At 53.0% G+C, this 115,343-nt stretch carries 102 protein-coding genes and 1 other annotated feature (1 of these 103 running past the window's edge); of the genes, 48 read left to right on the plus strand and 54 right to left on the minus strand.

All coding sequences use genetic code 11. The annotated features are described in order from the left end of the window. Positions 1 to 18: 18 nt before the first annotated feature. The 12 genes from ACKWMY_RS08135 to lrp all read right to left on the minus strand — a co-directional run bounded on the left by ACKWMY_RS08135 (position 19) and on the right by lrp (position 17,031). Positions 19 to 1,164, minus strand: coding sequence for an MFS transporter (locus ACKWMY_RS08135; protein WP_024529858.1), 1,146 nt, complete (start codon positions 1,162 to 1,164; stop codon positions 19 to 21). A 121-nt stretch (positions 1,165 to 1,285) separates the two neighbouring features. Beyond that, positions 1,286 to 1,852: a ferredoxin-type protein NapF gene (gene napF, locus ACKWMY_RS08140; protein ID WP_024529859.1), complete on the minus strand. Its 567-nt coding sequence runs from the start codon at positions 1,850 to 1,852 to the stop codon at positions 1,286 to 1,288. Beyond that, complete coding sequence (dmsD, locus tag ACKWMY_RS08145; protein WP_024529860.1) at positions 1,852 to 2,460, minus strand: Tat proofreading chaperone DmsD; 609 nt, start codon at positions 2,458 to 2,460, stop codon at positions 1,852 to 1,854. The genes napF and dmsD overlap by 1 nt, the downstream gene beginning before the upstream one ends. A 48-nt stretch (positions 2,461 to 2,508) precedes the next feature. Then, positions 2,509 to 3,369, minus strand: a complete 861-nt coding sequence (locus tag ACKWMY_RS08150; protein WP_024529861.1) for a dimethyl sulfoxide reductase anchor subunit family protein — start codon at positions 3,367 to 3,369, stop codon at positions 2,509 to 2,511. A gap of 1 nt (position 3,370) precedes the next feature. Beyond that, positions 3,371 to 3,988: a DMSO/selenate family reductase complex B subunit gene (locus ACKWMY_RS08155; RefSeq protein WP_024529862.1), complete on the minus strand. Its 618-nt coding sequence runs from the start codon at positions 3,986 to 3,988 to the stop codon at positions 3,371 to 3,373. A gap of 10 nt (positions 3,989 to 3,998) precedes the next feature. Continuing rightward, entirely contained in the window at positions 3,999 to 6,449 is a 2,451-nt protein-coding gene (dmsA, locus tag ACKWMY_RS08160; protein WP_409486149.1) for a dimethylsulfoxide reductase subunit A, read from the minus strand. Between the two features lie 226 nt (positions 6,450 to 6,675). Next, positions 6,676 to 9,129 (minus strand): selenate/tellurate reductase subunit YnfE, encoded by a 2,454-nt coding sequence (gene ynfE, locus ACKWMY_RS08165; RefSeq protein ID WP_074028960.1) that lies wholly within the window; start codon positions 9,127 to 9,129, stop codon positions 6,676 to 6,678. 261 nt (positions 9,130 to 9,390) lie between these two features. Continuing rightward, positions 9,391 to 10,683 carry a serine--tRNA ligase gene (gene serS / locus ACKWMY_RS08170; protein WP_409486150.1) on the minus strand — a complete coding sequence of 431 codons (1,293 nt, stop codon included), beginning with the start codon at positions 10,681 to 10,683 and terminating at the stop codon, positions 9,391 to 9,393. Between the two features lie 108 nt (positions 10,684 to 10,791). Then, on the minus strand, positions 10,792 to 12,135 hold the full coding sequence (locus tag ACKWMY_RS08175; protein ID WP_037375016.1) for a replication-associated recombination protein A: 1,344 nt from the start codon (positions 12,133 to 12,135) through the stop codon (positions 10,792 to 10,794). A gap of 7 nt (positions 12,136 to 12,142) precedes the next feature. Next, the gene (gene lolA / locus ACKWMY_RS08180; protein ID WP_024529867.1) at positions 12,143 to 12,754 is read right to left on the minus strand and encodes an outer membrane lipoprotein chaperone LolA; all 612 of its coding nucleotides are present in this window, start codon (positions 12,752 to 12,754) and stop codon (positions 12,143 to 12,145) included. A 185-nt stretch (positions 12,755 to 12,939) separates the two neighbouring features. Then, positions 12,940 to 16,416: a DNA translocase FtsK 4TM domain-containing protein gene (locus tag ACKWMY_RS08185; protein ID WP_409486151.1), complete on the minus strand. Its 3,477-nt coding sequence runs from the start codon at positions 16,414 to 16,416 to the stop codon at positions 12,940 to 12,942. 120 nt (positions 16,417 to 16,536) lie between these two features. After that, positions 16,537 to 17,031 (minus strand): leucine-responsive transcriptional regulator Lrp, encoded by a 495-nt coding sequence (gene lrp, locus ACKWMY_RS08190; protein ID WP_021804943.1) that lies wholly within the window; start codon positions 17,029 to 17,031, stop codon positions 16,537 to 16,539. Between the two features lie 219 nt (positions 17,032 to 17,250). Between lrp and ACKWMY_RS08195 the strand changes: the two genes are divergently transcribed. The 6 genes from ACKWMY_RS08195 to infA all read left to right on the plus strand — a co-directional run bounded on the left by ACKWMY_RS08195 (position 17,251) and on the right by infA (position 23,539). After that, positions 17,251 to 17,373 (plus strand): hypothetical protein, encoded by a 123-nt coding sequence (locus ACKWMY_RS08195; RefSeq protein ID WP_255519155.1) that lies wholly within the window; start codon positions 17,251 to 17,253, stop codon positions 17,371 to 17,373. 350 nt (positions 17,374 to 17,723) lie between these two features. Continuing rightward, entirely contained in the window at positions 17,724 to 18,695 is a 972-nt protein-coding gene (trxB, locus tag ACKWMY_RS08200) for a thioredoxin-disulfide reductase (RefSeq protein ID WP_024529869.1), read from the plus strand. Between the two features lie 257 nt (positions 18,696 to 18,952). Further along, positions 18,953 to 20,719, plus strand: a complete 1,767-nt coding sequence (cydD, locus tag ACKWMY_RS08205; protein WP_211135713.1) for a heme ABC transporter permease/ATP-binding protein CydD — start codon at positions 18,953 to 18,955, stop codon at positions 20,717 to 20,719. A gap of 2 nt (positions 20,720 to 20,721) precedes the next feature. After that, positions 20,722 to 22,458 (plus strand): heme ABC transporter ATP-binding protein/permease CydC, encoded by a 1,737-nt coding sequence (gene cydC / locus ACKWMY_RS08210; RefSeq protein ID WP_409486152.1) that lies wholly within the window; start codon positions 20,722 to 20,724, stop codon positions 22,456 to 22,458. 30 nt (positions 22,459 to 22,488) lie between these two features. Beyond that, positions 22,489 to 23,214 (plus strand): leucyl/phenylalanyl-tRNA--protein transferase, encoded by a 726-nt coding sequence (gene aat / locus ACKWMY_RS08215; protein WP_199061848.1) that lies wholly within the window; start codon positions 22,489 to 22,491, stop codon positions 23,212 to 23,214. Positions 23,215 to 23,320: 106 nt separating this feature from the next. After that, positions 23,321 to 23,539, plus strand: coding sequence for a translation initiation factor IF-1 (gene infA, locus ACKWMY_RS08220; RefSeq protein WP_002211347.1), 219 nt, complete (start codon positions 23,321 to 23,323; stop codon positions 23,537 to 23,539). Positions 23,540 to 23,804: 265 nt separating this feature from the next. On the opposite strand, the gene clpA is transcribed toward infA, so the two are convergent. Together clpA and clpS are read right to left on the minus strand one after the other, a co-directional pair. Further along, positions 23,805 to 26,084, minus strand: a complete 2,280-nt coding sequence (gene clpA, locus ACKWMY_RS08225; protein ID WP_024529873.1) for an ATP-dependent Clp protease ATP-binding subunit ClpA — start codon at positions 26,082 to 26,084, stop codon at positions 23,805 to 23,807. A 26-nt stretch (positions 26,085 to 26,110) separates the two neighbouring features. Further along, the gene (clpS, locus tag ACKWMY_RS08230) at positions 26,111 to 26,431 is read right to left on the minus strand and encodes an ATP-dependent Clp protease adapter ClpS (RefSeq protein WP_021804950.1); all 321 of its coding nucleotides are present in this window, start codon (positions 26,429 to 26,431) and stop codon (positions 26,111 to 26,113) included. Positions 26,432 to 26,775: 344 nt separating this feature from the next. On the opposite strand from clpS, the gene cspD reads away from it, so the two are divergent. Continuing rightward, positions 26,776 to 26,997 carry a cold shock-like protein CspD gene (gene cspD / locus ACKWMY_RS08235; protein ID WP_021804952.1) on the plus strand — a complete coding sequence of 74 codons (222 nt, stop codon included), beginning with the start codon at positions 26,776 to 26,778 and terminating at the stop codon, positions 26,995 to 26,997. 76 nt (positions 26,998 to 27,073) lie between these two features. On the opposite strand, the gene macB is transcribed toward cspD, so the two are convergent. Both macB and macA read right to left on the minus strand, forming a co-directional pair. Beyond that, on the minus strand, positions 27,074 to 29,020 hold the full coding sequence (gene macB, locus ACKWMY_RS08240; RefSeq protein ID WP_074028954.1) for a macrolide ABC transporter ATP-binding protein/permease MacB: 1,947 nt from the start codon (positions 29,018 to 29,020) through the stop codon (positions 27,074 to 27,076). Then, complete coding sequence (gene macA, locus ACKWMY_RS08245) at positions 29,020 to 30,135, minus strand: macrolide transporter subunit MacA (protein WP_024529875.1); 1,116 nt, start codon at positions 30,133 to 30,135, stop codon at positions 29,020 to 29,022. Before macA ends, macB begins: the two co-directional genes overlap by 1 nt. A gap of 196 nt (positions 30,136 to 30,331) precedes the next feature. On the opposite strand from macA, the gene ACKWMY_RS08250 reads away from it, so the two are divergent. After that, on the plus strand, positions 30,332 to 31,273 hold the full coding sequence (locus ACKWMY_RS08250; protein ID WP_074028952.1) for a VirK/YbjX family protein: 942 nt from the start codon (positions 30,332 to 30,334) through the stop codon (positions 31,271 to 31,273). On the opposite strand, the gene ACKWMY_RS08255 is transcribed toward ACKWMY_RS08250, so the two are convergent. Next, the gene (locus ACKWMY_RS08255; protein WP_024529877.1) at positions 31,270 to 32,928 is read right to left on the minus strand and encodes an ATP-dependent endonuclease; all 1,659 of its coding nucleotides are present in this window, start codon (positions 32,926 to 32,928) and stop codon (positions 31,270 to 31,272) included. The two genes, ACKWMY_RS08250 and ACKWMY_RS08255, sit on opposite strands and share 4 nt — an antisense overlap. Before the next feature lie 180 nt (positions 32,929 to 33,108). Here ACKWMY_RS08255 and ACKWMY_RS08260 point away from each other — a divergent pair, with 180 nt between their 5' ends. The 6 genes from ACKWMY_RS08260 (at position 33,109) to ACKWMY_RS08285 (ending at position 40,951) form a co-directional block, all read left to right on the plus strand. Further along, positions 33,109 to 34,005: a lysine exporter LysO family protein gene (locus ACKWMY_RS08260; protein ID WP_409486153.1), complete on the plus strand. Its 897-nt coding sequence runs from the start codon at positions 33,109 to 33,111 to the stop codon at positions 34,003 to 34,005. Between the two features lie 180 nt (positions 34,006 to 34,185). Beyond that, the gene (gene hcp / locus ACKWMY_RS08265; protein WP_074028950.1) at positions 34,186 to 35,835 is read left to right on the plus strand and encodes a hydroxylamine reductase; all 1,650 of its coding nucleotides are present in this window, start codon (positions 34,186 to 34,188) and stop codon (positions 35,833 to 35,835) included. A gap of 55 nt (positions 35,836 to 35,890) precedes the next feature. Continuing rightward, positions 35,891 to 36,895, plus strand: coding sequence for an NADH oxidoreductase (gene hcr / locus ACKWMY_RS08270; RefSeq protein WP_409486154.1), 1,005 nt, complete (start codon positions 35,891 to 35,893; stop codon positions 36,893 to 36,895). A gap of 124 nt (positions 36,896 to 37,019) precedes the next feature. Next, positions 37,020 to 38,741, plus strand: a complete 1,722-nt coding sequence (poxB, locus tag ACKWMY_RS08275; protein WP_409486155.1) for a ubiquinone-dependent pyruvate dehydrogenase — start codon at positions 37,020 to 37,022, stop codon at positions 38,739 to 38,741. A gap of 108 nt (positions 38,742 to 38,849) precedes the next feature. Next, positions 38,850 to 39,866, plus strand: a complete 1,017-nt coding sequence (gene ltaE, locus ACKWMY_RS08280; protein WP_199061857.1) for a low-specificity L-threonine aldolase — start codon at positions 38,850 to 38,852, stop codon at positions 39,864 to 39,866. 92 nt (positions 39,867 to 39,958) lie between these two features. Beyond that, positions 39,959 to 40,951, plus strand: a complete 993-nt coding sequence (locus ACKWMY_RS08285; RefSeq protein WP_409486156.1) for an MBL fold metallo-hydrolase — start codon at positions 39,959 to 39,961, stop codon at positions 40,949 to 40,951. Between the two features lie 62 nt (positions 40,952 to 41,013). Here ACKWMY_RS08285 and ACKWMY_RS08290 read toward each other — a convergent pair whose 3' ends face one another. Continuing rightward, positions 41,014 to 41,361 carry a DUF1294 domain-containing protein gene (locus ACKWMY_RS08290; RefSeq protein WP_024529884.1) on the minus strand — a complete coding sequence of 116 codons (348 nt, stop codon included), beginning with the start codon at positions 41,359 to 41,361 and terminating at the stop codon, positions 41,014 to 41,016. A gap of 194 nt (positions 41,362 to 41,555) precedes the next feature. Here ACKWMY_RS08290 and ACKWMY_RS08295 point away from each other — a divergent pair, with 194 nt between their 5' ends. Beyond that, entirely contained in the window at positions 41,556 to 42,998 is a 1,443-nt protein-coding gene (locus ACKWMY_RS08295; protein ID WP_409486157.1) for a DUF2867 domain-containing protein, read from the plus strand. A 151-nt stretch (positions 42,999 to 43,149) separates the two neighbouring features. Beyond that, entirely contained in the window at positions 43,150 to 44,160 is a 1,011-nt protein-coding gene (locus ACKWMY_RS08300; protein ID WP_024529886.1) for an NAD-dependent epimerase/dehydratase family protein, read from the plus strand. 303 nt (positions 44,161 to 44,463) lie between these two features. Here ACKWMY_RS08300 and ACKWMY_RS08305 read toward each other — a convergent pair whose 3' ends face one another. Continuing rightward, positions 44,464 to 45,300, minus strand: coding sequence for an N-acetylmuramoyl-L-alanine amidase (locus ACKWMY_RS08305; RefSeq protein ID WP_409486158.1), 837 nt, complete (start codon positions 45,298 to 45,300; stop codon positions 44,464 to 44,466). 202 nt (positions 45,301 to 45,502) lie between these two features. On the opposite strand from ACKWMY_RS08305, the gene ACKWMY_RS08310 reads away from it, so the two are divergent. Next, positions 45,503 to 46,924, plus strand: coding sequence for a DUF3300 domain-containing protein (locus ACKWMY_RS08310; RefSeq protein ID WP_409486159.1), 1,422 nt, complete (start codon positions 45,503 to 45,505; stop codon positions 46,922 to 46,924). A gap of 185 nt (positions 46,925 to 47,109) precedes the next feature. On the opposite strand, the gene ACKWMY_RS08315 is transcribed toward ACKWMY_RS08310, so the two are convergent. Further along, complete coding sequence (locus tag ACKWMY_RS08315) at positions 47,110 to 47,433, minus strand: heavy metal-binding domain-containing protein (protein WP_074028937.1); 324 nt, start codon at positions 47,431 to 47,433, stop codon at positions 47,110 to 47,112. A 176-nt stretch (positions 47,434 to 47,609) separates the two neighbouring features. Between ACKWMY_RS08315 and ACKWMY_RS08320 the strand changes: the two genes are divergently transcribed. The 6 genes from ACKWMY_RS08320 (at position 47,610) to ACKWMY_RS08345 (ending at position 52,234) form a co-directional block, all read left to right on the plus strand. After that, on the plus strand, positions 47,610 to 48,158 hold the full coding sequence (locus tag ACKWMY_RS08320; protein WP_199063600.1) for a lipoprotein: 549 nt from the start codon (positions 47,610 to 47,612) through the stop codon (positions 48,156 to 48,158). Positions 48,159 to 48,420: 262 nt separating this feature from the next. Next, a complete protein-coding gene (gene artP, locus ACKWMY_RS08325) occupies positions 48,421 to 49,149 on the plus strand; it encodes an arginine ABC transporter ATP-binding protein ArtP (RefSeq protein WP_409486211.1) in 729 nt (242 codons plus the stop codon). Positions 49,150 to 49,181: 32 nt separating this feature from the next. Further along, entirely contained in the window at positions 49,182 to 49,913 is a 732-nt protein-coding gene (gene artJ / locus ACKWMY_RS08330; protein WP_024529841.1) for an arginine ABC transporter substrate-binding protein, read from the plus strand. Between the two features lie 9 nt (positions 49,914 to 49,922). Continuing rightward, positions 49,923 to 50,639, plus strand: a complete 717-nt coding sequence (gene artQ, locus ACKWMY_RS08335; RefSeq protein ID WP_024486188.1) for an arginine ABC transporter permease ArtQ — start codon at positions 49,923 to 49,925, stop codon at positions 50,637 to 50,639. Then, positions 50,639 to 51,307: an arginine ABC transporter permease ArtM gene (gene artM / locus ACKWMY_RS08340; RefSeq protein WP_074028918.1), complete on the plus strand. Its 669-nt coding sequence runs from the start codon at positions 50,639 to 50,641 to the stop codon at positions 51,305 to 51,307. The genes artQ and artM overlap by 1 nt, the downstream gene beginning before the upstream one ends. A gap of 195 nt (positions 51,308 to 51,502) precedes the next feature. Next, the gene (locus tag ACKWMY_RS08345) at positions 51,503 to 52,234 is read left to right on the plus strand and encodes an arginine ABC transporter substrate-binding protein (protein WP_409486160.1); all 732 of its coding nucleotides are present in this window, start codon (positions 51,503 to 51,505) and stop codon (positions 52,232 to 52,234) included. A gap of 303 nt (positions 52,235 to 52,537) precedes the next feature. On the opposite strand, the gene rlmC is transcribed toward ACKWMY_RS08345, so the two are convergent. From rlmC to ACKWMY_RS08385, 8 genes are all read right to left on the minus strand, one after another. Further along, positions 52,538 to 53,665, minus strand: a complete 1,128-nt coding sequence (rlmC, locus tag ACKWMY_RS08350) for a 23S rRNA (uracil(747)-C(5))-methyltransferase RlmC (protein ID WP_308871677.1) — start codon at positions 53,663 to 53,665, stop codon at positions 52,538 to 52,540. A 144-nt stretch (positions 53,666 to 53,809) separates the two neighbouring features. Then, positions 53,810 to 54,655, minus strand: a complete 846-nt coding sequence (potI, locus tag ACKWMY_RS08355; RefSeq protein ID WP_074028914.1) for a putrescine ABC transporter permease PotI — start codon at positions 54,653 to 54,655, stop codon at positions 53,810 to 53,812. After that, positions 54,652 to 55,614, minus strand: coding sequence for a putrescine ABC transporter permease PotH (gene potH, locus ACKWMY_RS08360; protein ID WP_021804975.1), 963 nt, complete (start codon positions 55,612 to 55,614; stop codon positions 54,652 to 54,654). The genes potI and potH overlap by 4 nt, the downstream gene beginning before the upstream one ends. A gap of 24 nt (positions 55,615 to 55,638) precedes the next feature. Further along, a complete protein-coding gene (gene potG / locus ACKWMY_RS08365) occupies positions 55,639 to 56,772 on the minus strand; it encodes a putrescine ABC transporter ATP-binding subunit PotG (RefSeq protein WP_065685359.1) in 1,134 nt (377 codons plus the stop codon). Between the two features lie 188 nt (positions 56,773 to 56,960). Further along, entirely contained in the window at positions 56,961 to 58,070 is a 1,110-nt protein-coding gene (gene potF / locus ACKWMY_RS08370; RefSeq protein WP_199063597.1) for a spermidine/putrescine ABC transporter substrate-binding protein PotF, read from the minus strand. A gap of 395 nt (positions 58,071 to 58,465) precedes the next feature. After that, positions 58,466 to 58,945, minus strand: a complete 480-nt coding sequence (locus tag ACKWMY_RS08375; protein WP_024528635.1) for a YbjN domain-containing protein — start codon at positions 58,943 to 58,945, stop codon at positions 58,466 to 58,468. A gap of 174 nt (positions 58,946 to 59,119) precedes the next feature. After that, positions 59,120 to 60,022: a 30S ribosomal protein S6--L-glutamate ligase gene (gene rimK, locus ACKWMY_RS08380; RefSeq protein WP_059200358.1), complete on the minus strand. Its 903-nt coding sequence runs from the start codon at positions 60,020 to 60,022 to the stop codon at positions 59,120 to 59,122. Between the two features lie 57 nt (positions 60,023 to 60,079). Further along, positions 60,080 to 60,379, minus strand: a complete 300-nt coding sequence (locus ACKWMY_RS08385; protein ID WP_021804980.1) for a YbjC family protein — start codon at positions 60,377 to 60,379, stop codon at positions 60,080 to 60,082. A gap of 238 nt (positions 60,380 to 60,617) precedes the next feature. On the opposite strand from ACKWMY_RS08385, the gene ACKWMY_RS08390 reads away from it, so the two are divergent. Beyond that, entirely contained in the window at positions 60,618 to 60,881 is a 264-nt protein-coding gene (locus tag ACKWMY_RS08390) for a GrxA family glutaredoxin (protein ID WP_021804981.1), read from the plus strand. A gap of 53 nt (positions 60,882 to 60,934) precedes the next feature. Here ACKWMY_RS08390 and ACKWMY_RS08395 read toward each other — a convergent pair whose 3' ends face one another. After that, on the minus strand, positions 60,935 to 61,324 hold the full coding sequence (locus tag ACKWMY_RS08395; protein WP_065685365.1) for an inner membrane protein YbjM: 390 nt from the start codon (positions 61,322 to 61,324) through the stop codon (positions 60,935 to 60,937). A 343-nt stretch (positions 61,325 to 61,667) separates the two neighbouring features. On the opposite strand from ACKWMY_RS08395, the gene ACKWMY_RS08400 reads away from it, so the two are divergent. Continuing rightward, positions 61,668 to 63,359, plus strand: coding sequence for an aspartate:alanine antiporter (locus tag ACKWMY_RS08400; RefSeq protein WP_024528631.1), 1,692 nt, complete (start codon positions 61,668 to 61,670; stop codon positions 63,357 to 63,359). 532 nt (positions 63,360 to 63,891) lie between these two features. Here ACKWMY_RS08400 and ACKWMY_RS08405 read toward each other — a convergent pair. Further along, entirely contained in the window at positions 63,892 to 64,257 is a 366-nt protein-coding gene (locus ACKWMY_RS08405; protein ID WP_308871603.1) for an SH3 domain-containing protein, read from the minus strand. A 591-nt stretch (positions 64,258 to 64,848) separates the two neighbouring features. On the opposite strand from ACKWMY_RS08405, the gene ACKWMY_RS08410 reads away from it, so the two are divergent. Further along, entirely contained in the window at positions 64,849 to 65,433 is a 585-nt protein-coding gene (locus ACKWMY_RS08410) for a hypothetical protein (protein ID WP_211135843.1), read from the plus strand. A gap of 68 nt (positions 65,434 to 65,501) precedes the next feature. Here the strand turns inward: ACKWMY_RS08410 and ACKWMY_RS08415 are convergent, their stop codons facing one another. Continuing rightward, positions 65,502 to 65,927, minus strand: coding sequence for a universal stress protein (locus ACKWMY_RS08415; protein ID WP_024528628.1), 426 nt, complete (start codon positions 65,925 to 65,927; stop codon positions 65,502 to 65,504). 607 nt (positions 65,928 to 66,534) lie between these two features. On the opposite strand from ACKWMY_RS08415, the gene lpxA reads away from it, so the two are divergent. Beyond that, the gene (gene lpxA / locus ACKWMY_RS08420; protein WP_024528627.1) at positions 66,535 to 67,326 is read left to right on the plus strand and encodes an acyl-ACP--UDP-N-acetylglucosamine O-acyltransferase; all 792 of its coding nucleotides are present in this window, start codon (positions 66,535 to 66,537) and stop codon (positions 67,324 to 67,326) included. A gap of 91 nt (positions 67,327 to 67,417) precedes the next feature. Here the strand turns inward: lpxA and eco are convergent, their stop codons facing one another. Further along, positions 67,418 to 67,930, minus strand: coding sequence for a serine protease inhibitor ecotin (gene eco / locus ACKWMY_RS08425; RefSeq protein WP_409486161.1), 513 nt, complete (start codon positions 67,928 to 67,930; stop codon positions 67,418 to 67,420). 159 nt (positions 67,931 to 68,089) lie between these two features. On the opposite strand from eco, the gene ACKWMY_RS08430 reads away from it, so the two are divergent. Both ACKWMY_RS08430 and ybjG read left to right on the plus strand, forming a co-directional pair. Further along, on the plus strand, positions 68,090 to 68,848 hold the full coding sequence (locus ACKWMY_RS08430; RefSeq protein WP_199063775.1) for a phosphatase PAP2 family protein: 759 nt from the start codon (positions 68,090 to 68,092) through the stop codon (positions 68,846 to 68,848). Between the two features lie 6 nt (positions 68,849 to 68,854). Next, positions 68,855 to 69,460 (plus strand): undecaprenyl-diphosphate phosphatase, encoded by a 606-nt coding sequence (ybjG, locus tag ACKWMY_RS08435; RefSeq protein WP_074028904.1) that lies wholly within the window; start codon positions 68,855 to 68,857, stop codon positions 69,458 to 69,460. Positions 69,461 to 69,492: 32 nt separating this feature from the next. On the opposite strand, the gene ACKWMY_RS08440 is transcribed toward ybjG, so the two are convergent. Then, positions 69,493 to 70,311, minus strand: coding sequence for a hypothetical protein (locus ACKWMY_RS08440; RefSeq protein WP_409486162.1), 819 nt, complete (start codon positions 70,309 to 70,311; stop codon positions 69,493 to 69,495). Between the two features lie 225 nt (positions 70,312 to 70,536). Between ACKWMY_RS08440 and deoC the strand changes: the two genes are divergently transcribed. The 4 genes from deoC (at position 70,537) to ACKWMY_RS08460 (ending at position 76,043) form a co-directional block, all read left to right on the plus strand. Then, positions 70,537 to 71,217 (plus strand): deoxyribose-phosphate aldolase, encoded by a 681-nt coding sequence (gene deoC, locus ACKWMY_RS08445; protein WP_409486163.1) that lies wholly within the window; start codon positions 70,537 to 70,539, stop codon positions 71,215 to 71,217. Positions 71,218 to 71,521: 304 nt separating this feature from the next. Continuing rightward, on the plus strand, positions 71,522 to 72,286 hold the full coding sequence (deoR, locus tag ACKWMY_RS08450) for a DNA-binding transcriptional repressor DeoR (protein ID WP_308871593.1): 765 nt from the start codon (positions 71,522 to 71,524) through the stop codon (positions 72,284 to 72,286). A 956-nt stretch (positions 72,287 to 73,242) separates the two neighbouring features. Further along, positions 73,243 to 74,541 carry an HAAAP family serine/threonine permease gene (locus tag ACKWMY_RS08455; RefSeq protein ID WP_065685373.1) on the plus strand — a complete coding sequence of 433 codons (1,299 nt, stop codon included), beginning with the start codon at positions 73,243 to 73,245 and terminating at the stop codon, positions 74,539 to 74,541. 134 nt (positions 74,542 to 74,675) lie between these two features. Continuing rightward, positions 74,676 to 76,043: an L-serine ammonia-lyase gene (locus tag ACKWMY_RS08460; protein WP_308871590.1), complete on the plus strand. Its 1,368-nt coding sequence runs from the start codon at positions 74,676 to 74,678 to the stop codon at positions 76,041 to 76,043. A gap of 42 nt (positions 76,044 to 76,085) precedes the next feature. On the opposite strand, the gene ACKWMY_RS08465 is transcribed toward ACKWMY_RS08460, so the two are convergent. Beyond that, the gene (locus ACKWMY_RS08465) at positions 76,086 to 77,291 is read right to left on the minus strand and encodes a serine hydrolase (protein ID WP_261161357.1); all 1,206 of its coding nucleotides are present in this window, start codon (positions 77,289 to 77,291) and stop codon (positions 76,086 to 76,088) included. Positions 77,292 to 77,707: 416 nt separating this feature from the next. Here ACKWMY_RS08465 and ACKWMY_RS08470 point away from each other — a divergent pair, with 416 nt between their 5' ends. The 6 genes from ACKWMY_RS08470 (at position 77,708) to rimO (ending at position 82,522) form a co-directional block, all read left to right on the plus strand. After that, positions 77,708 to 78,364: an HAD family hydrolase gene (locus tag ACKWMY_RS08470; protein ID WP_199063538.1), complete on the plus strand. Its 657-nt coding sequence runs from the start codon at positions 77,708 to 77,710 to the stop codon at positions 78,362 to 78,364. 73 nt (positions 78,365 to 78,437) lie between these two features. Next, positions 78,438 to 79,058, plus strand: a complete 621-nt coding sequence (locus ACKWMY_RS08475) for a glutathione S-transferase family protein (RefSeq protein ID WP_409486164.1) — start codon at positions 78,438 to 78,440, stop codon at positions 79,056 to 79,058. Between the two features lie 52 nt (positions 79,059 to 79,110). Continuing rightward, on the plus strand, positions 79,111 to 79,527 hold the full coding sequence (locus ACKWMY_RS08480) for a YjaA family stress response protein (RefSeq protein ID WP_074028892.1): 417 nt from the start codon (positions 79,111 to 79,113) through the stop codon (positions 79,525 to 79,527). 63 nt (positions 79,528 to 79,590) lie between these two features. Continuing rightward, entirely contained in the window at positions 79,591 to 80,010 is a 420-nt protein-coding gene (locus tag ACKWMY_RS08485; RefSeq protein ID WP_409486165.1) for a GNAT family N-acetyltransferase, read from the plus strand. An 11-nt stretch (positions 80,011 to 80,021) separates the two neighbouring features. Then, complete coding sequence (locus ACKWMY_RS08490) at positions 80,022 to 81,002, plus strand: magnesium and cobalt transport protein CorA (RefSeq protein WP_211134798.1); 981 nt, start codon at positions 80,022 to 80,024, stop codon at positions 81,000 to 81,002. Between the two features lie 188 nt (positions 81,003 to 81,190). Then, positions 81,191 to 82,522, plus strand: a complete 1,332-nt coding sequence (rimO, locus tag ACKWMY_RS08495; protein WP_211134797.1) for a 30S ribosomal protein S12 methylthiotransferase RimO — start codon at positions 81,191 to 81,193, stop codon at positions 82,520 to 82,522. A 77-nt stretch (positions 82,523 to 82,599) separates the two neighbouring features. Here rimO and ACKWMY_RS08500 read toward each other — a convergent pair whose 3' ends face one another. From ACKWMY_RS08500 to ACKWMY_RS08510, 3 genes are all read right to left on the minus strand, one after another. Continuing rightward, positions 82,600 to 84,993 (minus strand): glucose/quinate/shikimate family membrane-bound PQQ-dependent dehydrogenase, encoded by a 2,394-nt coding sequence (locus ACKWMY_RS08500; RefSeq protein ID WP_409486166.1) that lies wholly within the window; start codon positions 84,991 to 84,993, stop codon positions 82,600 to 82,602. A gap of 118 nt (positions 84,994 to 85,111) precedes the next feature. Further along, on the minus strand, positions 85,112 to 87,205 hold the full coding sequence (pqqU, locus tag ACKWMY_RS08505; protein ID WP_409486212.1) for a TonB-dependent receptor PqqU: 2,094 nt from the start codon (positions 87,203 to 87,205) through the stop codon (positions 85,112 to 85,114). Positions 87,206 to 87,603: 398 nt separating this feature from the next. After that, a complete protein-coding gene (locus tag ACKWMY_RS08510; protein ID WP_024528609.1) occupies positions 87,604 to 88,428 on the minus strand; it encodes an SDR family oxidoreductase in 825 nt (274 codons plus the stop codon). Positions 88,429 to 88,711: 283 nt separating this feature from the next. Here ACKWMY_RS08510 and hisL point away from each other — a divergent pair, with 283 nt between their 5' ends. From hisL to hisIE, 9 genes are all read left to right on the plus strand, one after another. After that, positions 88,712 to 88,759, plus strand: a complete 48-nt coding sequence (gene hisL / locus ACKWMY_RS08515; protein ID WP_100396937.1) for a his operon leader peptide — start codon at positions 88,712 to 88,714, stop codon at positions 88,757 to 88,759. Beyond that, positions 88,735 to 88,870, plus strand: a sequence feature (His leader region). Its footprint overlaps the gene before it by 25 nt. 69 nt (positions 88,871 to 88,939) lie before the next feature. Further along, positions 88,940 to 89,839 carry an ATP phosphoribosyltransferase gene (hisG, locus tag ACKWMY_RS08520; RefSeq protein WP_021179966.1) on the plus strand — a complete coding sequence of 300 codons (900 nt, stop codon included), beginning with the start codon at positions 88,940 to 88,942 and terminating at the stop codon, positions 89,837 to 89,839. Positions 89,840 to 89,843: 4 nt separating this feature from the next. Next, positions 89,844 to 91,151, plus strand: coding sequence for a histidinol dehydrogenase (hisD, locus tag ACKWMY_RS08525; protein WP_024528607.1), 1,308 nt, complete (start codon positions 89,844 to 89,846; stop codon positions 91,149 to 91,151). Beyond that, positions 91,148 to 92,212, plus strand: a complete 1,065-nt coding sequence (gene hisC, locus ACKWMY_RS08530; protein ID WP_199063533.1) for a histidinol-phosphate transaminase — start codon at positions 91,148 to 91,150, stop codon at positions 92,210 to 92,212. Before hisD ends, hisC begins: the two co-directional genes overlap by 4 nt. Before the next feature lie 8 nt (positions 92,213 to 92,220). Continuing rightward, positions 92,221 to 93,288: a bifunctional histidinol-phosphatase/imidazoleglycerol-phosphate dehydratase HisB gene (gene hisB / locus ACKWMY_RS08535; RefSeq protein ID WP_409486167.1), complete on the plus strand. Its 1,068-nt coding sequence runs from the start codon at positions 92,221 to 92,223 to the stop codon at positions 93,286 to 93,288. Continuing rightward, on the plus strand, positions 93,288 to 93,878 hold the full coding sequence (gene hisH / locus ACKWMY_RS08540) for an imidazole glycerol phosphate synthase subunit HisH (RefSeq protein WP_021179970.1): 591 nt from the start codon (positions 93,288 to 93,290) through the stop codon (positions 93,876 to 93,878). The genes hisB and hisH overlap by 1 nt, the downstream gene beginning before the upstream one ends. A 5-nt stretch (positions 93,879 to 93,883) precedes the next feature. Beyond that, positions 93,884 to 94,621, plus strand: coding sequence for a 1-(5-phosphoribosyl)-5-[(5-phosphoribosylamino)methylideneamino]imidazole-4-carboxamide isomerase (gene hisA, locus ACKWMY_RS08545; RefSeq protein ID WP_021179971.1), 738 nt, complete (start codon positions 93,884 to 93,886; stop codon positions 94,619 to 94,621). Next, positions 94,603 to 95,379, plus strand: coding sequence for an imidazole glycerol phosphate synthase subunit HisF (hisF, locus tag ACKWMY_RS08550; protein ID WP_021179972.1), 777 nt, complete (start codon positions 94,603 to 94,605; stop codon positions 95,377 to 95,379). The genes hisA and hisF overlap by 19 nt, the downstream gene beginning before the upstream one ends. Next, entirely contained in the window at positions 95,373 to 95,990 is a 618-nt protein-coding gene (gene hisIE, locus ACKWMY_RS08555; RefSeq protein ID WP_021805010.1) for a bifunctional phosphoribosyl-AMP cyclohydrolase/phosphoribosyl-ATP diphosphatase HisIE, read from the plus strand. Before hisF ends, hisIE begins: the two co-directional genes overlap by 7 nt. 74 nt (positions 95,991 to 96,064) lie before the next feature. Here hisIE and gndA read toward each other — a convergent pair whose 3' ends face one another. From gndA to rffG (ACKWMY_RS08640), 17 genes are all read right to left on the minus strand, one after another. Continuing rightward, positions 96,065 to 97,471, minus strand: coding sequence for an NADP-dependent phosphogluconate dehydrogenase (gene gndA, locus ACKWMY_RS08560; protein WP_211134792.1), 1,407 nt, complete (start codon positions 97,469 to 97,471; stop codon positions 96,065 to 96,067). Between the two features lie 189 nt (positions 97,472 to 97,660). Next, entirely contained in the window at positions 97,661 to 98,770 is a 1,110-nt protein-coding gene (locus ACKWMY_RS08565) for an acyltransferase family protein (protein ID WP_409486168.1), read from the minus strand. A gap of 90 nt (positions 98,771 to 98,860) precedes the next feature. Continuing rightward, a complete protein-coding gene (locus ACKWMY_RS08570) occupies positions 98,861 to 99,709 on the minus strand; it encodes a glycosyltransferase (protein ID WP_409486169.1) in 849 nt (282 codons plus the stop codon). A gap of 231 nt (positions 99,710 to 99,940) precedes the next feature. Then, positions 99,941 to 101,197, minus strand: coding sequence for a glycosyltransferase (locus ACKWMY_RS08575; protein ID WP_021805014.1), 1,257 nt, complete (start codon positions 101,195 to 101,197; stop codon positions 99,941 to 99,943). Positions 101,198 to 101,204: 7 nt separating this feature from the next. Then, entirely contained in the window at positions 101,205 to 102,827 is a 1,623-nt protein-coding gene (locus ACKWMY_RS08580; protein WP_409486170.1) for a glycosyltransferase, read from the minus strand. Position 102,828: 1 nt separating this feature from the next. Then, the gene (locus tag ACKWMY_RS08585; protein WP_409486171.1) at positions 102,829 to 104,793 is read right to left on the minus strand and encodes a class I SAM-dependent methyltransferase; all 1,965 of its coding nucleotides are present in this window, start codon (positions 104,791 to 104,793) and stop codon (positions 102,829 to 102,831) included. A gap of 2 nt (positions 104,794 to 104,795) precedes the next feature. Then, positions 104,796 to 106,157 (minus strand): ABC transporter ATP-binding protein, encoded by a 1,362-nt coding sequence (locus ACKWMY_RS08590; RefSeq protein ID WP_409486172.1) that lies wholly within the window; start codon positions 106,155 to 106,157, stop codon positions 104,796 to 104,798. Beyond that, positions 106,147 to 106,968, minus strand: a complete 822-nt coding sequence (locus ACKWMY_RS08595; RefSeq protein ID WP_074028872.1) for an ABC transporter permease — start codon at positions 106,966 to 106,968, stop codon at positions 106,147 to 106,149. The genes ACKWMY_RS08590 and ACKWMY_RS08595 overlap by 11 nt, the downstream gene beginning before the upstream one ends. Before the next feature lie 820 nt (positions 106,969 to 107,788). Beyond that, positions 107,789 to 108,649, minus strand: a complete 861-nt coding sequence (rfbD, locus tag ACKWMY_RS08600) for a dTDP-4-dehydrorhamnose reductase (protein ID WP_409486173.1) — start codon at positions 108,647 to 108,649, stop codon at positions 107,789 to 107,791. Further along, on the minus strand, positions 108,646 to 109,182 hold the full coding sequence (gene rfbC / locus ACKWMY_RS08605; RefSeq protein WP_074028868.1) for a dTDP-4-dehydrorhamnose 3,5-epimerase: 537 nt from the start codon (positions 109,180 to 109,182) through the stop codon (positions 108,646 to 108,648). Before rfbC (ACKWMY_RS08605) ends, rfbD (ACKWMY_RS08600) begins: the two co-directional genes overlap by 4 nt. A 1-nt stretch (position 109,183) precedes the next feature. Beyond that, complete coding sequence (gene rfbA, locus ACKWMY_RS08610) at positions 109,184 to 110,053, minus strand: glucose-1-phosphate thymidylyltransferase RfbA (RefSeq protein WP_074029091.1); 870 nt, start codon at positions 110,051 to 110,053, stop codon at positions 109,184 to 109,186. 14 nt (positions 110,054 to 110,067) lie between these two features. Continuing rightward, entirely contained in the window at positions 110,068 to 111,132 is a 1,065-nt protein-coding gene (gene rffG / locus ACKWMY_RS08615) for a dTDP-glucose 4,6-dehydratase (RefSeq protein WP_074028866.1), read from the minus strand. A 243-nt stretch (positions 111,133 to 111,375) separates the two neighbouring features. After that, positions 111,376 to 112,389: a UDP-glucose 4-epimerase GalE gene (gene galE / locus ACKWMY_RS08620; RefSeq protein WP_409486174.1), complete on the minus strand. Its 1,014-nt coding sequence runs from the start codon at positions 112,387 to 112,389 to the stop codon at positions 111,376 to 111,378. Positions 112,390 to 112,605: 216 nt separating this feature from the next. Beyond that, complete coding sequence (gene rfbD, locus ACKWMY_RS08625; protein ID WP_409486175.1) at positions 112,606 to 113,466, minus strand: dTDP-4-dehydrorhamnose reductase; 861 nt, start codon at positions 113,464 to 113,466, stop codon at positions 112,606 to 112,608. Next, positions 113,463 to 113,999 carry a dTDP-4-dehydrorhamnose 3,5-epimerase gene (rfbC, locus tag ACKWMY_RS08630; RefSeq protein ID WP_074028861.1) on the minus strand — a complete coding sequence of 179 codons (537 nt, stop codon included), beginning with the start codon at positions 113,997 to 113,999 and terminating at the stop codon, positions 113,463 to 113,465. Before rfbC (ACKWMY_RS08630) ends, rfbD (ACKWMY_RS08625) begins: the two co-directional genes overlap by 4 nt. A 1-nt stretch (position 114,000) precedes the next feature. Then, entirely contained in the window at positions 114,001 to 114,870 is an 870-nt protein-coding gene (gene rfbA, locus ACKWMY_RS08635) for a glucose-1-phosphate thymidylyltransferase RfbA (protein ID WP_074028859.1), read from the minus strand. Between the two features lie 19 nt (positions 114,871 to 114,889). After that, positions 114,890 to 115,343 carry the 3' end of a dTDP-glucose 4,6-dehydratase gene (gene rffG / locus ACKWMY_RS08640; protein ID WP_409486176.1) on the minus strand. 611 nt of this gene lie beyond the right edge of the window, so only the last 454 of its 1,065 coding nucleotides appear in the window; the start codon falls outside the window, past its right edge; it ends in the stop codon at positions 114,890 to 114,892.

The raw sequence follows: 115,343 nt of genomic DNA on the forward strand, positions 1-115,343 counted from the left end.
TCTGCCGGGTTTTTTATTTCAGGCCGCGGCCAACGGGGTGTGGTGATGGTCGGGCTTTTTCAGCAGCATCACCAGATAAACCAGTGCCACTACCGCAATCATCACAAACAGCAGCCGATCGGAGTAGCTCTGCATCAGCATCGACGTCATCGATGGGCCGAGCAAGCTGCCGACGGTATAGCTCATCAACAATGTCTGGTTCATCGCCACCAACTGATGCGGCAGCACCTTTTCGCAGGCCCAGGACATCGCCACAGGGTATAAGGTAAAGCCAGCACAGCCCAGGATAAACAGCGCCGGGGCCATCGCATAGTTACCCAGCATCGCAATGCTGGCAAGGATCACCACAAACACCTGAATGCGTAGTACCAACAGGCGACCGTAGCGATCGGCCAGGCGCCCTATCGGCCACTGACCCACGATGCCGGAACTGACCAGCAGCGCCATCCAGTAACCCACGTTGGCATCACTCATCCCCTGATGGTTTAAATACAGCGGCATCAGGCCGTACAGTGAGCCCAGCACAATCCCCGAGATAATACAGCCGTTGATGCCCAACCGGGCATCACGACGTTTAAACATCTGCCAGATAGAGGCCTGCTGCGGTTCGTCATCCTGGTGATTGACCCGTGCAAACAGCATCGGCAGCATGGCGGCCATCACAACGGCGGTCACCCACGGCACCACATCCAGCAGTTGGGTTGAAACACTGCTCAGCAGCAACTGCCCCGCGACCGTACCGAGATAGTAAACTATCATATACGCCGCCAGCAGTTGACCACGGTTACTCAGATTGCCGCTGCGCAACAGTGCGCTTTCCACGATCACCCAAATCCAGGCACACCCTACCCCGGCAAAGAAGCGCCAGCCGATCCAACTCCAGAAGTCCAGCGACAGCACCATACCCATGGTAGCGAAGGCAAAGACCAAACAGGCAAGATGATAGCTGCGGGTAAAGCCAATCCGCTTGATCAGTTTGCCCGCCACCAGCGTTCCCAACAGGTTACCGGTAAAATAAGACGAACTGACCACCCCCACTTGCCAGGTTGGCAATTGAGCATGCGTTAACCAGAGGGGAACCAAAGTGTTCAAAACGGCGATGGAAACCGTAAGCAGCAATAGGCCGCAGAGCAACATAAGCACTGGGCGAGAATATGCGGACATAGAGAAATTGAAACCGAACAGACAGAGTAGAGTGCGCGCATCATGCCACTGGCGATAAAAAAGTCAATCGGCGGTTAACGGGCGATCGCACAATATGTTTAACAACGGGTTAAAAGTGGCTTTATAGCTGTTCCGGCAACGATTTTTCACCCGAGGCGGCCAGGGTAATATGCCCATGAAAGCAGGATAGCTTGCACAGTCCGCAGCCATTACACAGCGCATCGTCGCACTGCAATTGGCGGGTACCATTTTCAGAAAGCTGGAAGGATAAAGCCTGTTGCGGGCAGTTGATGGTACACATCCGGCAGCTGTCTTGCCGCCCCAGGCAGCTATGGCTGATTTGCGGGCGCAGCAGCGTGTCGCAGGGCATTTTGTCCCGCAACGCCCCGGTTTGGCAGGCGGTGGTGCATTTGCGGCAAACATCACACTCGGTGAAATCGATGCTCAATACCGGCTTGCTTTGATCGAGGCTCAATAAACCGTACGGGCAGCTGCTCACGCAGCCGCCACAACCGTTGCATAACGAGCTGAACAATGCCTCCGGCAAAGCCTGAGGTGGACGAGCCACCGCAGACAATGTCACAGAGGGTGCATCCTGCTCCGGCAAGGCTTTATTACGATCAAGCCAACCAGTCAGCAACCGGCGGCGGCTATTGCCTTGCGCAGATAACTGCTGGTCGTTGTTCATCAGAAATACAGCTCCAGGCTCGGCACTGGTGTCGGGCACTCTTCCGCCCAGGCTGCCAGCGTAATTTGTGCCAACTGCGCCACGCCCTGGTAGAACGGATGTCCAGCATGTTGCTGCAACAGTTCCAGATAACGCGGTGCCCAAGGCAGAATGTGCAGCGCAATCAGCCCGGAAATCATTTTGTGTTGCTTCTCTTCGGCCAACCAGGCCGCCATCATCAGCAAAGTGCCAATATGGTCTTCCGGCTCATTCTGGTCGCGCTGGGCTTCGATACCGTTCACCCGCAGCCATTGGCGCAGACGCAGCGTCGAATCACCAAACAGCACGCTTTCTCTATCCAGATAGACTGAACCCCAAGGCGGAGCAACCAGCGTATGTGGGCCAACGAACAAGCGTTGATAAGCCTCTGACAGCGTCTCTGACTGGTTTCCAGCCAAACCTTCGGCAATCAGGGCTGCGGCCTCTTGTGCACCTTCATAAGGCCATTCGGTCAACCACTGCGGGTCGGCCAAAGAATCCAGTAAAGGCTGGCACTCTTTGCTCTCCGGTGGGGCATACAATAAAACACCTAGCACACGGCCAGTCAGGGCAATTTTTTCAAGCATCATAACTTGGGGCTTCTCCAGGGGCGCAGCCAGGCCGCGCCCAGATTAACGTTAGCCAGCCACGGCCATGCCAACGGTCATATGCAGGCCGTAGAACACGCCACGGCCAATCAACTCACCGGCAAAGACTAACACAAAGCCCAAGGTCAACCCCATCACACTGGCGTTACCACGGCGCAACTGCGGGCAAATCCAGCAACCCAGGCCGAGAACCAGCAAGACCAGCCGCCATACCATCAGTTGGCCATATTCCGGGATCAGCGCCGACGCCTGCTGTACCGAGCTGCTGATAGTAGCCAACTCACTGCCTTGCAACAGTGCCGAGCACAGGCTAAGCAACAGCGCCAGCACGCTGATCATCATCAGTTGACCACGGCCAGCCACTTGCAGACCAGCCGCCCGCAGCAGCAACACGCCCAACAGCGGCCCGCCGATAAACACCGACAGGAAGAAGTTCAGCGTGGTGTAACCGTTATGCCAGGTCGGTACGGTATCGATCTGGTAGACACGCGTCATGGCGTAGACAAACAGCAGACCCAGCACCATGGTGACTACTAGCCAGGCTTTACCCAGCGCCTGCGGCATTTTTTTCAACATGGCCAGCAGCCAATAGAGGCCGCCAACCGCAAAGAATACCGAACCGCTGGCGATTTCATTACTCAACGCCGACTCACCGATGCGATTGAGCGAGTTAAAGGCCCTGATCGGCGTCCCCAGGTGCATCACGGAGGCGATAAAGGCGATCCCCATCAGCAACCACAGGAAAAACATAGAACCGTGTACCGCCTTGCTCTGGCGATCGGTCAGATTACCGGCGATCAACGCCAGCCCCATTACGATAACGCCGCCCACCACAAACTGTCCTAATACGGTGAACACCATCAGCGGCCATTCATGCCATCCCGTTCCCATTTTAAACCTCCTTCGGATTAGCCAGATGGCCGGTAGTGTCACCACTCGGGCGGCTGTTGGCGTTAGGTTTCAGTACGATGCACGGTTTGGTGAAATGCGCGGCCGGTAACGGTGCCACTTGCGCCAGGGTGCCATGTTGTTTACGCAGTTCGTCGATCGGGCCAAAGTCCAGGGCACGCAGCGGGCAGGACTCGACACAAATCGGCTTTTGGCCAACGGCAACGCGCTCATAGCAGCCATCGCACTTGGTCATGTGCCCTTTCGCTTCGTTGTACTGCGGTGCGCCGTACGGGCATGCCATATGGCAGTAGCGGCAACCGATGCACACCTCTTCGTTCACCACCACAAAACCGTCTTCTCGCTTGTGCATGGCGCCACTTGGGCACACTTTGGTACAGGCCGGGTCTTCACAGTGGTTACAGGCGATCGACAGGTAATAGGCAAACACGTTTTGGTGCCAGCTATCGCCGTCCTGCTGCCAGTCACCCCCGGCATACTCATAGATGCGGCGGAAGCTGACGTCCGGGGTCAGGTTTTTATAGTCTTTGCAGGCCAGCTCGCAGGTTTTGCAGCCGGTGCAACGACTCGAATCAATGTAGAATCCATATTGCGTAGTCATCAGCTACTCCTTAAAGTTTGGCGACCTGGACCAGATTGGTGTGAGAAGGATTGCCCTTGGCCAACGGCGACGGGCGCTGGGTGGTCAGCACGTTGATACTGCCAGCATGATCGATACGGCTACCATCTGGCGCATACCAGGCTCCTTCGCCCATAGCGACCACGCCCGGCAACATGCGTGGCGTCACCTTGGCATTAATGCGTACCTCACCCCGATCGTTGTAAATACGGATCAGGTCCCCGTTGGCTATGCCGCGGGATTGCGCATCAATCGGGTTGATCCACATCTCCTGGCGGCAAGCGGCCTTCAGCACGTCGACGTTGCCGTAGGTGGAGTGAGTTCTCGCCTTATAGTGGAAACCGGTCATCTGCAATGGATACTTGCCGCTTAACGGATCGTCGAGGCTTTCGAAACCGGCCGCATAGACCGGCAGCGGATCGATAACGTCGTCCTTGGATAATTCCCAAGTCGCTGCCAGCTCCGCCAGTTGGGCAGAATAGATCTCGATTTTGCCTGAAGGCGTTTTCAATGGATTAGCCTGCGGATCGGCCCGGAATGCTTTGTAAGCCACATGGTGGCCATCGGGATCGCGCTGCTTGAAGATCCCTTGCTTGAGGAACTGCTCAAAGTCCGGTAGCGCCGGAATGGCTTCGCGGGATTGCTGATAAAGGTGACGCAGCCACTCTTCCTGAGTCCGCCCCTCGGTGAAGGCCTGCTCAACCCCCATACGTCGGGCGATCTCGCTGGTCATTTCATAAATGTTCTTACATTCAAACTGCGGCTTGATCGCCTGATCGGCGAAGATGACGTAACCCATATTGCCGCTTGAGGCATCCAGACAGAAATCCATCTGCTCAGAGGCGGTGCAATCTGGCAGCACCAGATCGGCATATTTCGCCGACGAGGTCATGTGGTTATCGATCACCACGATCATCTCGCACTTCTTCTCGTCTTGCAGAATGTCATGGGTACGGTTGATTTCTGAGTGCTGATTAATCAGGCAGTTACTGGCATAGTTCCAGATAAACTTGATCGGCACGTCCAGCTTGTCCTTGCCCTGCACGCCGTCACGCTTGGCGGTCATTTCCGGCCCACGCAGAATGGCATCGGTCCACATGAACATGGAGATACTGGTTTTTACCGGATTCTCCAACGTCGGCATCCGAACAAACGGCAGGCCGTAGGAGCCTTCGCGTGCACCTGTGTTACCGCCATGGATCCCAACGTTACCGGTGAGGATCGGCAACATGGCGATGGCGCGTGAGGTCAACTCACCGTTGGCATGGCGTTGCGGCCCCCAACCTTGCGAAATAAACGCCGGTTTGGTACTGCCAATTTCGCGCGCCAGTTTGACAATGCGGTCGGCCGGGATACCGGTAATTTTTGAGGCCCAGGCAGGCGTCTTCTCAATGCCGTCGTCACCTTGACCCAGAATATAGGCCTTATAGTGCCCATTAGCTGGAGCCCCCGCGGGTAAGGTTTTTTCGTCGTAACCCACGCAGTATTTATCCAGAAACGGCTGATCGACCAAATTCTCGCTGATTAACACATGGGCCAACCCGGCAACCAGTGCCGCATCGGTGCCAGGGCGAATTGGGATCCACTCGTCTTCCCTACCGGCAGCGGTATCGGTGTAGCGCGGATCGATCACAATCATGCGCGCATTCGAACGCTCACGTGCCTGCTCCAGCAAGTAGGTTACCCCACCGCCACTCATACGGGTTTCGCCTGGGTTGTTGCCGAACAGCACCACCAGCTTGCTATTTTCGATGTCCGTCGGGCTGTTACCGTCAGCCCAACCGCCGTAGGTATAATTCAGCCCCATGGCGATCTGCGCGGTGCTATAGTCACCATAGTGGTTCAGATAGCCGCCGCAGCAGTTCATCAGGCGAGCGATCAACGTAGAACCCGGTGGCCAGGAACGGGTGACTGTGCCCCCCAAGGTGCCGGTACCGTAGTTCAAATAGATGGCTTCATTGCCATAGTCTTTGATGATGCGCTTCATGTTGTCGGCGATCAGCGTGTAGGCTTCATCCCAGCTTATCTGCTTGAATTTTCCTTCACCCCGTTTGCCCACGCGCAGCATGGGGTATTTCAGACGGTCCGGGTTATACACGCGGCGGCGCATTGAGCGCCCACGCAGGCAGGCACGAACCTGATGCAACTCTTGGTACTCGTCGTTGCCAGTATTATCCGTTTCGACATACTTGATCATACCGTCGACCACATGCATCCGCAGCGGGCAACGACTACCGCAGTTTACCGTACAAGCACTCCACACCACTTTTTCTTCGGGTTTGGCAAGGGCGGATGTCGGAGAGGTTTCAGCGTTGGCACGGCGGCTGAAAGGCAGGGAAACGCCACCGACGGCAAGGGCAAGCCCGCCAATGGCACTATTTTTGACCAGCTTTCGCCTGGAGCACTGAAGGCCGGACAGAGGTTTTTTTTCGGATTCATTCATAATGGTTTCGCTCTGGGTTGCATAAAATAACCAGTAAAACTGGCAATAAAACCTGCAATCAACGTGTTACGCCGCTCCCAATACAGGTAGATTTCAAAAAAGCAGGTAAAAGTGTTTTAATTGTGGCCTGCCTTAAATGGCACTATGCTCCAAAAGAGGTAGTTACACTTTGCTCACAATCAATAAAGTGTTGATATACCAGGCTTTATTGATAATGATTTTCATTTCATAGTTTTTCTATCTGGATCAAATTAGTATGCTGTGGGTTACCTTTCGCCAACGGTGATGGCCGGTGGGTGGTGAGCGTATTCATGCAGGCACCGTGATCGATACGATCGCCGTTCATGTTGGCCTGATGCCAGGCTCCTTGCCCCATAGCTACTACGCCCGGCATGATGCGCGGTGTGACTTTGGCGGCCACACGCACTTCGCCACGGCCATTGAATACCCGCACCATTTCACCGCTGGCAATGCCGCGCTGGCTGGCATCAAGTGGGTTGATCCAGACTTCCTGCGGGCAAGCCGCCTGCAACACATCGATATTGCCGTAGCTGGAGTGGGTCCGGGCCTTATAGTGGAAACCGAACATTTGCAGTGGGTAGGTGTTACGCAACGGGTCATCCCAACCTTCAAAGGTTGACGCGTAGACCGGCAACGGGCTGATGGTTTCGTCCTTCTCCAACTCCCAACTGCTGGCGATCTCTGCCAACTTGGCCGAATAGATCTCGATCTTGCCTGAAGGCGTTTTCAACGGGTTGGCTACGGGATCGTCACGGAATTTTTTATAGGCCACAAAGTGCCCGTTCGGGTCTTTACGCTTGTAAATCCCCATGCTGCGCAAGGCCTCATACGACGGCAACTGCGGGTCCTTCTCCAGCATCTTGGCGTAAAGGTATTGTAGCCATTGCTCCTGAGTGCGCCCCTCGGTGAATTTTTGGTGTACCTCTGGCCCAAGACGGCGCGCTACCTCACTCATCACTTCATAAATAGGTTTACGCTCAAACTTGGCAGAGGTGGCTGGCTGGATAAAGATCAGGTAACCCATATTGCCAGCGTAGTCGTTCGGGATAATGTCCTCCTGCTCGACCGTCATCAGGTCCGGCAGCAGAATGTCGGCGTATTTCGCCGAGGAGGTCATAAAGTTTTCCAGCACCACGATCATTTCACACTGGGAGTCATCCTGAAGAATGTCGTGGGTTTTGTTGATATCGGAGTGCTGGTTGGTGATGGTGTTCCCGGCATAGTTCCAGATGAACTTGATCGGCACGTCCAACTTGTCTTTGCCGCGTACCCCATCACGTTTGGCGGTCATTTCCGGGCCACGGGCGATGGCATCGGTCCAGCTGAAGCAGGAAATCTGCGTTTTTACCGGATTTTCCAGCACCGGCATCCGTTCAATGGTGATGGTGTAGGTTGATTCACGCGCGCCGCTGTTGCCGCCGTTGATCCCCACGTTGCCGGTCAGGATCGGCAGCATGGCAATGGCCCGTGAGGTGAGCTCACCATTTGCCTGGCGCTGTGGCCCCCAACCTTGCGAGATATAGGCCGGTTTGGCACTGCCAATCTCACGTGCCAGCTTGATGATACGCTCGGCCGGAATGCCGGTGATCTGCGATGCCCACTGTGGGGTCTTCTCAACGCCGTCCTCACCCTGGCCCAGGATATAGGCCTTGTAGTGGCCGTTGGCAGGTGCACCGGCGGGTAGGGTTTTCTCATCGTAACCCACGCAGTAGTTATCCAGGAACGGTTGGTCGACCAAATCCTCGCTGATCAACACATGCGCCAATCCGGCGACCAATGCGGCATCAGTGCCTGGCCGGATCGGGATCCACTCATCTTCCCGCCCAGCAGCCGTATCCGTATAACGCGGATCGATGACGATCATGCGCGCGTTAGAACGTTCCCGTGCCTGCTCCAGGAAATAGGTGATGCCACCGCCGCTCATGCGGGTTTCCGCCGGATTGTTACCGAACAGCACCACCAGCTTGCTGTTTTCAATATCAGAGGTGCTGTTACCTTCATTGCTGCCGTAGGTATAAGGCATGGCGCAGGCGATCTGGGCGGTACTGTAGGTGCCATAGTGGCTAAGAAAACCGCCGTAGCAGTTCATCAGGCGAGCAACCAGCGAGGCATAAGGCGAAGAACGGGTGATATTGCCGCCGACAATGCCAGAGGTATAGTTGATGTAAACCGCTTCATTGCCGTATTTGGCGACGATACGCTGCAGGCTGGAGGCGATTTCTCTGTAAGCCTCTTCCCAACTGATGCGTTTGAATTTACCTTCACCACGTTTGCCGACGCGTTTCATAGGGTAATTCAGACGTTCCGGATGGTTCATGCGCCGACGCATGGAGCGGCCACGCAGACAGGCGCGCACCTGATGGTTGCCATAAACATCGTCGCCCGTGTTGTCGGTTTCCACCCAGTAAACTTCGTCATCGCGTACGTGTAACCGCAAGGCGCAGCGGCTGCCACAGTTAACAGAGCAGGCTCCCCACACCACTTTATCCAGCGGTGGGGGTTGCACCGCAGTATCGACAGTTTCTGCCACTGCATGGCGGCTAAAAGGCAACGAAAAACCGCCAGCGGCCAGGGTCAAGCCCGCTACCGTGCCGGATTTCATTAGCGTACGGCGGCTGATACCGTTGGATGATGATGCTGCAGATTTTTGCTTCGACATAGCTCACTCCTGGTCTTGCCCGAACAACGGGAAACGTCATGCCTTGGTTGGCAGAGACAGGAGGAAGCTGAATTAGCGCTGGGTGGTTTGATGTGGAAAAACGATTCCCCCTCCATAAGTAAGGATATTACTCATTAGGGGGTAGTAAACTTTGTCTGCTATCAATAAATGTGGCTTTCATTCGTAAATTAAAACCATTCAAACGAAAAAAGCGCCCGTAGGCGCTTTCGATACACTATTTCGCTACCACCGTGAGGTGGATTAACCGATATATTCCAGGCCGCCCATGTAAGGACGCAATGCTTCTGGCACCTGAATACGGCCATCGGCCTGCTGATAGTTTTCCAGCACGGCAACCAGAGTACGGCCTACGGCCAAACCAGAGCCATTAAGCGTATGCACCAGGCGTGGTTTTTTCTCGGTTTTACTGCGGCAACGAGCCTGCATACGACGTGCCTGGAAATCCCCCATGTTAGAACAGGAAGAGATCTCACGGTAGGTGTTCTGCGCAGGCAGCCACACTTCCAGATCGTAGGTTTTGCAGGAACCAAAACCGATATCACCGGTGCACAGCAGCACTTTACGATATGGCAGGTTCAGCAGTTGCAGCACTTTCTCCGCATGGCCGGTCAACTCTTCCAGCGCATTCATCGAGTCTTCCGGGCGCACGATCTGGACCATTTCGACCTTGTCGAACTGGTGCATACGGATCAGGCCACGGGTGTCACGCCCGTAAGAACCGGCTTCTGAACGGAAGCATGGCGTATGCGCGGTCATCTTCAGCGGCAGCTCTTCTTCATCAAGGATCTCGTCACGCACCAGGTTGGTAACTGGCACTTCCGCAGTTGGGATCAGCGCATAGTTGCTGCTTTCTGATTCTTCTTCCAGCGGTTTGGTATGGAACAGATCTTCACCAAACTTCGGCAACTGGCCAGTACCGTACAGCGTGGCATGGTTCACCAGATACGGCACGTAGGTTTCCATATAGCCGTGCTGTTCCGTGTGCAGGTCCAGCATGAACTGGGCCAACGCACGGTGCATACGAGCCATTTGGCCTTTCATCACCACAAAACGCGCACCGGTCAGTTTCACCGCAGCGGCAAAGTCCAGCCCACCGGCCATTTCGCCCAGCTCAACGTGATCGCGTACCGGGAAATCGTACTGACGCGGTTCGCCCCAGCGGCAGATTTCCAGGTTTTCGCTATCGTCTTTGCCATCCGGCACCGCGTCGTCCGGCACGTTCGGCATCACTAGCGCGTAATCACGGATCTCGTTCTGCAGCTTATCCAGTGCGGCCTTGGCAGCATCCAGCTTGTCACCCAGTTCGTTCACTTCGCGACGCAGTGGCTCGATATCTTCACCGCGCGCTTTGGCCGCGCCGATGGATTTCGATCGGGAGTTACGTTCTGCCTGCAGTGTTTCAGTTTCTACCTGCAGAACCTTACGGCGCTCTTCTTGCGAACGCAGCAGATCCAGATCGAGTTTAAAGCCTCTGCGAGCCAGTTTTACGGCGACTGCGTCTAGCTCATTACGCAGCAGATTGGGATCGAGCATGCTAATCCTGTGCTTGTTGTTATTGAAAGAGAAATTGTGTTTTATGCCGCAACGGTATAGCCGCATAAAAGAAGTGTGATACCCGCTAACCTTACCGCAACGGCAACGCTAGCGGTAGCGTTTTGTCTGGCTATTTTGATCCTGCTCAGCCAGCCATGCCAACTTTTCACCGATTTTACCTTCCAGCCCGCGCGAGGTTGGATGATAGTAGCGCGTGGTGGCCATTTCCGCCGGGAAATAGCTCTCTCCGGCCGCGTAGGCGTTGGGTTCGTCATGGGCATAGCGGTATTCTGCGCCCAGCCCCATTTCTTTCATCAGCTTGGTCGGTGCGTTACGCAGATGCTCCGGCACGTCATAGTCCGCCATCTCTTTGGCATCACGCATGGCGGCTTTAAAAGCGGTATACACGGCGTTGCTTTTGGGTGCACAGGCCAGATAAACGATCGCCTGTGCGATAGCGCGTTCCCCCTCCGCAGGACCAACGCGGGTGAAGCAATCCCAGGCGGCAATGGCCACCTGCATTCCGCGCGGATCGGCGTTGCCAACGTCTTCAGAGGCAATGGCCAGCAGGCGGCGCGCCACATACAGCGGATCGCCACCGGCGGTAATAATACGCGCATACCAGTACAAGGCGGCATCCGGTGCCGAACCACGCACGGATTTATGCAGTGCAGAAATCAGATCGTAATAGCGATCGCCTTTGTTATCGAAGCGCGCACTGCGTTCACCAGAGACCTCTTTGAGCAGCTCCGGGGTTAATACCCGCATGCCTTTGCCGTCGATTTCCGCCATATCGGCCATCATCTCCAGGCTGTTCAAGGCGCGGCGGGCATCGCCACCCACCAGTTCCGACAGCATGCGCTTGGTTTCCGGCGGCAGCTCGATATTCTGATCGCCAAAACCGCGCGCCTTGTCTTCCATGGCCTGATCCAGCACCTGGCCGATGTCATCCGCCGTCAGCGCTTTGAGCAGATACACCCGCGCACGGGACAGCAACGCCGAGTTCAGTTCAAAGGAAGGGTTTTCCGTAGTAGCACCGATAAAGGTAATGGTGCCGTCTTCGATATGTGGCAGGAAGGCATCCTGCTGGCTTTTATTGAAGCGGTGAACTTCATCTACAAACAGGATGGTACGGCGGCCTGCGTCCCGGTTTTGCCGGGCGCGCTCGATGGCTTCACGGATCTCCTTGATGCCGGAGGTCACCGCTGAGATGCGCTCAACATCGGCCCGGCCATAACGGCCAATCAACTCTGCCAGCGTCGTTTTCCCGGTTCCCGGCGGCCCCCACAGGATCATCGAGTGCAACTGCCCAGCCTCGATGGCGCGTGGCAACGGCTTGCCCGGGGCCAGCAAATGCTGCTGGCCAATGTATTGCGCCAGCGTAGTTGGCCGCATACGCGCGGCCAGTGGCTGAAACTCATTGTGGGAAAAATCGAGTGACATGTTGCTCACGTAGACCTCACTGGCGCTGGTCGTCCAGCGTCACCCCCTTCGGTGGGGTAAATTTGAATTTGGCAGCATCAACGCTGCTGCTCTGCTGGCTCTTCAACTGATAAGCGCTGCGTTGACCATCTTGCTCAACCGCTGCAAAGCTTTTGATGGTGCCGCTATTGGTCACGGTGATGGCAAACTGCTTCAGATTACCGCTGCTGGCCTTTGGCGTCAGTTCGAAATCATCGCCTTTCTGCTTCACGTTGTACTTTTTCCAGTCGTTAGCATCGTTACGGGTGATCAGCATAAAGGGCGTATTGCCGGTGGCGTTTTTCAGCCAGGTGGCCGTCACCTGCTCGACGAACGGGTTGTAGAACCACAGGGTCTCACCGTCCGAAACCAGCACGCTCTCATCCGGCGAGGTCATGTGCCAGTTAAACAGATTGGGGCGTTTTACCCATAATTCGCCTTCCCCTTGCTGCACCGCAGCGCCGTCACTACTGGTGACCGATTGGGAGAAGCTGGCATGGAAACTGTTTACTTTCGCCAGACGACTTTGCAAATCTTGCGCAGCATCCGCTAACACGGAAGTAGACGCGAATCCCGAAAGCAGACAACAGGCCATCAACAGTTTTTTCATTATTCCAGATACCTTATGAAATGCGTTTACCGCAAACTGGGTCAATATAACCCTGAACACCTCCACTCTACCCGAAGCGCTTGACTGACAGCCAGAGCACTATTCCGATAAAGCAGGGGTTTACGCTTCTTTGCACAAGGGCCGCAAAGCGGCCCTTTTATTATGGTTACAGCGCCTGATGGTAATCAGTCATGCCGTGGCGGAGCCAGCACCTCACGGTTACCGTTATGCCCCTGCTCGCTGACAATGCCCTGCGCTTCCATCTGTTCGATGATACGCGCGGCGCGGTTGTAGCCGATGCGGAACTGACGCTGTACACCGGAAATCGAGGCGCGGCGTTTATCCACCACAAACTCAACCGCCTGATCGAACAGCGGATCCAGCTCTTCGTCACCGTCCAGACCACCGCCTGCGCCCCCCTCACCGTCTTCACCGGCGCTGAGAATGCCCTCTTTATACTGCGGCCGCTCACGCGCTTTCCAGTCTTTAACCACGGCATGAACTTCCTGATCGCGGACAAACGCCCCGTGCACACGCACCGGTATCGAAGAGTTCGGTGCCAAATACAGCATGTCACCCATCCCCAACAAGGATTCCGCTCCGCCCTGATCGAGAATGGTGCGGGAGTCGATCTTGCTCGATACGGTAAAGGCGATACGCGTCGGGATGTTGGCCTTGATCAAACCGGTGATCACGTCCACCGAAGGACGCTGGGTTGCCAGCACCAGGTGGATCCCCGCAGCACGCGCTTTTTGTGCCAGACGGGCGATCAGTTCTTCCACCTTTTTGCCCACCGTCATGATCAGATCGGCAAATTCATCCACCATCACCACGATGTACGGCTCTTTTTCCAACACCGGCGGCGTGATATCCATGCTGTCGCTTGGCTTCCAGAACGGATCCGGGATTGGCCGCCCCATCGCCTCGGCCTGATCGACCCGCTCGTTGTAGCCCGCCAGGTTACGAACCCCCAAGGCAGACATCAACTTATAGCGGCGCTCCATCTCGGCTACGCACCAACGCAAGGCATTGGCGGCGTCTTTCATATCGGTAACCACATCGGTCAGCAGGTGTGGAATGCCTTCGTAGACCGACAGTTCCAGCATTTTAGGGTCGATCATGATAAAGCGCACTTCTTTCGGCGTGGCCTTATACAAGATGCTGAGGATCATGGCGTTGACCCCGACCGACTTACCAGAACCCGTGGTACCGGCTACCAGCAGATGCGGCATTTTAGCCAAATCGGCGACCACCGGCTGACCCGCGATATCTTTACCCAATACGATCGCCAAAGGCGATGGATTGTCGCGGAAGGCTGGGCAATCCAGCACTTCTCGCAGATACACGGTTTGTCGTTTGACGTTCGGCAATTCCAGACCAACGTAAGGTTTACCAGGGATCACTTCCACCACACGCACGGCGGAAGTTGACAATGAACGAGCCAGATCGCGCGACAGGTTGGAAATGCGCGCAGCCTTGACGCCAGGAGCCAAATCCAGTTCGAAGCGGGTAATGACCGGGCCAGGCAGAATATCGACCACATCGGCCTTGACGCGGTAATCCGCCAGGCTGGCTTCCACCAGCCGCGCTTTCTGTTCCAGCGCAAAGGTATCAACCGGTTCGACCTCTTTCGGGGCCTCGGTCAACAGATCCAGCGTTGGCAGTGGCGTAGTCGGTTTCTGCAGCGGCATATCATTACGCATCAGGAATGGATGGATCAGGCTGTCCATCGCTGGCGCTGGCGGTTGCTGCTGAACGGGTGGCTGATACGTCTGTTGCGGCTGGTAACCAGGCGCAGGGTTAGTTTGCGGACGCGGTGCCTGATAAGCGGGCACCTCAGGCTCAAACTGCCCGAACGGCACATCGTCTTCCAACTCGCTTTCCAGCTCGATGCTATCCTCAAGCTGTGGCGACAGGGTAAACAGCGGCTCGGTTGGGCCGTCATCCACCAGATCTGCCATCGGTGAGAAACTGTAGGCCTGGCGGGTATCCACCGGACGAGTCACCGGAGCCGGTTCTGGTTCAGGCTGAGGTGCTTCTACGCCATAGCGTGCCTGTTGCTGCGCGGCAAATGCCTGACCGAGTTCGGCCTCACGCTGCGCATCTTCGTCATCTTGCTGATACTCTTCTTCTTGCTGATACTCGTCGCCATAGCGCTGGCTTTGCTGTTCGGCAAAGGCCTGACGCAATGCGGCCTCTTGCAAGGCTTCATCTTCTTCCTGCGGATTGCTGACCGGCTCTGGATGTGGTTCGTCCCCGCGGTTACGCTGCTCTTGCTCCGCGATCCGCTGCGAAGGCAGCTTGATGCCGTAGGAGGCCAGCTCACGCCGGGTTGGAATACGCACCGGATTTGGCCGTGGCAGTTCCGGTCCGATGCCCTGTTTGACCTGCGAGCTCGCATCGCTGGTGGCGGTAAACGCAGGCATGAAGGTATTGTTCACCGCGCCAGCGGTCGCTGCAGCTGCGGCAGTTGCCGCTGGTTTCACTACCTCTCTGGCACTGAAACCCGTTGATCCGATAACATCGTCGCTATCCCGCTGAGCCGCAGAGAAATCAAACGGTGACGGCTCTGGTTTTGGCGTAACGGGCGTCTGCCAGTCACCCAGGCGCGGCTCATGCTCCTCACGATAAGGCTCCGCTAGGCGTGTCGTTCTCGGTGCCGGGGTCTCTTCTGGCAGTTCAAACGAATACAGCGGCGGCGTATCTTGTGGCTGCGCAGGGGTTAATGGGTGCTGATTGATGGAAGCAGGCGCTGCCGGGGCCACGGTGACCGGAGCCTGAACGGCCGCTTTCGGCATTACCGGGATATCGGTAACGACCGGTGCTGGCTCGGCAAGCGGAAGATCATCATCGCTGGCGCGCAAACCACTCAATAAAGGATCGGCAGCATCCTGCGCTTCTTCTTCGGCGGTTTCGGTCACGGAAGAGGCAGAGAACAACGGATCGTCCTCATCTACTGCCATAGGAGCAGGTGCCTCATGTTGGCCACTTTCCTCGCGCTCATCGAGCACGACGTCGTCATCGTCGTGATAGCGGTCTTCACGGCGTGAACGGTTAGTCATAAAGGTAGCGGCGCCAAGCACTACACCACCAATCTTTTCCGCAATGACCAGCCATGACCAACCGGTGAACAAGGTCAGCCCCACCGCCCAAATGCCGAGCAGCGCCAAAGTGGCGCCAATGCCGTTAAACCACGGCAACATGGCATTGCTTAGCAGGCTGCCAATCACCCCGCCGGATGCAAAGTAATAGAGATCGTCAACGTTCAACGCCGCCAGGCCACACGAGGTAAGCACCAGCGCCAATGTACCGATTAAACGTAACGAGAGCCCAAAGAAATCGATGTATTCGCCCTTGTCGCGCCGACGGTAACCGGACAGGCACAACACCAGCATAATCGGTGGGATCGCATAGGCAAGGACCCCAAAGGTGAAGAACAACGTGTCGGCCAACCATGCGCCTACTCCGCCGCCCAAATTGTGGATAGGCTCATGCCAGGCAGTTTGCGACCAACTAGGATCGGAAGGATTAAAACTGACCAACGCAGCCATGAGGTAAACGGCAAAAATGGCCACCACGATCAACACAGCCTCGAGCAAACGCCGCCCACTGCTGAGTTTTTTCAGGGTAACTTCTTTATCTTCTGTGTATTCCTGGCTCAAGAAAGGCACTCCAGGTTCCTGTTGACGGATAGAGTAACGGCGCCGAGAAGCTTCCCCGGCGCCAAAACTGTATGAATAAACAGGAGTGTAACGAATTTAATCAGGTTTTGCACCTGCACCTTACCGTGTTTTGATAACCAGACGGTTACTCTGTTTGACTTCTTCCATCACGACGTAAGTACGGGTGTCATTAACCCCCGGTAAACGCAACAGAGTTTCGCCCAACAGCTTACGGTAAGCTGACATATCTGGCACACGGGTTTTCAACAGATAGTCGAAATCACCGGAAACCAGATGACACTCCTGAATTTCTTCAAGTTTTTGCACCGCAGAGTTGAATTGCTCAAACACATCCGGCGCGCCGCGGTTCAGCGTGATTTCCACGAAGACCAGCAGGGAAGCATCCAGATAATGCGGGTTAAGCAATGCGGTATACCCATGAATAAAGCCTTGACGCTCAAGACGGCGCACACGCTCCAAACAAGGGGTTGGGGATAATCCCACGCGCTTTGAAAGTTCGACGTTCGAAATACGCCCATCCTTTTGCAACTCATTAAGGATGTTGCGATCGATACGGTCGAGATCTTTACCCGGGCGTTTTTTAGTATCTACCATTATTATTGTCTCTCTTATGTTCTTCCCTGCACTTGCCACACCCTAGCCAACGTCAATGTGCAAGGATTTGTTCCAAGCGAAGACCCGATGCCTGTGTTAAGCGGTTCATTCCCCTGAGGGGAACAAGATACGTAATACCTACCAACCGCCCCTGTGCTTCGTCACTACCATCTTCCGCCGTTACCCAGCCTGTCTGTCACCTCTGGGCAACGAATTCAAATGATTTACGTTCAGAAATCCATCAACCACCGCCAGGGCAAACCCTCCCTCACCTATCGCGCCTCGGCAATATTCTGCCTGGGTGGCGAAAATGCCTGCGGTTTACGGCTGGCACGGGGTTAATTTCTTCTTCCTATGATGTTTTCGCAAATGCGCAGCGGATTGTCAAAGCAAAAGAAGCAAAATCAGTAGAACGTACCGCAAGCAAAAGTGAGCGCCTGATTTTTTGTTAGGAATTTCCCCCATTCAAAACCGGGTAGTTACCCACATAAACCCAACAAAAACCGCATTTTTAACCCATTCTGTACAAAATTATCGCTGCCGTTATCCCCGCCTACGCAAGGATAAAATATCGGCTGATAGACGCTGGTTATCAAACAAATCGGTAACAACATCCCCTGGCGCTTTTTTTACTGCCGCATTTTCCCTACAATCGGTTCCATTGTCCGCCATTGTGGGAAACGAGGTTATTCATGGGCACGGCTAAACATAGCAAATTATTGATCCTGGGCTCTGGCCCAGCTGGCTACACCGCAGCGGTTTATGCGGCGCGCGCTAACCTGAACCCGGTCTTGATCACCGGTATGGAACAAGGCGGTCAGTTGACCACCACCACCGAAGTGGAGAACTGGCCAGGCGATGCCGAAGGCTTGACCGGCCCGGCGCTGATGGAGCGCATGCGTGAGCACGCAGAAAAGTTCGACACCCAGATCGTGTTTGACCATATCAACAGCGTCGATCTGCAGAACCGTCCTTTCCGCCTGTTGGGTGATAGTGGTGAATATACTTGCGATGCCTTGATTATCGCTACTGGTGCATCGGCCCGTTATTTAGGTCTGCCATCAGAAGAAGCGTTCAAGGGCAAAGGTGTCTCCGCCTGTGCCACCTGCGATGGTTTCTTCTATCGCAACCAGAAGGTCGCCGTGGTCGGTGGTGGCAACACCGCCGTGGAAGAAGCGCTGTATCTGTCGAACATCGCCTCTGAAGTTCACCTGGTGCACCGCCGCGACACTTTCCGCAGCGAAAAGATCCTGATCAATCGCCTGATGGAAAAAGTGAAGAACGGCAACATCATCCTGCATACGGACTGCACGCTGGACGAAGTGTTGGGCGATCAGATGGGCGTCACCGGGATGCGCTTACGCAGCACCAAAGATGCTGAGCAGACCAAAGAGTTAGAACTTGCCGGCGTATTTATCGCGATCGGCCACAGCCCGAACACCGCGATCTTTGGCGGGCAGCTTGAGCTGGAAAACGGCTATATCAAGGTGCAGTCCGGGATTCACGGTAACGCGACCCAGACTTCCATCCCAGGCGTATTTGCCGCAGGTGACGTCATGGATCACATTTACCGCCAGGCAATCACGTCAGCCGGAACGGGCTGTATGGCCGCACTGGATGCCGAACGCTATCTCGACGGTATCGCGCAGGCCGAAGTTAAGTAAGCCCTCATCAGCAATGATACCGAGGCGGCCTGTTGGCCGCCTTATTTCTATCCCCCACCCCTGAAAGTTCAAAACAACCCCATCCGCGCTAAAAACGTGACTGTTGCCCAAGTTATGAAAGGGATATTTAGTTCACGTCTACCGAGTGAAGAGGTAACATTAGCGTTCACTTGTCTTATTTCCCGCAGAGACAAACACTTTTTTAACAGTACGTTAACCAAGCCTGCTACAACAGGCATCGGCGACGCAGACACCTGATGAAAAAAACCAGACAGCACCAGTTAACCCGTTGGCTCAAAACACAGAGTACGTTGGCGCAGCGTTGGCTGCGTTTATCCATGCTGTTAGGTCTGGCAAGCGGCATTTTGATCGTCGCCCAGGCCTGGCTGTTGGCCTCACTGCTCCATGCGCTGATTATTGAACATCAGCCCCGTGGCGAACTGGTTTCGTCGTTTATCTGGTTGGCCGCTACCTTTGCTTTGCGCGCCTTCCTGAGCTGGCTGCGTGAACGAGTCGGCTTTATCTGCGGGCAGGTCATTCGCCAGCGTATGCGTGCGCAGGTGCTGGATAAGCTGCAACAGCTTGGCCCCGCCTGGATCCAGGGCAAGCCTGCCGGGAGCTGGGCCAGCATTATCGTTGAGCAAATTGAGGATATGCAGGATTACTATTCCCGCTATCTGCCGCAAATGTATCTGGCCGTGTTTATCCCGGTGCTGATCCTGATCACCGTCTTCCCGATCAACTGGGCGGCCGGGTTTATCCTGCTGGCTACTGCCCCGTTGATCCCACTGTTTATGGCACTGGTCGGTATGGGGGCGGCAGATGCCAACCGCCGTAACTTTATTGCGCTGGCCCGGCTCAGCGGCAATTTCCTCGATCGCCTGCGCGGCCTGGATACCCTGCGTCTGTTTAATCGCGGCCAGGCGGAAACCGATCACATTGCCAAATCCTCGGAAGATTTCCGCCAGCGCACCATGGAAGTGCTGCGCCTGGCCTTCCTCTCCTCCGCCGTGCTGGAGTTCTTCGCCTCGATTTCCATCGCCGTGGTGGCAGTCTATTTTGGCTTCTCCTACCTCGGTGAACTGGACTTTGGCAGCTACGGCACTGGTGTAACGCTGTTTGCCGGTTTTCTGGTGCTGATCCTGGCACCGGAGTTTTTCCAACCGCTGCGCGATCTGGGTGCCTTTTACCATGCCAAAGCCCAGGCCGTGGGCGCCGCCGAAGCGCTGGAAACCTTCCTGGCCGCCGAGGGGGAGCAGGTTGGCAATGGCTCCCTAATGCTAAATAGCGAAGAACCACTGGCCGTACAGGCACAGCAGTTGGAAATCCTCTCGCCCAATGGCGTAGTGCTTGCGGGGCCGCTTGATTTTACCTTACCTGCCAACCAGCGCATTGCCTTGGTCGGGCTTAGCGGTGCAGGGAAAAGTTCGTTGTTGAATCTGTTATTGGGCTTCCTGCCCTATCGGGGCTCCTTGCTGATCAATGGCATCGAACTGCGCGAGCTGGCTGCGGTTAACTGGCGTCAGCAACTGGGCTGGGTGGGGCAAAACCCCCATCTGCCAGCTCAAACGTTACGGGACAATATCCTGCTCGGCTACCCACAGGCCAGCGAGGCCCAATTGCAACAGGCCGTCGAGCAGGCTTACGTCAGTGAATTCCTGCCCCACCTGCCAAAAGGGTTGGCTACCGATCTGGGCGACGGTGCTGCCCGCCTTTCCGTTGGGCAAGCTCAGCGTGTGGCCGTAGCGCGAGCGCTGCTCAGCCCCCGCCGTTTGCTGTTACTGGATGAACCTGCGGCCAGCCTGGACGCCCACAGCGAACGTTTGGTGATGCAGGCGCTGAATGCAGCCTCCCATCAGCAGACCACGCTGTTGGTCACGCACCAGTTGGAAGATACCGAAGATTATGACCAGATTTGGGTGATGGACAGTGGCAAAATCGTGCAGCAGGGCAACTACGCCACGCTCAGCGCCCAGCCCGGTCTGTTTGCCAAACTGATTGCACACCGCAGCGGGGAGCTATAATCATGCGCGTTTTGCTGCCATTCCTGGCGTTGTATCGCCGCCACACGTTTCTGATTTTACTGGGTATCGTGCTGGCTATCGTCACCCTGCTGGCCAGTATCGGCCTGCTGGCGCTGTCCGGCTGGTTCCTGGCCGCCTCTTCACTGGCCGGGCTGGCGGGGTTGTATACCTTCAACTACATGCTACCGGCCGCTGGCGTACGGGGCGCGGCTATCTTCCGTACCGCCGGGCGTTATGCAGAGCGGGTCGTCAGCCATGACGCCACTTTCCGTGTGTTGTCCCATCTGCGGGTATTTACCTTCCGCAAGATCCTGCCGCTGTCACCGGGGGGTATTGCCCGCTTCCGTCAGGCTGAGCTTCTCAACCGCCTGGTAGCCGACGTCGATACGCTCGATCACCTCTACCTACGCGTTATTTCGCCGATGGTCAGCGCTGCGGTGGTGATTGTGGTGGTCACCTTCGGCCTCAGTTGGCTGGATGTTCCACTAGCCCTGACGCTGGGCGGAATTTTGTTATTGCTGTTGCTGGCCGTTCCGCCGATCTTCTATCGCGCAGGCAAGCCTATTGGGGAAGAGTTGACCCTGTTACGCAGCCAGTACCGCACCGACCTGACCGCCTGGCTCCAGGGGCAGGCCGAACTGGTGGTGTTTGGCGCGCTGGACGGTTTCCGGCATAAGCTCAACGCGACCGAACAACGCTGGCAGAGCCGTCAATGGCAACAGGCTTCGCTAGGGGGGATTGCTCAGGCGCTGATGATCCTGGCAAGTGGCCTCACCGTCACGCTATTGATGTGGCTTGCCGCTGCGGGGATCGGTGGCGATACCCAACCCGGGGCCCTGATTGCCTTGTTTGCCTTTGCCGCCCTGGCCTCTTTTGAAGCCATGATGCCCGTCGCCGCCGCGTTCCAACATCTGGGCCAGGTGATCGCTTCGGCAACCCGGGTCAAGCAGATCATCGATCAGCAACCGGAAGTCACCTTCCCTGCCAGCGGTCCAGCCTCACAACCGGGCGCAGAGCTGCAACTGAGCGAGGTGTCCTTCACCTATCCCGACCAGCCGCTGCCGGTGTTGAACAACGTGACGCTGAACATCGCCGCTGGTGAGCACATCGCGCTGTTGGGCCGTACCGGCTGTGGTAAATCGACCCTATTGCAATTACTGACCCGCGCCTGGAATGCTGACAGCGGCCAAATCCTGCTCAACGACCAACCATTGGCTAGCTATGATGAAGCTACGCTGCGCGCCATGGCTACGGTAGTGAGCCAACGGGTACATATCTTCAGCAGTACCCTGCGTGAAAACTTGCGTATCGCCGCACCTGCGGCCAGCGATGAGGACTTAAACCTCGCACTGCAACAAGTCGGTCTGGATAAGCTGCTGGAAAATGAGGGGCTGAATGCCTGGCTGGGTGAAGGTGGCCGCCAGCTTTCCGGTGGTGAGCAACGCCGTCTGGGCATTGCCCGAGCCCTGCTGCATCGAGCCCCGCTATTACTGCTGGATGAGCCAACCGAAGGGCTGGATGCCGAGACTGAGCAACAGATCCTGGCCCTGCTGCGTCAGCATTGCCGCGGCAAGACGTTAATTCTGGTGACTCACAGACTCTATGGGCTGGAGCATTTCGATCGCATCTGTGTGATGGATGGCGGCAGTATCGTGGAACAAGGTAGCCACGCAGCGCTGATGCGCCAGCCTGGCCGTTACGCCCAATTCCGCCAACGTATCAGTAATGTATCGCTGTAAAACCGCCTGTAGGCGACGCTAAGAGGTTTTATGCGCATTGTTAAGCTGTCATCGCAGTCTGTAGCGTTTCCCTCACCAGAGGCCGCCCTGCACGATCCTAACGGACTGCTGGCCATCGGTGGCGATTTGACACCTGTGCGGTTGCTGGCAGCCTATGAGCGCGGGATCTTCCCCTGGTATTCGCCTGGGGAGGCCATCCTCTGGTGGTCTCCGGATCCACGGGCGGTGCTGTTCCCAACGGAATACCATGTCAGCCGCAGCTTCAAGCGATTCCTGCGCAACCCGCCGTTCCGCATTACCCTCAATCACGATTTTGCCGCCGTGATCGCCGCATGCTCATACCGCCCCGATGAAGGCACCTGGATCGGCGAGGAGGTGCAGCAAGCCTATTTACAATTGCATCGCCTTGGTCACGCCCATTCCGTTGAGGTGTGGCAGGGAGAAGAGCTGGTCGGCGGCCTGTACGGTGTCGCCCAGGGAGCGCTGTTCTGCGGTGAATCAATGTTTAGCCGCACCACCAACGCATCAAAGTGTGCTTTATGGGCGTTTTGCCGCCATTTTGCCGGTTATGGAGGAGAATTGGTTGACTGTCAGGTGCTTAACGCTCACACTGCCCGGCTTGGAGCGAGAGAAATTCCCCGCCGCCAATTTTTGCAGCAGTTGAGCAACCTTCAGCGCAGGGTGTTAGCGCCGGAATGCTGGACAGCGCAAGTCATACCCCCACAGCTGGTTGAACTGCCCTCCCAAACTGACTAATTTTGTGGAATCGGTGCATTGTTCACCGACACTCCTTTACATAATGTGGGTTTTTCGGCATTATCTTGCCGGTTAAAAACTAAGGTAGTTACACCTAGAGGATTCGATGGCCAAAGAAGACAATATTGAAATGCAGGGCACCGTTCTTGATACGCTGCCGAACACCATGTTCCGTGTTGAATTGGAAAACGGGCACGTGGTTACCGCTCATATCTCCGGTAAAATGCGCAAAAACTATATCCGCATCCTGACGGGTGACAAAGTCACTGTAGAGCTGACCCCGTACGACCTGAGCAAAGGCCGCATTGTCTTCCGTAGCCGTTAATCGGCTCACCCGTCGCCAACCATTGGCGACACCGAGGATGTGATCCCTCAAAAGAGCCCTTTCCGTTTACCGCCGCAGCAACGTTCTCCACCGAGTTGTATTGGCGCAGGTAAACTGAGAGGGCTCACTCATTTTATAAGGGCGACATATTCCGTTCGACCGCTACGCCCTTTTAACGGCATACGGCGCCCTCACAGCAGTCCGTGAAATTCACGTATAAAAAAAGCGATGCCAAGGCATCGCTTTTTCGTTACCTGTCTACCGCTTAGTGCACCGCACCTTCATCCGCTTTACGCTTCTGGGCGCTGAGGAAGTGGTAAGTCAGCTGTTTCTTGTCTGCATCCAGCTCGACTTTCACCGAGCCGCCGTCAACCAGAGAGCCAAACAGCAGTTCGTTGGCCAGCGGTTTTTTCAGGCTTTCCTGCATCACACGCGCCATTGGACGAGCGCCCATTGCACGGTCATAGCCTTTCACCGACAGCCAGTCACGCGCTTCGTCGCTCACTTCCATCGACACGCCCTTCGCATCCAGCTGTGCCTGCAGTTCGACGATAAACTTGTCGACCACCTGCTGGATCACCGCAGGAGACAGATGGTTGAACCAGATGACGTTGTCCAGACGGTTACGGAATTCTGGCGTAAACACCTTCTTGATCTCGTCCATCGCGTCGATGCTGTTGTCCTGTTCGATCAGGCCAATTGATTTGCGTTCGGTTTCACGTACCCCGGCGTTGGTGGTCATCACCAGGATCACGTTACGGAAGTCTGCTTTACGGCCGTTGTTATCGGTCAGCGTCCCGTTGTCCATCACCTGCAACAGCAGGTTGAACACGTCCGGGTGCGCTTTCTCGATTTCATCCAGCAGGACCACCGCGTGCGGATGTTTGATCACCGCATCGGTCAGCAGGCCGCCCTGATCGTAACCGACGTAGCCCGGAGGCGCGCCAATCAGACGGCTGACGGTATGACGTTCCATATATTCGGACATATCAAACCGAAGCAATTCGATATCCAGCGCCTTCGCCAGCTGCACGGTAACCTCGGTTTTCCCTACCCCGGTCGGCCCGGCGAACAGGAAGGAGCCCACCGGCTTGCGATCCTGGCCCAGACCGGCACGGCTCATCTTGATCGCTTCGGTCAGCGCCTCAATGGCCGGATCCTGGCCAAACACCAGCATTTTCAGGCGGTCGCTCAGGCTTCTCAGCACGTCTCGATCGCTGGCGGAGACGGTTTTTTCCGGGATACGCGCAATGCGTGCGACCACGGATTCGATATCCGCCACGTTGACCGTTTTCTTACGCTTGTTCACCGGCAGCAACCGGCTACGCGCACCAGCCTCATCGATCACATCGATCGCCTTGTCCGGCAGATGGCGGTCGTTGATGTATTTCACCGACAGTTCTACCGCAGCACGTACCGCTTTAGCGGTGTAACGCACGTCATGGTGCGCTTCGTACTTGGTTTTCAGACCGTTGATGATCTGAATGGTCTCTTCCGGCGTCGGCTCGGTAATGTCTATTTTCTGGAAGCGACGCGCCAGCGCACGGTCTTTTTCGAAAATATTACTGAACTCCTGATAGGTGGTGGAACCAATCACCCGGATCTTGCCGCTCGACAGCAGCGGTTTGATCAGGTTGGCGGCATCCACTTGCCCACCGGAAGCCGCACCGGCACCGATGATGGTGTGAATTTCGTCGATAAACAGGATGCTGTTCTTATCCTGCTCCAGCTGTTTGAGCAGCGCCTTGAAGCGCTTCTCAAAGTCGCCACGGTATTTGGTGCCTGCCAGCAATGAGCCGATGTCCAGCGAGTAGAGCGTGCAGTCTGCCATCACCTCTGGCACGTCGCCCTGCACGATCCTCCACGCCAGCCCTTCGGCAATGGCGGTTTTACCTACGCCAGATTCCCCCACCAGCAGCGGGTTGTTTTTACGGCGGCGGCACAGCACCTGAATGGCGCGCTCCAGTTCACGGTCACGGCCAATCAGCGGATCAATACCGCCGACGCGGGCCAGTTGGTTGAGGTTGGTGGTGAAGTTTTCCATACGGTCTTCCCCTCCAGGCTGCTCTTCGTTTACCGGGTTTTCCGCATTAGGTGCCTGGCCCGGCTCATCTTTACGTGTACCATGTGAAATGAAGTTCACCACGTCCAGACGGCTGACGTCGTGTTTACGCAGCAGGTATGCCGCCTGGGACTCCTGTTCGCTGAAGATCGCCACCAACACGTTGGCACCGCTCACTTCGCTCCGGCCGGAGGACTGCACGTGGAATACCGCACGCTGCAGTACACGCTGGAAGCTGAGCGTCGGCTGGGTGTCGCGCTCCTCTTCGCTGGTGGGCAGCGTTGGTGTGGTTTGTTCGATAAAGGCTTCCAGCTCCTGGCGTAACGCGGCCAGATCCACCGTACAAGCCTCGAGCGCTTCGCGCGCGGCAGGGTTGCTGAGTAACGCCAGCAACAGGTGCTCCACGGTCATAAACTCATGTCTGTGCTCGCGCGCTCTGGCGAAAGCCATGTTGAGACTGAGTTCCAATTCTTGATTGAGCATAGGCACCTCCCCAATAGATTGCCTTTTCAGGCTTTTTCCAGCGTACAGAGCAACGGATGCTCATTCTCCCTTGCGTAACGGTTCACATGGACCACCTTGGTTTCCGCAACCTCGGCGGTGAAAACACCGCAGATCGCCTTGCCTTGATAGTGGACCGTGAGCATCAGTTGCGTTGCACGTTCAATATCATAAGAAAAGAACTTTTGCAGAACGTCAATCACAAATTCCATCGGTGTGTAATCGTCGTTGTTAAGTATAACTTTATACATTGACGGCGGTTTTACCGCATCGATTTGTTTTTCTTCGGCCAAGTGTTCAATATTTAGCCAATCGTTGCTATTGCCCATTGCTGCTCATCTTCTCTGCCATGCCTCAGTATATGGGGCCATGTTCGGGTTATTCAAACGGGAGTATCAAGACTATTTTACCATCTTCGCGGTTAACGTGCCGCAGCACAACGCGATTAATCGCCCCTATCGCAGCCACAATTTGTTACCAAACCATATCAATAGCGTTAACTACTTCAAACTTTAGTGAACTGCCCGACACGGGCATTGGCCGATCCCTTGACGTGTTGATCATTTGCTCTAGAGTGTAATTTTGTGAGTTGTTGGTCTTTTGACCAGTTGGAACTCACCTGGATCAGTTATTCATCTCATTTTAAAAATAGCATTGCGAGGGATGTAGCAGCATGGAGACGGGTACTGTTAAATGGTTCAATAACGCCAAAGGGTTCGGCTTTATCTGCCCGGAAGGCGGCGGTGAAGATATCTTCGCGCATTATTCAACAATTAAAATGGATGGCTACCGAACGTTGAAAGCGGGCCAGCAGGTCAGGTTCGACGTACATCAAGGGCCGAAAGGAAACCACGCGAGCCTGATTATGCCGCTGGAAAGCGAGGCAATGGCCTAAACGCGCCCCTTCAGCCACTTCTGCACTGCCAACTCAAAATGCCAGCCGCCGTACGACTGGCATTTTATTTTTGCTGTTACTCACGCGCCAAGGCGTCAATCGGATTCAACCGCGCAGCGCTACGTGCTGGCAGATAGCCGAACACCACGCCTATACCGGTGGAACACAAGAACGCACTCAGCAAGGCCACCGGCGGGAAGCTGATCTGCCAGCCCGGCATCGCCAATTGCACCAACAGGCCAATCGCGAACGACAGCGCTATCCCCAACGCGCCCCCCACCAGGCAGACCAGCACCGCCTCGATCAGGAACTGTTGCAGGACATCGCCAGAGCGCGCGCCCACCGCCATGCGAATGCCGATTTCACGCGTCCTTTCCGTTACCGAGACCAGCATGATATTCATCACCCCAATCCCGCCCACCACCAGCGAAATCACCGCCACCAGGGTCAGGAACAGTTGCAGTGTACGGGTGGTTTTCTCCGCCGTTTGCACCAGGCTATCCATGTTGTAGGTAAAGAAGTCTTTCTTGCCGTGGCGCAGCGTCAGCAACCGCGTCAACTGCTGTTCCGCTTCCTGGCTGTTATAGCCTTCACGAATACGCACGGTGATCGAGTCAAAATAGTCGTTGCCCATCAGGCGATTGGCCATCGTGCTATAGGGCACCCATACGCTAAGCGCCTTGCTGCTGCCGAACATCGACTGTTTTTCCTGCGCCACACCCACTACCGTGGCTGGCATATTGCCGATCAGGATCACCTCACCCACCACGTTTTTTTTATGCGGGAACAGCCGCCGCTGGGTATTGGCGTCGATCACCACCACCTGTGCCTGAGATTGCACCTGTTGGGCATCGATACCAACCCCCTGAGAAAGCGCCATGCCGTATACTCGAAAATATTGTTCACTGACGCCCGCGACGTTGGCGGCCACATCAATATTGCCAAACCGCAGCCGCATGCTGCTGCTGATATTCGGCGAAAGCGCACTGACATAGGGCTGTTCACGCAACGCGCCTAGATCGCCATATTTCAACGCCTGGCGGAAGCTGGGATCATCGTCTCCAAAGTCTTTGCCGGGATAGATGTCTACGGTGTTGGTGCCGATGGATTTGATGTCTGCCAGGATCATCTGCTTGGCGGCGTCGCCGATCACCAGGATCGAGACCACCGAGGCAATGCCGATGATGATCCCCAACATGGTTAACGCCGTGCGCATCTTGTTGGCTGCCATAGCACGCCAAGCCATCACCAACGCCTCACGGAAACGACCCGCTACCTGCTGCCAGGAAGGCGCTGGCGTGGCCATATCCAGCATTTTGGCCTGCGGGTTACCCTGCGCCTGTGGCCGAGAATCGGCGATGATTTCACCGTCCCGGATCTCGATAATCCGCTCTGCCTGTTGTGCTACCGCTGGATCGTGCGTGACGATAATCACGGTGTGCCCCTGCTCGCGCAGTTGCTTGAGGATCGTCATCACCTCTTCACCGGAATGGCTGTCAAGCGCACCGGTTGGTTCATCCGCCAGGATCACCTGGCCACCGTTCATCAAAGCCCGCGCAATACTGACGCGCTGCTGCTGCCCCCCAGAAAGCTGGCTTGGCCGGTAGTTGATACGTTCCCCCAGCCCCAGACGTTGCAACAAAGCCGCCGCCCTTTCGCGCCGTGCTGCCTTGCCCAGCCCGGCATAAACCGCAGGCACCTCCACGTTATGCGCCGCACTCAGATGGGGTAGCAGATGGTAGCGCTGGAAGATAAAGCCAAAATGCTCGCGCCGCAGTTGGGCCAGCGCATCGCCATCAAGCGTTGCCACATCCTGCCCGGCCACGCGGTAAGTCCCGGCGCTGGGCTTGTCCAGGCAGCCGAGAATGTTCATCAGCGTCGATTTACCGGAGCCGGAAGCCCCCATAATCGCCACCATCTCACCGGCATCAATGCGCAGACTGACATTTTTCAGCACGTCTATGGTCTGATCGCCGGAGAGGTAGCTGCGCCGGATATCACTCAGTTCTAACAGTGCCGTCATCAGCTGGCCTCCGCGCCGCCGCGGCTGACAATCACTTCTTCACCGGCTTGCAACCCGCTGACAATCTGCACATCCACATTGTTGCGAATGCCGATCGTGACTTCCCGCTTCTCTTCCTTGCCCTGTTTCAGCACCGAAATGTGGTAGCGGTTATCGGCGATCTGATCCCCCAATGCCGCCAGCGGGATCACCAGCGCATCGCTGACGCCAGCCAGCTGAATATGCACCTGCGCGGTCATTTGCAGACGCAGCAAGCCCTGTGGGTTTGGCACTTCGAAACGCGCGTAATAGAAAATGGCGTTGTTGACCTTCTCTGGCGTGGGCTGAATGTCTTTCAGCGCGCCGTCAAAACGTTTGCTCGGATCCCCCAGCACGGTAAACCAGGCTTTCAGCCCCGGTTTGAGGTGGATCACGTCCGCCTCGGAAACCTGGGCCTTCACCAGCATGGTACTCATGTCTGCCAACGTCAGAATGTTGGGCGCTTGCTGCGCGGCGATCACCGTCTGGCCCTGCAAGGTGGTGATCTGTACCACATCGCCGTCCATCGGCGCTTCAATACGGGTATAGGCCAGATTGATCTTGGCGGTATCCAGGCTGGCCTGATTTTTGGCAATCTCCGCTCTGGTGGTCGCAACCTGCGCCTTTTTCACCGCCAGATTGGTGGCGAATTGATCCAGATCCTGGCGCGATACCGCCTGCACCTTGGCCAGTTCGCGGTTACGCTGCAAGGTGACCTCAGCCAGTTGCTGCTCTGCCAAAGCCTGTTGCAGCTGGGCTTGCAGTTGCTGCAGCGTCGCTTCGCTTTCGCGAATGCTGTTTTGCGCCTGCTGGGGATCGATAATGCCGAGCAGTTGGCCTTTTTGCACCTTATCGCCAATCTCGACCTTCAGGCTCTCCAACTGTCCGCTGACCTGAGCCCCCACATCAACCTTACGCACCGCGTCCAGTTGGCCGGTTGCCAATACGCTTTGCTCAAGATCGCGTTTAACGACCTTGACGGTTTTAAACTCCACCGGGGCCGGATGGCTAAAGTGCCAATAAGCCACAGCGGCAAGCACCACCAGAACGGCACACACCAGCAACCCGCGTTTCTTACTTTTGAATAACCACGTCAATGTTTGTTCCTACCTATTTCCTGTCATTCTCAGGCTGCCAACCATGGCAACCCAAGTAAATTAGCATGTTGCGTTTCCGATAACTAAACCCAGGCTCAACGTATTTCGAGCAACACAGTTTTGCCATGCCGTATTGAACTCCTGTTTAGTGAAGCCTTGATGAAATAGTCATTTAGACACAAACCAGGATTTCATCATGTCTCAGCTCAGCTATCCACTCATATCGGCCAAACCGGCCAGCCAACTGATGACGGCACTGATCAACGGCGAGAAAGTGCCCAGCAATGCCTGGAAAAAAACGTCATTCCGCCTTAAGTTTCTTGGCCGTTCGCTACTCTGCTGGCCCACGACTCGTAGCCTGCTCAATACGCTGGCCGCCAACCCGCTGCTGGATGAGATTTTAAGCGCGCAGCCCAATCTGCCCTGCAAGCTGCATCGCCCCTATCTGGCGAATAACATGAGCCGCATCGACCGTCTGTTTGCCCTGCGCGATCACTACGATCTGCTCGCCCAACGCATGCCGCTGAAGATGCACCTCGGGCAACTGGGTAGCAATCCCTTTACCTTGAGCCGCGCACAGGACAAAAATGGTGAGCACATCTGCCTGCAACTGGCCTCTCTGGACCATTTGAATAAAGAGGGTGAAACAACCCTGCTGTTGCGCAATAGCCAAGGGATCATGCTGGCTGAAATGACCTTCACCTTGATGATTTACCAGCAACAACCCACGTTATTTATCGGCGGTATGCAAGGCGCCAATTCCACGGTGCCGCACGCTGAGATCCAGAATACGACCAAAGCCTGCCACGGCCTGTTTCCAAAACGCCTGGTGTTGGAAGGCATTTGCCACCTGGCCCAACAGTTGGGTATCCGGCAGTTGATCGCGGTAGGCAACACCACCCATATTTACCAAAACTGGCGCTACCACCACAAAAAGAAAAGCCAGTTGCATGCTGATTACGATCAGTTCTGGCTTTCCATGGGCGGCAAGCAACTCGATAACGGCTATTTCCTGTTACCCGAGCGCATTGGCCGCAAGCCGATGGAAACCATCGCCAGCAAAAAACGCGCGGAATATCGCCGCCGTTACCAGTTACTGGATGAGCTCCAACAGGGGATCAGCAAACACTTTTCTTAATCCGCCCGGCCCCGCGCCAGCCACATCACGCGGGAGAACATTTTCTTCAACAACGGTGGCACCGAGTCGGTGCCCCACGCCCCGGCCTGCATGGCCACCTCAATCGCCAGATCGGGTTTTGAAGTGTGATGCACCGCTTTGATGATCACCTTACGCACCGGCATCTGTACCTTTAGCGGTACCGAAGCCACCCGGTGATAGACCGAGCTGAATCCCTCCCGATACATGAAATGCTCCATATCCGGCGCAGGTAGCACGGTTAAACGATCGCGCTCGTTATCTTCGTGATTATCCAGCATGCTGCGTACGGCATTGGCATATTTCTTCCCCGCTTCGTCACCATCTACCAGGGCGTGCCATTGAATGCCCATGCGCCGGGCAAACTTCAGCAAGGGTTTCAGCCCACATTGGGCAAACTCGATCACTCGCACGCCTTCGGACTCAAAACGATAGCCACACTGGCGCGCCAGTTCGTTGAGCAGCCAGACCTCGGTTTCCCCTTCCACCAGCAGCCAGCAACGGGCAAACAGCGAGGACGGCCGGTTAAAGCGAATATGGAACGCAATGCGCCGCCCGTCCTCGGCACTTAGCCCCTTTGGCCCAAGGCGATAGGTAGCAACCCGGGCCGATTCGCGCACCAAGCGGCAAATATGCTCCACCGGCACTAGCGACACCAGTTCGCTGGAGTTGGTGGTGGTAATACGCTGCAACGGCATCTGGTTGAGCAACCCCCAGGCTACCGACAGCATGATGGGATGCAGGCGCGTTTCCGGGTCTTCAACCAGTAATAATGGCCGGGCATGGGGATCGAGTTTTACGTTGCCCTTGGCCTGCAGCAACGTAGAAAACATCCCCAACAGGATCAATCGCATGCTGCGGCTGTTAGGTTCTGCAATCATGCGGTTGATGCTGTCCAACGAACGCCACGCCTGCTGTTCCGGCGGCTGACGATGGCGGCGAGGCCCGGCAACCTGCGAACCTTGCTCGGCAAAATAGTGTTCAAGCAACTGCTGCATCGCCGCTAGCCCCTGCCGCAGTTCGGAGTTCGTCAACTTTTGCGGGTTACGCACCAGTTCACGCGTCAGTTGATCCAACTGCTGTGCCAGGGCTTCGTTATCGGCAGGGAGGCGATCGCTGAGTGAGCTGGGCCGCAGACGGCGGATAAAACGTGCATCACGCAGCCGCAGCACCGGATGAATACGGATCAGGGCGTGTACCAGTTGATCGATATGGTGCAAGTGCAAGGCGTTGCCATCGGCATCAAGAAAACGCCGCCAGGTGCATACCGTGCCATCATCGTCTAGTTCTCCTTCGCAGCAATAGTGAATGCGGCCCAGGTTATCTTCCCCCTTCGACCACAGCGGCGAAAGATGGCGATAGCGCGGCAGATGCGCATGGCCGGTATCCTTTTCACAAAAGGTGAAGATGATCTGCAAATGACGATCTTTGGCCGCCTCGTCGCCAGGTGGGAAGTAGAAATCTTTGGCTTCAAAACGATACAGCGTCTGTTCGGGGGCCAGCAAAAAGGTCATGGCGTCCAGCAGGCTGGACTTGCCCCAGGCATTTTCTCCGAGTAGCACGGTATTATCATCCAGCGTCAGTGAAAGCCGGTTGATACCGCGGAATCCTACAATCTCAATACGCTCCAGGTACATCTGCTGACTCCTTTATTCGCCTGATACCTTGAGGATGAGCAATAAAGCCATTACAGGTCAAGCAGACATTGCTACAGCGTGCTGCAAACCACGTAAATACGCGACTTTACTCCTTAGCCCATTTTGGTTAGCGTGTTAGGTTTGCCGCACTTCCTCCAGATTAAAGGACGCTTGTTTCACATGTACTCAGGACTGCTGATTATTTTGATACCGCTGATTGTCGGTTATCTTGTCCCCTTGCGTAGCGTCACCCTGATCCGGGCCATTAACCGCCTGCTGAGCTGGATGGTGTATGTGATCCTGTTCATTATGGGGATCAGCCTGGCATTCCTGGAAAACCTCAGCAGCAACCTGATGCTGATCTTTCAGTACACCCTGGTGTTTTTTCTGTGCATTTTCTGCGCCAATCTCCTGTGGTTATCTTTGTTTGAACGCCGCCGCCCTTGGCACAGTACTCACAAGCAAGAAACGTTGCCCTCACGCCTGCATATGGCATTGGAATCCCTGAAGCTCTGTGGGGTGGTGGTGGTGGGCTTTGCCTTGGGCCTCACCCAGTGGCACTGGCTGCAATTTGCGGGTCAAGGCAGTGAATACGCCCTGCTGTTTCTGCTGCTTCTGGTGGGGGCACAGTTACGCAACAGTGGGATGACGCTGCGCCAGATTGCCCTCAATCGCCGTGGCATGATGGTCGCCCTGGTGGTGGCGGTCAGTTCGCTGGCGGGTGGTGCAGTGGCCGCACTGCTGTTGGGTTTGCCGCTGAAAGCCGGTTTGGCGATGGCTTCGGGGTTTGGCTGGTACTCCCTTTCCGGCATCCTGATCACCGACGCCTATGGCCCGGTAATGGGCAGCGCCGCCTTCTTCAACGATCTGGCCCGTGAGCTGGTGGCAATAATGCTGCTCCCTACGCTGGTGCGTCGTAGCCGCTCCTCTGCATTGGGTTTATGCGGTGCCACTTCGATGGATTTCACACTGCCGGTTCTGCAACGCAGCGGCGGGATAGAAATGGTGCCTCCCGCCATCGTGCACGGATTCTTGCTGAGCCTGTTGGCTCCGGTATTAATCGCCCTGTTCTCCTGACGCCTACGGGCGCGGCTCGCCGCGCCTGTTAGTCAAAGCGTAATAATTCCCATCCGCACGCCAACTTGTTCTAAATCAAACTTTGTTAAAGTTGTATCACAAAAGCCTTTTTAAGGTTGCACCGTCGATCTATGCTTCAAAACAGGCATTATAAATGCAACTTTAAAAAAGGAAGCGATTATGTTCTGTGTGCAATGTGAACAAACCATCCGGACACCGGCAGGTAACGGCTGCTCTTACGCTCAAGGGATGTGCGGCAAAACGGCAGAAACCTCCGACCTGCAGGATCTGTTGATAGCGGCGCTGCAAGGGCTCTCTGCCTGGGCCTTGCAGGCGCGCGCGTTGGGCATTATCGATCATGATGTCGACAGTTTCTCCCCACGCGCCTTCTTCTCTACGCTGACCAACGTTAACTTCGATTCCGAACGCATTATCGGCTATGCACGTGACACCATTGCCCTGCGTGACTCGCTGGCGGTTCGCTGCCGCCTGCTCGACGCCAGTGTGCGGGTCGATCACCCACTGGCCCAGCTGCAACTGGCTGGCAACGATATGCCTGCGCTGTTGCAACAGGCCGCGCAGTTTGCTCTCAATAAAGATAAGGCCGAGGTAGGCGACGATATCCACGGCCTGCGGATGCTGTGCCTGTACGGCCTGAAAGGGGCCGCCGCCTATATGGAACATGCCCATGTGCTGGGCCAGTTCGACAACCAGATCTATGCTGATTACCACGCGTTTATGGCCTGGCTGGGCACCCAACCGAGCGATTTGGACACCCTGCTGAACAACTCGATGGCCATCGGCAAAATGAACTTCAGCGTGATGGCTATTCTGGATCGCGGCGAAACCAGTGCCTTTGGCGACCCACAGCCGACCACGGTCAACGTGCGCCCGGTGGCGGGCAAGGCGATCCTGATCTCCGGACACGACCTGAAAGATCTGCGCTTGCTGCTGGAACAGACCGCAGGCACCGGCGTCAACGTGTATACCCACGGCGAAATGTTACCGGCCCATGGCTATCCAGAGCTGAAAAAATTCCCACACCTGGTGGGTAACTACGGTAGCGGCTGGCAAAATCAGCAGACCGAATTTGCCAAATTCCCGGGTTCGATCGTCATGACCTCCAACTGCATTATCGATCCGAACGTCGGCCACTATGGCGATCGCATCTGGACGCGTAGCATCGTTGGCTGGCCTGGTGTCAACCATCTGGAAGGGGATGATTTCAGCACCGTGATCGCTCAAGCTCAACAGTTGGCTGGCTTCCCTTACAGCGAAATCGAACAACTGATCACCGTCGGTTTTGGCCGCCAGGTACTACTCAGCGCCGCCGATACCGTGGTTGATCTGGTAGTACAGAAAAAACTGCGCCACGTATTTCTGGTGGGTGGCTGTGACGGCAGCCGTGACGAACGCAGCTACTTCACCGATTTTGCCCGCAGCGTGCCGCAAGATTGCCTGATCATGACGCTGGGGTGCGGTAAATACCGCTTCAACAAGCTGGACTTCGGCACGCTGGAAGGGCTACCGCGCCTGCTGGACGTCGGCCAATGTAACGATGCCTATTCCGCCGTAATGCTGGCAGTCAAACTCGCCGAGAAAGTCGGTGGCACGGTCAACGATCTGCCGCTCAGCCTGGTGCTGTCTTGGTTCGAGCAGAAAGCGATCGTCATTCTGCTGACGCTGCTGTCGCTAGGGGTGAAAAATATCGTCACCGGCCCAAGCGCCCCGGCGTTCCTGACCGACAATCTGTTGGCGGTGCTGAATGAAAAATTCGGCCTGCGTTCGGTCACCACCGTAGAGCAGGATATGCAAACCCTTCTCGGCTAAGGCCGTTGTTCCGGGGCTGCCCATCGCGGCGGCCCCGTTTGTTGTGAGGTGCCCTATGAGCCAACCCAGCCCACTTTGCCCCAACCCGATGCAGGTGCACTCCCTGCAACAGGAAACCGCCGACGTCTGGACGCTGAACCTGATCAATAACGACTTTTATCCTTATCAGCCCGGTCAGTTTGCGTTAGTCAGCATTAGCGACAGTGAAGATACGCTGCGCGCCTATACCCTCTCCTCTTCACCCGGCCTGAGTCCTTTTATCAGCATCAGCGTGCGTTGCCTGGCGGATGGCCTCGGCTCACGCTGGCTGACGCAAGAGGTCAAACCTGGCCAAACACTTTGGCTATCAGACGCTCAGGGAGAATTCAGCTGCGTGCAACACCCCAGCGATAGCTACCTGATGCTGGCTGCCGGCTGTGGCGTCACACCGATCATGTCTATGTGCCGCTGGCTGGTGGTGAACAAACCGCAATGCGATATCCGAGTGATCTTTAACGTCCGCACTCCTGCCGATGTCATTTTTGCCGAACAGTGGCAACGGTTATGTTCCTCCCATCCACAATTGCAACTGACCTTGATGGCAGAGCAGGATGCGCAGCCCGGTTTCCTGTCTGGCCGCATCAATGAGCAAGTGTTGCAACAGGCCGCGCCGGATATCGCCTCACGTACCGTGATGACCTGCGGCCCGGCCCCTTACATGCAACAGGTTGAGCAGCTTTGCCTGGGGCTCGGCGTACCCGCTGCCAACTTCCATCAGGAACAGTTCCACACCTCGGCGGAGCCGGATGATGGGAAAAGCGAACAGTTAACATTGCGCATCGGTCAGCCACTGCGTGAATTCCGCGTGCCGGTCGGCAGCACCTTGCTCGCCGCTTTAGAAGCCCATAAGTTACCGGTCAATGCCGCCTGCCGTGCAGGCGTTTGCGGCTCGTGCAAAACCCGTATTATCGATGGCCAATACACCACCACCAGCACCATGACGTTAACCCCTGCGGAAATCGAACAGGGTTACGTGCTGGCCTGTAGTTGCCAGCTACAAAGTGACGTCACCCTCGCCTGAAGCTTTGCCCCATCTTCCCGATGGGGCACATATCGATAAGCGTATCCCCTAATGCCCTTCTACACTTTCTGTTTGCCTCTAACCGGGCGAGTACCCCTCATTTTGGATAATGACTGGAGGAACTATGAAGCAAACAGTAGCCACGCTGATCGCCAAAACGCTGGAACAAGCAGGTGTAAAACGGATCTGGGGCGTCACCGGCGATTCGCTCAACGGCCTGAGTGACAGCCTGCATCGGATGGGAACCATCGCCTGGATGGGCACCCGCCACGAAGAGGTCGCCGCCTTTGCCGCCGGTGCCGAAGCGCAGCTCACCGGCCAACTGGCGGTCTGCGCAGGCTCCTGCGGCCCCGGCAACCTGCACCTGATCAACGGCCTGTTCGATTGCCACCGCAATCACGTCCCGGTGCTGGCTATCGCCGCCCATATTCCTTCCAGCGAGATCGGCAGCGGCTACTTTCAGGAGACGCACCCGCAAGAGCTGTTCCGCGAATGCAGCCATTACTGCGAGCTGGTGTCCAATCCTGAGCAGTTGCCGCGAGTACTCGAGATCGCCATGCGCAAAGCGATCCTCAACCGTGGCGTCTCGGTGATTGTGCTACCGGGGGATGTCGCACTGCAAATGGCCCCAGAAGATGCCAGCATGGTGTGGCATACGCCTGCGCACCCATTGATGCAGCCACCGATGAGCGAGCTGCAGAAACTGGCAGAAACGCTGAACAGCGCCAAAAACATCACCCTGATGTGCGGCAGCGGCTGCGCCGGATCGCATGACGAAGTCGTCAAACTGGCCGAACTGCTGCAGGCCCCGATTGTGCACGCCCTACGCGGTAAAGAGCATATCGAATGGGATAACCCTTACAGCGTCGGCATGACCGGGCTGATCGGTTTCTCCTCCGGCTATCACGCCATGATGAACGCGGATACCCTGGTGCTGCTAGGCACTCAGTTCCCTTATCGGGCGTTTTATCCTACCCATGCCAATATCATTCAGATCGATATCAACCCCGGCAGCATCGGTGCCCATTGCCCGGTCAATATGGCGCTGATGGGCGATATCAAAACGACGCTCAGCGCCTTACTGCCGCAGCTGCAAGCCAAGAGCGACCGCAAGTTCCTGGATAAGGCGTTGGAGCATTACCGGGAAGCGCGTAAAGATCTCGACGGGTTGGCTACGGCGAACGATGACCAGCCGATCCACCCACAATATCTGGCACAGCAAATCAGCAACTCAGCCACGGATGACGCCATCTTCACCTGCGATGTCGGCACGCCGACGGTGTGGGCAGCTCGGTATTTGAAAATGAACGGCAAACGCCGCCTGCTCGGTTCGTTCAACCATGGCTCAATGGCCAACGCTATGCCGCAGGCGATGGGTGCTCAGGCCACCGAACCGGATAAACAGGTGATCGCCATGTGCGGTGACGGTGGCTTTACCATGCTGATGGGGGATTTTCTGTCGCTGGCCCAGTTGAAGCTGCCGGTCAAGGTGGTGGTATTCAATAACAGCGTGCTGGGCTTTGTGGCAATGGAGATGAAGGCCGGTGGCTACCTTACCGATGGCACCGATCTGCACAACCCGGACTTTGCCGCCATCGCCAATGCGGCAGGGATCAAAGGCATTCGGGTAGAAAAGGCCTCCGAGCTGGACGCGGCATTACAGGAAATGCTGGCCCATCCTGGCCCGGCCTTGCTCGACGTGGTCACGGCCAAACAAGAGTTGGCGATGCCGCCGCAGATCAAATTCGAACAGGCTAAAGGGTTCAGCCTGTATATGCTACGCGCCATCATCAACGGCCGGGGTGATGAGGTCGTCGAACTGGCTAAAACCAACTGGCTGCGTTAATCGCTTCTGGGGGCAATCAAGTTGGTTGTCCCCTGCATTTTCCGCTTTTGCCCTGCGCTAATCCGGTTATGATGAAAGCCTCTTCCTCATCGGCTACCAAGGATCCGTATGCTTATCGATTTACGCAGTGACACCGTTACCCAACCTAGCGCAGAGATGCGCACCGCCATGGCGCAGGCTGACGTCGGCGACGACGTGTATGGAGATGATCCCACCGTCAACGCCCTCCAGGCCGAAGCGGTCAGACTCTCTGGCAAAGAGGCGGCATTATTCCTGCCTACCGGTACCCAGGCCAACCTGGTAGCCTTGCTGAGCCATTGCCAGCGTGGTGAGGAATATATCGTTGGCCAGCAAGCGCATAACTACAAATATGAAGCCGGTGGTGCCGCCGTGCTGGGCAGCATCCAGCCCCAGCCGATCGAAGCCAATCCCGATGGCACGCTGCCGTTAGATAAAGTCGCCGCCGCCATCAAGCCTGATGATATTCACTTCGCCAAGACTCGTCTGCTAAGCCTGGAAAACACCATCAGCGGCCGCGTGCTGCCGCTGGAATATCTGCAACAGGCCTGGCAGTTCACCCGTGAACACAAGCTGGCTCTGCACATTGACGGCGCGCGCATTTTCAACGCGGCGGTGGCACTTAACGTGCCGCTGAAAACTCTTGCCCAGTATTGCGACACCTTCACCATTTGTCTGTCGAAAGGCCTGGGTGCACCGGTTGGCTCGCTGTTATGCGGTAGCGAAGCGTTTATTCAACGTGCCAACCGCTGGCGCAAAATGACCGGTGGCGGTATGCGCCAGGCTGGTATTCTGGCGGCTGCCGGGCTCTATGCGCTGGAGCACAACGTCGAGCGGTTGAAAGAAGATCATGACAACGCCAAATGGCTCGAACAGCAGTTGCGTGACATTGGCGTGGATATTGCCGATCCGGGCGCACAAACCAACGTGCTGTACCTGCGCCAATCCCCGGAGCTGGCGGCTAAACTCGGCCCCTGGATGCGTGAACGTGGCGTGTTGATCAGTGCCGGGCCGTTGACCCGTATCCTGACGCATCTCAACGTTAGCCGCCAGGATCTGCAAAAAGTAGTCGATCTGTGGCGGGAATTCTTGCAGCAGCACGCCTAACTTTTTTGCAGTAACACCGGGAGGCCCCGCTTCCCGGTTCTCGCCAAACTCGCGATCTCAGCCTAGTTCCAATACCTGAAGGGATATCATCTTTGAGTCATAAATTTCGCCAGACGCTATTAGCTCTCACCCTCGTTAGCAGTGGAATGATGTTTACCTTGCCAGCCAACGCCGCCCCGGCGCCAGCCCAACAGCAAACGCAGGCTCCCGGCTATTACCGCATGATGTTGGGTAACCTGGAGGTGACGGCGCTATACGACGGTTATACCCATCTTGCGACAAAGTTGTTCCATGGGGTCAGCGAGCCGGATATGCAAAAGTTGTTCGCCCGCATGTTTACCGACAGCAAGTCAGGCATACAGACGGCGGTTAATGCGTTTCTGGTGAATACCGGTACGCATCTGGTTCTGGTTGATGCCGGTACCTCGCAGTGTTTTGGGCCGACGTTGGGTGCGATCAAGAACAACCTGCGTGCGGCGGGTTATCAGCCAGAGCAGGTTGATATGATATTGCTGACGCATCTGCACCCCGATCACGCCTGCGGCATCACCGATCAGGGCAAGGCTGCCTTCCCTAACGCTACCGTCTATGCCTCCAAGGCCGATGGAGATTATTGGCTGAGTAAAGAGATGGCGCTCAAAGCCCCCAAAAACGCGCAGCCGATGTTCAAGATGGCCCAAGACGCCGTGGCCCCTTATGCCGAACAGGGCAAGCTGAAATTGTACAGCCCTGGGGAGCAGTTACTTCCAGGGCTGGAGGTGATAGCGACACCGGGCCATACGCCTGGGCATGCCTCTTATCTGTTCAGCTCCGGCGGCCAGAAACTGCTGTTGTGGGGGGATATCGTCCACAGCCACTCTTTGCAGTTTGCCAAACCTGAAGTCGCAGTGGACTTTGACACGGACTCCAAACAGGCGATCGCTACCCGGCAGAAAGTGTTTGCCGATGCGGCTGAAAACAAACTGTGGGTTGGCGGAGCGCACTTACCTTTCCCTGGCCTGGGCCACGTGCGCGTCGAAGGTAAAGGCTATGCGTGGGTGCCGGTTGAATATGCTCCAGTGGTAGTCGGCGAGAAGAAACCTTAACGCAGATTGAGGACAACGGGCGGCGCATGCGGCGCCCGTTTAATTGTGCACATTACGGTAACTCAAACCACCATCCGGCCATAGAGCCAATAACCCACAGCCAGTATCAGCAGCAGGTTCAGCACTACGCTGAGGATAAAATAGGTTTTGAACGGTTGTTTCTGCGTTTTATGGCGGAACAGTCGTTGCCCGATAATGGCCCCTATCCAACCGCCCAGCACGCCGAACAGCAGCAGGGTAATTTCCGGCACCCGTTGCCAACCTTTACAGGCGGCCAGCTTATCGGCACCGTAGATCAGCAGGGTCAGCAGGTTTACCAGCAGCAACCACGTCCACAGCGGAGCGGGAAAACACAGGCTGCCAGCCAGGGCAATTAGCAGCAGCAAATAACACAGGGAATTGATTTTCATCGGGCATGGGCTCGTTGCTTGATCGCCGCGTAGTGTGAACCGCCCTCCGTGCAGATGCAACTACTGATACCCATACAAAAAGTGCATTTAGCCCGCTAATTTGTCATTCTATGCCCTATGGATTTCAAGCCGCAGCTTGAAAGACGACGGGTAAAGCTACGCTCACATTAACATCAATAAACTAAGGCAGCGCAATGACCTCCCAACGTATTCTGGTTCTTGGAGCCAGCGGTTATATTGGCCAACACCTGATCCCCCGGTTGACCGAACAGGGCCACGAAATCACCGCAGCAGCACGCCGCATAGAATGGTTGGAAGAGCAAAACTGGCCGCACGTAAGCTGCCGCTACGTGGATGTCTACCGTCCAGAAACGCTAACGGCGGCGCTATGGCAGATCGATGCCGTTTACTACCTGATCCACGGCATGGGCGATGGCGATGATTTTATCGAAAAGGAACGCCAGGCGGCTGAGAACCTGCGGGATGCCTTGCGAGGATCCAACGTTAAACAGGTTATTTTCCTTGGCGCACTGCAACCAGGGGGCAGTAGCTCCCCTCACCTCATCGCCCGTAAGCTGACCGGTGAAATCCTGCGCCAAAGCGGCATTCCCGTCACCGAATTACGCGCCAGCATCGTGGTTGGCCCAGGGTCAGCCGCGTTCGAGATCATGCGCGATATGGTCTATAACCTGCCAATCCTGACGCCGCCGCGTTGGGTGCGCTCAAAATCGTCCCCGGTCGCACTGGATAACCTGCTCACTTACCTGACCGGACTACTGCAACACCCGGCGCAGGAAAACCGGATTTTTGACGTGGCCGGGCCGGAGTACATCAGTTACCAAACCATGTTCGAGCGCTTTATCAAGATCAGCGGCAAAAAGCGCTGGCTGATCCCGGTGCCGCTGCCGACACGCTTTATCTCGGTATGGTTTATCAGCATGATCACCTCTGTGCCAACCTCGATTGCCAGCGCGCTCATTCAGGGGCTGAACCATGACTTACCTGCCGATGGCAAACCGCTGCAAGCCTTGATCCCACAGCCACTACAAACCTTTGATGAGGCGGTTAAGGAAACGCTACGCCGCGAAGACGAGGTAGTCGACTCTGCCGACTGGGGTTACGATCCTGAAGCCCGAGCACGCTGGCGCCCCGGTTATGGGTTCTATCCCAAACATGCGGGCTGTGAGCTGGATACGCAGGCCTCGAGTGAAGCGCTATGGCATGTCGTGCAGCAGTTGGGCGGCAAAGAGGGATACTTCTACGCCAACATCCTGTGGCAAATCCGCGCCCGCATGGACGATATGATCGGCAACGGCGTCGTCTATGGCAGGCCGCAGCGTGACACACTGGAAGTCGGCGATCTGGTCGATGGCTGGAAAGTGATCACCAAGAAGCCATTACGGCAGTTGGCATTGATGTTCGGGATGAAAGCACCGGGGCTTGGCCGCCTGACCTTCAGCATCAAAGACCTGGGCGATCGTCGCCAGCTCGATGTGCGCGCCTGGTGGCATCCTGCCGGTTTCAGTGGGCTGTTATACTGGTTTGTCATGATGCCCGCGCACCTGTTTATTTTCCGCGGTATGGCCAAACGGATTGCCCAATTGGCCGAAGAGTACGATAACCAGCGTCCTCAATAGTCTATTTGTCGATCAACCGCACAGTTTGCTGCCTCGGTTAGGTCCTTTCTCATTGCATAGCGCACAAAATCACGAAAGAATGGCATCTTATTTGCTGGGGCGCGCTAAAACGCCCTCAGCATCCTGATTTTTGGTGAGAACAGAGTGAGTTATGAAGGTATTGGTCACCGGTGCAACCAGTGGGTTAGGCCGTAACGCCGTTGAATATCTCCGCCGCCAAGGCATAAAAGTACGTGCCACCGGGCGCAATCAGGCTATGGGTTGCCTGCTGGAAAAAATGGGTGCCGAATTCATCCATGCCGATCTCACCAACCTGATCTCTTCGCAGGCCAAAGCCATGTTGGCGGATGTGGACGTGCTGTGGCACTGCTCCGGTTTCACTTCCCCATGGGGCACGGAAGAAGCCTTCGAACTGGCCAACGTCCGCGCTACCCGCCGCTTGGGGGAATGGGCTGCGGCCTACGGTGTGGAACGATTCATTCATATTTCGTCGCCAGCGATTTACTTTGATTATCACCATCACCGCAATGTGGATGAAGACTTCCGCCCGGTTCGTTATGCCAACGAGTTTGCCCGCAGCAAGGCCGCCGGGGAACAGGTGGTGCAACAGTTGGCGCTGTCCAATCCGCAAACCCATTTCACTATCCTGCGCCCACAGGGGCTATTTGGCCCACACGATAAAATCATGCTGCCGCGCCTGCTGCATATGATCAAACACTACGGTAGCCTGCTGTTACCACGTGGCGGGGATGCACTGGTCGATATGACCTATCTGGATAATGCGGTACACGCCATGTGGCTGGCCACCGTGAAGGAAGAGACTCCTTCTGGCCGGGCCTACAATATCTCCAATCAGCAAGCCTGCACGCTACGCACCGTACTGCAACAGTTGATCGATGAGTTGGGCATGAAGTGCCGCATCCGCTCAGTGCCCTACCCAATGCTGGATATGATGGCGCGTGGCATGGAAAAACTGGGCAGTAAAAGCGATAAAGAGCCCGTGTTGACCCATTACAGCGTCGCCAAGCTCAATTTCGATCTGACGCTGAACACCACTCGCGCACAGCAGGAGCTGGGTTATCAACCACAGGTTTCGCTAGAGGAAGGCATTAGCCGTACGGCTCGTTGGTTGAAAGAACACGGTAATCTGCACGGGCTATAACGGCCCCTCACCCCAACCCTCTCCCACAGGGAGAGGGAGCTGATAGTCCCTGCACATTTGTCGGTAAAGCGATAATCTCAGCAAATTTGATCGCCTACTCATCCAAAGTGCAGCACCGAATTTTCAAACCCACTTCGATCGGTCCCCTCTACCACACGGAGAGGGAGCTGATAGTCCCTGCACATTTGGCGGTAAAGAGATAATCTCGGCAAACTTGATCGCCCACTCATCCAAAGTGCACCACCGAATTTTCAAACCCACTTCGATCGGTCCCCTGTGGGAGGGTGAGGGCATTTTTTGGCGTTAGCGCATAGCTCCGTATTTGCTTAGCAACGCCTCAATAATCGCCTCACTTTCCGCATCTGGCTCACCGCGATAATCGCTGGGCCGGAAATGCATCTGAAACGCCGCAACCAGATTGCGCTGCTGCTTGGCATCCCATGTGGGATCGACGCCATAGCCGTAGCGCGCTAGCTTTTCCAATAGCGATGCCATCACCACCGGCTCATGCATATCACGACCAGCCAGATAACGTTCCACCTCCCGCTCATCCGGCCAGGCACCAATGCCTGCCTGCGCCAGCTGTTGCCATGGGAAGAGTGGGCCAGGATCCTGCTTGCGCTGCGGGGCGATGTCACTGTGCCCTACCACGTCTGTCGGTTGCAGCGCGTAACGCTGCACAATATCGCGGCTAAGTTGGATCAGTAACGCAACTTGCTCGGGCGTATAGGGCTGCCAGTCTTTCTCCAGCATGTTACGGGTAAAGCCCCGGTTGACGATCTCAATGCCGATCGAGGTATCGTTCAAATTGGTACGTCCACGCCAGTTGCTCGCACCCGCATGCCAGGCTCGCAACGCTTCGGGCACCAGTTGATACGCAACCGGTTTGCCGCCCTGCAGCGGCGGATAGGCGGGCAGCAAGTAATGGGCACTGACATGTTCGTCCGTCAGCGTTTTCAGCGAAGAGTGAAAATCTTCTGCGGTGTAATGCATCACCAGGAAGCGGATACGCTGATCGGCCCCTGGTGCCTGATGCAGGGTTTCCAACCGATAGCTACCGCGATCGATAACAGTGTTGTGCTGAGAACTTTGGCACCCCGACAGCAGCATAAGCGCCACTATCCCTGCTCTGATTTTCACCTCTTGCTCCCTGTATTTATCTTCTATCGGCCAGCCCGGCCATATGTAACCGACTTTGATTAACCTGTATCAAATCACCCAGTTAATCAACAAACCATGACAGTCTCCCCTGATTTGCAAGGGAGTGTTACCCCCGGCCACCAAGTTACTGCCGACGTGTTAGCCTCAAAGTATCACCGGCATGCAAGAAGCGGAGTCAATCATGTTCAAGCCAAGCGTTTTAGCCTGTCTGGTAGCCATCACGCTGTTACCACTGAGTGGTTGCGATCAAAAAAACACCGCTGCGACAACACCAGCGACTTCCCCTTCAATGCCTGCGGCAACCGCACCTCAGGCTTACACACCATTGAGTGCAGATCAACTTTACCAGTTGGTCAGCCCCATCGCGCTGTTCCCGGATAAATTACTGGCTCAGGTGCTGGCTAGTGCGGAGTATCCCGATCAGATCAGCGCAGCCAATAACTGGCTAGCGCAACATCCGGGGCTGCAACCTGCCGCGTTGAGCAATGCGGCCGATGCTCAACCTTGGGACAACAGCGTTCGCAGCCTGGTGCTATTCCCAGATATTATTGATCAGATGGCGAAAAATATTCCCTGGACGACACAACTGGGCAACGCTTATCTCAACGATCCCACCGACGTTATGAACGCTATTCAAGTTATGCGCCAACGTGCTGCACACAAGGGGACGTTGAAAAATACGCAGCAGCAGCGGGTTGTCGTCTCTGCAGTTCCCCCTGACTATGTCGCACCGCAGAGTCTGGTCATGGCCCCGCCGCAAACCATAGTGATTGAGCCTAGCCAACCGGATGTCCTGTATGTGCCCTATTACAACCCTTGGGAAGCCTATGGCGAACCAGTACCGGTTTATCCTGGTTACCATTACGCCGCCCCCGCTGGCTACAGCGGCGGCGAGATGCTGGCTACCGGCATCATCGGCTTTGGGGCCGGAATTGCGCTCGGTGCGTTAATCAACGATCACCACCACGGCTGGAACGACTGGGGTGTGCACTGGGGCAGGCATGACAATGGCAGATATCAGCCGGTGATATATAACAACCAGCCCTACGTTCCTCATAACACCACGGTGGTTAACGTTAATGAGTACAATAACGTTAACCGTTACAATACGGTGAATCATTACGACAGCCATAACCGCTACAACTCACCGGTGCAGGTCAATAACGGCCAACTGCCACACTTTGCCACACCGGCGATGGCGCATCCGTCATCAAACGGCACTCCCCTGTCAGCGCCTCACTTTGGGCCTGCCGCCACCATGCCCCATGCCAAAGTCCCTATGACCGCGCCTAATTTCCATGTGACTCCAGTGGTACATCAGCCGGTATCGGTTAGCAGGCCCAACACCCAGCCACTGCCACCGAGTTACCATCCGCACGCCTTGGTCAATAATCCTATCAAGCAGCCTGTGGCTCCTGAAAAACAAACCGTTTTTCATGCACCACCTGTTGAGCATTCAGCAATAGCTCCACCAGTGCATCCGAGAGTGCCAGCGCCGCAACTCCACCAACCTCAGGCCCCAGTGCTTGCACATCACACCGACCCGATTAAACGGCCACCGGAACATCCGCCGGTGAGAAAAGGAGAGCACAAAGTGGGTTAAGATAAGGGGCGCTGCTGCATGGCAGGTAACATCAATTAATCAATGACCGACTACCGCCGCCCCTTGCAAGATTGGGTGTGGCGGCAGTTGTATCAAACCGTTGCCGGGTTATCAGGGTATGATTTGACCGTGGTGACACCGCATGCAGCACCCGCTTAGCAGCGTTGTGCGCCTGTCGGTGAATGTCAGCGGCTGACTTTTACCGCGGTACCACTGACGCTGACCATCAGCATGGTGCTATCTTTACCTACGGTTTGATAATCGATATCGATGCCGACTACCGCGTTAGCTCCCAGTTCTTTGGCCTGCTCCTGCAGCTCCTGAAAGGCCAACTGACGCGCCTTGCGCAGCTCTTTCTCATAGGCACCGGAACGGCCACCAACGATATCACGCACGCCAGCAAAGAAATCACGGAAAATATTGGCACCCAGAATCGCCTCGCCGGTAACTACACCGCAATATTCTGTGATGGTAAACCCTTCCAGGGTGTGAGTAGTGGACAATTGCATCAAGAACTCCTTATAAAATCAAATCATTGCTGCATTATGACAGCTAATTTAAGCGGATGTTCTGTGGCACAATGGCACACAGCACCAATGCAAGGACCAAAAACGCCTTTATACTGTAGGCTGGTCCCGTGGTTTTCGGTCTTCATGGTTGAGAGACTTTTACATAAGGTTATGAGATGAAAACAAAAACGCTTGCTGTTGTTTTACCCTTGGCCCTGTTCTTAAGCGCCTGTACCACCGTCGAACCGGCCTTTAAGGATGTTGGCGTTCGCACTGGCGCCTGCGTGGAGGGTGGCCCGGATACGGTGGCCCAGAAATTCTATGACCTGCGCATTCAGCAAGGCCCAAGCACCGCACTGCCGGACAGCAGCCGTCTGGCACAGTTGCAGCCTTACCTGAGCCAGGTGCTGTATCAGGATCTGGTCAGTGCCGGCCAGCACCCTGGTAAACACACCATCACTGGCGATCTGTTCTCTGGCAATGCCCAAGGGCCAACCAGCGCAACGGTTGCTAGCGCTTCCACCATTCCTAACACCGATGCCAAAAACATCCCACTACGTGTACAGCTGACCCATCAGAAAGAGGGGGCCAGTGCAATCAACTGGCAAGACGAAGTGCTGATGGTCCGTGAAGGCACCTGCTGGGTAGTTGACGATATCCGCTTCCTCAACATCCCGCCGCATGCCGCCAGCGGTACGCTGCGCCAGGTCCTTGAGAACCAGTAACACCAAGATGGCAGCCGGGTGTATCACCTTCCCGGTTGCCAATTCCCCCCTCAGAAATGCTCAAAACCCCATCACCTTGAGAAAAATAGCTAGCTATCTCACAGTGTGCGCGACAAATCCGCCATTCAGCCAGCGCTCACGGTATCTTCTGCTATTATTTAGTCATTCTGCGACGCACTAATAAATTTTAACTCACAAAGATTGCATAAGTATTCTGTGGAAGTTACCATTCCCGGCATCAATGTCTATTCAATTTCAGCGCATGAGTATTCAACTAAAAGATATCAACTGCTTTTACGGCGCACATCAGGCGCTGTTTAACATTACACTGGATTGCCCTGCCGGTGAGACTCTGGTGCTGCTTGGTCCAAGCGGTGCAGGTAAGAGTTCGCTGCTGCGGGTGCTTAACCTGCTGGAAATGCCACGCTCTGGCCACCTGCAAATCGCGGGCAATCAGTTCGACTTTAAACAGTCACCGGGGGAGAAATCCATCCGCGAACTGCGCCAAAACGTGGGCATGGTGTTCCAGCAGTACATTCTCTGGCCACATCTGACCGTGGTGCAAAACCTGATTGAAGCGCCCTGCCGCGTACTTGGCCTGAGCAAGGCACAAGCGATGGCGCGTGCCGACAAGTTGCTGACCCGGTTACGCCTGACCGATTTTGCCGATCGTTTCCCACTGCATCTCTCCGGTGGCCAACAACAGCGCGTAGCCATTGCCCGTGCGCTGATGATGGAACCTCAGGTTCTGCTGTTCGATGAGCCTACGGCCGCGCTGGATCCGGAAATTACCGCGCAGATCGTCAGCATTATTCGCGAGTTGGCGGGCACCGGTATTACTCAGGTGATCGTCACCCATGAGGTTGAAGTCGCGCGTAAAACCGCCAGCCGCGTGGTGTATATGGAAAATGGCCATATCGTCGAACAGGGCGATGCCAGCCACTTTGCACAACCGCAAACCGTAGAGTTTGCCAATTACTTATCACACTAATAGCGATATTTGCTGTTCTCAGGGAGTTTGCGATGAAAAAACTACTAATCGCCGCCGTTCTGGCTGGCATCAGCGTTTCTGCCTCAGCAGCCGAAACTATCCGTTTCGCTACCGAAGCTTCCTACCCTCCGTTCGAATTTGTCGCGGCGGATAACAAGATCCAGGGCTTCGACGTCGATCTGGCCAACGCTCTGTGTAAAGAGATGCAGGCTGAGTGTACCTTTACCAACCAGGGCTTCGACAGCCTGATCCCAAGCCTCAAGTTCAAGCGTTTCGACGCCGTGATGGCCGGTATGGATATCACCCCTGAGCGCGAAAAGCAGGTGCTGTTCAGCAAGCCTTACTACGATAACTCGGCCCTGTTTATTGCCGAGAAAGGTAAAGTGGCCGACGTGGCCGCGCTGAAAGGCAAACGCGTTGGCGTGCAGAACGGCACCACGCACCAAAAATTCCTGACCGATAAACACCCGGAAATCACCACCGTGGGTTACGACAGCTATCAGAATGCCATTCTGGATCTGAAAAATGGCCGTGTTGATGCGGTGTTCGGTGATACCGCCGTGGTTAACGAGTGGCTGAAAGAAAACGCAGCGCTGGCCGCTGTGGGCGATAAAGTGACGGATAAAGACTACTTCGGTAGCGGTCTGGGCATTGCCATGCGCCTGCAAAATACCGAACTGCAGGGCAAATTCAACGCCGCCCTGGATAAAATCAAGCAGGATGGGACTTACGAAACCATCTACAAAAAATGGTTCCAGCAGTAATCATTATCCATGAATGAAATCCAACCTTTAGCTAGCGCCGCCGGGATGACCGTCGGCCTTGCCGTTTGTGCCCTGGTCCTCGGCCTGATCCTGGCGATGCTGTTTGCCGTCTGGGAATCATCCCGCTGGAAAGCGGTCAGTTGGCTCGGCACCGCCTGGGTGACCCTGCTACGCGGCTTGCCAGAAATTCTGGTGGTGCTGTTTATCTACTTCGGCTCTTCACAGTTGCTGATGATGCTGTCCGACGGCTTCGTCCTGAACTTCGGCCTGTTCCAACTACCGGTGCAACTGTCCATCGATAATTTCGAAGTCAGCCCGTTCCTGTGCGGCGTTATCGCCCTGGCCCTGCTCTATTCTGCCTACGCGTCGCAAACGCTGCGTGGGGCGCTGAAAGCGGTGCCACAGGGCCAATGGGAGTCCGGCCAGGCTCTGGGGCTAAGCAAGACAGCCATCTTCTTCCGTTTGATCATGCCGCAAATGTGGCGTCACGCGCTGCCGGGACTGGGCAACCAGTGGCTGGTGCTGCTGAAAGATACCGCGCTGGTGTCGTTGATTAGCGTTAACGATCTGATGTTGCAGACCAAAAGCATTGCCACCCGCACCCAGGAGCCGTTTACCTGGTATGTGATTGCCGCGGCAATCTATCTGGTGATCACCCTGCTGAGCCAGTATATCCTTAAGCGGATCGAGCTGCGCACCACACGTTTTGAGCGGGGGCCAGCCTGATGCTTGAGTTCATCCCCGAAATCATCAAAGGCTTGCATACCAGCCTGTCGTTGACGATCGTCGCACTGATTGTTGCCTTGCTGATGTCGCTGGTGCTGACGGTGATCCTGACGTTAAAAACCCCGGTGCTAACGCAGTTGGTGAAGGCGTACATTACGTTGTTCACTGGTACACCGTTGCTGGTGCAGATCTTCCTGATTTACTACGGCCCTGGCCAGTTCCCGGCGATCCGTGAGTATCCCTGGTTGTGGAACTTGCTTTCGCAACCCTGGCTCTGCGCGATGATTGCGTTGGCACTGAACAGTGCGGCCTACACCACCCTGCTGTTCCATGGGGCGGTACGCGCTATCCCGGCAGGCCAGTGGCAATCCTGTGAAGCACTGGGCATGTCACGCAAGCAAACGCTACGTATTCTGCTGCCATATGCCTTCAAACGTGCCTTGTCATCCTACTCCAACGAAGTGGTTCTGGTGTTCAAGAGTACCTCGCTTGCCTATACCATTACCCTGATGGAAGTGATGGGCTACAGCCAACTGATGTATGGCCGGACTTATGACGTGATGGTCTTCGGTGCCGCTGGCATTGTGTACCTGTGCGTCAATGGCCTGCTGACGTTACTGATGCGTATGGTTGAACGCCGTGCATTGGCGTTTGAACGGCGTAACTGAGCCAAACCTCGCTGAACTAGCCCTGCCATGTGCAGGGCTTTTTTATGGCCAAAGATAATTTTCTAGTCATTTATATTGCATAGTAATTCACTAAATGGCATTGTTATCGGCATAGCCACTCACAATGCCCTTGTGCCATTGTTAGAAAAAAAAGGTGGCGAGACCACAATCAAATTTACGACAGGAGCCGTACCGATGAAAAAGCTGTTACTTGCCGCCACCATTCTCGCCGGGATCACCTTTAACGCCGCCGCCGACACCATCCGTTTCGCCTCTTCAGCGACCTACCCGCCGTTTGAATCTCTGGATGCCAATAACCAGATCGTCGGTTTCGATATCGATTTGGCCAAGGCCTTGTGCAAGCAGATGCAGGCCGACTGCACCTTTACCAACCAGGCCTTTGACAGCCTGATCGCCGCGCTGAAATTCAAAAAATATGATGCGGTGATTTCCGGCATGGACATTACGCCAGAGCGTAGCAAGCAGGTTACCTTTACCCAGCCCTATTATGCCAACTCGGCCATTGTCATTGCTCAGAAAGGCAAGTTCGCTACGCTGGCGGATTTGAAAGGCAAAAAGCTGGGGATGGAAAACGGCACCACGCATCAAAAATACATGCAGGACAAGCACCCGGAAATTAACACCGTGTCTTATGACAGCTACCAAAATGCCGTGTTGGAGCTGAAGAATGGCCGTATTGATGGCGTGTTCGGTGACACGGCGGTGGTTAATGAGTGGCTGAAGAATAACCCGGAACTGGCCGCCGTAGGCGAGCACGTAACCGATGCGCAGTACTTTGGTACCGGTCTGGGCATTGCCGTGCGCCCGGATAACCAGGCACTACTGGCCAAGCTGAATGCTGCACTGGACGCGATCAAGGCGGATGGGACCTACAAGGCGATCAACGATAAGTGGTTCCCACAGTAATCCCCTCACCCCAACCCTCTCCCACAGGGAGAGGGAGCTTATAGCCCTTGCTCTTTTGCAAGTAAAGAGCTCATCTCAGCAAACTCGACCGCCCCTCATTCAAGGCAAGTCACTACTATTTGAAACACACTCGATCGGTCCCCTCTTCCTGGGGGGAGAGGGAGCTGATAGCCCTGCTCTTTTGCAAGTAAAGAGCTCATCTCAGCAAACTCGATCCCCCCTCATTCAAGGCAAGTCACTACTATTTGAAACACACTCGATCGGTCCCCTCTCCCTGTGGGAGAGGGTTAGGGTGAGGGGCAGTTATTTCCGGACCAGCAGCGTCAACACTTCGTAATGGGCTGTGTGCGGGAACATATCAAATAGCTGCACGCGTTCAACGCGGTAATCCGGCAGCATCGCCAAATCCTTCGCCATACTTAACGCATTACAGCTGGAATAAAGAATATAGCCTGGTGCCATGCGGTTGAGATAATCACACAGCTCGTTGCCAATCCCCCGGCGCGGCGGGTTCACCAAGACCAACTCAGGAACCTCCCCCTCAGCGATAGCAAATCGGGTCGAATCCAGCGCCTGAAAATCCACCTGCTGTAAGCCGAGAGTTTGCGCCGACTGTTTGGCACAGGCAATCGCCTCTGCACTGATTTCAATGCCGGTCAGCCTGGTTTGCGGCTGTGCGCAATGTAACCCGAAGCCACCAACGCCACAGAACAGATCCCACATGCTGGCGATCCCCAGCGCCCGAACCCAATCCCGTGCGGTGGCATACAGCTGGCTAGCCACCTGTGGATTGGTTTGAAAAAAGCTCTGTGGGCGAATGTATAACGGCACCTGGTTGAACCGCTCTTCCAGCGCCTGCTGTTCGGTCAGCGGGATTTCATGCTCGCCTTCCATGATCGCCATGTGTACTGGCTGAATATTGGCGGAGATCACCTTCAACTGCGGCAACTGTTCTTGTAACCAAGGCAAGGCCGCACGCAGTTGCGCCAGCTTGCTGTCAGAACGCAGCACAAAGCGCAGCATCAGGCCGCCGCTGAAGGTGCTTTCCGTCAGTAGTAAATATTTCAGTTCGCCACGTTTGCGCGCCACGTTATAAGGCGTTAATCCGGCGCGGGGGATAAAGTCTTTCAAGACCGCGAAAATCGGAGCAAAGCTGGCCGGATACAACGGACAATCACACAGGTCTACCGGTGTGCCATCACGGTGCAACATGCCAAGCAACGGGCGCTCAACGCTACCGCTGACCACCATTTTCGCCTTGTTGCGAAATGCACTCTGTTCACCCGTCACCGGCTCCAACCACTGCGCGACATCGCGATCCGCCAATAAGGATTGCAGATGATGTTGTTTTTCTTCCAGTTGCTGAGGATAAGGCTTTTCCAGCCACTGACAGGAACGGCAGGTTCCCGCCGAGTACAAAGCGCAATACATGAATAGTAACCGTTAAATCAGGATGACCAATGAGGGCGCAGATTGTACCACCCAACGCAGACAAAAACTTATTTACCAAAACAGGAGAAGATAAAACGCCGCCCGGTCAGGCGGCGTTTGAGGCTCGATTAATCGTCAACAGCATCAGCCACGAGCGGCCCTTTGCAGCTCGCGCGCGCGCTGTTTTTCCGCCCGCGCCATAAACCACCAGGCGATAAACCCGATGATCCCCACCACCAGCAAGATCAGCGTCGCCAAGGCGTTGATCTCCGGGTTAACCCCCATACGCACGCTGGAGAATACCAGCATTGGCAAAGTGGTGGCCCCTGGCCCGGCCACGAAGCTGGCAATCACCAGATCGTCCAACGAGAGAGTAAACGCCAGCATCCAGCCCGAGATCAGCGCTGGGGCAATCATCGGTAAGGTGATCACAGAAAACACTTTCAGCGGCGTCGCGCCCAGATCCATCGCGGCCTCTTCGATCGAACGATCCAACTCTCGCAGACGCGAACTGATAACGACCGACACATAAGCGGTACAGAAGGTGACGTGCGCCAACCAGATGGTGAACATCCCGCGCTCAGAAGGCCACCCAAAGGTGTGCCCCATAGCCACAAACAGCAGCAGCAGCGACAAACCGGTGATCACATCTGGCATAACCAGCGGTGCGGTGAGCATAAAGGCAAACCCGGTCGAACCCCGGAAACGCCCAAAGCGCACCATCACCATCGCGGCAATGGTGCCGAGGATCACCGCCGCCGTGGCGGAAGCCGCCGCAATGGTCAAACTCAAGCCAACCGCACTGATCATCGCCGAATCGTGGAACAGTTCTACATACCAGCGCAATGACCATCCCGCCCAGACGGTAACCAGCTTGGAGCTGTTGAACGAATAGATCACCAGCATCAGCATCGGTGCGTACAGGAAGGTGAAACCAACCACCAGAATCGCTATGCGCCACGGTGAACGCACTACCGGCAAGTTATTCATCCCTGCCCTCCCATTTCCTTGTTCTGGTGCTTGTGGAACCAGAGAATAGGTACAATCAACAGCAGCAGCATCACGGTAGCAACCGCCGAGGCGACCGGCCAGTCACGGTTATTGAAGAACTCCTGCCAAAGCACACGGCCAATCATGATGCTGTCTGGCCCGCCGAGCAGTTCCGGGATCACAAACTCCCCCACCGCCGGGATAAACACCAGCATAGATCCGGCAATAATGCCGCCACGGGTTAACGGCATGATCACGCTGAAGAAGGTTTTCAACGGCTTGGCCCCCAGATCCAGCGAGGCTTCAACCAGTGAGTAATCAAGGCGCGTCAGCGCGGTATAAATTGGCAACACCATAAACGGCAGATAGGAATAAACGATGCCGATATATACCGCCAGATTGGTATGCAGGATCACCAGCGGCTGATCGATTACCCCCAACCACATCAGGAAGTTGTTCAACACCCCGTTGTTCTTCAGTATCCCCATCCAGGCATACACACGGATCAGGAATGACGTCCAGGAAGGCAGGATCACCAACAGCAGCAGTATGTTGCGGGTCGACGGTTTACTGTGCGCCACCGCCCATGCCAGCGGATAGCCGATCACCAGGCAGCACAGCGTTGAAACCGCCGCGATCTGCAAGGATTGCAGATAGGCATCGATGTATAGCGGGTCATCGGTCAGTTGCAGGTAGTTGGCAAAGTTCAACGCAATATCGAGTTTGCCATCTGCCCAACTCATCAGATCGGTATAAGGCGGTACCGCCAAGGCCAGTTCAGACAGACTGATCTTGAACACGATCAGGAACGGCAGCATAAACAGTAGCAGCAGCCACAGCAGCGGCAGCGCGATCACCAGCTTGCGGCCATGGGCCATCTGCAAACGTTGGATAAACGCCTTAATCGGGCCGGGTACTCTTGCCGGAGGCTCCGGCGAACGTTCAGAAAGCAATGTCATGGTAGTTACTCCTCACTTTCTCAACTACACCGTCAGAACCACACAGCTGTCGGTTTCCCAACACAGGCGCACTTCATCACCCCAAGTCGGCATCCCTTTGCGGAAGCGATGGCCGTTTTGCAACTGCGCACTGATCATCTGCCCGCTGAGCAACTTCACGTGGTAGATAGACAGATCGCCAAGATAGGCGATGTTCACCACCTCACCCACCGCAAAGTTGCAGCCGTCTTCCGGCACTTCCTCACACAGCATGATCTTTTCCGGGCGGAGCGCGACCTGAATAGGCACACCGTCCACCACCGATGAATCAGGATCGACCTTAAGCGCATGGCGTAAACCCGGGCTTTGCAAGATCAATGCATCGTCCCGCCGCTCCTGCAACACGCAATCGAACACGTTGACCGAACCGATAAACTCGGCGCTGAAACGGCTGTTCGGGTGCTCGTAGATCTCTTCCGGCTCACCGATTTGCACAAACTTGCCGCGGTTCATGATGGCGATACGGCCAGCCATGGTCATCGCTTCTTCCTGATCGTGGGTGACCATGACGCAGGTCGCGCCCACGCGCTCCAGGATATCGACCACTTCCAGCTGCATGCGATCGCGCAGTTTTTTATCCAACGCGCCCATCGGTTCATCCAGCAGTAACAGCTTCGGCCGTTTGGCCAAGCTACGCGCCAGTGCCACACGCTGGCGTTGCCCGCCGGAAAGCTGGTGCGGCTTACGCTTGGCGTATTCCTGCATATGCACCAACGTAAGCATTTCGGTGACGCGCTCGTTAATTTCCGCGCGCGGCATTTTGTCCTGCTTGAGGCCAAACGCGATGTTCTGCTCCACCGTCATATGGGGGAAAAGCGCATAGGACTGGAACATCATATTGACCGGGCGCTGGTATGGTGGCACGTGGGACATGTCCTGACCGTCGAGGACAATTTGCCCTTCCGTCGGCTGTTCAAAACCGGCCAACATACGCAGCAACGTTGATTTTCCACAACCTGAAGGCCCCAACAGCGCAAAGATTTCGCCCTTGTAGATCGTCAGGCTGACGTCTTCTACCGCGTTCTGGCCGTCAAAGGTTTTGGTGAGGTTACGGATTTCCAGCAGAGGGGTGAAAACCTTCTGCGATTTGGCTAGCGGACGAGGGATAACATCGTTCAATCGGGGTGCTCTCCGGCTAAAGCAGTACGACCAACCACAGCAATTGCCATGGCCCAAAATGGCAATGCAGGCGGGTTAAACCCACATGCTTATCAATACCGGGCTCAGCATGCTGAGCCCCTATACTTATCAAAACCCTATGAATTTCGAGCTGTAGCTAGGCGACAAGCTTGAAAGACGACGGGTCTTTACTTCCCGCTTTTAACTTTAGTCCATGCCCGGGTAATGACACGGTCAAGTTTCGGCGACTGTACGTTCAGCGTGTACAGTTTGGCGCGAATATCTGCCGGTGGGTAAACGTTCGGGTTATCACGCACCTCGGCATTCACCAGCGGCGTGGCGTCTTTTACCGCGTTGGCATAAAACACGTGGTTGCTGATGTCCGCGATCACTTCTGGCTTGAGCAGGAAGTTCAGGAACTGGTAGGCCGCATCTTTGTTTTTGGCATCGGCTGGCATCGCAAACATGTCAAAGTAGGTCAGCGCCCCTTCTTTTGGAATGGAATAGGCCACATTCACGCCGTTTTTGGCTTCCTTGGCACGGTTGGCGGCCTGCATCACATCACCAGACCAGCCAATAGCCACGCAAATATCCCCATTAGCCAGATCGTTAATGTACTGGGAAGAGTGGAAGTAGCGGATATTCGGGCGCAGCTTCATCAGCAGATCGTTGGCCGCACCGGTGTAATCTTCCGCATTGGTGCTGTTAGGATCTTTGCCGAGATAGTGCAGGATAGTGGCATAGACTTCACTTGGCGCATCCAGGAAGGCGACACCACAACTTTTCAGTTTCTCCAGGTTTTCTGGCTTGAGGATCAGGTCCCAGCTATTGACCGGAGCATCTTTGCCCAGCACCGCTTTGACCTTATCAACGTTATAACCGATGCCGGTGGTCACCATCATGTAAGGGATACCGTACTTATTATCCTTGTCGTTATGCGCGACCAGTTGCAACATTTCGGGATCAAGGTTTTTGTAATTAGGTATCTTGCTCTTGTCCAGCGCTTCAAAAATACCGGCTTTGGACTGGCGCTCAAGGAAGTTGGAGGAAGGAACCACCAAATCATAACCGGTGCTGCCCGCCATCAGTTTGCCTTCCAGAACCTCGTTGGAATCAAAGACGTCATAAACCACTTTGATCCCGGTTTCTTTCTGGAATTTGGCCAGGGTATCCGGCGCAATATAGTCGGACCAATTGTAGATGTGCAGCGTATTGTCTGCGGCCGACGCGGTGAGGCAAGCCGTCATCAGCAAGCCGCCAACCACACCCGATAACCACTTTTTACGTTGGGTGACCATCCGTAACTTCCTCCAAAACCAGGGGTAAATTTGTATCCTGAAAGGATACAACGCCTTTGATTAGCCGAGCGCAATCGTTGCGATCGCGAGTGAATAGCTATGCAGTTGATTGCATGCGATTTTCTCACCTGCCAGCCCACGAGGTCACAAACAGGAGCGTGAGCCTTTAGCAAGATCAGCAGCATAACCGGAGTTGCCAGACGGTGCCAGCCTCCAGGGTAAAAAACGCCGTTTATCGATTAATTATGCACGGGTGCTGTATGTGATGCGGTAATAACGCCCTAAAAGACGATAAATATCTGGCAATCAGGGGAGAAACGCAGGATATCTGTTTGTGGGGAAAAGTTCGGGCTGCGTGCCGCCAGATCTGCGGCACACATAATGTACAGCGAAGATTAATGCAGCATCGGTTGGCTGGCTACGGTAGCCGGGTTCTCTTCTTCATCACCCATAAACAGCAGATCGTTCGCCCTGGCTTCCAGGATCACCATTGAGATCTGTTCTTCACCCTGTTGCATAAAGTGGGCAAACTGCTCATAGGCCACGCCAACAGCGATGCTCAAAGACTGGCAAACGATCAGCTTTGGCAAGTTATCGTCTTGAATATCCACAAAGGCCTTGATGGTCAGTGAGCTGGCATTGATTTGACTGAGATCGGCCACCAGCGGGATCAGTGCGGTTGGCTTGACTTCGGCCAACGCGGAAAACAGGATCACGTTATCCACCAGATCGAGCTTGGCATCGAATACGCCGTCAAAGTTTTGCATGTGCGGCAGGTGTAACGCCTGGCAAGAGTCACATTCAAAAAACGAGATCCCCAACTGATCCAACCAACGTCGTAATAACGCCAAATCGGGGACGATGAGTGAATCCATAAATTACCAGCCTCACAGGGTTCAATGACATGAAAAGGCGCATAGCTTACGGAATATTCAATCGAGATGCCACGATCAAAGCCGCTTAATTCACTAATGCAACAACATCGCACGGCATATCCGAACCTGCGATCCCCCGTATACGCTTGGCGCGACAGTGGAAAGCGCCATTTATCACCCGCCAGATTTCAGACGAAAGCCAGGCCGGGCTCGTTGCTCAATGTACTCAATCATCATGCCTGCAATATCCAACCCGGTGGTGGTTTCAACGCCTTCCAACCCCGGCGATGCATTCACCTCCATCACCAGTGGGCCACGATCGGCACGTAGGATATCAACCCCGGCAACATCCAGCCCCAGCGTCTCCACGGCCTTGATCGCCGTAGCGCGCTCCTTGCCGGTGATATGCACTTTACGGGCCGTGCCACCCCGGTGCAGGTTCGAACGAAACTCCCCAGGCTTTGCCTGCCGTTCAATCGCGGCAACTACCCTACCGCCAACGACCAGGCAGCGAATGTCACAGCCGTTAGCTTCACGGATATACTCCTGCACCAGAATATGGGCGTTCAGGCCACGAAAGGCGTCGATAACGCTCTCCGCCGCCTGGCGAGTTTCGGCCAGTACCACGCCGATACCTTGTGTCCCTTCAACCAGCTTCACCACCAGCGGTGCACCGCCCACCAGTTCAATCAAATCACCGGTGTCATCCGGCGAATGCGCAAAGCCGGTTATGGGCAGATCAATCCCCTGGCGCGCCAGCAGTTGCAGCGAACGCAACTTGTCACGCGCCCGGGTAATGGCCACGGACTCATTGAGCGGATAGCTGCCGAGCAGTTCAAACTGGCGCAGCACGGCGGTGCCATAAAAGGTAATAGCGGAACCAATACGCGGGATCACCGCATCGTAATGTTCCAACTGGCGGCCACGATAATGAATGCTCGGTGCCGCCGGGTTGATATTCATATAACAAGACTGCGGATCGATAACATCAATACGGTGCCCACGCTGCTCTGCGGCTTCACGCAATCTTTTACATGAGTACAGCGAACCATCGCGTGAAAGAATGGCAATTTTCACTCGTCACCCCTAAAGGCGTTGATCACCTGCATTGGCAGGCATTCCCCATAGCCGCGTTTAGTCTTGCGGTCCCTGGTCTTGTTTATCTTTCGGCGGAGTACGCCGATCGTTCTGCGGCGGCTGGCCACCACGCAGTAGCGGGCCGAACCCTTGAACTACGCGCCAGACCAAAAACGCGGCTGCAGGAACCATCATGAACACGCCTAGAAAGATCATGCCAACCGCCGCCTGTTGCGAAGCCAGCATACCCGGCAAACGGACGTAGTCATGAATACTCAGATAAGAGAGTATCAACAGCACCATGCCCAATCCTTCAAGCACCAGCACAGAACGCGGTAAGTCACCGAATGAACGCATATTTTTTTCTCCAGACTCACTGTGTCCAGTGTAGTAAATTCGCCATCACAGCAACAGCCCTAGTTGATTAATCGGTTCTATAAATCAGACCAAGAGGCAGATCCTGCTTTTTTTTAGCCCAGCCAACGGGCATAGTAAGCGCCATGACGTGAGTGATTGCGCAACTGAAGTCTTTTTATGACGGAAGGAATGTCGTTACAATAACGGTTAATTATTAATAACAGACTAGGAGTGTTACATGTTTGCTGTAATCTTCGGGCGTCCGGGCTGTCCTTACTGTGTCCGTGCTAAAGAGCTGGCAGAGAAATTGACTGAAGAGCGTGACGATTTCAACTTCCGTTATGTTGATATCCACGCCGAAGGTATCACCAAGGCCGATTTGGAAAAAACCGTGGGCAAACCGGTAGAAACCGTGCCACAGATCTTTATCGATCAGACCCACATTGGCGGCTGCACCGATTTTGAAGCCTACGCCAAAGAAAACCTGAACCTGTTCCAATAAGCTTCAGGCTCGAACAAAAAAAGGCCACCGAACGCAGGTGGCCTTTTTTACAATTAGTGTTTTTGCCGCCGATAGAACTGTTGCAACGCATGCAACACCATGCGCATTAATAAATACAGCATCCCACCCAACACACACCAGAATACGGCGCTGACCGCGTAAGCCAACTCCTGCCAAAACGAATGGCCGGGCGTTAACCAAAAGTGGCGAATGAGCAAACACAGCGGTACCGCACACAGTGCGCCAAGCAAGGGACACAGGATACGCTGCTTGCTCGACAAATAGCTGGCGATAAAACCGGGAATAATAAACAACAGCAGGCCGGTTTCACCATGATGCTCGGATTCTGTCACGCCGACGGCACCGCTCTTCTGGCCAAGAAAAACCAAGCTAAAGAGCAGAAAGCAGCTGAAAATGCCCACCCAGTATCGATAACTCACCATCCACCTCTCCCCTCATACCCGAAAAACGACGGATATCGCGATGTGACCGCTGACTACATCGTAAAACACAGCCTATCGCACAGACCTTGCGACACACAGCCGAAATCGACAGCGCTGGCTGAACTTTTTCCTTGGTCAAAAAGGGTTAAATACGTATACCGACACAGCTTTATGCTGGCTGTCATACGTGATAGCGACTAGAATAAGTGCCGCCATTCGATGGTTCGGATCGCCTTCCGATGGTTGGTTGTTATCTAAGCTTTATCCATATACTCTATGGCTGAATCTAACTCTTATAGTGTTCTTTATCAAGAACTTACTGGTAAACAATAAGTTATCCCCCGTGAACATAAACGTCGCAAGTTTGTTAAACGGTAACTACATTCTGTTACTGTTTGTGGTACTCGCCCTGGGGCTCTGCCTCGGAAAGGTTCGTCTTGGCTCCGTTCAACTCGGTAATTCCATTGGCGTTTTAGTGGTCTCGCTGTTGCTTGGCCAGCAACACTTTGCCATTAACACCGAAGCGTTAAGCCTCGGCTTCATGCTGTTTATTTTTTGCGTCGGCGTTGAAGCTGGCCCCAATTTCTTCTCGATTTTTTTCCGCGACGGCAAAAACTACTTCATGCTGGCGCTGGTGATGGTCGGTTCAGCCATGGTGATCGCCATCGGTCTGGGTAAGCTGTTCCGCTGGGATATCGGCCTTACCGCCGGCATGCTCGCCGGTTCGATGACCTCCACACCGGTGTTGGTGGGTGCAGGCGACACGCTGCGTAATACCATCACCAGCGGCCCGGCACTGCTTGCTGCCCAAGACCATCTGAGCCTGGGCTACGCCCTGACCTACCTGATTGGCCTGGTCAGCCTGATTTTCGGTGCTCGTTATCTACCGAAACTGCAGCATCAGGATCTCTCAACCTCTGCCCAACAAATCGCCCGTGAGCGCGGCCTGGATACCGATAGCCAGCGCAAGGTTTATTTGCCGGTGATCCGCGCCTATCGCGTCGGCCAGGAACTGGTTGCCTGGGCAGACGGCAAGAACCTGCGCGAGCTCGGCATTTACCGCCAAACCGGTTGTTACATCGAACGAATTCGCCGCAACGGCATTCTGGCCAACCCAGACGGAGATGCGGTGTTACAGGTCGGCGATGAAATCTCACTGGTCGGCTACCCTGATGCTCACGCACGCTTGGACCCAAGCTTCCGTAACGGTAAGGAAGTATTCGACCGGGATCTCTTGGATATGCGCATCGTGACCGAAGAGATCGTGGTCAAAAACAGCAATGCGGTAGGCAAACGCCTGAGCCAGTTGAAGCTGACCGATCATGGCTGCTTCCTCAACCGCGTGATCCGCAGCCAGATTGAAATGCCGATCGATGACAGCATCGTGTTGAACAAAGGCGATGTACTGCAGGTCAGCGGCGATGCCCGCCGGGTAAAAAGCGTGGCAGAGAAGATCGGCTTTATCTCCATTCATAGCCAGGTCACCGATCTGCTGGCATTCTGCGCCTTCTTTATCATCGGCCTGCTGATTGGCCAGATCACCATTCAGTTCACCAGCAGCTTCTCCTTTGGTATCGGTAACGCCGCAGGGCTATTGATGTCCGGCATCATGCTGGGCTTCCTGCGAGCCAACCACCCGACCTTTGGTTATATCCCTCAGGGCGCGTTGAACATGGTGAAAGAGTTCGGCCTGATGGTATTTATGGCCGGTGTGGGTCTGAGCGCAGGGGCCGGTATCGGCAATACCCTTGGCGCAGTAGGTGGTCAGATGCTGATCGCAGGCTTGATCGTCAGCCTGGTACCGGTAGTGATCTGCTTCCTGTTCGGTGCCTACATTCTGCGCATGAACCGTGCCCTGCTGTTTGGTGCCATTATGGGAGCACGTACCTGCGCCCCGGCGATGGAAATCATTAGTGACACTGCACGTAGTAATATTCCTGCGTTGGGATATGCGGGCACCTACGCCATCGCTAACGTGTTGTTAACCTTGGCAGGTTCACTCATCGTGGTGATCTGGCCAGGTTTAATGGGGTAGCAAGGCGGTCTGAGAAGTCGTGCCATGGCGAAATATTTTTTGCTTTTTCTAGCAACCGGTAGAACTTTTCGATCGGGACATAGTCTGAATTAGTGCCACTGCTTTTCTTTGATGTCCCCATTTTGTGGAGCCCGTTAGTCCCGCCTTTTTAGGTTCAAGATTAACGGGTTTTTTGTTGCCTGAAATTTACGCCCCTTAAAAACCGTCACTTAGGGAACGTCATTTTACTGGGTGGCGACAAAGTGGCGGCTCACGTTTTACTGCCATAAAAAAACCTGCTTCGCAGGCTTCTTGTCAGTTTGACTTACACCCCATTGATTAACACACCGTGATGTTAGTAATGCCTTCATTATCAACCTGGGAGCCGCTGGAGGCCATTTGGACGCTAGCTGGGGCCACAACGTCAAAAGGCTCAGGCCGAAGGAGGCGCGCGCCAAAGCCCTACTCGGTGTTGCCGGGCTTGAGCGTAGACTCATCCGTATTGATTACGGCTTTGGGGACTGCGACGGCGCCACTCAAACTCTTATGCAAGCTAGCGGCCTGATTTGATGTCCTGAAGAATGCTTTTCGGTACCCAACCAATATCTTGATCTGAGAGTCGCTGGCACCATACCCAGCCATTCAAGAATTTTATCGCCAGCAATTCATCGCCCTCATTAACATCAAGTTCTTTGGCCGTATAGTCATCTTTAGCTATACCATGACCGGGTATGTTGCTTCGTTCTATGAGTTGTTCTGGAACCCATCCACCGGCATGATTAGGTATTGTACAGAAATACCAATTATCCCAACCTTCATCGCCCTCATACCTATCCCCTATAATAAGCTGAGTTCCACTTTTGAACGTTATAGGATCTGGATATTCACTTCGATGTTGCCCTATTGCGATAAATTTCATGTTAGTCCTCATAAATGCCATCTACCTTCCTCTGACGCTTACGACAATCTGTATGCATACACAGTATGCAACTATTAATTCTCATCGCGCAACTGATCATCTGAAGCCTACCCAATCCAGAGCTTGCTCATACTTCATTGATAGATAGAAAAGTTTTCTTTATAACCACGTGCTACAGCTCAACCCGCGGGTGACAAAGTAACGGCACGATATCAGTCTTCCCCCAGTACAGGTCATGTCGACGATGGCCGTCGATACGACACATAAATACCGAATGCAGCAGTGTATAAAAGCTGGAGGAGACATCTATCACAAATAACGCCAACCGCAATATCATATTTTAAACTGCCAGAATTTAACCTATCGAGGTTATTGACAACACTATTCTTTTAATGACAACGTAGTGAAACGCCGAGGTATTGCCGCTCAACGAAGGAAGTCTGAGATTGATTCAAAATATCATTTATACTAGGGAGGTAAGCATGTAAAACCAACACAATAACAGCACCAGAAATAAAACACCGAATTTTGGCAGTTTAATGATTTTTATGTGTCATTTCACAATCCAGAAAGGATTTATAGGATTGCATTATGAAAGTGAGTTTTTTAGGTTACCTTTTTCTGGTTTTAACCAGTTCCTTTTTTTGTGGGAACTTAAGCGCAGTCAGCACAGGCACGCTTACGGTGAAGTTTGGTCAGACAACGGAGGACACTTTTAAGGCGACTCATCCGGAAGCGGTAAATGTAGGTTATAATAACGAACTCAGAGGGAACATTTATAAAGAAACACCCGATAACAACAAGGACAAGCGAAGCAATATTATTTTTGAAAGTATCAAAGATGTCTTTGTCTTGTTTGATCAGAATAAAAATCTATCCGCACTGCAGTTACAATTTAAAAACGATCAGTTTAGTCTTATCAGTGCAATTCTAGCCAGTAAGTACGCCACCGTCGTAAAGAAAACCCCACTTATCGGCAGTGACTATATGGAGCTATACAATGACGGCGTTTCTATTTACTTGATGGATCCTTTTTTCTATTCAAATACGTCACTCTTCTTTATAAAGACCGATATTAGAGATAAAATTCTAAAAAACCTTCCCTCGGAGATGCTCAATGATGATATTAACGTACTGAATTACCTCGTGGAAAGGAGTTTCCCTTCAATAGAGTAATCCGATCAATGCCTCCTGCTATTATGCAGAATAACATAATAGCGGGCGGAGTAAAAACCAGCATCCCATCAATGTTTTTCTATCGGCACCACCAGCATATCAACCGCAATATGGTTGATCGTACGGCGCGTACTGGATACCAAACGACTCCACATATCGTGGTGGTGACCAAAAATCACCAAATCAATGCCTTTTTCACGAATGGCATTGTTCAGCGCTTCGCTTAGATCACCACGGCCAATGATCACTTCACTGATGGGATACTCCGCCTGCTGCTGGATAGCGTTAAGCATATTTTTCACTCGTTCAGAGAAGGTCTTATCGGCATAATTGAATTCGCCACTACCAAACTCGCTGTAGTGGTTAGCTTGCTCATCGATATAAATCAACGACAGCTTGGCCTGCAGTGCGCCAGCCAATTCAGAACCTTTACGCACCAGTAGTTCGGCATCATCGCTCAGATCGGTTGCAATAACGATATGTTGATAAGTCATATTGTCGGCCCTCCGTATTACCTAATACCCAGCCTGATAACCTACCTATTAATTCTAGTCTAGCCTGAGAGTAGCTGCTTATCCTCTTATCATTCTACTGCTGAAATAACCCATATCGGCATCAGGCACTACTGCAAAATCTGCAGGCAGATAAACTCTTTCATATGTTGATTTAACGCTATACCAAGGCGCAGGAAGTGGTGCAAAACCAGGTAAAACTGGATTCCCAAGTGTCTTAAGCGCCATAGCAAGCGTGAGCTAACCCATTGTTTACTCAAACGGGCGCAGCATGATACTGCCCCCTATGTTGTCACCTCGGAGAGGGAATGTCTGCAGCCTCGGTGCCGATCCGCATTCAAGCCCTCCGGCCCCATCTTCGATTCCAGAAAGGTTCAGAAAATAAAGAAAATATATGATGGTGTGATATGCCCATGAACTCCTTATACTCGGCCCTGTCGATAAGCAAAATCACCAGGCCTCCATCACCCAACCCTTTCCCCTCCCATTCGACGCTTACTCCCAGATTAATCCAGACTTCGGCTTAATCATTTACCCATGATTGGCCCTGAGTGCCGGAAACGCCACGCGCCATCATCAGGATAACGCAATGTCAATTTCTCCCTCTGCCCGGGTCGCAAGCAACAGCTTGATTGAACCGGGGGCGATTATCGGTGCGCGCGTCAGCATTGGCCCCTTCTGCATCATCGCAGCTGGCGTCGAGGTTGGTGATGACACGGTGATAGCCTCTCATGTCAGTATTAGCGGCCTCACCCGTATTGGCTGCAATAACGTTATCGGGCAGTTTTCCACTATCGGCGAAGTGAATCAGGATTTGAAATATGCTGGTGAAGCCACGGACGTGTTGATCGGCGACAGAAACAGGATCGGCAAAAATGCGACCATTCATCGCGGTACTGCTCAAGGCTATCGGCGAACGACTATCGGCAATGACAACCTGTTCTTGAACAATGTCCACATTGGACATGATTGCATTGTCGGCAATACCACGGTTATTGGTGATAACTCGGGGCTGGCCGGGCATGTTGAACTGGATGATTTTGTGCAGATCGGCAATATGTGCGCGATACATCAGTTTTGTCTGTTGGGTGCTCATGCGCATATCGCCCATCAGTCCGGCGTGGTGCAGGATGTTCCACCTTTTGTCAGCGCCAGTGGCAATCACGCGGCCCCCATCGGTGTTAACGAATCAGCGGCAGCCTTTCAATCACTGGACGCTCAGCAACAGCAAATGATCCAAGCCCTGTACAACAGGCTATATCATCATGCGTTGGCGATCGATAAGGTGAAACAGGAGGTGCAGCTTTTGAGCGAAACCTATCCGCTATTGCAATGGTTTACTTCTTTCTTCTCACGCTCGGCGCGCGGCATTATCCGCTAGGCTCTGCTGTGAACCATTCCATTGAATATTCAATTGAGCGCCGCACGCAGCTAAGCATGCGGCGCCCCTAAATGGCGTAGTCTACAGGCGTTTATTTAGTTACCGCACGGCCAGTATTTTCGCTGGCTGACCAGATACGATAGCGCACCTCGACGTCATTCGGCACGTAAACCACGATCGGCAAGCGGCTGTTATAACGTTGCATTGCGGCATCCCCCAGATGAGCGGCAACGAACTCCTTACGCTTGGTATTATCCGGGCAAGCCATCATGGTAGAGGCCGGAGCCGAGAGCTTCGGCAGTACAAAATAGTTGTAACCCCAACCGGCCAGCGTTTTACTCTCCAGATTGCCGCCCATCATGTGGCGATTGCAATCCACTTCCAGCGTTTGGCCAATCAGCAGTTCAACCTTAAAGTTTTCTTCATTCTCCTGCTTGGGTAAATAAATGACCTGCCGGCTCATGCCCGGCTCTGCTTTCGGGAACGGTGCTACTTTTTCCAACGGCTGCATATTGAGATCGTCAGTACTTGCGGTGGTTGCAGCAACGGCGCTGACAGACGCAGCCATCAGCAGGCTGGTCACTACCATAGAAAGCTTGTTCATTTTTTATCCTTACAATTCATAACCTAATACCCAACTACGCTAGCATACTTTACGCCGTTAAATTATAGGCCAAATCTGGATATCGTCCCCAAGCCTCTTGCCATTCATTAAGGTTTTCTTAAGACGGGATGATTACAGTAGCCTGATCCATTACCGCCTATGAGCCACCGTGTGAACCCATCAAACGCCAAACATTCGTCATTAAATCAATCCTCAACGACTAGCCAAATTCAGACTGGCGCCCTTTACTCCTTGCCCACATCCTTTTACCGTTGGCAAGCCTTTGGGCTGATGGTGGCTGCGTTGTTGTTTATCTGGCTGTCACGCAATGAACAACTGGATTGGGCGGTCAGTAATTATTGGTATGACGCCGCCAGCCAGCGTTTTCCTTGGCAGAACAACTACTGGCTGGATCTGATCAACCATCGGTTGTTAAAGATATCGGTGATCGCCGGAGCGGTGCTGGCGCTGTTTTGGGGAATTTATCGCCGTAACGCGCGGCTGATCGTCACCATGCTGTTGATCGGCATTGGGCCGTTGGTGGTGGGGATCCTAAAAGCCACCAGCGCACACTCATGCCCTTGGGATCTGCTGGAGTACGGTGGCAAAGCGATGTCGTTTCCCCTGTTTGGCAGCACGCCAGCCTTTCCGGGGCCTGGCCGTTGCTTCCCCGGTGGCCACGCTTCCAGTGGCTTTGCCGTGATGGCACTGTTCTTTCTGTTTTATCCGCAACGCCCGCGCCTGGCTTACTGGTGCTGGCTGTGCGGTATTACGCTCGGCATGCTTATGGGACTTGGCCAGATCATGCGAGGCGCACATTTTCTTTCCCATAACCTGTGGGCCGGGTGGTGGGTTTGGTTCAGCCAACTGGCTGTTTATTGGTGTATTAGCGGCTATTTCCGCCGTAAAACGAGGTAATACTTAATGGAGCAGTTGAACTATCTTCTTTTCGCCTGGATCAATGCCACTCCGGCCAGCCCGGAATGGTTAATCGATCTTGCCACTTTCATCGCCCGGGATCTGATCGCCATTATCCCTCTGCTGATTGTTGGCCTGTGGTTCTGGGGGGCACATGGCCAACTGGCAGCACAGCGAGAAGTGGTAGCTAAAACGACCATTGCCCTGTTATTTGCCATGAGCGCGGCAGCCACCATCGGTGCGCTGTTGCCCCATGAACGCCCGTTTGTCACCGGTATTGGCTATACCTTTCTGGCACATGCACCAGATAGTTCCTTCCCCAGCGATCATGGCACCGCCATCTTCACCTTCGCCCTGGCCTTCCTGTGCTGGCATCGCGCCTGGTCCGGACTTTTGCTGATGGTCGTGGCAATCGCCATTGCCTGGTCCCGGGTATTCCTCGGCGTGCACTGGCCACTGGATATGGTGGGCGGTTTCCTGGTGGGTTGCGTAGGCTGTCTGTTTGCCCAATTGGTATGGAACCTGTTTGGTGATGCCATCGCCCAGCGTCTGACCCGCCTGTATCATTTTCTGTTCGCCTTCCCGATCCGTAAAGGATGGGTGAAGGAGTAATACCTGCCCGCGGGGGGCTTGCCCCCCGCCAGCTATAGCATACCGGTCGTCACGCGGAACTCCCGCATCTCCCCCGCTTTTAACATCACTGCCATTGGTATCGCTGCGACCTCTGGGCTGCAACTGGCTGGCTGGACAAAAGCCGTCGCCCGCGAGTTGGCTCGTGGCCGCTGTAAGACGGCATAGCTGAATTGGCCGGTGGCAAAACGGGTTACAAACCTTCTGCCGCACGGTGCCAGCATAAAGAACTCGGCCTGATCGACATACAGCGAGAGGTCGTCAGAGCAAATGACCTGCTGTGGATTATCACGGATATTGAGCGCACAACCCGGCAGATTTTGGCGGAAAACGGCCCCCTCTTCGCAGGCATAGTTCATATGGCACATATAACTCAATGGCTGGGCCTGCTCGGCCAGGTTGTTGATCACCATTTCAATACTGAACTGTGTGCTGCTGGCGGCTAGCTGAACGGCCGGTTGGATGCGGCAAGGGCCGTCGGCCGTGCTGACTCGTACAGTGATCGCTTTCTCCTCTACCTCCAGCCAGACATCAATCACCGGACCATGATCAGGTGGCAAGCCTTGGTGAGAGGCAAAGCAACCACGGGTATCATGACGCCGTGGCTGTGCCCGGCTAGCTTTTGATTTGAGAGACTGGCCGTCAAACACCGCATCCCAAATCATCAAATCCTGGTAAGGCAATAACGTTAAGGTACCCCGCTGGTTTTGCAGCGCCAACGCGGCGATATCACCAGGAAACATAAACGCGGTCACCGTAAAACCAGCGCCGCAATACACTTCATTCGGCTGTGTGCCGAACAATCCAGGGCTCAGATTAATGATCGTCTTCATCTTCTTTCCTCAGGGGCAGCCGTTGCGCAGTGAACGGATTGGTCAAGGTGTAATCTATGTTATTTAAATAACATTTACCAGCCCATTCTGTGGCAGGTGATGCTCATCAATTCCGCTAATGACTCAAAAATTAGTGTTAATACAGCTACCAATTGCGATGTGACGATGTTAGGATTATAACATTACTAACATCCAAAGCGTTATTACACCCACTGAGGAATGACCATGACTACTGAACAGATTGATTACGCTCGCTATATCGACCATACCCTGCTGGCTATGGACACCACGGAAAGCCAGATCAACCAACTGTGCGAAGAAGCGCGTCAGCATAATTTCTATGCCGTTTGCGTTAACTCGGGTTATGTCCCGTTTGCCGCTCACCTGCTGCAGGAAAGCAACGTTAAAGTATGCTCGGTTATCGGCTTCCCTCTGGGGGCGGGTTTGACCGTCTCCAAAGCTTTCGAAGCCAAAGCTGCCATTGCCGCCGGTGCCCAGGAAATCGACATGGTGATCAACGTCGGTTGGCTGAAAAGCGGCCTGAATGACGAAGTGAAGGCCGATATCGCCGCGGTGCGTGAAGTTTGCGCGGCTATTCCGTTGAAGGTAATATTGGAAACCTGTCTGCTCAGCGATGAACAAATCGTTGTGGTTTGTGAAATGTGTCGTGAACTGGATGTCGCTTTCGTTAAAACCTCTACCGGTTTCAGCACTGGCGGCGCTCGTGAAGACCACGTCAAACTGATGCGTGCTACCGTGGGCAGCGAGATGGGCGTCAAAGCCTCTGGCGCAGTGCGCGATCGCGCTACCGCAGGGAAAATGATTGCCGCCGGAGCAACACGTATCGGCACCAGCTCGGGCGTTGCGATCGTTTCTGGCGATGCGGCTGACGCAGGTAGCTACTGATTTTCGCTAGCTCTATCTAGTTATAACAACAAAAATACCCTATGGATTTCGAGCTGCAGCCAGGCGACAAGCTTACTCATCCCCAGGCGCTTACTTTTGGGTAAGTGACTGAGGTGAGTAAGCGCAGGTAACAACGTTGCAGCTTGAAAGACGACGGGTATAATGCGGGGTTGTGCCCTCAGTGCGAACTGGGTCTGCACTACTCCGCATTATTGTGTTGGAGCGAACGAAAAAGACTTTTGGCTCCTTTATCCCTTTCGGCCACACTTGAGAAACCTGGGGTATAAACCTGTAGGAATAACTGATGGAAACCCGGCGCGACGAACGTATCAACCGGCTAGTTCAGGCTCTAAAGCGTTCTGACAAGATCCACTTAAAAGAAGCAGCCGCACTGCTCGGCGTCTCGGAAATGACCATCCGACGCGATCTCAGTGCCGAGCCTGCTGCGGTGGTCTTGCTTGGGGGTTATGTCGTAGCCGATCCGCGAATCAACGGGGTGACCAATTACTTTGTCTCCGATCAGAAAGCCAAACAGGTGGCGGAAAAGCGCCGTATTGGCATGCTGGCAGCTCCGTTGGTCAACGAAAATGACACGGTGTTCTTTGACTGTGGCACCACCACCCCGGCCATTATCGACGCTATTGCCGATGAACTCCCCTTTACCGCCATCTGCCACTCACTCAACACCTTCCTGGCGCTGCAGGACAAACCCAATTGCAAGGTGATCCTGTGCGGCGGCGAATTCAAACCGAGCAACTACATTTTCACCGCTATTGGCCAACATAACGAGTTGGACCACATCTGCCCTAACGTGGCCTTTATCTCAGCGGCAGGCATCACTTTGCAGCACGGCGCAACCTGCTTCAACCTTGACGAGCTGGCGATGAAACACAAAGCGTTGGACAAGGCGCAGCAAAAGATCCTGGTCGCCGACCACAGCAAATTTTCCCAAACCAAGCCAGCCTGCATCGGGCCACTGGCCTTGTTCGATAAAGTCATCACCGATCGCCAACCTGACCCCGAGTTCATCGACTTTTTCAACCAACACGCCGTTACTTTGCGTTTCTGATCTTGGCCTCACGGCCGATTTTATGCCGTGTCCCCGGAGCGACTTCAGGGACACGGTTGCGAATTTCTCGTTAAACTCAGGTTTTTTTTTAAGCAATTAAACTTAAAATATTCCTAATGGCCGATAATTACAGGTTAATGGATTGCAACAACTTGCCAGCGTTATTATTCCGCGCAGAACATTATTGCAGTAATTTGCATCAAATCTTCCCCAGATAACATGTCTCCTTTCTTCCACCAGGCCCGTTAAGCCGCCTTTTGGCAAAAAATTATCGGCTACTTTTAATCAAATTAGCAGTATTTAGCCTTATTTATATGATGATTAAAAACGTCTTATTACGGCCATCATCTTCCAGCCACATTGACGGTGAAAATCATAAAATAATCTTAAAAACAATAAGATAAGATTTTCCCCCTTAATAACCAAACGTGATCTACATCACTAAAACGGCTAAATCCGGCTTTTTAGCTAGATCCAAACCAGCACATAAAATATATTGCTCGCCCTGCCACACAAGACAGGTTTTTATCCGGTTAAACATTACACAAACCGGATAAAGGTTGTGGGATTAGTGAGAGCGGTTGCAGCATGATGTTTCGCACAAACGCGCAACATTTGCATGAAAATTTACAATAAAAGCCTTTAGCCGCACACATCACGCATTTGGGAGCGGGATCACGGTTGTTTCTGCTGTAAATCGTTATCTTGCCGCCAACAAAATCGGTGGGCAGTTTCTCCTCCGACAGAAACATCGGCGTTGACACCGTTAACAGCAGAAACCATTTGGACAGGTTAGCAACATCATTAGCCTGATAAACAATTCAGAGGCGCAATTCATCCTCTAGTTGTAACAACTGATTTTACCACTGGTGAGACAGCCACTTATTTCACCAGCGGATTTTAAACTTAAGTTTTTCTTTTTATTTTAAATTATCGTGTTCACCTCGGAGATATTTATGGACACTACACAGACTGGCACTATCGCCTCTGCAGCCTCAGGTTCCAGCACGGCCTGGCGTAAATCAGATACCATGTGGATGTTGGGCCTCTACGGCACCGCCATCGGCGCTGGCGTCTTGTTCTTGCCAATCAACGCCGGTATCGGCGGTTTAATCCCGCTGATCATCATGGCCATCATCGCCTTCCCGATGACCTTCTTCGCCCACCGTGGCCTGTGCCGTTTCGTTTTGTCCGGCAAAAACCCAGGTGAAGACATCACCGAAGTGGTAGAAGAACACTTTGGCATCAGCGCGGGTAAACTGATTACCCTGCTCTACTTCTTCGCCATTTACCCAATCCTGCTGGTTTATAGCGTCGCGATCACCAACACCGTGGACAGCTTCATCACCCACCAGTTGGGTATGGCTTCGCCACCGCGTGCCATCCTGTCGCTGATCCTGATCGTTGGCCTGATGGGCATCGTGCGTTTCGGTGAGCAGGCGATCGTGAAGACCATGAGTATCCTGGTATTCCCGTTTGTTGCGGTGCTGATGCTGCTGGCGCTATACCTGATCCCTAACTGGAGCAGTGCCATCTTCGAAAACGTCTCACTGGCCGGTTCTGGCGGCAGCCTGGGCCACGGCCTGGTGATCACCCTGTGGCTGGCAATCCCGGTTATGGTGTTCTCGTTCAACCACTCACCGATCATCTCCGCCTTTGCAGTCGCAAAACGCGAAGAGTACGGCGTGGACGCTGAGAAGAAATGTTCCCGCATCCTGGGCTACGCACACATCATGATGGTGCTGACCGTGATGTTCTTTGTTTTCAGCTGCGTGCTGAGCCTGTCCCCGGCGGATCTGGCCGAAGCCAAAGCGCAAAACATCTCCATCCTGTCTTACCTGGCTAACCACTTTAACAACCCGGTGATCGAGTACATCGCACCAGTCATCGCCTTTATCGCCATCACCAAATCCTTCCTGGGCCACTACCTCGGTGCTCGTGAAGGCTTTAACGGCATGATTGCCAAATCGATGAGAAGCCGTGGCAAAACCATCACCACCCACAAGCTGAACCGCATCACTGCCATCTTCATGCTGGTGACCACCTGGATCGTTGCCACACTGAACCCAAGCATTCTGGGTATGATCGAGAACCTGGGCGGCCCAATCATCGCGATGCTGCTGTTCCTGATGCCGATGTATGCGATCCGTAAAGTGCCTGCCATGCGCAAGTACAGTGGCCACATCAGCAACGTATTTGTGGTCGTGATGGGCCTGATTGCCATCTCTGCCATCCTGTACACCCTGTTCGGTTAATAGCGCTCAGCCGGTGCCTTATGGCACCGGCTATCTCGAATCTCCCCCTCCTGCCCCGCCGCGAACTCAAGCATGACCCCTATGCCCCCTAAACGGCAGGCTGAGGGAATTAACTTCAAGAAGGAAGCGAGACTATGGTCAGCGTTTTCGATATTTTCAAAATTGGCATCGGCCCTTCCAGTTCCCACACCGTCGGCCCGATGAAGGCCGGTAAACAGTTTATTGATGATTTGCAGGCCGCCGGGCAACTCCACGATACAACGCGGGTGGCGGTTGACGTCTACGGCTCACTGTCACTGACGGGTAAAGGGCACCATACCGACATCGCGATTATTATGGGCCTGGCGGGCAATCTGCCCCATGACGTGGACATCGACAGCATCGCCGGCTTTATTCGTGATGTAGAGCAGCGTGGCCGCCTGTTGTTGGCAAAGGGTGAGCACGAGGTCGATTTTCCACAGCTTGGTGGCATGAACTTCCACAGCACTAACCTGCCGCTGCACGAAAACGGCATGTCGATCAGCGCCTATGCTGGCGATCGGTTGCTGCACAGCAAAACCTATTACTCCATCGGCGGCGGATTTATCGTTGATGAAGAAAACTTCGGCCAATCGGCCAACAATAGCGTTGCGGTCCCCTACCCTTATCGTTCCGCGCTGGATTTGCAGCAGCACTGCAAAGATACCGGGCTTTCACTTTCCGGATTGGTGATGCAGAACGAACTGGCATTGCGCAGCAAAGCAGAGATCGAAGCGCACTTTGCCGACGTCTGGCAGGTGATGCGTGCCGGTATCGAACGCGGTATGAATACCGAAGGGTTGCTCCCCGGCCCGATGAAGGTACAGCGCCGTGCCGCCGCCCTACGCCGCATTCTGGTAACCGGTGACAAGAACAATATCGACCCGATGAACGTAGTTGATTGGATCAATATGTTCGCGTTCGCGGTCAACGAAGAGAACGCAGCGGGTGGCCGAGTGGTAACGGCCCCCACCAACGGTGCCTGCGGTATCATTCCAGCGGTGCTGGCGTATTACGACCAGTTTATCCGCCCGGTGAACACCAACTCCTACAGCCGTTACTTCCTGACTGCCGGTGTGATCGGCACGCTGTACAAGATGAATGCTTCAATCTCCGGCGCTGAAGTGGGCTGCCAAGGGGAAGTCGGCGTTGCCTGCTCAATGGCGGCAGCTGGTCTGGCGGAGCTGATGGGCGGCAGCCCGGCACAGGTTTGTATCGCCGCAGAGATTGCCATGGAGCACCATCTTGGGCTGACCTGCGATCCACTGGCCGGACAGGTTCAGGTGCCTTGTATCGAACGTAACGCGATTTCTGCCGTGAAGGCGGTCAACGCCGCACGTATGGCACTGCGTCGCACCAGCGAGCCGCGCGTTTGCCTGGATAAGGTGATCGAAACCATGTACGAAACCGGCAAGGACATGAATTCCAAATACCGCGAGACCTCTCAGGGCGGATTAGCCATCAAGGTAGTGGCATGTAATTAATCTGGCAGAAGGGGCCACTGTTGGCCCCTTATCAAACAAAGATTAGCCGAAAATACCGCCGAACCACTGGGTCAACTTCATCATCACAAAGTCCCACATGCGGCTAAAGAAGTTCCCTTCTTTCACTTCCTGCATCACCACCAGCGGGTGCTGTTCGATAGTTTTGCCATCCAGTTGGAAATCGATGGTACCTACCACCTGATTTTTCGCCAGCGGCGCTTCCAGCGTCGGTTGATTAAGCTTGTAGCTGGCCTTCAGGTTTTTCATCTGCCCCTTGGGAATAGTGACGGCGGCATCCTTCGCCACGCCCAGCGGCACCTCGCCCACGTCACCAAACCACACTTTCTGCGTCACAAAGGCTTTATCGGCCTTGATTGGCGTTGCGGTTTCATAGAAACGGAAGCCCCAGGTCAGCAACTTCTCGCTTTCGCTAAAGCGCACACGGTCACTCGGAGCCCCTAGCACTACCGAAATCAGGCGCATTGGGCCATCGGTGGCCGAGGCGACCAGGTTATGCCCGGCCCCGCCGGTGTAACCGGTTTTGATACCATCCACATTCAGGTTGGTGCTCCACAGCAGGCGGTTACGGTTTATCTGGCGGATCTTGTTGAAGGTGAACTCTTTTTCTTTATGCAACGCGTACTCATCCGGCACGTCGCGGATCAGCGCCTGGCTCAGCAACGCCATATCGCGTGCGGTGCTGTACTGCCCTTCGGCATCCAGACCATGCACGGTCAGGAAGTGGGTATTTTGCAGGCCGAGGGACTTGCCATAATTGTTCATCAAGCCAACGAACGAATCCTGGCTACCCGCCACGAAGTCCGCCAAGGCGATGCTGGCGTCGTTACCTGACTGGATGACGATGCCTTTATTGAGTTCCGATACCGGTACCTGGTCGCCAGGTTTGATAAACATCAAAGAAGAACCACGAAGCACCGGGTTGCCGGTTGCCCAGGCATCTTTGCCCACGGTGACCAGATCGTCCGGTTTGATTTTACCGGCTTTCATCGCCTGACCAATCACGTAGCTGGACATGATTTTAGTCAGGCTCGCGGGATCCAGGCGGGTATCCGCATTACCTTCTGCCAGGATCTTGCCGCTGTTGTAATCCATCAAGACATAGGCTTTCGCATCGACCTGTGGTGCGGCCGGAGCCTCTGCTGCCTGTACGGTAGGCACAACCAACAACATGACACCTACACTGAGGGCCAATTTACCAAGAGAAGTGGAACGGTTATTTTTCATCATGACGTCGCCAGAGTGTCCATTCAAACCATTGAAATAGCGTTAACTTTCAAACATGTTCACGTTTTCAGCCAACCAGCGAGAGTGGCACGAGGCCGCGCTGCCAACCGCGAAATACCCAGCGGCTCCCATTTGGGCCAACGCGGCACCAAAAGTGCCCTCGCTGTGAGTTTATTAGATTGCTCTTATTTTTGCAGGGTTTAGGCTGATTTTTCTGCATTTTTACATAACTGTACGTTACCGCAGAGAAATTGGTTGGAAATCAGGCTATGTGCCAGGTTATGCAAACTTTCAACAAACCGTCGCCGCACTGTCATCAAAGTTACTTATGCTCTGCGCATTTCACCGCGGCAACTGGCTCGCAGCCGCGCGTATCCGTTATCCTGTAGCCCGCAGCATTCCTTGCCGGAGAAATATTGATGGATTTAGCCCTGTTCGACCTGGATGAAACCCTGATTGATGATGACAGCGCCAGCCTGTGGGTTCGCTGGCTGGTGGCCGAAGGGTTCGCCCCGGCAGAGTTGGAACGCCAAGAGCAGTTGTTGATGCAATCCTATTATCAGGGCCAGCTGTCGATGGAAGATTATATGCAGGCAACGCTGGTTCCGCTGGTGGGCCTGAGTACCCAAACCGTCGCCGGTTGGGTGCAGCGCTATATTCGCCGGGATATCCTGCCCCGCGTCTACCCCGCGGCACGCGAACGCATGCAATGGCATCGCGAACGCGGCGACTGCATTCTGGTGATTTCTGCTACCGGCGAACACCTGGTTACCCCCATTGCCGAGCAACTGGGAGCCGATGGCGCGCTGGCGATCGGTGTCGAAGTGGCAGATGGCCGTTTTACTGGCAATACCTACGGCACCATGACCTATCAGCAGGGTAAGGTCATCCGCCTGCAACAATGGTTGCAGCAACACCCTGAGCTTCAATTTGCCCATAGCCACGGCTACAGCGACTCCATTAACGATAAAGCCATGCTGGAGTACGTCGACAGCGCTACCGTCATCAATCCCAATAGCGATCTGCGTGCGCTGGCAGATCGGCACGATTGGGAGGTCTGCCACTGGGAACGCTGATTTCAAGGTGACAAAAACGGCTTTGTAGCGTAGGTATGAGGGTTACTTTTATCTGTCGATGAAGAGGTGCTTTGTGCTGACCATTTGGGGCCGTGAAAATTCCAACAACGTCAAAAAAGTGCGCTGGTGTGCCGCAGAGTTAGGGCTGAATTACACCCATATCAACGCCGGTGGTGCCTTCGGCAAGGTTAACGAAGAACCTTACCGATCGCTTAACCCCAACGGCCTTGTGCCGCTCTTGCAGGATGGGAATTTCGTGCTGTGGGAATCCAATACCATCGTGCGTTATCTGGCGGCCAAGTTCGGCCAGACGCCATTTTACCCGCAGGATCTCCAGGCTCGCGCTGCGGCAGAAAAATGGATGGACTGGAATACCTCAACCATTGCCGCCCCCTTCCGCACCGTGTTCTGGGGTATGGTTCGCACTCCGCCCGAAAAGCGCGATATGGCTCAGATTAAGGCCGCCATTGCTGAACTGGAGCAACACTTTGCTATCATCGAACGCACATTGGCTGAGCAGCCCTATCTCTCAGGCCAAGAGTTCGGCATCGGCGATATTCCGCTCGGCAGCTTTGTTTACGCCTGGTTTTCCATGCCGATCGAACGCCAGCCCAGCCCGCATATGGAGCGCTGGTATCAACGGTTGTGCGCACGCCCTGCTTATCAACACTCAGTAATGATCCCACTCACTTGATTGCCATAGTGCCCCTAACGGGGCACTTCGTACAACGGAGGTACGAAGCAGTATGTCATTGTTTTATTTACAGGTACGCCGTAACCATCTGACATTGAAAAGCCTTGATACCCAGAAGAGCGCCGCTAGAGTCGGGCCTTTCAGCACTCAACGGCTGCTGATCGGCCAGTTTTTTATTGCCGAATACTGCCTGCACAATCTGGTACCGCAGTTCTTTCCTGGGTTTATCAACCAGCTTAAACGCCGCCATTTTCGTCATGACATCGTGATCCATGCAATGGAAATGTTGGAAGGCGGCGTTAGCCAGGTAGAGCAGCGGATCCTGCAGGAAATTACCGTTGCAAGTTTCCCCAAAGGATATCACTCAGTTTATGCAGACCCACATCCCCTGAGTGATGATAGGGTAAAACGCATTTTCTTAATGAATTCTGACCAGGTGCTTACCGCCGCCGATCTCAAACTCACCTAAATTTCAATATGTTGCATTTTCCCTGCGCTGTGCTTAAGTTAGTTGAACCATCCAGGAGGCACCATGAAAATCACCGTAACAGATGCTCTACAGCCAGAAGATACCGAAGAGATTCGCAATCATTTGAAGACTTTTAACTACCAATTTGTCGGCGATATCCTGAACAAAAACATTGGGGTTTTTGTCCTGGATGATCAGGGGAATAAACTCGCCGGGTTAACCGGCAGCACCGTAGGCCGCTGGCTGAGCATTGAGCTGCTATGGGTTTCCGATACATTGCGGGGCGAAGGGGTCGGCAGGAAGATAATCCAGACGGCCGAACAGCAGGCGATTGCCGCAGGGTGCCGCTATGCTCGGGTGGATACTTTCAGTTTCCAGGCTCGGCCATTCTACGAAAAACAGGGCTATCAGCTTCAGATGACACTACACAATTATCCGGTAGAGCATGAACGCTATTTCTTCACCAAAACCCTCACAGACTGACAGGTAACGCGATGGATACCCAGGCAATGGTCATCAACTGCGTGGCGTACAAGGCCGGTAAACGGCTGACCGACGTGACGATTGAGGATATCAGCGAAGTGGTCAAGGAGCCGGATACCTTTATCTGGCTGGGCTTGTGGCAACCGGAAGACGCGTTCATGCGCAAGATCCAGGAGGAGTTTGGTCTGCACGATCTGGCGATCGAAGATGCCCTTTGCGCCCACCAGCGGCCAAAAATAGAAACCTACGGTGACTCGCTGTTCATCGTGGTGAAAACCGCACAGTGGATGAAAGAAGAAGTCGAATACGGTGAGACCCACTTTTTCGTTGGTAAAAACTTCCTGATCAGCGTGCGCCACGGTGCCTCTTCCAGCTATGCCCCTATCCGCGCCAAGGCAGAGGAAAACCCTAAGCAGCTGTGCTACGGGCCTGGTTTTGCGCTGTATTCGGTATTGGATTTTATCGTCGACAACTATCGCCATATCGTCGGCAAGTTTGAAACGATGATCGAAGACATCGAGTCCAACATGTTCAGATCGGAGTTTGACGAAACCGCCATCGAAAACGTCTACAGCCTGCGCCGACACCTGCTCGGCCTGCGTAATGCTGCCCTGCCGATGGATGAGATCTGCAACCAACTTATTCATCTGCACGAGGATGTGATCCCCAAAGAGCTGCGGGCCTACGTTCGCGACGTACAGGACCATACTCGGCAGGTCGCCAGCACGCTAGACGATATGCGTGAAATGCTGACCAACGCCATGCACGTCAATCTGGCATTGGTGACCGTCAAACAAAACGAAGTGGTTAAGCGATTGGCTGGCTGGGGGGCGATCCTGGCCATTCCAACGGTGATCTTCAGCCTGTACGGCATGAACTTCGCCGATATGCCCGAATTGAAGTTCCCCTGGGCTTACCACACCACTCTGGGCGTTACCGTCGCCGGTTGCTTCTTCCTGTACCAAAAACTCAAGCGTTCCGGCTGGTTATAGATCGCCAGCAAAACGGCCTATACTGCCAGGGCCGAGACTGCTGCTGGCTATGTTACGTAGGGCGCTGCATGCGCCCGTCTGGCTTTGTCATCAATCTGGGCCATTTTTGTTTACGCCGCCAACATATAACGGTGTAATTTCCCGTTGCCCAAGTGTAAAATCCGCCCGTTTCTATTTTGGATTGAGCTATGTCACAAACTATGACCCCAAAAGCCCCCCGTGTCGGCTTTGTCTCACTAGGTTGCCCGAAAAACCTGGTTGATTCTGAACGGATCCTGACTGAACTGCGTAACGAAGGTTACCAGGTAGTGCCCCGCTATGATGATGCCGAGCTGGTGATCGTGAACACCTGCGGCTTTATCGACAGCGCCGTTCAAGAGTCGCTGGAAGCAATCGGTGAAGCCTTGAACGAGAATGGCAAGGTGATTGTGACCGGCTGCCTCGGTGCCAAGGAAAACCAAATCCGTGAGGTGCATCCGAAAGTCCTGGAAATTACCGGGCCGCACAGCTACGAACAGGTTTTGTCCCACGTTCACCAATATGTGCCGAAACCGGAACATAACCCCTTTACCAGTCTGACCCCGGCGCAGGGCGTGAAGCTGACGCCAAAGCACTACGCCTACCTGAAGATTTCCGAAGGCTGCAACCATCGCTGCACCTTCTGCATCATCCCATCGATGCGTGGCGATCTGGACAGCCGCCCGATCGGCTCCGTGCTGGATGAAGCCAAACGCCTGGTGGAATCTGGGGTGAAAGAGCTGCTGGTGATCTCACAAGACACCTCGGCCTACGGCGTCGATGTCAAACACCGCACCGGTTTCTGGAACGGCCAGCCGGTAAAAACCAGCATGGTCAGCCTGTGTGAACAGCTTTCCAGCCTGGGTGCCTGGGTGCGCCTGCACTACGTTTACCCTTACCCGCACGTGGATGACGTGATCCCGCTGATGGCAGCAGGCAAGATCCTGCCTTATCTGGATATTCCACTGCAGCACGCCAGCCCGAAAATCCTCAAGCTGATGAAACGCCCTGGCGCGGTTGAACGCACGCTGGAGCGCATCAAGCGCTGGCGCGAAATCTGCCCGGAACTGACGCTGCGCTCCACCTTTATCGTTGGCTTCCCTGGGGAAACCGAAGAAGACTTCCAGATGCTGCTCGACTTCCTGGCCGAAGCCAAGCTGGATCGCGTTGGCTGCTTCAAGTTCAGCCCGGTAGAGGGTGCTGCCGCTAATGAACTGGCCGACCCGGTACCAGAAGAAGTGAAGGAAGAACGCTTCCATCGCTTTATGCAGTTGCAGCAGCAAATCTCCGCCCAACGCTTGCAAGACAAGATTGGCCGCGAAGTGCTGGTGCTGATCGACGAAGTGGATGAGGAAGGTGCCATTGGCCGCAGCATGGCGGACGCACCGGAAATCGACGGCGCGGTTTACCTCAACGGTGAAGCCAATGTCAAAGTCGGTGACATCGTCAAAGTGAAGATTGAGAACGCCGACGAGTACGATCTCTGGGGTTCCAAGGTCTGACTTCGACCACCGCGAAAAACAATAAAGGGGTTAGCAGCAGTGCTAACCCCTTTATTTATTGGTGAACTACCAGCTAGTTACTTTTCGTCTGGCAGAGCATAAGCAATGACATAGTCACCCCGCTCAGCGGCCTGACGAGCACCACCAGCGCTGATGATAATGTATTGCTTGCCGTTCTTCGGCGATACAAAGGTCATTGGGCCGGACTGGCTGCCCACTGGCAGACGCTCTTTCCAGATCTCTTTCCCGGTTGCCGTATCGAAGGCACGCAGGTAGAAATCCTGAGTACCAGCAAAGAACAGCAGACCGGATTGAGTAGACAAGCTAGCACCCAGCGTTGGCATGCCCACTTCCATCGGCATACGCATTTTAATGCCCAGCGGCCCCGTATCCTGCACCGTACCTACCGGAACCTGCCACACCAGTTTGCCCGACTTCAGGTCTACCGCTGACATGGTGCCAAACGGTGGCTTCTGGCATGGAATGCCCAGTGGGGAGAGGAAGCGTTCACGGATCGCACCGAACGGCGTACCGTCCATCGGAACCAGACCCATTTCGATGCCGCTGGCGCCGGTCGGCACCTTGCTGCGTGGCACCATCGAGTTGGCCAGCCCCAAACGCATATCGTTAACAAACATGATGGCATTGTTCGGATCCACCGAGACGCTGCCCCAGTTCATCCCGCCCAACGAGCCAGGATATTGTAAAGCACGGTCGATACCCGGCGGTGTATAGACGCCCTGGTGACGCATCCCTTTGAACTCGATGCGGCACAGCAGTTGATCGAGCGGCGTTGCGCCCCACATGTCGGACTCGGTCAGCGTCTCGTTGCCAATATTCGGCATTCCCACCGAGAACGGCTGGGTTTTGGAGTAACGTTCGCCAGGCACATTGCCCTGCGGTACTTCACGTTCTTCCACTTTCGCCACTGGCTGACCGTTCTCACGGTTGAGCATAAAGATCATGCCCTGCTTACTGGTTTGCACCAGCACGGGTGTCGTGCCGCCCTTGCCGTCTGGCAGATCGTACAGTAACGGTTGGGAAGGCAGGTCAAAATCCCACAGGTCATGGTGCGTGGTTTGGAAATGCCAACGCACTTTGCCACTGGTGGCATCAACAGCCACGATGGAAGAACTGTATTTATCATCCAGCTCGGTACGCTCGCCGCCAAAGAAGTCAGGCGTGGCGTTACCGGTCGGCAGATAGATCAGATTCAGTTTGGCGTCGTAGGACATTGCGGACCATACGTTCGGCGTACCGCGCGTATAGGTTTCACCCGCTGGTGGCAGCTTGGTAATGGCCGGATTACCCGGATCCCATGCCCAGGCAAGTTCACCAGTATGCACATCATAAGCACGCACCACACCAGGAGGTTCGCCGGTAGAGAAGTTATCCGCTACGCGGCCACCGACCACCACCAGGTTACCCGCCACCAATGGGGTTGAGGTTTGCTGGTAATAACCCGGTTTAACTTCGCCCATGCCCGCGTTCAAATCGACAGTGCCGTTATCGCCGAAGTCGGCGCAAGGTTTGCCGGTATCGGCATCAATGGCAATCAAACGCGCATCGATGGTTGGCAGGAACAGACGGCGTTCGCACATGGCCGGTGCCGAAGCGCTAGCGGCAACCACTGGCGATGAGGCTGGTTGAGCCGCATTGTCGTAATAACCCAGGCCACGGCAACGCTGCCAGTTAGGTGCAGAGGCTTTAGGATCGTAGGACCACAACTCTTTGCCAGTATCCGCTTCCAACGACAGCACTTTGCCGTAAGCGGTACAGACATACAGGGTATTGCCGATCTGCAGCGGAGTATTCTGGTCTTCAGCGCCAGAGCCGTTGCTTTGTGGAATATCGCCGGTATGGGCAATCCACGCCACCTTCAGCTTGCTGACGTTAGACTTGTTGATCTGATCCAGCGCGGCAAAACGGTCACCGTGGGTGGTATTCCCCCAATGTTCCCAGTTTTTCTGCTCACTACCGGCTGCCACAGGTTTAACCGGAATATCTTCCTTAGCCGCCACCAGTGGCGTAGGCACAAAGGTGTAACCAAATCCGGCCACCAGCGCAACCGCCAGCAACCCAGCCAAAGAATAGCTGACGAAGCCGCGAACCGGATGACCGGCACGTTTCTTCAACCATGGATAGGCCAACGCGGCCAGGAAGGCCAGCACGCCGAACATAAACAAGCGTGAGAACAACGGCCAGAAATCCAGGCCAACATCCCACAACGCCCAAATCAGGGTGAACACAAAGGCCAGCGCATACACCCATATGCCTGCAGGTTTGAGCTTGATCACCAGTACCGCAGCGATCAGCATCACCACGCCCATCAACCCAAAATAGAGGCTCCCTCCCAATGAAGCCAGGTAAACGCCGCCGATTGCCAGCGCGAGGCCGATGACGCCCATCAGCCCCCCCAGCAGCCACATCAAGTAATTCCCTATACTTCGTTTATTGCCTGTCTTTGCCATATTCACTTTCTCCCACCGCTAGCAACGCGCAAATTTTGGCGCACTCACTGGTGTCATAAATAACCATCCCAAGATAACAACTCAACGGGGGTTAGGTTCCCCGCTGTACTCCTGCTTACTACTCAAATGAATAAGCAACACTCATGCCCCCACCCCAGTTTCTGCCTGGAGCGGGTTCGAAATAGCGGCCATTGCCTTCGTTGACAATCACCGAGCCGACGTACTGGCGATCAAACAGATTGTCCACCCGGCCAAAAACGGTAAATTGCCAGTTCCCAACCGGGTAGCGATATCCGCTATTCAGCGCCGCCACGGTGTAGGACGGTGCCTGCTGTGAATTCTGATCGTTGGTCTGGATATCGCTCATATAGCGCAGTTCAGCACCGGCGAACCAACCCTGAGGCGGCGACCAGGCCAGCGAGGCGTACCCCATATTGCGGGCAATCCCCGGCAGGCGGTTGCCTTTCGGCACCTGTTTTGCGGCAGAACAGATGCTGTCGCCGCAGACATCATCGCGGTAAGTGGCATCCAGCAGCGTCCAGGCCATTTGCAGACGCCAGTCGTAGTTGAACTGTTGATCCAGCGCTAACTCCACCCCACGGCGACGGGTTTGCCCCGCGTTCTTATAGCTGGTGCGCCCGTTGCTGCTCTCATCGACGACAATTTCGTTTTTGGTATCGGTTTGGAACAGCGCCGCGCTGAACAGGCCGTTGCCGATACGGGTCTTGCTTCCTAATTCAACGGTATCGCTGGTAGCAGGTTTTAAATCTAGATTGAGCCCCGCCACGCCACCGGGGCGATAAGAGAGTTCATTGATGGTCGGGGTTTCAAAACCACGCCCGGCGGAAGCGTACACGTTCCAGGCCTTGGTCAACGCATAGTTGAGCGAGCCTACTGGCAGCCACTGGTGATAGCGGGCATCGCCACTGTCGTCGCCATTACTGCCGGTAATATAGCGATCGTTGGAGTCGAAATTGACGGTGCTGAAGCGCACTCCGGCATCCAGCGTCAAACGTTGTGTCAGGTTCCAGGAAGTTTGCAGATAGGGATCCACATTCCACATCAGGTTGCGTTCATCCCGCCGTAGATTACCCTTGGTCCCCAATTCGTTAACGCCGTTAACTACCGTGAAATTCTCATAGCCTTTGCGCTGCTCGGTCATGGTTTCGTAGTCGAGCCCACCGGTCACGCTGAAGGGTAAAGTGGCCACTTCACCACGATGAGTCCAGCGAGTATCGATTCCCTGGTAATGACGAGCCAGAGAGATCACTCCGCCGGGATGTTGTTCACTACGCTGCTGTACGGCCACTGGAATTGACTGATACTGCGTAGTTTCCCGCTCACCGGCGTAAGTCATGATGCTCAGATCGTCATTGGCGCTCATCTGGCGTTCATAGCGCAACCCGGCCTGGGTTTGTGAGATGGTTTTACGCGTGTTGTATTGATCTGCTCTTGGGGCCTGGCGCGGATTGTCGTGCCATTCAGCTTCGGTTAAACCACCGGGATCGTCGGCATTAATATCCACCGAGTTAAATAACAGCGTCAGCGTGCTGACATCATCAATGCGCACACCCAAACGCGCGTTACCCAGGTTCTTGCGTGCCCCACTGTGGTCGCGGAACCCTTCGGTGGTAAAACGGGTCGTGGAGACGGCGTAGTTCACGTCACCGGCGTGCGTACCATCGCCGGTTGCACCGCTGGCTTTCATGCCGTAGCGCCAGGTACCGTCACTGCCGCTATACATGCCCGCTTCAATCTTGTTCGGCTGTTGGCCGGTTTCGGTTTCTACATTGATGACGCCACCGGAAGCGTTGCCATACAGTGCGGAAAACGGCCCGCGCAAAACCTCCACCTTATCCACTGAATTGAGATCGATATTCGACGTTTGCCCTTGGCCATCCGGCATGGTGGCAGGTATACCATCCACATAAATACGTACGCCGCGTACGCCGTACATTGAGCGCGAGCCAAACCCACGGATTGACAGTTGCAAATCTTGCGCATAATTCTGGCGATTTTGTATTTGCAGCCCCGGCACGCTGCCCAGCCCTTCAGAGATATTAATCTGCGGCCTGGCCTGACGAAGTTCATCGCCATTAAGCACGCTAACCGCTGCCGGAGTACTCAATTCTGAAAGACCGCTGCGCTTGGCCGTGACCACCATGGAAGATTGGTCCACTGCCCGATCGCTGGCTTGTACGTTTACCGCCATACACAGAGCGCAAGGTAACAGCGCAGAAATGGCGACAGGTGAGATCGCTGTATTTTTTTTATTAAGAAAATTCATGTAAAAACTGCCATTAGACGCTTGAGAGGATAGGTACCTTTTAGAAAAAACCGAGCGTATGTTAATACTTATCGCAACAGTTTGAAAATAGCGGAGAGAAACTCAAACTTCCGTTAACTCGAATTTTACACAAATGATAAATATAAATGATGAGTCTTAAATGGGGGAATGTGAAGGATTTAGATTATTGCTATCAATATCAATGCGTAAAATTAATTTCCTTATAATTTAGTCATGTTTAATAATCAAACTGAGAGGGTAAAAAAATAAGCAAGATTTTTTGGGGAGTACTGCCCCGCAAGCTGCGGGACAGTTTGATTTGGTTAACCGATCGGCATGCGATTTGGGTCTGGGTATTGATATTCAAACCCCAGCTCGTTACAGATACGGCTACCGTCCACCAGCCGCCCTTCTTGTTCATCTTCTTGCGCAAACTGCGGAGGTTGCAGATGCAGTTGCTCGGCCAGCGCCGGGTAGAAATCACGTTTGAGCGGATGGCCTGGCGCACAAAGATTATAGGTGTGCCCGCCCTTCGGTAGCTTCAACAGCAGTTGAATGGCCGCAATCACGTCATCCTGATGCACCAGATTGACCCCGTGCGAACCGCCCTTGACGTCAACCTTACCCGCCAGGAAACGGCCTGGATGACGATCTCCACCCACCAGCCCTGCCAAGCGCAAAACGTCCACCGACGTGTTGGGCAATTGATGCAGCCAAAGCTCCAACTCTTCCAGCACTCGGCCAGCCGATGTCACCGGCTTGAGCGGCGAATCTTCCCGAACGGTACCGGTGGTTTCACCGTAAACCGATGTGGAGCTGGTAAAGATAATATGCGGCACGCCAAACGCTATCGCGCTGTCTACCAGCATCCGTACGGCATCAAAGTAGCTTGCGCTCCCTTCGACGGTACGGCTGGCTGGCAGAGTGATCACCAATGCATCCGTGTACAACAGCTGTTCCAGATCGTGAGCTTCGCAAATCAGCTCCGGCGTCAGTTCCAGGCGATAACATTCGATACCACTCATCCGCGCGGCTTCTACCCCATCCGGCGTAGTTTTACTGCCAACCACTTCATACCCGTGGCCCATTAACGATAAAGCCAGCGGCATCCCTAACCAACCCAGACCCACAATGGCGACTTTTTTCATCAGTATGCCCCTAAGAATCGACTAACAAGCCCAACTTCACCGTTGCGGAAGGCCACCGGCCACACCGCAGGCGATAGTGAGATACTCCCCTAGGCTACGCCACCGTGCTGGTGGTTACAATCGGTTAACCTTAAGGTTGGGTAAAGCCGCGTACGGCTAATAACTCAGCCGCTTTCAATAAATTAAATTCATAACCACAAAAAAGGGTTGCAAGTTATACAACGGATAGTTTAGCTTAATTAGCACCTCAGCACTGGCTGACCCAATTTTAAAGAGAAATGACATGACTCGCGTTCAGTTCAACCACCATCATCACCATCATCCTGACTAGTCTTTCAGGCGATGTGTGCTGGAAGACGATTCTCGAATCTTCCAGTGGCGCGTAGAACGAACTAAACGCAAGAAAGAGCCCTCGGAAGATATCTTCCGAGGTTTTTTTTTTGGCTCCGGACAGACAGAAAAATAATTTTAATAACAAATTCATAAAATTACAGATTAAACAGAGGTTACCATGTTGGACAAAACACGTTTACGTATCGCCATGCAGAAATCAGGCCGCCTGAGCGAAGAGTCTCAGGAATTGCTGGCCCGCTGCGGCATCAAGATCAACCTGCAGCAACAACGCCTGATTGCCTTCGCCGAGAATATGCCGATCGATATCCTGCGCGTACGTGATGACGATATCCCTGGCCTGGTGATGGATGGCGTGGTGGATCTGGGTATCATCGGTGAGAACGTGCTGGAAGAGGAACTGCTCAACCGCCGTGCTCAGGGCGAAGACCCGCGTTACTTCACGCTGCGCCGCCTGGATTTTGGGGGTTGCCGCCTGTCGCTGGCCACCTCGCTGGATAGCGAATACTCTGGCCCGCAAAGCCTGCAAGACTCCCGCATCGCAACCTCTTACCCACACCTGCTCAAGCAATACCTCGATAAACAAGGCGTTCGTTTTAAATCCTGCCTGCTGAACGGCTCGGTGGAAGTGGCTCCGCGCGCAGGCTTGGCAGACGCTATCTGTGACCTGGTGTCTACCGGTGCCACCCTGGAAGCCAACGGCCTGCGTGAAGTGGAAGTGATTTACCGCTCGAAAGCCTGCCTGATCCAGCGTGACGGCGAAATGCCTGAAGCCAAACAACAGTTGATTGACCGCCTGATGACCCGCATCCAAGGCGTGATCCAGGCGCGCGAATCCAAATACATCATGCTGCACGCGCCAAGCGAACGCCTGGACGAAATCGTCGCGCTGCTGCCGGGAGCAGAACGCCCGACCATTCTGCCGCTGGCAGGCTCTCAGAACCGCGTAGCGATGCACATGGTCAGCAGTGAGACTCTGTTCTGGGAAACCATGGAAAAGCTCAAAGCCCTGGGTGCCAGCTCCATTCTGGTGCTGCCAATTGAGAAGATGATGGAGTAACGCCATGCCAAACTTCAATACCGTCGTCAATTGGGGCAGTTGCAGCGCGGAACAGCGCGCGGAGTTGCTGATGCGCCCGGCCATTTCGGCTTCGGACAGCATCACCCGCACGGTGCGCGAGATCCTCGATAACGTGAAGGCCAACGGTGACAGCGCGCTACGTGAGTACAGCGCCAAGTTTGATAAAACCGAAGTCGCGGCATTACGCGTAACGGCAGAGCAGATTGATCAAGCCTGCGCCCGGCTGGGTGACGAGATCAAACAGGCGATGGCCGTAGCCGTCGCCAACGTGGAAACCTTCCACAATGCACAACAACTGCCAGCGGTAGACGTTGAAACCCTGCCCGGCGTGCGTTGCCAGCAGGTGACCCGCCCAATCGATTCGGTAGGTCTTTATATCCCTGGCGGTTCCGCACCGCTGTTCTCCACGGTTTTGATGTTGGCTACCCCGGCACGCATTGCCGGTTGCCGCCGCGTGGTGCTGTGTTCCCCACCGCCGATCGCCGATGAGATCCTGTATGCCGCCAAACTCTGTGGCGTACAGGAAGTATTCCAGGTCGGTGGCGCACAGGCGATTGCCGCCATGGCGTTTGGCACGGATTCGGTGCCACGGGTAGCGAAAATCTTCGGGCCGGGCAACGCCTTTGTCACCGAAGCCAAACGTCAGATCAGCCAACGGCTGGATGGTGCGGCCATCGATATGCCTGCTGGCCCTTCCGAGGTGCTGGTGATTGCAGACAGTGGCGCAACCCCGGCGTTTGTCGCTTCCGATCTGCTGTCTCAGGCCGAACATGGCCCGGATTCACAGGTCATTCTGTTAACCCCAGACGCCGCGATGGCCGAAGCGGTCGCCGTAGCGGTTGAGCAACAGCTGGCACAGCTGCCACGGGCAGAAACCGCTCGCCAGGCTCTGGCCAGCAGCCGCCTGATTGTGGCGAAGGATTTGGCCGAGTGTGTCGCCATCAGCAACCAGTACGGCCCAGAGCACCTGATTATTCAGACCCGCAGCGCGCGCGATCTGGTAGACAGCATTACCAGCGCCGGTTCGGTATTCCTTGGGGACTGGTCGCCGGAATCAGCCGGGGATTATGCCTCCGGCACCAACCACGTGCTGCCAACCTATGGTTATACCGCCACCTGCTCTAGCCTGGGGCTGGCGGATTTCCAAAAGCGCATGACGGTACAGGAACTGACGCCGCAAGGCTTTATGACCCTGGCCCCAACCATTGAGATCCTGGCAGCCGCCGAACAGTTGGTCGCCCACAAAAACGCCGTGACCCTACGCGTCGCCGCACTGAAGGAGCAAGCATGAGCATCGAAGAATTAGCACGCAAAAACGTGCGCGAGCTGACCCCGTATCAGTCGGCACGCCGCCTTGGTGGCAAGGGTGACGTCTGGTTGAACGCCAACGAATACCCGGTTGCGCCAGAGTTTCAACTGACCGCCCAGACCTTTAACCGCTACCCGGAATGCCAACCTGCGCTGGTGATTGAGCGCTACGCCGCCTACGCCGGGGTGAATAAAGACCAGGTGTTGGTCAGCCGTGGCGCAGATGAAGGTATCGAACTGCTGATCCGTGCTTTTTGCGAGCCAGGTAAAGACGCCATCCTGTTTTGCCCACCGACTTACGGCATGTACGCCGTCAGCGCCGAGACTTTTAACGTAGAGCGCCGCACGGTCGCCGCCAAAGAAGATTGGCAGCTCGATCTACCTGCAATTGCTGCCAGCCTGGATAACGTCAAACTGATCTACGCCTGCAGCCCGAATAACCCGACTGGCAACCTGCTCGATCCCAACGATCTGCGTAACCTGCTGGAACTGGCCAAAGGCAAAGCGATCGTCGCCATCGATGAAGCTTATATCGAGTTCTGCCCGCAGGCCTCGGTTGCTAGCTGGCTGAATGATTACCCGCACCTGGTAGTATTGCGCACGCTGTCCAAAGCCTTCGCCCTCGCTGGCCTGCGCTGCGGCTTCACCCTGGCCAATGAGGACGTGATAGCCCTGCTGCTGAAAGTGATTGCCCCGTATCCGCTCTCGACCCCGGTGGCCGACATCGCCGCCCAGGCGCTGAGCACCGAGGGGATCCGCGTTATGCGCCAGCGCGTCACCGAGATTGCCGCCAACCGCAGTTGGCTTCAGCAGGCGTTACAAGACTGCGCCTGCGTGGAGCAGGTCTTCACCAGTGACAGCAATTATCTGCTGGTTCGCTTTACCGCCTCAAGTCATGTCTTTAAAACCTTATGGGATCAGGGCATTATCTTGCGAGACCAAAATAAACAGCCTGGCCTGTCCGGTTGCCTACGGATCACCATCGGCACCCGTAACGAATGCCAGCGCGTCGTTGACGCACTCAATACTCTGCCCGGCGCATAGGAGCCAACGTGAGCCAAAAATATCTCTTTATTGACCGTGACGGCACGCTGATTGCTGAACCCCCGGAAGATTTCCAGGTCGACCGCCTGGATAAACTGGCGCTGGAGCCAGAGGTGATCCCTGCCCTGCTGGCCTTGCAGCAAGCCGGTTTCACCCTGGTGATGATCACCAATCAGGACGGCCTCGGCACCGCCAGCTTCCCGCAGGACACCTTCGATCCACCGCACAACCTGATGATGCAGATCCTCAGCTCCCAGGGCGTCAAATTCGACGATATCCTGATCTGCCCGCACAAGCCGGAAGACCATTGCGACTGTCGTAAACCGAAGGTCGCCATGGTCAAAGGTTATCTGGAGCCGGGCGTGATAGACGTGGCCAACAGCTATGTGATTGGCGATCGCCAAACCGATATCCAACTGGCAGCCAATATGGGTATTCAAGGGCTGCTGTACCAGCGTCAGGCGCTGGGCTGGCAGGCCATCACCCAACAGTTGACCAAACGCGATCGCTATGCGCACGTCAACCGCGTGACCAAAGAGACGCAGATTGACGTTAAGGTCTGGCTGGATCGCGAAGGCGGCAGCAAGATCAAGACCGGCGTCGGCTTCTTCGACCACATGCTGGATCAGATCGCTACCCACGGCGGCTTCAGAATGGATATTCAGGTGAACGGCGATCTGTACATCGACGATCACCACACGGTGGAAGACACCGGATTGGCGCTGGGTGAAGCACTGAGTAAAGCCTTGGGCGACAAACGCGGCATCGCACGTTTCGGCTTCGTGTTGCCGATGGATGAATGCCTGGCCCGTTGCGCACTGGATATCTCTGGCCGCCCACACCTGGAATATAAAGCCGAGTTCAACTATCAACGCGTAGGCGATCTCAGCACCGAGATGATCGAGCACTTCTTCCGTTCGCTGTCTTACACCATGGGCTGCACCCTGCACCTGCGCACCAAAGGTAAAAACGACCATCACCGTGTCGAAAGCCTGTTCAAGGTGTTTGGCCGCACGCTGCGCCAGGCGATCCGCGTTGAGGGCAATACGCTGCCCAGCTCGAAAGGAGTGCTGTGATGAACGTGGTGATCCTGGACACCGGCTGCGCCAACCTCGCCTCGGTCAACTATGCGGTGCAGCGCCTGGGCTATCAGCCACAGGTGAGCCGCGATCCGGAAATCGTGCTGCGAGCCGACAAACTGTTCCTGCCAGGTGTGGGTACTGCACAGGCGGCAATGGACCAGTTGGAACAGCGCGACCTGATCGATCTGATCAAGGCCTGTACCCAGCCAGTGCTGGGGATCTGCCTGGGTATGCAGTTGCTGGCAGCCAGCAGTGAAGAAAATGGGGGTATCAAAACGCTAGGGATTATCGATACTCCGGTAACACAGATGACCGATTTTGGCCTGCCTTTGCCCCATATGGGCTGGAACCAGGTTACGGCGCAGGCCGGCGATCATCTGTTCCGCGGCATCGAGGATGGTGCTTACTTTTACTTCGTTCACAGTTATGCGATGCCGATATGCTCAAGCACCATCGCTCAGGCGAACTACGGCGAGCCCTTCACCGCCGCCGTACAAAAAGACAACTTCTTTGGCGTGCAGTTTCATCCAGAGCGATCTGGCAACGCCGGGGCGCAACTGTTGAAGAACTTTCTGGAGATGTAGGCAGCATGATTATTCCCGCTTTGGATTTGATCGACGGTAACGTAGTGCGCCTGCATCAGGGCGATTACGGCCAACAGCGCGACTACGGCAACGATCCGCTGCTGCGTCTGCAAGACTATCAGCAGCAAGGGGCGCAAGTTTTACACCTGGTTGATTTGACCGGGGCCAAAGATCCGGCGGCTCGCCAGATCCCGCTGTTGCGTAAACTGCTGGCCGGAGTAAGCGTGCCGGTACAGGTTGGCGGCGGTATCCGTAACGAACAAGACGTTGCGGCACTGCTGGAAGCCGGAGCCACGCGCGTGGTCATCGGCTCCACCGCAGTCAAGCAGCCAGAAATGGTACAGGGTTGGTTTGAGCGCTACGGTGCCGATGCCATGGTGCTGGCGCTGGACGTCCGCATCGACGCCGCAGGCCGTAAGAACGTGGCTATCAGCGGCTGGCAGGAAGACTCGGAAGCCACGCTGGAACAGGTGGTTGAACAATATCTGCCGTTTGGCCTGAAACATGTGCTGTGCACCGATATCTCACGCGACGGTACGCTGAAAGGCTCCAATGTGGGGCTTTATCAGGAAGTGTGCCAACGCTATCCGCAGATCGCCTTCCAGGCTTCTGGCGGCATCGGCAACCTGGACGATATCGCCCAGCTGCGTGGCAGTGGTGTGGAAGGGGTGATCGTTGGGCGCGCCCTGTTGGATGGTAAATTCAGCGTTGAGGAGGCTATCGCATGCTGGCAAAACGGATAATCCCTTGTCTGGACGTCAAGGACGGGCAAGTGGTCAAGGGCGTGCAGTTCCGTAACCACGAAATTATTGGCGACATCGTGCCACTGGCCCAGCGCTACGCGCAGGAAGGCGCCGACGAACTGGTCTTTTACGATATCACCGCCTCCAGTGATGGACGGGTAGTAGACAAAAGCTGGGTATCACGCGTTGCGGAAGTGATCGATATTCCGTTCTGCGTGGCCGGAGGCATCAAGAGTGCCGAAGACGCCAGCCAGATCCTCTCCTTTGGGGCGGACAAGATCTCCATCAACTCCCCTGCGCTGGCCGACCCAACGCTGATCAGCCGTCTGGCCGATCGCTTTGGCGTACAGTGCATCGTGGTCGGGATCGACACCTGGTATGAAGCCGCAACCGGCAAATACCACGTCAACCAATATACCGGGGATGAAAGCCGCACCCGAGTCACCGAGTGGCAAACCCTCGATTGGGTACAGGAAGTGCAAAAGCGTGGCGCTGGGGAGATTGTGCTCAACATGATGAACCAGGACGGCGTACGCAACGGTTACGATCTGGAACAGTTGAAGCGGGTACGTGAAGTGTGCAAGGTGCCGCTGATCGCCTCCGGCGGTGCCGGTACCATGGAACACTTCCTGGAAGCCTTCCGCGATGCCGACGTTGACGGCGCGCTGGCGGCTTCGGTATTCCATAAGCAAATCATCAATATCGGCGAACTGAAACGGTTCCTGGCAGAGAAAGGCGTGGAGATACGCGTGTGTTAACAGAACAACAGAAAGCTAAGCTGGATTGGGCAAAAACCGACAACCTGATGCCGGCAATCGTACAACATGCCGTTTCCGGCGAAGTATTAATGCTGGGCTATATGGATCAGGCCGCCCTGGACGTGACCGAGCAAACCGGCAAGGTGACGTTCTTCTCACGGACCAAGCAGCGCCTGTGGACCAAAGGCGAAAGCTCAGGCAACTTCCTTAACGTGGTAAGCATTACGCCAGACTGCGATAACGATACCCTGCTGATCCTGGCCAACCCGATTGGCCCAACCTGCCATTTGGGTAACGACAGTTGCTTCCATCCGGCAAGCAGCGACTGGGGCTTCCTGTACCAGCTTGAGCAATTGCTGGCTTCGCGTAAAACCGCCAGCCCGGATAGCTCGTACACTGCCAAGCTGTATGCCAGCGGTACCAAGCGCATTGCACAGAAAGTTGGCGAGGAAGGCGTAGAAACTGCCCTGGCCGCCACGGTGAACGATCGCGAAGAACTGACCAACGAAGCTTCCGACCTGATTTACCACCTGCTGGTGCTGTTGCAGGATCAGGAGCTGGATTTAAGCAAGGTGATTGGCCGCCTGCGCGAACGGCACGAGAAGAAATAATCCTGTTTTGCAGGCAATAAAAAAGCCGCCGGGCGTTAACCTCGGCGGCTTTTTTTATCGTTCAACGAGCGGGATTATTCCATCCATTCGGTATGGAATACGCCTTCTTTATCGGTACGCTTATAAGTATGAGCACCGAAGTAGTCACGCTGCGCCTGGATCAGGTTGGCAGGCAGCACCGCAGAGCGGTAGCTGTCGTAGTATGCGATCGCCGCAGAGAAGGTTGGCGTTGGGATGCCGTTCTGCACTGCATAGGAAACCACGTCACGCAGCGCCTGCTGATACTCATCGGCGATTTGCTTGAAGTAAGGTGCCAGCAGCAGGTTGGCGATGTCGGCATTCTCAGCGTAGGCATCGGTGATCTTCTGCAGGAACTGAGCGCGGATGATGCAACCGGCACGGAAGATCTTGGCAATTTCGCCGTAGTTCAGATCCCAGTTATTTTCCTTGGAAGCCGCTTTCAACTGAGAGAAGCCCTGTGCATAGGAAACGATTTTACCCAGGTACAGAGCGCGACGAACTTTCTCGACAAACTCGGCTTTCTCGCCGCTGAAGGCTGCAACTTTCGGGCCGGTCAGGACTTTAGAAGCCGCTACACGCTGGTCTTTCAGAGAAGACAGGTAACGTGCGAACACAGACTCGGTGATCAATGACAGTGGCTCACCCAGATCCAGAGAGCTCTGGCTGGTCCATTTGCCGGTGCCTTTGTTGGCCGCTTCATCGAGGATCACATCAACCAGGTATTTACCCTCTTCGTCTTTCTTGGTGAAGATGTCTTTGGTGATGTCGATCAGGTAGCTGTTCAGCTCGCCCTTGTTCCACTCGGCGAAGGTTTCAGCCAACTGCTCGTTGTTCAGATTCAGCGCCTGCTTCATTAAGGAGTAGGCTTCTGCGATCAGCTGCATGTCGCCATATTCGATACCGTTGTGCACCATCTTCACGTAGTGGCCAGCACCGTCGGCACCGATATAGGCCACGCATGGCTCACCTTCAGCCACAGCGGCGATTTTCTTCAGGATGGGTGCCACCAGCTCGTAAGCTTCTTTCTGGCCACCAGGCATGATTGAAGGCCCTTTCAGCGCTCCTTCTTCGCCACCGGAAACGCCGGTGCCAATAAAGTTGAAGCCCTGAGCAGACAGCTCGCGGTTACGACGGATAGTGTCCTGATAGTAGGTGTTACCACCGTCGATCAGGATATCGCCTTTATCCAGGTGCGGAGTCAGCGAGGCAATGGTCTTGTCCGTAGCTTCGCCCGCTTTTACCATCAGCAAAATGCGGCGCGGTGTTTCCAGCGATGCAACAAACTCTTCGACGGTGTAGTGCGGCACCAGGTTTTTGCCTGGGTTCTCTGCAATAACTTCGTCAGTCTTGTCGCCTGAACGGTTAAAGATAGAAACGGTATAGCCACGGCTTTCGATGTTCAAAGCCAGATTGCGGCCCATCACCGCCATGCCGACAACGCCGATTTGCTGTTTGGACATTAGGAACTCCTGTCTGAGGATGACACCTGTATCACGGCTCTTGGCCAACAGGTTTTTGATGTGGCCAACATGTTAACTCAGGATTGTGTTCGCTGGGTAGTGATTGGTGCGATAGGTCACATAATTGCATAAAGAGTATACTTGGTCGATTGACTTTAAGGCTTCATCTACTCGACGCCAGGTTAGCCACTACTTTTTCATAAAGTGTTTTTCAAAGAAGTGCCATGAAAGCGAAGCCATAACTAATGTTAAGGCTAAAACTAGCGTGAGTGACTGCCCATGGGATAGCCAATCAAGTTTTTTGACTGATAGCAGAATGGGCAGATGCCAAAGGTAGATGCCATAAGAGATAGTGCCACAATAGTAAAGTGGATATAAAACTCTCTTAAGAATCGGTGTTACTTTAAGAGAACACAAAGACAGAATGATCATGCCGAATGCTGATGCCAACAACGTTCGGAAAAATACCACCATCCATGGATAGTTCCAGAATGATGCATATTCTAGATAAATTGATAGGGCTGCTGTTGTTAACAGCGTCGCAATAGCCATCAAAGAGATCGTAGAGTATCTTCGATTAGACACTATTTTCACCCCAAGATCAGAGGTTATCAATCTGGCCAAAAGGATACCAATGGCAAACTCATCAAGCATCCCTGGGAGTTGGGTGGCACTAACAAATAATTTAAACACACCAAGAGGTTGATCTAAGTTTATCAATGAAAAAGCAGCAAATCTCCACGCATATGATACGGTCAAGGCAGACAGCAATAACACCCACCAAGGAACACGCTTCAGCCAACCAGCAAACAAAGCAATGAAAATATAAAACTGCATCTCCACACCTAAAGACCAGTTGCTTCCATTGATTGCCCCATGCAAATTGTAATTAAGATTATGAATAAACAGAAGGTGAGTAGATATATTTAATGCAAAATCATTAAAAAGTAGCGTGGGTGATATAAAAATAACAAACACTATTAACGTCAAGTAATGTAATGGGACAATTCTACGCAATCGCCTTTTCATAAAGGACGGTATGAATTTTTCAGTCCCATTGCTCTCCAGTTGTTTAAAAGCAGACATGGCGATAACAAAACCCGAAATCACAAAAAACATGTCAACGCCCATCCAACCAAATCGGAACCAAAGAAGAGGTCCGCTGGTAGGAAATGATGACCAATTGAAGTGCTCAATCACATGATAAACAACGACAGATATTGCAGCGAAACCTCTTAAAATATCTATAGAGTCAAAGTGATACTTGACATTTATCTTTTCGGCTTTGGCCACAGACATTTTTATTATTACCTTTGATAAGGGAGCCAGCAAGGATATTTTGATCGATTATACCAGTAGTGAGAAAGCACCTACCAATACCGAGTTACTTTATTTATCATCTTCAATACGCGTGAATTGCGGTATGCTATTTTCAGCTCTAGGGAGTTTTTTTAAACAACGATTATTTAAATCTGTTCTTTGCTGATCGAAGAACCATCCCCACTTATTGAAGTATTTCACGGCAGAAATAATATGGTAAGCCAAAAAACGCTTATCTCTGTAAGAACGTCGCTGTGACTCGTGAACAACAACCGAGTCAGGGCAATAGCTTACCCTATGGTTTTCGCAAATTCTTCTCGACAAATCAACATCTTCAAGGTAGAGAAAGAAGCGCGTATCAAAATAACCAACGTCACGAACAGCCTTATTACTCACTAACATAAAGCAACCAGAAAGCGAAGGTGCAAAGAACGGCTTACTATAATCCGCAGAATGGAGTTCGTAGTCTTGATTCAGCGAACTGGTAAATTGAGAGATAAATCTTCGCATAAATAATTGATAAGGTGATGGCAATGTTTTACACGCATGTTGTAAACGCCCATCAGGGTAAACAATTTTGGGAACAGCCAAGTCAATATTACCTTGTAGGCAAAACTGATATAGCTTATCCACTTCACCTTTCTCGAAATCAATATCTGGATTACAAATTAAAAAATGGCCTGGGTGCTCTTCGAAGCGAGAAAATACCTGATTATGGCCAGCACCGAAGCCTGCATTCTCCTGAACGCGAATAACTTCAATTTTGGGATTATCCAGTTCTAGCAACCAGTGGCAATACGCGCCATTATCTACAATAACCAGCTTTGAAACACTCTCCTCCTCTAACAAGGAGGTTAAGGTTCTGCTTACAGATTGATACTCATGTCGATACAACACAAGAGATGCAATTATTTTCACTTAAAACACCAAATTAAGTACGTGGGTATTCCGGCGAACACATAACGACTCCATCATGTTACCTCCTAAAAATCCACTAAATGTGTCATCCGAAAAATCATATATCAGCCAGTATCAATAGTACTTTAAAATCAGTCAGTTAAAAACCTTTCATTGTCAGAAAAAGAAAAAAAGCCCTGTATTTTATAAACGTTTGGTTTAATACAGGGCATAGATAATTGATCAGATATTTTAGTTCAGAAAGCGGCGCTTGATGCCTTTAATACCTTCATTTTTAAGCACTTCCCAACCTCTTTTACCTAGAGTCATACCAACCCGTGGATTTGTCAGGGAACGCTTTATCATACTCACAAACCGATCTTTATCGAATTCGGCATTACCACCACGGAAACCAGGCGTCAGAACAATACTGAATTGGCGTAATGCTTCATCTTTGGTTTGTGGGTCAAACAGCTCAGGATACTCTTTTGCACCTTGCGTAATCCACCATTGATTATAGGTAGTGACGTCAAAAGGCGTTGGGAAAGCATTCTGTAGGTCAATTCGTTCGCGGTAAACGATACGTTGCGCTTTAGAAATAGCCGAGCCGTCAGAGTGCTGACCATATGCCCAAACCACCTTAGCTAATGGATCCTGAGCCAAGTTCTTGGTTTGATCATCATACCAATCAATAAGTTTATGCACATCAGAGTTTTCACCCGCATTTTTGGATGCCATGATCCTATGCGCACCACTGTCGAAACCGGTAAAGTGGTAGAAACCTAGTGGTTCACCATCGACAAAATAGTTACCTTGAGGATCAATAGTAAATTCACGGGTGGTCAGGTTCCATGTCGCAACGTTGTGACGGCTAGAACGCATAATAGCAACATCAGTAAAGAATGCAGGTACCAGATCAATCCAGCGCTGGTCAGTAAACAAACCATTAGGAATGTCCGCACGGCAGAAGTGATAGATACGCTCCCCCCACCATTTAGCGAATGACAAGCCCACATCTGTCGCAGCAACTGCGCAGAATCCAAGGTTGTAAACACCGTGTTTCAGGCTGCAAATTTCATTATCCATTACCGCTGACAACGAAGTCTCTGGCTTGGTTTGATGTGGAGTCAACACCACATTCGCTGAATCAAGAGCTTCAAGGATGTCATCCAGGCGTGAGAAAACCACCGTGTCTGGATCAAGATAGATAACTTTCTTACAGCCTGGTAACTGTAACAAACGCGCTAACATGAAAGGCTTGATGGCCGTCGCCAGTTCAACGATGGTATGGCAATAAGCCCAACCTTTCCAATCAGGTATATCCAATTCAGAAACGGAAACAACTTCATCAAAAGGCTCGTTGCTCAAGTCAATTTCGGGCCTTTTTTCATCGGCTAAAGCAAGATGAATAGTCCATTCTGGATGATATTTCCTAATTGACTGAAAAAGCATTCTCACTTTAGGAATGTAATTGAATGCCGCACTGGTAAAAACATGAACTTCAGACATATCTGCCTCATTGGATTGAATATACTTGCCGGTGAAATTTTACCAACTCTTGCAACACGATTCCAGCTGACATAGAAGACAAGACTAAACCATCTTGATAAGTTCTAAGGCGTTCAGCTGGAGCGCCCAGATCAAAACTAGCAACAGGATAACCTAGCTCCATCATTTCCTGAACCACATAAGAAAACGTTTCAGGCCAAATAGATGGGAATAAAATTATATTAACACCATGCTTTTCAAGTAAACTTGGCAACTCATCATGCTTGTATGCCCCAGTTTGAGTAACAATATCAGCAGGACAGGATGATTCAACAGTGCCAACAATAACTATTTCCGCAGGGTATTGCTTATCTTTTATTTCTTGAGCCAACTCCTTAACAATTTGCGCCCCCTTATGATAACCGATTATTCCGACGACACCTATTTTCAACTGCTGTGTCTGCTGTATATTCGCCTTAGCTGGGAGGTAATCTACAGTATGAGGAATAACAACCGCATTCTCTTCTTGGATCTGCGGGTAAACACGCCGATAGAGATCCAGAGTGTTTTGAGAAAAAGTAACAATTTTGTCAGAGGCGATCATCAATCCCCCCCACTTGTCTCGCCACTCTTCGATATCATTTGATTCAAATAAAGTAGTGAATCCAAAGGTATTGTTACGTAAACATGAAGCACAAACTGACGGATCCGGTATGTCACAATACTTCCCTTGGTCGTTAATCAGGAAGTGGGAAGGACATAACGGGAAGAGATCATGAGCCTGAGTCATCAGTTGAGCATTAGTTTTCATTTTTAAGCCGATAAGAAAACCTGGTATTTCTTCCGGATTTGTAAATGAAACGCCTGTATTATAGACAATCTCTTTTATTTTTACGAAGGCAAGCAAGTCATAGATAAATTTATAACCGGGTATTTTAAACTTAAACTCGCCTTTTTCACCGCGAACGATTAACTTATAAGATAATGTAGTTATATCAAAAGAAAGCACCAGTGCCGAGTAACCAACACTCATTTTTTCTTGAATCAATCGATTTCTATAATGGTTAACCCCACCACCCAAATCATGATCGATTAAAAAGATGACTTGTTCTCTCTCTGCAGGGTTGAGAAATGCAACAATATCATCAGGTGAACCAAGGTTTTTACTCGGAGTTTTATTTTTATACCGACTGAATTTTTCATATAATAATGAAAATTTGCCAGATTTTATCAACATGAAGGCACGTTTAATCAACACCGTAAACTGTTTAAAAATCAGTTTCTTCGATGTTGCTCCGCCACTGTCCACATCTATAGTTACATTTAGACAACTGTCTGGTACCTCAACGCTTTCAGTCGAACCATCTGAATAGGTACATAACAATTTTAGATCTACAATCTTAGCTTCTGAACCAAATGAACCATAAATAATATATCCAGAATGCTTGGCTTGTTCAAAGCTTGAAAAATAAGCACCTACATCATCCCTGCACTTCCCATAGTCGATTTTCAGAACATTATCAGTATCACTTTCAGGCAAAGATAAACAAAGCTTGGTAATACTTTTATCTTCATGAAAAATCCATCCATAGCTGAAGATAGTTCCATTTTGTTGTACAAAGTAATCGATCGACCAATGCAGTTTACTCATCTCAGTTCCTATTACCTTTAATGAGTCTGGACAATTTCCCTAAAACTCCAGACTGATACATCTGTAACTCAGCTTCCAATTTATGAATTTTATCTAATCGCTCATATGCAAAACGTTCAGCAATATCTTTTGCACTATGCAAAGCTGCAATCTCAGCTAGCCTGTCATGAGCCAGTTTTTCAGCAATGTCTTTGGATTGCTGCAGGCTGGCAATCACTTCTTTCGCTTGGTGCAAGCTCTCTTTTATCTGGGCAAAAGACATGGAAACACATTCAGCATCATTCACCTCATAGTGGCCGGGTAAAACATGTTCCGGGTACCAGGTAATGAGTGAACTTTCCTGCTCTCCGGTTGAGAAAGCATGTAAAGCAGACTCTAACTGAAGATAATCGTCAAGCAATGATTTATCAGTAGAGAAAGACAATGCCTCAAAAAGCTGCTGGATGAACTCCCCTCGTGTAAGAGAAGAGCCAGAATCAGGAATTGCAAAGCAAGAAATCTTACCTAGCAAGGACAAGGCGGCACGGAAAACCAAGTGGCCAAGAGTCAATCCTTCTTTTGCCAACCATTCACGTTCAAAATACCGAGGCTGCCCTTCTGCATCAATGACAAAGTTGGAAGGAATAGCATCCAGATAAGTTGGTGGTAGCATGGTACCTTGGGTAAACTCATCATAGCTCAGCCCTTCACCACGCAGTGATGTTTCAAGACACTCGATATAGTAACGGAAATAGCCAGCTACGTACTCCATAGACCACCCCGGAGTCGTCACAATCTTGATAAACTCTGTCGATAATGAGGGACCTTTGATATAGGTTTCATAACCATCAAGTTTAAAGCCGATAAATTTATCATCCGGTGCCAAGACGTCACTCAGCAACTCTCTTTTAACAACAACCTGATTTTCCGCGTTATATTTAAAAACCGTCTTTTTGCTAAATGGACGGTGTCTTTCCCCACCATAATGCACGGCAAGCAGATTTTTATCAAAAACCTCCGCAGCAGTATTACTGGCAACCAACAGGAATGAGTTGCTCATTTCAACCGCTAGTTTGTTGTTGAAAACAACTGGCCATGCCAGCTCAGGAATTAAATGCAGCTTCTCTGGCAACTGCATATCGGCGCGGACTGACTGAGTGGCAAAAACAGAGGCATCAAACGCATCGCTGTTGGCTCCTATCTCCGTCACCACCGATACGGGCAGTTTATAATCAGGGAAAGGCAATAACGTCTGTACTGAGGATAACCCTACCGTAGCAAGCTTCTCTAGTAAGACATGATGGCCGTAGGTTTCAGCCTGCTGCTTCGTATAGCGACCTTCAATGCCATACATAACCTGCCCAATGTGATCCTCCCGTGCACCTGCAAAATATTTGAGGCCCAGTTGGTTTTCGATCGCGATCAACAGTTTACCATCAGGTTTCAGACGCGCTTTGATGTTATTAAGCATGCTGATGGCGCTATCACTGCCTTGGCTGAACAAATTGGAGTATTCAAGTACGCCAATCAAGGTAATCACATCAAATTTTTCTACGCATTGAAAGTCGTCGAAACGCTCACTGACAACGGTCACATTGGCCAGGTCCAGCGTTCTGGCTCGTGCTATCGCAGCACGTCTTAAACTCCCTTCAAGAGCAAGAACCTCGGCTCCCGACTCCCCCAAAAAACGAGTAATCGCACCACAGCCGGCACCTATTTCAAGTATTTTGACGCCCGGGGTGAAGAGCGAATTTAGTGGCCGCAGTAAATTAGAGCGTAAGCTGGAAAAATGATAAGTAGTTACCCAATCAGAACACTGTGCTCTAAGTTCTGGAGATGATACGCTGCGATCTTTAGTATTGCTGACAATGTTTAATAGTTGATTTTCTTGAACATCGCCATCGCTATAAGGAATACCAGTGTAATCAACACGAGCCCAGACACCTGAAGCTTCGCGAAAAGAATAAAGATTAGTATCTAAAAACATAATTATTTACCAAATGAAGAGTTAATTTTTAGGTTTAGTTCTAAGTTTGTCATCCCTGAAAAAGATTCCACAGTTGGTACAAGGAAATGAATTACATCGTATCGTCTATCATGCGGTACCACCTCATTATCCTTCATAGAGGCAATCCCTAAAGAAATGAAATAATCACCAGCACCTAGTTTGTTTTCGAATTCAAATTCAACAATTGAGTGGGTATTTTCCCGTCCATGTTGAAGGGTGTCTTCATTTAGCAAATGTGAATTTGTATTATATACCGTCACCCCTTCTTTGGTTTTCACTGCAAAACCAATGATAGGATTATGTATATTTTTTTCGAAATAAATTGAACAGCGGATTTTTATCTTTTCATCAGCATAAACAGTTGCTGGGTTAAGGCGTTCCCCAGCAAATAATTGATAATCTAACCAGGAAGCGGCACGGTCACCCCAGCGATATTCGTTTTTATTATAATTAGCCTTGGTATTAAAGCAGTCGGTATCCAAGCTCAAACCCGCCGCAACAGAAGATGCTGAATTTAGGGTATTGTTAGCTTTTACATTAGCTTCAGCTACCACATCATCCTTGGTTGGACTCTGGGTTTTGCCAAATAGTATGTCCATATACTTATTGACAGCGACTTTAGGAGAACCTTGATATAGCTTATTCCCACCACTAAGAAGGACCGCTTTGTCGCAATGCGTGACAATCTGCTCTCCGGAGTGTGTCACTAACAGGATACTAGTTCCATTATTCTTCAACTGTCTTAAACGGTCAAAACACTTTGCTTGAAACTTCGCATCGCCAACTGCCAAAGCTTCATCGACAATAAGGATATCAGGATCGACTTGTGCCTGTACTGCAAAGGCTAGCCTGACCACCATACCGCTAGAGTAGGTTTTGACCGGCTGCTCAATAAAGTCACCGATATCAGCAAAGGCGGCAATAGCATCGAATTTATTATCTATTTCCGCTTTGGAAAGCCCCAAAATTGCAGCGTTCAGATAGATATTTTCTCGACCAGTAAACTCGGGGTTGAATCCTGAGCCTAACTCAAGTAGAGCGGCTATTCTGCCGGTAGTCTCCACAGTACCACTGGTCGCTGTCAACGTACCGCAAATAATCTGCAAAAGTGTAGATTTGCCACTACCATTTTTGCCAATAAGACCAACGGTTTCGCCTTTCATAACGTCAAAAGAGATACCATTTAACGCCCAGAATTCTTTATAGTAATTTTCTGATTCACTAGTGATAAGGCGTTTTAATTTCGGTAAAACAAACTGCTTTAATCTGTCATGCGGATTATTATAGACATAAAAACATTTTCTTATGTCTTTAATGCTGATAGCTATATTATCAGAGGACATCTGCAAATCCCTTTCTCGTTTTTTGGAAAACAAAAAAACCGAACCAGGCAAAAACCAAGCAACCTACTAGATAGATGATATAACTAACCAATGAAGGTACAACACCAAAATACATGATATCTCGGAATTGTGCGATAGCAGGCGCTAAAGGATTAAGGTTTAACAATGGCCTATACTTTTCTGGAATAGCGGTAATTGGATAAAAAATAGGCGATAAAAACATAAGTGCAGTGACCAAGATCGTTATCATTTGCCCCACATCTCGCAAAAATACGCCTAAAGAAGACAGCAACCAACCTACACCAGTAACAAAAATGAACAATGGCAATAATATAACCGGAAGCAGAAACACAGTGATATGTGGAATGCCTGCTTCAATAGTATAAAAGATCAGCCAAACAACAATACTTATTGCCGCATGAAACAATGCAGAACATGCGCTAATTATGGGTAGTATTTCTAATGGAAAAATCACCTTCTTAACATAATTTACATTAGATAATATTAACCCGGGTGATTTTATTGCACACTCGCTGAAAAAGTTAAAAACAATCAATCCAGCAAATAACACCAATGCAAATTCAGCTCTGGAGGTGCTCTCTGTACTCCAGCGCGCGTTAAAGATAAAACTAAAGACAAAAGTATAAACCACCAGCATAAAAATAGGGTTAAAGAAAGACCAAAGAATGCCAAAAACCGAACCTTTATATCTGCCAGATACTTCTCTTTTGGTTAGATTAAGAATAAGTTTTCTATGCAGCCAAAAGCTCGATACTACAGCGATTGGTGATGAATTGTTGCTTTTTTTCATCAAAATATTCCAATAATTATTGCTGAACTCACACAGATACTGACAAGGTTACCTGGAAATGGTTCACGTGGGTTTATATATCAAATAATAATTGGTTATTCATAAACCTGAAATGTATATGAGTAATTTCCTAGAATCGATAATTGGTTGGTTTTATCTCCATCCTTTACCACTATAGAGGACACTTACCATGCGCATTAACTCACCCATAGTTTGTGTCATTTGATAAATGAATCGATATTTCATAAAATGAAACACTGAAAATCCAAAAAAAAACACAATAGTCAATAAGAAAAGTCTCATTAATGAATTATTTTGAATATCGCGACAACATCATGAAAATTCGGTAGTTACAACAAATATACCCAACAGATTGCCCAAAAAAAGGCACGCTACCGCCCTTGGCATGCAGTAGCCAATAGATATATCTCAACTTTAGAGTGGATTTCCCCGAGAAAAGCTCGGCTACTTGCCATAAAAGCCCAAATAGACTATTAGGGTTCGCCCACACAAAACTTCGGGCCATATGCTACCACCATATCGATTAAAACACCTTTAGAATCTTGATAGTTTCAGTATGTTCTTAATCGAATAGCGGTAAAAACAACCAACTCACTAGCAGTGATATGGATCTACGGCTTCTATTGGATAAGGAAACGTCTTCGATTAGGCGTTCAGAGGACAAATGAGAGAGGGAGTCAGAGAGGAGTATTATTGAATATAATCAATAGGATATGCTTTTTACATTGGAAATATCAGTATATTAACTGTGCCCAACCGGTTAGCTGGGCACGACACAATGCACTTACTGACTGTTATGCTAGATCTGAACAGCTCTGACTACACTGCCGACCCTATCTTGCCACTGGGATAGCACAACCCCGCACGCTTTGATTTTTTCGCAATTTAACAGCGAATACTTCGGTCTTTGTGCAGGAGTTGGGTATTGATCGGTGGTGATAGCGTTAATCGTTGGGCTGCGAGCCAAAAGACCTTGCTCAAACGCTGAGGTGAAGATAAATTCGGCGAATTCGTTCCAGGTAACGTCTTTGTCACCGCAGAAATGATAAATGCCACCTTCCGCACCACCTTTCAACAGGTCGATGATAGCGGCGGCAATATCACCAGCGTAAGTTGGGCAACCGCGCTGGTCTGATACAATGCCCAAAACGTCGCGATCTTGCGCCAGACGTAGCATGGTTTTCACGAAATTATTGCCATACTCACTGAATACCCACGCGGTGCGAATAATTATAGCTTCGGGCTGGGTAACCATAACAGCAATCTCACCATCGAGTTTAGTCTTACCATAAACTCCTAACGGGTTGGTTGTGTCATTTTCGCAGTACGGCGTATCAGCGAGACCATCAAAGACATAGTCTGTTGATACATGAACCAGGCGGCAATTGGCAATTTTGGCTACCAAAGCCAGGTTTTTTGGCCCTTGTTCATTGATCAACTTAGCCATTTCGCAATCATTTTCCGCTTTATCTACGGCGGTATAAGCGGCTGCATTCACTATCACATCAGGCAGGAAGGTAAGTGTGGTGTGCTTAACCTTCTCGAAATCAGTAATATCCAAAGAATCACTGTCGGTTGCCAGTATTTCCCAACCTGCAGGGAGGCGATCGATAAAACAACGCCCCAATTGCCCGTTGGCGCCGGTCAACAAAACCTTCATTGGCCTAGCTCCTTAAACAGTTTGCCAATTTTATCTTTTTCAGAGAGTAGCGGATTCTCTAATGGCCATTCGATTCCCACCTCTGGATCGTTCCATAATAGGCAACCTTCATGTACAGGATTGTAATAGTCCGTACATTTATATTCAAAGTCTGCGACATCAGAAAGCACAACAAAACCATGAGCCAAGCCCGGCGGGACCCAAAACTGGGTTTTATTTTCTTCGGAAAGGATCACCCCTTCCCAAGCACCGTAAGTTGGAGAGCCAGGACGGATATCAACCGCGACATCAAACACTTCGCCGCGCACTACACGCACTAGTTTACCCTGAGGATTTATCTTTTGGAAATGCAGGCCACGCAGCACACCGCGTGATGAACGCGAGTGGTTATCCTGAACAAAATCCAGATCGATATCCAACATTTCCTGATAGCGTCTCTTTTCAAACGTCTCCAGGAAAAAGCCCCGAGCATCGCCAAATACCTTGGGTTGAATAATCTTCACACCATCGATTTTGGTATCTGTGACTTGCATTCTATTTCTCCAGACTCAGTTGCAATAAATACTGCCCGTACAAGGTCTTGCTAAGCAGTTTAGCCTCTGCCTCTACTTGCTCACGAGTCAGCCACCCTTTGCGGTAGGCGATCTCTTCCAGGCAAGCAACCTTGAACCCTTGGCGATTTTCGATCGTGTGTACAAACTGGGAAGCCTCAATCAGACTGTCGTGAGTACCGGTATCCAGCCACGCAAATCCGCGCCCAAGCAACTCAACATTGAGAGCTTCTTTATCCAGATACATCTGGTTGAGCGTGGTGATCTCTAGTTCACCACGTGAGGATGGTTTGACCTGCTTCGCCATCTCAACAACGTGATGATCATAGAAGTAAAGCCCAGTAACGGCCCAGTTAGATTTGGGCTTCGTTGGTTTTTCTTCCAGAGATAGTGCCCGGAAGTCATCATCAAATTCCACCACGCCAAAGCGTTCAGGATCCATCACCTGGTAACCAAATACGGTTGCCCCCTGGTTACGTTCAACTACTGACGTCAACTTCTTACCAAAACTTTGGCCAAAGAAAATATTGTCCCCTAATACCAGAGCACAGCTGTCCCCATTGATGAACTCTTCACCAATCAGGAATGCCTGCGCTAATCCATCCGGGCTAGGTTGAATTGCATAGCTCAATGAGATGCCAAAACGACTCCCATCGCCGAGTAACCGCTTAAATGACGGCATATCCTCTGGAGTGGATATAATCAGAATGTCGCGTATCCCCGCCAGCATCAATACTGATAGCGGATAGTAAATCATCGGCTTATCGTAGATTGGCAATAGCTGCTTTGACACACCACGCGTAATAGGATAGAGACGTGTGCCTGACCCACCTGCTAAAACAATACCTTTCATTTTCATACCTTAAATTAGCGGGTTAGACCCAGACGTTCTCCAGCATATGAACCATCTTTGACACGGCTCCACCAAGCTTGGTTATCCAGATACCACTCAACCGTTTTTCTAATACCGCTCTCAAAGGTTTCTTGCGGCTTCCAACCCAACTCACGATCAATTTTCGAGGCGTCAATCGCATAGCGCATGTCATGACCAGGACGATCGGTCACAAAGGTGATCAGGTCTTCATACTTAGCCAGGTTACCGGGTTTATTCGGCGCCAGCTCATCTAGCAAACGGCAGATCGTTTGCACGACTTCAATATTTTTACGCTCGTTATGGCCGCCAACGTTGTAGGTTTCACCTACTTCACCTTCACAGACAACTTTGTACAGTGCCCGCGCGTGATCTTCCACATACAGCCAATCGCGCACTTGAGTACCGTTGCCATAGATCGGCAACGCTTTACCTTCAAGGGCGTTAAGAATGGTTAGCGGGATCAGTTTCTCCGGGAAATGGTATGGGCCATAGTTGTTGGAGCAGTTCGTTACGATAGTCGGCAGGCCATAAGTGCGTAACCAAGCCCTGACAAGGTGATCGCTCGAGGCTTTCGAAGCTGAATAAGGGCTGCTTGGCGCATAAGGTGTGTTTTCAGTGAACAGATCATCGGTACCGTGCAGATCGCCGTAAACTTCATCAGTGGAGATATGATGGAAGCGGAATGCTTGCTTTGCCTGCTCATCTAAAGTTTGCCAGTGCTGCCGGGCCGCTTCCAACAGGGTATAGGTACCCACAATATTGGTTTCGATAAATGCGGCGGGACCATCAATGGAACGATCGACGTGGCTCTCAGCAGCCAGGTGCATAACCGCATCTGGCTTGAACTCGGCAAACACGCGGTCCAGTTCCTGACGATTACAGATATCCACCTGGGCAAACTGGTAACGTTCGCTGCTTGCTATTGACGTTAAAGATTCGAGATTACCTGCGTATGTCAGGCTATCTAAGATCAGGATTTGGTCTTGGGTGTCGTTGATGATGTGCCGCGCAACGGCGGAACCAATGAAGCCAGCGCCACCGGTAATGATAATTTTCATATAACCCTCTAAACAACAAGACGTGGCCCTTTGCAGCCACGCCAGTGTCTATGATTTCAAATTAACCAAAAGTTACTCTGTTAGTAACTTGGGCTATAGTGACCTTAGGTCTCAATCACTTAAAAATCAGTAAACTATAGTATTAACTATGTTAAAGAAGCGTAATATTCTACAAGAACCAACCCTCATTCGCCATCAAAATACCGGCAATAAAAGTTCAACATTGCAAATAAAACGCGACTATCAGCGATACCCTTTTGGGTTCTTGCTTTGCCAGTTCCAGGTATCGCGCATCATGGTGTCAATACCCCGAGAGACCTCCCAACCAAGCTCTTTCTTGGCCAGGTTGGCGTCGGCCCAGAACGCAGGCAAATCACCATCCCGACGTGGCAAGATCTGATAAGGGATAGTAATGCCGGAGGCTTTCTCGAAAGCATGCACCATTTCCAGCACGGAGAACCCAATACCGGCTCCCAGGTTGTAAGCCTTGAACCCTTCGACCTTCTTCAAATGATCCATTGCCATCAGGTGGCCTTCCGCCAGATCCATCACGTGAATGTAGTCACGCACGCCGGTGCCGTCTTCGGTTGGATAATCCCCTCCAAACACACCTAGCTTCTCCAACTTGCCGATAGCAACCTGTGAGATGTAAGGCAGCAGGTTATTAGGGATACCATTGGGATCTTCGCCGATCAGGCCAGACTCATGAGCACCGACTGGGTTGAAGTAACGTAAAGCAATAATCGAGAACTGAGGCTCAGCCTTGGCGAAGTCTTGCAGGATCTGCTCAACCATCAGTTTGGATGTGCCATACGGGCTAGTCGTACCGCCAATAGGCGTGGTTTCAACGTAAGGTACTGGAGAATTAGCGCCATAAACAGTAGCCGAAGAGCTGAAGATAAACTGGTGAACTCCGGCACGACGCATTTCACCCAGCAGCACCAGCGTGCCAGAGACGTTGTTCTGATAATACTCTAACGGTTTGCGGGTTGACTCCCCTACTGCTTTGAGGCCAGCAAAGTGGATCACCGCCGAGATACGGTGGCCATCGAATATGCGGTTCAGACACTCCGGATCTTGAATGTCGCCTTGATAGAAAATGGCTGCTTTGCCTGTTAGCTGCTCCACACGGTGCAGTGACTCTTCGGATGAGTTAGACAGGTTGTCTAGGACGACAACCTCCTCTCCACGCTCCAGCAGGGCAAGAACGGTGTGGGAACCGATGTAGCCGGCTCCGCCGGTGACTAGAATTGCCATCTGAACTCCTTGCAAGCGCCTGAAGCGCTGAAAATGAATATGTTGAGCTGCTATTCTAACCTTCCGCTCACCAAGAGTATTGAGTCATGATAAAGATTTTGTTCAAAAAAAAGGCCACATCTCTGCAGCCCTCTCGAGGTCTTCCGTTTCAAAGTCATTCACCATGCCCACAGCGCCCATTATAGTGCTGTGGAAGGCCTTAAATGAATTTAACAGTTACTTAGGTTGAATGGTAATAATCTCGTCGATGCGATCCTTCCAAGGAGATAAGATGACTCCTTGGTTTTGTATTTTTTCGCAGTTAAGCACAGAGTACTTCGGCCTTCTGGCTGCCGTGGGATATTGTGACGTTGTAATCCCATTAACTAGCGGTGCCTTGGCTAAAACGCCTTGCTTGATTGCTGCTGAAAAAATCGCTTCTGCAAATTCATTCCAGGCCACTGTTTTATCACCACAGAAATGATAAACCCCACCTGCTGCTTTCTTCTGCAAGAGCACGATAATTGCCTGAGCAATATCCCCCGCATAGGTAGGGCAACCAAACTGGTCAGATACCACACCTAAAGTGTCACGATCCTGTGCAAGCCTTAGCATGGTTTTAACGAAATTATTACCATACTCACTAAAAACCCAGGCCGTACGAATAATCAACGCATCAGGTTGATAGAGGCTAACCGCAATCTCGCCGTCCAGTTTAGTTTTGCCATACACCCCTAGCGGGTTAGTTGATGCGGTTTCAATATAGGGGGTAGTAGCCTCACCATCAAAAACATAATCCGTAGAAACATGTACTAGGCGAGCTCCCACTTCGTTGGCCGCCAAAGCCAAATTCTTCGGACCTACTTCATTAATCAATGCCGCGATTTCATGGTCAGTTTCTGCTTTATCAACAGCAGTGAACGCCGCAGCATTCACAATAACATTCGGTCGATAATCAACTACCGCGCTTTTTACTTTAACAAGATCAGTGATATCAAGCACATCGGCATCAGTTGCCCACACATCCCACCCGGCTGGTAAGCGATCCTGGAAGCAACTCCCCAGTTGCCCTTTCGCGCCGGTCAGTAAGATTTTCATAGTCCTAGATCCTTGAATAACTTGCCGACTTTATCTTTTTCGGACAACAATGGATTATCGATAGGCCATTCAATACCAACCTGTGGATCATTCCATAGCAGACAGCCTTCATGTGCTGGATTGTAATAATCAGTGCATTTATATTCGAAATCTGCAACATCAGAGAGCACAACGAAGCCATGAGCCAAACCCGGCGGAACCCAGAACTGGGTTTTGTTTTCTTCGGAGAGGATAACCCCCTCCCAAGCGCCGTAAGTTGGAGAGCCAGGGCGAATATCCACCGCAACGTCAAACACTTCGCCACGCACAACACGAACCAGTTTCCCCTGAGGATTTATCTTTTGGAAATGAAGGCCACGCAATACATTGCGCGCAGAGCGTGAATGGTTATCCTGAACAAAATCAAGGTCAATATCTAGCATTTCTTGATAACGTTTCTTTTCAAACGTTTCGAGGAAAAAACCGCGAGCATCACCAAATACTTTCGGCAGGATGATTTTCACACCATCGATTTTTGTGTCTATTACCTGCATCTTATAACTCCCCAATCAGATGCGACAAATACTGGCCGTAGAGTGTTTTACCAAGTAATCTGGCCTCTTCAGCAACTTGCTCACGAGAGAGCCAACCCTTACGGAATGCGATCTCCTCCAGACAAGCAACTTTGAAACCCTGCCGTTTTTCAATGGTATGGATAAATTGAGATGCTTCGACCAGACTGTCGTGAGTACCAGTATCTAACCAAGCAAAACCCCGGCCAAGCAACTCAACATTCAGCTTACCTGCGTCCAAGTACATTTGATTAAGCGTAGTGATCTCTAACTCACCACGATGGGATGGTTTAACCTGTTTTGCCATTTCAACGACTTCATTATCGTAGAAATACAAGCCGGTAACCGCCCAGTTAGACTTCGGTACAGTTGGCTTTTCTTCAAGAGATAATGCGCGGAAATTGTCATCAAACTCAACCACGCCAAAACGCTCAGGGTCCATTACTTGATAGCCAAACACCGTGGCCCCGGAATTTTTTTCGACCACATTTTCAAGTTTTTTGCCAAAACTTTGGCCGAAATAAATATTATCCCCCAGAACCAATGCACAACGATCACCATTGATGAACGCTTCACCAATCAGGAAGGCCTGCGCCAGACCGTCAGGACTTGGCTGGATTTCATAGCTCAGCTTGATACCAAAGCGACTTCCGTCACCCAATAAGCGTTTGAACGAAGGCATATCTTCGGGGGTAGATATAATTAAAATATCACGAATACCGGCCAGCATTAACACTGAGATCGGGTAATAAACCATCGGTTTATCATAAATAGGTAGCAGTTGTTTAGAAACACCACGTGTAATCGGATACAAACGAGTACCTGAACCACCCGCGAGTACAATTCCTTTCATTTCAGATTCCTAAATTAGATTAACGGTTTAAACCCAGACGCTCACCAGTATATGAACCATCTTTAACACGGCTCCACCAGGCTTGGTTAGCCAAATACCACTCAACCGTTTTTCTAATGCCGCTTTCGAAGGTTTCTTGCGGTTTCCAACCCAGTTCACGGTCAATTTTCGAGGCATCAATCGCATAGCGCATGTCGTGACCAGGGCGGTCAGTCACAAAGGTGATCAAATCTTCATACTTGAGCAGATTACCAGGCTTGTTAGGGACCAATTCGTCCAGTAACCGGCAAATGGTCTGCACCACGTCTATATTCCTACGCTCGTTATGACCACCAATATTATAGGTTTCCCCAATTTCGCCTTCACAAACAACCTTATACAAAGCCCGTGCATGATCTTCCACATACAGCCAATCCCGAACTTGAGCACCATTACCGTATACCGGTAAAGCCTTACCCTCCAGCGCATTAAGG

Origin of the sequence: Serratia sp. J2 (assembly GCF_046269175.1) — a bacterium.
In the GTDB taxonomy this organism is placed as follows: domain Bacteria; phylum Pseudomonadota; class Gammaproteobacteria; order Enterobacterales; family Enterobacteriaceae; genus Chania; species Chania fonticola_C.

Bases quoted from the DNA above. Each gene is read 5' to 3' on its own strand.
- ACKWMY_RS08135 (WP_024529858.1), bottom strand. From the start codon at position 1,164: ATGTCCGCATATTCTCGCCCAGTGCTTATGTTGCTCTGCGGCCTATTG.
- napF (WP_024529859.1), bottom strand. From the start codon at position 1,852: ATGAACAACGACCAGCAGTTATCTGCGCAAGGCAATAGCCGCCGCCGG.
- dmsD (WP_024529860.1), bottom strand. From the start codon at position 2,460: ATGATGCTTGAAAAAATTGCCCTGACTGGCCGTGTGCTAGGTGTTTTA.
- ACKWMY_RS08150 (WP_024529861.1), bottom strand. From the start codon at position 3,369: ATGGGAACGGGATGGCATGAATGGCCGCTGATGGTGTTCACCGTATTA.
- ACKWMY_RS08155 (WP_024529862.1), bottom strand. From the start codon at position 3,988: ATGACTACGCAATATGGATTCTACATTGATTCGAGTCGTTGCACCGGC.
- dmsA (WP_409486149.1), bottom strand. From the start codon at position 6,449: ATGAATGAATCCGAAAAAAAACCTCTGTCCGGCCTTCAGTGCTCCAGG.
- ynfE (WP_074028960.1), bottom strand. From the start codon at position 9,129: ATGTCGAAGCAAAAATCTGCAGCATCATCATCCAACGGTATCAGCCGC.
- serS (WP_409486150.1), bottom strand. From the start codon at position 10,683: ATGCTCGATCCCAATCTGCTGCGTAATGAGCTAGACGCAGTCGCCGTA.
- lolA (WP_024529867.1), bottom strand. From the start codon at position 12,754: ATGAAAAAACTGTTGATGGCCTGTTGTCTGCTTTCGGGATTCGCGTCT.
- lrp (WP_021804943.1), bottom strand. From the start codon at position 17,031: ATGGTAGATACTAAAAAACGCCCGGGTAAAGATCTCGACCGTATCGAT.
- ACKWMY_RS08195 (WP_255519155.1), top strand. From the start codon at position 17,251: ATGATTTACGTTCAGAAATCCATCAACCACCGCCAGGGCAAACCCTCC.
- trxB (WP_024529869.1), top strand. From the start codon at position 17,724: ATGGGCACGGCTAAACATAGCAAATTATTGATCCTGGGCTCTGGCCCA.
- cydD (WP_211135713.1), top strand. From the start codon at position 18,953: ATGAAAAAAACCAGACAGCACCAGTTAACCCGTTGGCTCAAAACACAG.
- cydC (WP_409486152.1), top strand. From the start codon at position 20,722: ATGCGCGTTTTGCTGCCATTCCTGGCGTTGTATCGCCGCCACACGTTT.
- aat (WP_199061848.1), top strand. From the start codon at position 22,489: ATGCGCATTGTTAAGCTGTCATCGCAGTCTGTAGCGTTTCCCTCACCA.
- infA (WP_002211347.1), top strand. From the start codon at position 23,321: ATGGCCAAAGAAGACAATATTGAAATGCAGGGCACCGTTCTTGATACG.
- clpA (WP_024529873.1), bottom strand. From the start codon at position 26,084: ATGCTCAATCAAGAATTGGAACTCAGTCTCAACATGGCTTTCGCCAGA.
- clpS (WP_021804950.1), bottom strand. From the start codon at position 26,431: ATGGGCAATAGCAACGATTGGCTAAATATTGAACACTTGGCCGAAGAA.
- cspD (WP_021804952.1), top strand. From the start codon at position 26,776: ATGGAGACGGGTACTGTTAAATGGTTCAATAACGCCAAAGGGTTCGGC.
- macB (WP_074028954.1), bottom strand. From the start codon at position 29,020: ATGACGGCACTGTTAGAACTGAGTGATATCCGGCGCAGCTACCTCTCC.
- ACKWMY_RS08250 (WP_074028952.1), top strand. From the start codon at position 30,332: ATGTCTCAGCTCAGCTATCCACTCATATCGGCCAAACCGGCCAGCCAA.
- ACKWMY_RS08255 (WP_024529877.1), bottom strand. From the start codon at position 32,928: ATGTACCTGGAGCGTATTGAGATTGTAGGATTCCGCGGTATCAACCGG.
- ACKWMY_RS08260 (WP_409486153.1), top strand. From the start codon at position 33,109: ATGTACTCAGGACTGCTGATTATTTTGATACCGCTGATTGTCGGTTAT.
- hcp (WP_074028950.1), top strand. From the start codon at position 34,186: ATGTTCTGTGTGCAATGTGAACAAACCATCCGGACACCGGCAGGTAAC.
- hcr (WP_409486154.1), top strand. From the start codon at position 35,891: ATGAGCCAACCCAGCCCACTTTGCCCCAACCCGATGCAGGTGCACTCC.
- poxB (WP_409486155.1), top strand. From the start codon at position 37,020: ATGAAGCAAACAGTAGCCACGCTGATCGCCAAAACGCTGGAACAAGCA.
- ltaE (WP_199061857.1), top strand. From the start codon at position 38,850: ATGCTTATCGATTTACGCAGTGACACCGTTACCCAACCTAGCGCAGAG.
- ACKWMY_RS08290 (WP_024529884.1), bottom strand. From the start codon at position 41,361: ATGAAAATCAATTCCCTGTGTTATTTGCTGCTGCTAATTGCCCTGGCT.
- ACKWMY_RS08295 (WP_409486157.1), top strand. From the start codon at position 41,556: ATGACCTCCCAACGTATTCTGGTTCTTGGAGCCAGCGGTTATATTGGC.
- ACKWMY_RS08300 (WP_024529886.1), top strand. From the start codon at position 43,150: ATGAAGGTATTGGTCACCGGTGCAACCAGTGGGTTAGGCCGTAACGCC.
- ACKWMY_RS08310 (WP_409486159.1), top strand. From the start codon at position 45,503: ATGTTCAAGCCAAGCGTTTTAGCCTGTCTGGTAGCCATCACGCTGTTA.
- ACKWMY_RS08315 (WP_074028937.1), bottom strand. From the start codon at position 47,433: ATGCAATTGTCCACTACTCACACCCTGGAAGGGTTTACCATCACAGAA.
- ACKWMY_RS08320 (WP_199063600.1), top strand. From the start codon at position 47,610: ATGAAAACAAAAACGCTTGCTGTTGTTTTACCCTTGGCCCTGTTCTTA.
- artP (WP_409486211.1), top strand. From the start codon at position 48,421: ATGAGTATTCAACTAAAAGATATCAACTGCTTTTACGGCGCACATCAG.
- artJ (WP_024529841.1), top strand. From the start codon at position 49,182: ATGAAAAAACTACTAATCGCCGCCGTTCTGGCTGGCATCAGCGTTTCT.
- artQ (WP_024486188.1), top strand. From the start codon at position 49,923: ATGAATGAAATCCAACCTTTAGCTAGCGCCGCCGGGATGACCGTCGGC.
- artM (WP_074028918.1), top strand. From the start codon at position 50,639: ATGCTTGAGTTCATCCCCGAAATCATCAAAGGCTTGCATACCAGCCTG.
- ACKWMY_RS08345 (WP_409486160.1), top strand. From the start codon at position 51,503: ATGAAAAAGCTGTTACTTGCCGCCACCATTCTCGCCGGGATCACCTTT.
- rlmC (WP_308871677.1), bottom strand. From the start codon at position 53,665: ATGTATTGCGCTTTGTACTCGGCGGGAACCTGCCGTTCCTGTCAGTGG.
- potI (WP_074028914.1), bottom strand. From the start codon at position 54,655: ATGAATAACTTGCCGGTAGTGCGTTCACCGTGGCGCATAGCGATTCTG.
- potH (WP_021804975.1), bottom strand. From the start codon at position 55,614: ATGACATTGCTTTCTGAACGTTCGCCGGAGCCTCCGGCAAGAGTACCC.
- potF (WP_199063597.1), bottom strand. From the start codon at position 58,070: ATGGTCACCCAACGTAAAAAGTGGTTATCGGGTGTGGTTGGCGGCTTG.
- ACKWMY_RS08375 (WP_024528635.1), bottom strand. From the start codon at position 58,945: ATGGATTCACTCATCGTCCCCGATTTGGCGTTATTACGACGTTGGTTG.
- ACKWMY_RS08385 (WP_021804980.1), bottom strand. From the start codon at position 60,379: ATGCGTTCATTCGGTGACTTACCGCGTTCTGTGCTGGTGCTTGAAGGA.
- ACKWMY_RS08390 (WP_021804981.1), top strand. From the start codon at position 60,618: ATGTTTGCTGTAATCTTCGGGCGTCCGGGCTGTCCTTACTGTGTCCGT.
- ACKWMY_RS08395 (WP_065685365.1), bottom strand. From the start codon at position 61,324: ATGGTGAGTTATCGATACTGGGTGGGCATTTTCAGCTGCTTTCTGCTC.
- ACKWMY_RS08405 (WP_308871603.1), bottom strand. From the start codon at position 64,257: ATGAAATTTATCGCAATAGGGCAACATCGAAGTGAATATCCAGATCCT.
- ACKWMY_RS08410 (WP_211135843.1), top strand. From the start codon at position 64,849: ATGAAAGTGAGTTTTTTAGGTTACCTTTTTCTGGTTTTAACCAGTTCC.
- ACKWMY_RS08415 (WP_024528628.1), bottom strand. From the start codon at position 65,927: ATGACTTATCAACATATCGTTATTGCAACCGATCTGAGCGATGATGCC.
- lpxA (WP_024528627.1), top strand. From the start codon at position 66,535: ATGTCAATTTCTCCCTCTGCCCGGGTCGCAAGCAACAGCTTGATTGAA.
- eco (WP_409486161.1), bottom strand. From the start codon at position 67,930: ATGAACAAGCTTTCTATGGTAGTGACCAGCCTGCTGATGGCTGCGTCT.
- ACKWMY_RS08430 (WP_199063775.1), top strand. From the start codon at position 68,090: ATGAGCCACCGTGTGAACCCATCAAACGCCAAACATTCGTCATTAAAT.
- ybjG (WP_074028904.1), top strand. From the start codon at position 68,855: ATGGAGCAGTTGAACTATCTTCTTTTCGCCTGGATCAATGCCACTCCG.
- ACKWMY_RS08440 (WP_409486162.1), bottom strand. From the start codon at position 70,311: ATGAAGACGATCATTAATCTGAGCCCTGGATTGTTCGGCACACAGCCG.
- deoC (WP_409486163.1), top strand. From the start codon at position 70,537: ATGACTACTGAACAGATTGATTACGCTCGCTATATCGACCATACCCTG.
- deoR (WP_308871593.1), top strand. From the start codon at position 71,522: ATGGAAACCCGGCGCGACGAACGTATCAACCGGCTAGTTCAGGCTCTA.
- ACKWMY_RS08455 (WP_065685373.1), top strand. From the start codon at position 73,243: ATGGACACTACACAGACTGGCACTATCGCCTCTGCAGCCTCAGGTTCC.
- ACKWMY_RS08460 (WP_308871590.1), top strand. From the start codon at position 74,676: ATGGTCAGCGTTTTCGATATTTTCAAAATTGGCATCGGCCCTTCCAGT.
- ACKWMY_RS08465 (WP_261161357.1), bottom strand. From the start codon at position 77,291: ATGATGAAAAATAACCGTTCCACTTCTCTTGGTAAATTGGCCCTCAGT.
- ACKWMY_RS08470 (WP_199063538.1), top strand. From the start codon at position 77,708: ATGGATTTAGCCCTGTTCGACCTGGATGAAACCCTGATTGATGATGAC.
- ACKWMY_RS08480 (WP_074028892.1), top strand. From the start codon at position 79,111: ATGTCATTGTTTTATTTACAGGTACGCCGTAACCATCTGACATTGAAA.
- ACKWMY_RS08485 (WP_409486165.1), top strand. From the start codon at position 79,591: ATGAAAATCACCGTAACAGATGCTCTACAGCCAGAAGATACCGAAGAG.
- ACKWMY_RS08490 (WP_211134798.1), top strand. From the start codon at position 80,022: ATGGATACCCAGGCAATGGTCATCAACTGCGTGGCGTACAAGGCCGGT.
- rimO (WP_211134797.1), top strand. From the start codon at position 81,191: ATGTCACAAACTATGACCCCAAAAGCCCCCCGTGTCGGCTTTGTCTCA.
- ACKWMY_RS08500 (WP_409486166.1), bottom strand. From the start codon at position 84,993: ATGGCAAAGACAGGCAATAAACGAAGTATAGGGAATTACTTGATGTGG.
- pqqU (WP_409486212.1), bottom strand. From the start codon at position 87,205: ATGGCGGTAAACGTACAAGCCAGCGATCGGGCAGTGGACCAATCTTCC.
- ACKWMY_RS08510 (WP_024528609.1), bottom strand. From the start codon at position 88,428: ATGAAAAAAGTCGCCATTGTGGGTCTGGGTTGGTTAGGGATGCCGCTG.
- hisG (WP_021179966.1), top strand. From the start codon at position 88,940: ATGTTGGACAAAACACGTTTACGTATCGCCATGCAGAAATCAGGCCGC.
- hisD (WP_024528607.1), top strand. From the start codon at position 89,844: ATGCCAAACTTCAATACCGTCGTCAATTGGGGCAGTTGCAGCGCGGAA.
- hisC (WP_199063533.1), top strand. From the start codon at position 91,148: ATGAGCATCGAAGAATTAGCACGCAAAAACGTGCGCGAGCTGACCCCG.
- hisH (WP_021179970.1), top strand. From the start codon at position 93,288: ATGAACGTGGTGATCCTGGACACCGGCTGCGCCAACCTCGCCTCGGTC.
- hisA (WP_021179971.1), top strand. From the start codon at position 93,884: ATGATTATTCCCGCTTTGGATTTGATCGACGGTAACGTAGTGCGCCTG.
- hisF (WP_021179972.1), top strand. From the start codon at position 94,603: ATGCTGGCAAAACGGATAATCCCTTGTCTGGACGTCAAGGACGGGCAA.
- gndA (WP_211134792.1), bottom strand. From the start codon at position 97,471: ATGTCCAAACAGCAAATCGGCGTTGTCGGCATGGCGGTGATGGGCCGC.
- ACKWMY_RS08565 (WP_409486168.1), bottom strand. From the start codon at position 98,770: ATGTCTGTGGCCAAAGCCGAAAAGATAAATGTCAAGTATCACTTTGAC.
- ACKWMY_RS08575 (WP_021805014.1), bottom strand. From the start codon at position 101,197: ATGTCTGAAGTTCATGTTTTTACCAGTGCGGCATTCAATTACATTCCT.
- ACKWMY_RS08580 (WP_409486170.1), bottom strand. From the start codon at position 102,827: ATGAGTAAACTGCATTGGTCGATCGATTACTTTGTACAACAAAATGGA.
- ACKWMY_RS08585 (WP_409486171.1), bottom strand. From the start codon at position 104,793: ATGTTTTTAGATACTAATCTTTATTCTTTTCGCGAAGCTTCAGGTGTC.
- ACKWMY_RS08590 (WP_409486172.1), bottom strand. From the start codon at position 106,157: ATGTCCTCTGATAATATAGCTATCAGCATTAAAGACATAAGAAAATGT.
- ACKWMY_RS08595 (WP_074028872.1), bottom strand. From the start codon at position 106,968: ATGAAAAAAAGCAACAATTCATCACCAATCGCTGTAGTATCGAGCTTT.
- rfbD (WP_409486173.1), bottom strand. From the start codon at position 108,649: ATGAAGGTTTTGTTGACCGGCGCCAACGGGCAATTGGGGCGTTGTTTT.
- rfbC (WP_074028868.1), bottom strand. From the start codon at position 109,182: ATGCAAGTCACAGATACCAAAATCGATGGTGTGAAGATTATTCAACCC.
- rfbA (WP_074029091.1), bottom strand. From the start codon at position 110,053: ATGAAAGGTATTGTTTTAGCAGGTGGGTCAGGCACACGTCTCTATCCT.
- rffG (WP_074028866.1), bottom strand. From the start codon at position 111,132: ATGAAAATTATCATTACCGGTGGCGCTGGCTTCATTGGTTCCGCCGTT.
- galE (WP_409486174.1), bottom strand. From the start codon at position 112,389: ATGGCAATTCTAGTCACCGGCGGAGCCGGCTACATCGGTTCCCACACC.
- rfbD (WP_409486175.1), bottom strand. From the start codon at position 113,466: ATGAAAATCTTACTGACCGGCGCGAAAGGGCAACTGGGGAGTTGCTTC.
- rfbC (WP_074028861.1), bottom strand. From the start codon at position 113,999: ATGCAGGTAATAGACACAAAAATCGATGGTGTGAAAATCATCCTGCCG.
- rfbA (WP_074028859.1), bottom strand. From the start codon at position 114,870: ATGAAAGGAATTGTACTCGCGGGTGGTTCAGGTACTCGTTTGTATCCG.